The organism is Streptomyces sp. NPDC030143, from assembly GCF_055573695.1.
In genome coordinates, this window is record NZ_JBVIAY010000001.1 from 341,774 (window position 1) to 455,132 (window position 113,359).

The window sequence follows — 113,359 nt, forward strand, 5'->3', positions numbered from 1 at the left end:
ATCCTGACGGTCCTCGGCCCGCAGCCCCTCTGGTACGACCAGCTCGGCCACGTCCAGCCCCGCACCGGCAACCGCTCCCAGAACAACGCGCCGCGCAACACCTACCGCACGGCCGACGGCGACTGGGTCGCCGTGTCGACCTCTGCCCAGTCGGTGGCGGAACGCCTGATGGACCTGGTGGGCCGGCCCGACCTGATCGACGAGCCGTGGTTCGCGACCGGCGCCGGCCGGGCCGCCCACGCCGACGTCCTCGACGAGGCGGTCGGCCGCTGGATCGCCGCCCGCACCCGCACCGACGTCCTCGCGGCGTTCGAGAAGGCGGAGGCGGCCGTCGCCCCCGTCCAGGACGTCCGGGACGTCATGGCGGACCCCCAGTACCAGGCCCTCGACACGGTCACCACCGTCGACGACCCGGAACTCGGCCCGATCCGCATGCAGAACGTCCTCTTCCGCCTCTCCTCCACCCCCGGCGCGATCCGCTGGGCCGGCCGCCCGCACGGCGCCGACACCGAGGCGGTCCTCACCGAACTGGGCCTGACCGCCGCCGACCTGGCCGCCCTGCGCACGGAGGGCGCCCTGTGACCTTCCCGCTCACCTGGCTGTACGCCCCCGGGGACCGCCCGCACGTCGTCACCAAGGCGCTCGCCTGCGGAGCCGACGTCGTCGTGATCGACCTGGAGGACGCGGTCGCCCCCGAGCGCAAGGAGTACGCCCGCGCCGCGACCGCGGAACGCCTCACCGAGATCCAGCCGGTCCCCGTCCACGTGCGGATCAACGCCCTGGACGGCCCGCTCGCCGCCGCGGACCTGGCCGCGCTGGCGTCCCTGCCCGGACTCGCCGGGCTGCGCCTGCCGAAGGTGACGTCGCCCGCCCAGATCACCCGGATCGCGGAGCACATCGGGGTCCCGCTGCACGCCCTGCTGGAAACGGCCCTGGGCATCGAGCACGCGCACGCCGTCGCCGCCGCCCACCCGGCCCTGCGCGGTATCGCCCTCGGCGAGGCGGACCTCCGGGCCGACCTGGGCATCCGTGAGGACGCGGGCCTCGACTGGTGCCGTTCCCGGGTGGTCGTCGCCGCCCGGGCGGCCGGTCTTGCCCCACCGCCCCAGTCGGTCCACCCCGACACCCGGGACCTCCAGGGGCTGGCCTCGTCCTGCGCCCACGGCCGCGGCCTCGGCTTCCTGGGCCGCTCCGCGATCCACCCCCGTCAGCTGCCGATCATCGAACGCGCCTACCTACCCACGGAACAGGAGCTGGAGGAGGCCGAGACCGTCGTCAAGGCGGCCGCCACGGACCGGGGCGCCCAAGCCCTGCCGGACGGCCGTTTCGTCGACGCGGCCGTGGTGGCGGCGGCCCACCGCACGCTCTCCCTGGCCCGTCGGGACTGAGGTGTCCTTGCACTGCGCCCGCCCGGGCCGCGCGGCCTGATCAGGCGCTCATAGTGCAAGGCCCCCTGACAGACGGCGAGGGCGCCCGAGTCGGACCCGGGCGCCCTCGCCGTCGTGGAACCAGCGGTCGTCAGCTCTTCTGGCCCGCCGACCCGGCCGCGTCCGTGGTCTCCTTCGCCGCGTCGCCCGACGGCCCGTCGGTCTTCGCGTCCGAAACCTCGTCCTTCGCCCCGGGCTTCCCGTCGGTCTCGGCCCCGGACTTCACCTCGGGCTTCCCGTCGGCCTTCGCCTCGGACTTCTCCCCGGCGGCGCCTTCGCCCTTCGGCGCGTCCTCGGACCCGCCCTCGCCGTCGGCCTCCGTGTCCACGGCACCGTCACCGTCGGACGCGCCCGGCTCGACGACGCTCTCCCGACCCGGCCGCTTCTTCGCCGACACCACGAGGTAGACCACCGCGAGCAGGAAGACGACCAGCGCGGTCCAGTTGTTCAACCGCAGGCCCAGGATGTGGTGGGCGTCGTCCACCCGCATGTACTCGATCCAGAAGCGCCCGGCGCAGTACGCGGCGACGTACAGCGCGAACGCCCGGCCGTGTCCCAGCTTGAAGCGGCGGTCGGCCCAGATGACGAGCAGCGCCACGCCGAGGCACCACAGCGACTCGTACAGGAACGTCGGGTGGTAGTAGCCCGGCACCCGGCCGTCCGCGGAGGACGTGATGTGCAGGGCCCAGGGAAGGTCGGTCTCGCGCCCGTACAGCTCCTGGTTGAACCAGTTGCCCCAGCGGCCGATCGCCTGCGCGAGGGCGATGCCGGGCGCGACGGCGTCGGCGTAGGCGGGCATCGGGATACCGCGACGGCGACAGCCGATCCAGGCGCCCAGCGCGCCCAGGGCGATCGCGCCCCAGATCCCGAGGCCGCCCTCCCAGATCTTGAAGGCGTCCACCCAGTCGCGGCCCTCGCTGAAGTACAGCTCGTAGTCCGTGATCACGTGGTAGAGACGGCCGCCGACCAGACCGAAGGGGACGGCCCAGACGGCGATGTCGGCCACCGTGCCGGCCCGCCCGCCCCGGGCGACCCAGCGCCTGTTGCCGAGCCAGACCGCGACGAAGACGCCGATGATGATGCAGAACGCGTAGCCGCGCAGCGGAATGGGGCCGAGGTACAGCACCCCGCGTGACGGGCTCGGAATGTAGGCAAGTTCCATGGCAAGGTCGACGCTACCCTGCCGCACCGGGCCCACGGCAGGCAGCCCGGCTACGGCTCCATAACGGGCCGGTGAGACACGCTCACCCCCGGTCGGCCTCCTCCACCGTCTCCTTGAGCTTCGCCGGCGTCATGGTCTGGTCCTGGTAGATGTTCTTGCCGTTGAGCAGGACGGTCGGGGTGCCGGTGAAGCCGCCCTTCTGGAAGGCCTCGTTGGACTTCACGACCCAGCTGTTGTGCGTGCCCTCCTCGACACAGGCGCGGAAGGCGGGCGTGTCGAGACCGTCGACCTTGGCGGCCAGCTCCAGGAGCCTGCCGTTCTCCGCGTAGGCGTCGTCGGTCTCGGCGGGCTGGTTCTGGAACAGCACGTCGTGGTAAGCGGGGAACTTGCCGACGTCCTGGGCGCAGGCCGCGGCGTTCGCCGCGTTGCGGGAGCCGGTGCCGCCCATGTTGCCGTCGATGAGGGTGGCCAGGTGGTACTCCACCTTCAGCTTCCCGGCGGCGGTCAGCTCGTGGACCGTCGAGCGGTAGGCGTCCTCGAAGCCCTTGCAGGCCGGGCAGCGGAAGTCCTCCCACACGGTGAGCGTCGACTTGGCGCCGTCCTCGCCGACCGGGATGGCCAGGGCGTCCTTGCCCTGCGCGCCGGAGGGGGCCACGACCGGGCCGGCGCTGTCGTCGCCGTCGTCCTTGCCGGCGTTCGCCGCGACGACGCCGATGACCGCCGCCAAACCCAGCACGCACACGACGCTCGCGGCGACGATCAGCGTCCGGCGGCGGCGCTCCGTGGCCCTCTGCTTCTCGCGCTCGACCGCCAGCCGCTCCCGGGCGGTGCGCTTCCCTTCACGATTCTTCTCGCTCACACCCCGGAAACGAACCGGGGAGGCGCCCAGCGCCTCCCCGGTCCCAGGATCACCCGTTCGAGTGAGTCATACGACTCGCACGGATATGTCCGTCATGCCTGTCCGCGGACGCCCTTCGCCAGCTCGCCCGCGAGCGCGCGGACGGCCTCGACGCCGGCCGCGTGGTCCGGGGCGTCCAGCATCCGCTTGACGAAGGCCGAGCCGACGATCACACCGTCGGCGAAGCCGGCCACCTCGGCGGCCTGCCGGGCGTCGGAGACGCCGAGGCCGACGCAGACGGGCAGGCCGGTGCCGGTGGCGCGGGTGCGCCGGACCAGGTCCTGGGCCTGCGCGCCCACCGACTCACGGGTGCCGGTGACGCCCATGAGGGAGGCGGCGTAGACGAAACCGCTGCCCGCGCCGGTGATGGTGGCGAGCCGCTCGTCCTTGCTGCTGGGCGCCACGACGAAGACCGTCGCGAGGCCGTGCTTCTCGGCGTGCTCCCTCCACAGCGCCGACTCCTGCACGGGCAGGTCGGGCAGGATCGCCCCGGCGCCGCCCGCCTCGGCGAGCTCGGCGGCGAACCGCTCGACGCCGTAGCGGTCGATGGGGTTCCAGTACGTCATGACGAGCACCGGCTTCCCGGTGGCCTCGTGGGCCTGTCGGACCGTGCGCATCACGTCGGCGATCCTGACGCCGCCGCGCAGGGCGATGTCGTCGGCGGTCTGGATGACCGGGCCGTCCAGGACGGGGTCGCTGTGCGGCAGACCCACCTCGACGACGTCGGCGCCGCCGTCGAACACCGCCTTGATCGCGTCGATGCCGCCGTCCACGGTCGGGAAGCCGGCCGGGAGGTAGGCGATGAGGGCGGAGCGGCCCTCCGCCCGGGCGGCGGCGAGGGTGTCCGACAGCAGCTGAATGTTCCCGCTCACTTGGCGTCCCCCTCGATCTCGGCGGTGCCGGAGGCGTCCTCGGCGACCTCGGCGTCGGTGTCGTACAGGCCGAAGTAGCGGGCGGCCGTGTCCATGTCCTTGTCGCCGCGGCCGGACAGGTTGACCACGATCAGCCCGTCGTCGCCCAGCTCCCTGCCGACCTCCAGGGCGCCGGCCAGCGCGTGGGCGGACTCGATGGCCGGGATGATGCCCTCGGTGCGCGACAGCAGGCGCAGCGCCTGCATGGCCGCGTCGTCGGTGACCGCGCGGTACTCGCCGCGTCCGGAGTCCTTGAGGTAGGAGTGCTCCGGGCCGATGCCGGGGTAGTCCAGACCGGCGGAGATGGAGTACGGCTCGGTGATCTGCCCCTCGTCGTCCTGGAGGACGTAGGAGCGGGAGCCGTGGAGGATGCCGGGTTCGCCGGCGGTGAGGGTCGCGGCGTGCTCGCCGGTCTCCACTCCGTGCCCCGCGGGCTCGCAGCCGATGAGGCGCACGCCCTCGTCCGGGATGAAGGCGTGGAAGAGGCCGATGGCGTTGGATCCGCCGCCGACGCAGGCGATCGCCGCGTCGGGCAGGCGTCCGGCGCGCTCCAGGAGCTGACGGCGGGCCTCGACGCCGATCACCCGGTGGAAGTCGCGGACCATCGCCGGGAAGGGGTGCGGTCCGGCGACCGTGCCGAACAGGTAGTGGGTGCGGTCGACGTTGGCGACCCAGTCGCGGAAGGCCTCGTTGATGGCGTCCTTCAGCGTGCGGCTTCCGGACTTCACCGCGACGACCTCGGCGCCGAGCATGCGCATGCGGGCGACGTTGAGCGCCTGGCGGTGGGTGTCGATCTCCCCCATGTAGATGGTGCACTCGAGCCCGAAGAGCGCGCAGGCGGTGGCGGTGGCGACGCCGTGCTGGCCGGCGCCGGTCTCCGCGATCACGCGCGTCTTGCCCATGCGCTTGGTGAGCAGGGCCTGGCCGAGCACGTTGTTGATCTTGTGGGAGCCGGTGTGGTTGAGGTCCTCGCGCTTGAGGAACACGCGGGCGCCGCCTGCGTGTTCGGCGAAGCGGGGGACCTCCGTCAGGGAACTGGGGCGGCCCGTGTAGTGAACGAGCAGGTCGTCGAGCTCGCGGGCGAACTCGGGGTCGTGCTTGGCCTTGTCGTACTCGACGGCGACCTCGTCCACGGCGGCGACGAGGGCCTCCGGGATGAACTTGCCGCCGAAAGCGCCGAAGTAGCCCTCGGCGGTGGGAACGTGACCCCCCGGGTCGGGGATGAAGAACTCGCTGGACATGCGGATACCTCACGGTGAGTGTGGAAAGAAACACGAATCGCCGTGGGGCGGGGGCGGCCGGACGGCCTCAGGCCGTCAGCGGCCGGTCGCGCTCGCGCGGCGGCAGCCGCACATCGCGCAGATCCCCGCGCCCCGTGAGGTACGTCGCCATCGGCGTCCGTTCACCTGTCCGGGCTCGTCACCGATGACGTACCGGACCCTGCGGCCGTGCACCCGGCGGGCGGGCGCGCGGCAGCCGCGGGGCCGGCAGCCGCGCGCGAGGCGGGCGTACCGGTCCGTGGCGGTCGCGGGGGTCGTCGGAGTCATCGGGCCCAGCCTAGCGGGAGATCAGCCCCGCCCGTGCCGCAGCGCGGGGTGCTCGCCCGCCGCCACCAGGTCGGCGACGGCGCTCTTCGGGTCGCGGCCGGTGACGAGGGACTCGCCGACCAGCACCGCGTCGGCGCCGGCGTTGGCGTACGCGATGAGGTCGTGGGGGCCGCGGACGCCGGACTCGGCGACCTTGACGACGTGGTCGGGGATCTCGGGGGCGACCCGTTCGAAGGTGCCCCGGTCGACCTCCAGCGTCTTGAGGTTGCGGGCGTTGACGCCGATCACCTTGGCGCCCGCGTCGACCGCGCGCTCGACCTCCTCCTCGTCGTGGACCTCGACGAGCGGGGTCAGGCCGATGGAGACGGCGCGCTCGATCAGCGACTCCAGAGCCGGCTGGTCGAGGGCGGCGACGATCAGCAGTGCGAGGTCGGCACCGTAGGCGCGGGCCTCCCACAGCTGGTACGACGTGACGATGAAGTCCTTGCGCAGCACCGGGATGTCGACGCGCGCGCGGACCGCCTCGAGGTCGGCGAGCGAGCCGCCGAAACGGCGCTGTTCGGTGAGGACGGAGATGACGGCGGCGCCGCCCGCCTCGTAGTCCGCGGCCAGGCCGGCCGGGTCTGCGATCGCGGCGAGCGCGCCCTTGGACGGGCTGGAGCGCTTGACCTCGCAGATGACCTTGACACCGTCACCGCGCAGGGCGGCCACGCCGTCCTTGGCGGCCGGAGCCTTCGCCGCGCGCTCCTTGAGCTCGTCGAGGCTGACGCGCGCCTGCCGCTCCGCGAGGTCGGCACGGACTCCGTCGATGATCTCGTCGAGCACACTCACGCGAGCGGCCCCCTTCCAGACGGTTGACAGTTCCAGCGACCAGTGGAAACAGATGGTCACTGTGATGGTATCCGCAGCGGGGCGATGGCCTCGCATCCGGTGGACGCCGGTCCCACCGACTGGACGTCCGCGCGCCGCTCACGGATGCAGCCAGCCGCCGGCCGGCAGGTTCCGGACCACGGTGAAGACCAGCAGCAACGCGCCCGTCGTCCACAGGTGGACGGGTCCGAGGTCGAGCCGCAGCGGCCGTCCGCGCACCGCCCGCACCACCCAGACGGTCCACAGCACGGCGAACCCCGCGACGGCGGCGACGGCGAACGCGTTGTCCTGGAGGGCGCTCGGGACGTCACCGTGGACGAGGGCGTGCGCGCTGCGCAGTCCGCCGCACCCGGGGCAGTACAGGCCGGTGAGGCTCAGCAGGGGGCAGACCGGGTAGTGGCCGGGCTCGTTGGGGTCGACGGCCCCGACGTAGGCGAAGGCGCCCGCGACGGCCGCGAGGATCCCGGCCGGCACCGCGAGGCGGGCGGCCGGGTTGGACGTCACCCTCCGGCTGTCGGTGTTCACGCCTCGCATTGTGCCCCGTGCCGCGGCGACGCGCGCGTGAGGGGCGACCGGTTCGCCACCGGCCGCCCCTCACGAAGTCGTACGGGCGCTCAGCCCTCGACGCTCGCCGGCTCAGGCGTGGCCGTCACCCGGTGCACCGGCTTGACCTCCCTCGGCTGGCCCAGGCCCATCGCCCGCATGATCATGCCGACGACGCCGCCCAGCAGCACGATCACCATGCCGGCCCAGAAGCCCAGCGGCTCGGCCATCACCATGAACGCGCCCGCGACGCAGAAACCGATGAAGGCGATGGTGACACCGGTCCACGCGGCCGGGGTGTGTCCGTGGCTGCTGCCCGCCATGACTTGCTCCTCGTTGCTGTCTTGGTTTCGTACGACCTGTACGTGATCCGAGCCGTCGGGCTCGGCGTCCATTGTCCCGTACGCGCGCGTGTACGGGACGCGGGGGTCGGTTCCCGGGACGTCTGATGCGCCACATCCGGTGCCCGGCCGCGCGCCGGGCGGGGCGTCGCCGTCAGGCCGGGTCGGCGCCCGTGGGATCCTCGCCCCGGTCCAGGGCCTTCCAGATGTCCTCGGGCCGGTCGGGGTCGACGGTCTGCGCCGTGCGCCGGGGCCGGGGGGTGCCGCCGCGTTCGTAGCGGCCGGACATACCGGGCCACAGGCGGCCGTAGCGCAGGGCGAGCAGGCCGGCCAGGAGGATCAGCGCGCCGCCGACGGCGGCGGCGTAGGGCCAGGCGGTGTGGGTGAGCGAGGCCACGGTCGCCGAGGTGTCGCCGGCGGCGCGGGCGGCCTGCTCGTCGAGCGCGGCGCTGTCGGAGGCGCCGAACAGGGCGGCGGCGGCGATGCCGGCACCGGAGAGCGCGAGGACGGCGGAGACGGCGAGGCGGCCGGCCCGGCGCACGGCGAAGACGGCGACGAGCGCGGCGAGGCCCACGACGGCGAGCGCCGCGGGGACGCCGGTGACGTCGCTGCCCTTGGCGGTCAGGGGGAAGGCGCCGCCGGCCACCTTCGCCGTGCCCTCCGCCCAGTTCTGCCGGGTCGAGAGCAGGGCCAGGGCCGCGCCCAGCGCACCGCACAGCAGGGCGAGGGCGAGGCTCCGGCGGCCGGACCGGGCGGGGGCGGCGGCTCGGGAACGGGAGTGGGGAACAGCAGTCACGTAGTCCACTATCGCCTGAACCCCGGGCGAAGCGGCACCCGGGGCCACGTGAGAAGCCCCCCACTCGTCGGGGGAAAGCGCCTACTGTCCCAGCCGGTTGGCCGTGTGCACCGCGCGCAGGACGGCGGCGGCCTTGTTGCGGCACTCCTGGTCCTCGGCGGCCGGGTCGGAGTCGGCGACGATGCCGGCGCCGGCCTGGACGTAGGCGGTGCCGTCGCGCAGCAGGGCGGTGCGGATGGCGATGGCGGTGTCGGAGTCGCCGGCGAAGTCGAGGTAGCCGACGCAGCCGCCGTACAGACCGCGGCGGGACGGTTCGAGTTCGTCGATGATCTGCAGAGCACGGGGCTTGGGCGCGCCGGAGAGGGTGCCCGCGGGGAAGCAGGCGGTGAGGACGTCGAAGGCGGTGCGGCCCCGCGCGACGCGGCCCGTGACCGTCGAGACGATGTGCATGACGTGCGAGTAGCGCTCGACGGACATGAAGTCGACGACCTCGACCGAGCCGGGTTCGCACACCCGCCCGAGGTCGTTGCGGCCGAGGTCGACGAGCATGAGGTGCTCGGCACGCTCCTTGGGGTCGGCGAGGAGTTCGTCGGCGAGCGCCTGGTCCTCCTGCGGGGTGGCCCCGCGGTGCCGGGTGCCGGCGATGGGGTGGACCATGGCCCGCCCTTCCTCGACCTTGACCAGGGCCTCCGGGGAGGAGCCCACGACGTCGAAGCCGTCGAAGCGGAAGAGGTACATGTACGGCGAGGGGTTGGTGGCCCGCAGGACGCGGTAGACGTCCAGCGCGCTCGCCGTGCACGGCGTCTCGAAGCGCTGGGAGGGGACCACCTGGAAGGCCTCCCCGGCCCGGATGCGCTCCTTGATGTCCTCGACGGCCTCCTGGAAGTCCGGGCCGCCCCACAGCGCGGTGTACTCGGGCAGCTCGGACGGCGGCAGGGCGGCGGGCGGCTGGGCGATCGCGCGGGACAGGTCCGCCTCCATCGCGTCCAGGCGGGCCACGGCGTCCGCGTGGGCCTCGTCGACGCCCGTGTCGAGGTCGTTGTGGTTGATCGCGTTGGCGATCAGCAGGACCGAGCCCTCCCAGTGGTCCATGACGGCGAGGTCACTGGTGAGGAGCATGGTCAGCTCGGGCAGCTTCAGGTCGTCCCGCTCGCCGGGGCCGACCTTCTCCAGGCGGCGCACGATGTCGTAGCCGAGGTAGCCGACCATGCCGCCGGTGAAGGGCGGCATCCCCTCCTGGCGGGGGGTGTGCAGGGCCTCGATGGTGGCGCGCAGGGCGGCGAGCGGGTCGCCGTCGACGGGGACGCCGACGGGCGGGGCGCCGTCCCAGTGGGCCTGTCCGTCGCGCTCGGTCAGCGTCGCGGCCGAGCGCACGCCCACGAAGGAGTACCGGGACCACGAGCGGCCGTTCTCCGCGGATTCCAGCAGGAAGGTGCCGGGGCGCTCGGCGGCGAGCTTGCGGTAGAGCGCGACCGGGGTGTCGCCGTCGGCGAGGAGCTTGCGGGTGACCGGGATGACACGGCGGTCGGTGGCCAGCTTGCGGAACGTCTCGAGGTCCATGGCGGCTGACCTTACTGATTGGCGGCGGTGACGACGGAGCCGGTGCCGCCGTCGCCCTCCCGCAGGAGCACGTCGGCGTCGAAACAGGTGCGTGCGCCGGTGTGGCAGGCGGCGCCGACCTGGTCGACCCTGACCAGCACGGTGTCGGCGTCGCAGTCGAGGGCGACGGACTTGACCCACTGGTAGTGGCCGGAGGTGTCGCCCTTGACCCAGTACTCGCGGCGGCTGCGCGACCAGTAGGTGCAGCGGCCGGTCGTCAGGGTGCGGTGCAGCGCCTCGTCGTCCATCCAGCCCAGCATGAGCACCTCACCGGTGTCGTACTGCTGGGCGATGGCCGGGACGAGCCCGTCGGCGCTGCGCCTGAGGCGCTCGGCGATCTCCGGGGCGAGGCCACCGGAGGGAGCGCTGTGGCGCGAAACGTCTCGCTGCGGGGCGGTGGCCGGGTGACGGGCGGGCGGGGGCGTGCTGGTCATGGGTGCCATTGTGCCGCGCGTGACCGACAGCACCCGGCCGTCGTCCACTGTCCGGACCCCCATCGCGGTCGTAGGCTGGCCGCATGTCGACTTTCGCGCAGCGTGAACGGCTCCTGCTCGCCGACCTCTTGGAGACCTCGGGTCCCGACGCACCGACCTTGTGCGAGGGCTGGCTGACCCGCGACCTGGCCGCGCACGTGGTGGTGCGCGAGCGCCGGCCCGACGCGGCCGGAGGGCTGCTGATCAAGCAGCTCGCGTCCCGGCTGGACCGGGCGATGGAGGAGTTCGCCGCCAAGCCGTACGAGGAGCTGGTCCAGCTGATCCGTACCGGCCCGCCGCGTTTCTCGCCGTTCCAGCTGAAGCAGATCGACGAGGTGTCGAACACGGTCGAGTTCTACGTCCACACCGAGGACGTCCGCCGCGCCCGGCCCGAGTGGACGCCCCGCGAGCTGGACCCGGTCTTCCAGGACGCCCTGTGGTCGCGGCTGGAGCGCACCGCCCGGCTGATGGGCCGCGGCACCCCGACGGGACTGGTCCTGCGCCGCCCGGACGGCCGTACGGTGGTCGCCAACCGGGGCACCCCGGTCGTGACGGCCACGGGTGAGCCGTCGGAGCTGCTGCTGTTCCTGTACGGCCGGCAGAGCGCCGCCGAGGTGGAGCTGGCGGGGGACGAGGACGCCATCGAGAAGCTGCACTCCGGCAAGCAGCTCGGATTCTGAGCGGACGCCCCGGTCGTGATCAAGGTCGCCGTGACGAGCGTGTACGTCGACGACGTCGCCAGGGCCCACGCCTTCTACACCGACGTCCTGGGCTTCGAGACGCGGATCCGCCGGGAGCTGGGCGGTGGCGGGCTGTTCGTCACCGTGGGCGCGCCCGAGGGGGCGCAGGCGGACCTGCAGTTGCTGCTGGAGTCGGGGCACGGCCCGATCGCGGAGCCGTACCGCAGGGCTCTGCGGGAGGCGGGACTGCCCTGCATCGTCTTCTCCGTGGACGACGTGCGGGCCGAGTACGAGCGGCTGACCGGGCTGGGCGTCCGCTTCGCCCAGGGTCCGCGGGAGCAGGGGCCGTACGTCATGGCCGTGCTGGACGACACGGTCGGCAACTTCGTGCAGCTGGCGCAGCCCAAGGAGTGACTCACCGCCCGGGAGGGGCGTACGGCCGGCCGGCCGGGGCCCCTCCCGGGACGTACGGCGTCAGCGCACCGGGTGGCCCGCGTCCCGCAGCGTCTGCTTCACCTCGCCGATGCGCAGGTCCCCGAAGTGGAACACCGAGGCCGCGAGCACGGCGTCCGCGCCCGCCTCGACGGCCGGCGGGAAGTCGCCGAGCCGGCCGGCGCCGCCGGAGGCGATCACCGGGACCGTCACGTGCTTGCGCACGGCCGTGATCATCTCGAGGTCGTAGCCGTCCTTCGTGCCGTCCGCGTCCATCGAGTTGAGCAGGATCTCGCCCGCACCCAGCTCGGCGGCCCGGTGCGCCCACTCCACGGCGTCGATGCCGGTGCCGCGCCGGCCGCCGTGGGTGGTCACCTCGAACGAGCCCGACGCGGTGCGACGGGCGTCGACCGACAGCACCAGCACCTGGCGGCCGAAGCGCTCGGCGATCTCCTGGATCAGCTCCGGGCGGGCGATCGCGGCGGTGTTGACGCCGACCTTGTCGGCGCCGGCCCGCAGCAGCTTGTCGACGTCCTCCGGGGTGCGCACCCCGCCGCCCACGGTGAGCGGGATGAACACCTGCTCGGCCGTGCGGCGCACCACGTCGTAGGTGGTCTCGCGGTTGCCGGACGAGGCGGTGATGTCGAGGAACGTCAGCTCGTCGGCGCCCTCGGCGTCGTACACCTTGGCCATCTCGACGGGGTCGCCCGCGTCGCGCAGGTTCTGGAAGTTGACGCCCTTGACGACCCGGCCGTTGTCCACGTCCAGGCAGGGGATGACTCGGACCGCCAGGGTCATGAGTTCACGGCTCCTCTGAATGCTTCGACTTCCACTGAGACCAGGACGCGCGGGTCGATGAAACCCTCCACGACCAGCAGGGTCGCGGCCGGGCGCACGGTGTCGAAGAACTCCTTGTGGGCCCGGCCCACCTCGTCGACGTCCCGCGGGTGCGCCAGGTGCATCCGGGTCCTGATCACCGACTCGGGCCCGAGCCCGAACTCGGCGATCGCCTCCAGGGCACTGGTGAAGGCCACCTTGGCCTGTTCGTACGGGTCGCCCTCCCCGTACAGCACGTCGCCCTTGAAGGCCGTCGTGCCCGCCACCAGCACCCGGTCGCCCGCCGCGACGGCGCGTGCGAAACCGAAAGTCTCTTCCCAGGGATTTCCGCTCTGCACACGCCGCACGGCTTCGGACGTCATGACGACACAGCCTCCAGTGCCTCTTCCAGGGTGAACGCCTTCGCGTACAGCGCCTTCCCGACGATGGCGCCCTCGACACCGAGGGGCACCAGCTCGGCGATGGCCCGCAGGTCGTCCAGCGACGAGACGCCGCCGGAGGCCACGACCGGGCGGTCGGTGGCGGCGCACACGTTCCGCAGCAGCTCCAGGTTGGGGCCCTGGAGCGTGCCGTCCTTGGCGATGTCGGTCACGACGTAGCGGGCGCAGCCTTCCTTGTCGAGGCGCTCGAGCGTCTCGTAGAGGTCGCCGCCGTCGCGGGTCCAGCCGCGGCCGCGCAGGGTCGTGCCGCGCACGTCGAGGCCGACGGCGATCCTGTCGCCGTGCTCGGCGATGACCTCGGCGACCCACTCGGGGGTCTCCAGGGCGGCCGTGCCCAGGTTGACGCGGGTGCAGCCGGTGGCGAGGGCGGCGGCCAGGGTGTCGTTGTCGCGGATGCCGCCGGAGAGCTCCACCTTGATGTCCATCGCCCCGGTGACCTCGGCGATCAGGTCCCGGTTGTTCCCGGTGCCGAAGGCGGCGTCCAGGTCGACCAGGTGCAGCCACTCGGCGCCGGCCCGCTGCCAGGCGAGGGCGGCCTCCAGGGGGGAGCCGTAGGAGGTCTCGGTGCCGGACTCGCCGTGCACGAGGCGGACGGCCTGGCCGTCGCGGACGTCGACGGCGGGGAGGAGTTCGAGCTTGCTCACAGGGTTCCGATCCAGTTGGTGAGGAGCTGGGCTCCGGCGTCGCCGGACTTCTCGGGGTGGAACTGCGTGGCCCACAGGGCGCCGTTCTCCACGGCCGCGACGAACGGCTTGCCGTGCGTCGACCAGGTCACCCTCGGGGCGAGCAGGGTCGGGTTGTGCGTCTCCAGCGACCAGTCGTGGACGGCGTAGGAGTGCACGAAGTAGAACCGTGCGTCCGCGTCGAGGCCGGCGAACAGCTGGGAGCCGGCCGGTGCGTCGACGGTGTTCCAGCCCATGTGGGGGACGATGTCGGCCTGGAGCGGCTCGACCGCGCCGGGCCACTCGTCGAGACCCTCGGTCTCCACTCCGTGCTCGATGCCGCGCGCGAACAGGATCTGCATGCCGACGCAGATGCCCATCACCGGGCGGCCGCCGGACAGCCGGCGGTCGATGATCCAGTCGCCGCGGGCCTGGCGCAGACCCCGCATGCAGGCGGCGAAGGCGCCGACGCCGGGCACCAGCAGGCCGTCGGCGTTCATCGCCTTGTCGAAGTCACGGGTGATCTCGACGTCTGCGCCGGTGCGGGCGAGGGCACGCTCGGCGGAGCGGACGTTGCCGAAGCCGTAGTCGAAGACCACGACCTTCTTGGTTGCGGTGCTCAATTCCACACCTCCAGCCGCAGGACGCCGGCGACGAGGCACATCGCGGCGCCGACGGAGAGCAGCACGATCAGGTTCTTCGGCATCTTCTGCTTGACGAAGGAGATGATGCCGCCGACCAGGAACAGCCCGACGACGATCAGGACGGTCGAGGTGCCGTTCACAGCGCGCCCTTCGTGGAGGGGAGGATGCCGGCCGCGCGCGGGTCGCGCTCGGAGGCGTACCGCAGGGCCCGGGCCAGGGCCTTGAACTGGCACTCCACGATGTGGTGCGCGTTGCGCCCGTAGGGCACGTGCACGTGCAGCGCGATCTGCGCCTGGGCGACGAAGGACTCCAGGATGTGCCGGGTCATCGTGGTGTCGTACTCGCCGATCATCGGCGCCATCTTCTCGGGCTCGGTGTGCACGAGGTACGGGCGTCCGGAGAGGTCGACGGTGACCTGGGCGAGTGACTCGTCCAGCGGGACCGTGCAGTTGCCGAAGCGGTAGATGCCCACCTTGTCGCCGAGGGCCTGCTTGAAGGCGGTGCCGAGCGCGAGGGCGGTGTCCTCGATGGTGTGGTGGGAGTCGATGTGCAGGTCGCCGTCGGTCTTCACGGTCAGGTCGAACAGACCGTGCCGGCCGAGCTGGTCGAGCATGTGGTCGTAGAAGCCGACGCCGGTGGCGATGTCGGTGCGGCCGGTGCCGTCGAGGTCGATCTCGACCAGGACGGAGGTCTCCTTGGTGGTGCGCTCGACGCGTCCAACGCGAGTCATGAACCCTGCTCCTTCTTGATGTCCCGTACCGCGTCGAGGAACGCGTCGTTCTCGTCGGGCGTGCCGGCGGTGACCCGCAGCCACCCCGGGACGCCGTTGTCCCGGACCAGGACGCCCCGGTCGAGGATCTGCCGCCAGACGGCGTGGGCGTCGGCGAACCGGCCGAACTGCACGAAGTTGGCGTCCGACGCCGTGACCTCGTAGCCGATCGCGAGCAGTTCGCTCACCAGCCGGTCGCGCTCCGTCTTCAGCTGCTCGACGTACTTCAGCAGCGTGTCGGTGTGCTCCAGCGCGGCCAGGGCGGTGGCCTGCGTGACCGCCGAGAGGTGGTACGGAAGCCGGACGAGCTGCACGGCGTCGACGACGGCCGGGTGGGCGGCGAGGTAGCCGAGGCGCAGGCCGGCCGCGCCGAAGGCCTTCGACATCGTCCGGGAGACGACGAGATTCGGCCGACCTTCGAGCAGCGGCAGCAGCGAGTCACCGTGACTGAACTCGACGTACGCCTCGTCCACGACCACCATCGACGGCTTGGCCGCCTGCGCCGCCTCGTACAGCGCCAGGACCGTCTCGCGCGGGACGGCGGTGCCGGTGGGGTTGTTGGGGGTGGTGATGAAGACGACGTCCGGCCGGTTCTCGGCGATCGCCTTCTCGGCGGCCGCGACGTCGATCGTGAAGTCCTCGCCCCGCGGCCCGGAGATCCAGGCCGTGCCGGTGCCGCGGGCGATGAGTGCGTGCATGGAGTACGACGGCTCGAAGCCGATCGCGCTGCGGCCGGGCCCGCCGAAGGTCTGGAGCAGCTGCTGGATGACCTCGTTGGAGCCGTTGGCCGCCCACACGCCGGCCGGGCCGATCCGGTGACCGGAGGTGTCCGTCAGGTACGCGGCGAGCCGGGTGCGCAGCTCGACGGCGTCCCGGTCGGGGTAGCGGTTGAGGTCGCGGGCCGCCTCGCGCACCCGCTCCGCGATCCGCTCGACCAGCGGTTCGGGCAGCGGGTAGGGGTTCTCGTTGGTGTTCAGCCGGACGGGGACGTCCAACTGGGGCGCTCCGTAGGGGGACTTGCCGCGCAGCTCGTCCCGTACGGGGAGATCGTCGATTCCGAAGCTCACTTGCTCGTCGGTACCTTCCACCCGAACCGTGCCTTGATCGCCGCGCCGTGCGCGGGCAGGTCCTCCGCCTCCGCCAGCGTCACCACGTGGTGCGCGACCTCGGCCAGCGCTTCCTCGGTGTAGTCGACGATGTGGATGCCGCGCAGGAACGACTGGACGGACAGGCCCGAGGAGTGGCAGGCGCAGCCGCCCGTGGGCAGGACGTGGTTGGAGCCCGCCGCGTAGTCGCCGAGCGAGACCGGCGCCCAGGGCCCGATGAAGATCGCGCCGGCGTTCTTCACGCGGTCGGCGACCGCGGCGGCGTCGGCGGTCTGGATCTCCAGGTGTTCGGCACCGTACGCGTCGACGACCCGCAGGCCCTCCTCGACGCCGTCGACGAGGACGATCGCGGACTGCCGGCCCGCGAGGGCGGGGACGATCCGGTCGTCGATGTGCTTGGTGGCCGCGACCTGCGGTTCCAGTTCCTTCTCCACCGCGTCCGCGAGCTCCACGGAGTCGGTGACCAGGACGGCGGCGGCCAGCGGGTCGTGCTCGGCCTGGCTGATCAGGTCCGACGCCACGTGGACCGGGTCGGCCGTGGCGTCGGCCAGGACCGCGATCTCGGTGGGGCCGGCCTCGGTGTCGATGCCGATCCTGCCGGTGAAGTAGCGCTTGGCGGCGGCGACCCAGATGTTGCCGGGGCCGGTGACCATGTTGGCGGGCGCGCAGGACTCGGTGCCGTAGGCGAACATCGCGACGGCGGTGGCGCCGCCGACCGCGTAGACCTCGTCGACCCCGAGCAGGGCGCAGGCGGCGAGGATCGTGGGGTGGGGCAGCCCGCCGAACGCGGCCTGGGCCGGCGAGGCGAGCGCGACGGAGCCGACGCCGGCCTCCTGCGCGGGCACGGCGTTCATGATCACGGAGGACGGGTAGACGGACCGCCCGCCGGGCGCGTACAGCCCGACGCGCTCGACCGGAACCCACTTCTCGGTCACGGTGCCGCCGGGTACGACCTGCGTCGTGTGGCTCGTACGGCGCTGGGCGCGGTGCACGAGACGGGCGCGGCGGATGGACTCCTCCAGGGCCGCGCGCACGGCCGGGTCGAGTTCCTCCAGGGCGCGGGCGAGGGCCTCGGCGGGCACCCGGACCCGGTCGAGCCGGACCCCGTCGAACTTCTCGGCGAAGTCGATCAGCGCCGCGTCGCCCCGATGGTGCACGGCTTCGCAGATCGGACGCACCTTCTCCAGGGCGGCCTGAACGTCGAAGTCGGCTCGGGGCAGCAGGTCGCGCAGGGCGGGGCCCTCGGGAAGGGCGTCGCCGCGCAGATCGATTCGGGAGATCACGCCGTCAATTCTCTCAGACCGGGATCGGACGTCGTCGGCGCGTATCAATGGCTGATACAGAACGTGGCCGGATCCGGAAGATCTCCTTCACCGTTAGCGTTCGGGGCGTCACACAGCGGGCATGAACGGTTGTGCGAACCAGGGCTTCTTCCTGGGCTTTCCTGGTCATGAGGAGGAACGAGCGGCGTGACCGAGGGGGCCGGTATCAACGGCGGGGACCTGCCGGACGACCTGACCGCGGCCGAGGCCGGCATGTGGCAGGCCTTCCGCAACGGCACCGTGTACGACCTGAGCGACGGCGACACGGTCGTCGACGATCCGCACGGCGGGCATCCCTGGGGAGAGGCGCGGACCGTGCGGGCGCGGATCGTGGCCTGGCTGCTGCTGGACGGGCCGCCGCCGCTCGCGGGCCGGGTGTCCTCGCTCAAGCTGGTCGGCGTGCAGGTCGACGGCACGCTCGACCTGGCGGGCGGCACGGTCGAGCCGTACGTGGAGCTGAAGCGGTGCCGGTTCGAGCGGGACGTCCTGCTGCCGGAGGCGCGGGTGACGACCCTGCGCATGGTGGACTGCTCGGTGCCCCGGCTGGAGGCGGCCCGGCTCCAGACGGAGGGCGACCTGCACCTGCCGCGCTGCCGCTTCCACAACGGCGTCCGGCTCACCGACGCGCACATCGGCACCGATCTGATGCTCAACCAGGCGATCGTCTACCGCGACCGCACCGGCCGCTCGGTCTCCGCCGACGGGCTGACCGTCGGCCAGGACCTCCAGGCGGAGATGCTGGAGTCGCACGGCGAGCTGCGGCTGCGCAGCGCGCAGATCGGCGTGTCGCTGAGCCTGCGCGGGGCGCGGCTGACCAACCCGTACACGCGGTTCGCACTGAACGCGCCCCAGCTGACCGTCGAGCGCTCCCTGTACCTGACGCCGGCCGGTCTGGGCGTGCAGGCGCTGAGCGGCACGACACCCGCGCGCGGGACGCGCGTCCAGCGGTTCGAGTGCCGCGGCGGCGTGCGGCTGGACGACGGGCGGTTCGGCGACGCCGTCGACCTGGAGCGGGCCCGGTTCACCCTCACGGAGGACCAGGAGCTGTCGCTGCGCCGGGTGCAGACGAACGAGCTGCGCTTCCTCGGGGAGCAGCCGCAGCGCGGCAAGGTGGTGCTGTCAGGGGCGCGCGTGGTCAGCCTCGTGGACCGCGCGGCGGCCTGGCCGGGCCCCGGCCGACTGCACATGGGGGGCTTCGCGTACGAGAACCTGGTGCCGCAGGGGCCGTTCCCGCTGGCCGAGCGGCTGGAGTGGGTGGCCGCCGCTACCGCCGAGTACAACCCGGAGCCGTACGAGCGGCTGGCGACCGTGCTGCGCGCGGGCGGGGAGGACGAGGACGCCCGCGAGGTGCTGCTCGCCAAGCAGCGCCGCCGCCGCGAGACGCTGCCGCCGGCCGCGAAACTGTGGGGGTACGCGCAGGATTGGACGGTCGCCTACGGGTACCGGCCCGGGCGTGCCGCCGTGTGGATGGCGGTGCTGTGGGCGGCGAGCTCGGTGGCCTTCGCGCGCGCCGCTCCCCCGCCGGTCAACCGGGACGGGCATCCGCCGTGGAACCCGGCGCTGTTCGCCCTCGACCTGCTGTTGCCCGTGATCGACCTGGGGCAGGTCGGCCAGTGGCGGATGCAGGGCGGCTGGCAGTGGGTGCAGGCGGCGATGATCCTGCTGGGCTGGATACTGGCGACGACGGTGGCGGCGGGGACGACGCGGATGCTGCGGCGCGGCTGACGAGGGTGAAACTGAGGGACGACAGCCGAACAGGCACCTTTTACCTTTCCTTGACTTGGCGGCGTACAACTTTCCACAGGTTCGCCCTACCCCCTGGCGCATCCGCGACCAGCGGCTTTTCAATGGCAAAACCATGGCTCTGCTGCCCCCGTTCATCCGTGGCCCCCGGACGGCGACGTCCCGGCCGCCCCGGACCGCCGCCCCCCACCCCGCCGGCGGGCTTCCGGCCGACGACGAGGTGCTCCTCGACGTGCCCGACGACCGCCTCGGCCCCGCACTGGTCGCGGCCGGCCAGGGCGCCTACGAGCCCGCCGCCGCGCTCCTGGCCGGTACCCGCCGACGGGCCGAGTGGGAGTACCACGACCGGTACACCACGCGCCTGGCGTCCTTCGCGGACGCCCGCCCCGAGTGGTTCCGGGAGTGGCGCGCCGCCGCCCCGCGCGACCCGGACGTCCTGCTCGTCTCCGCCCAGCTCGCGGTGGACCGCGCCTGGCGCTCGCCGGCCCGGGCCGAACTGCTGCGCGAGGTGAGCCCGCTGATCACGGCGGCCGCGCAGAGCGACGTCCGCGACCCCGTGCCCTGGCGCATCGCGCTCGACCACGCGCGCGGGACCCGCGCCGGGCACAAGTACTTCGGCGAGCTGTGGGAGGCGGCCGTGCGGCGCGCCCCGCACCACTACGGCTGCCATGTGGCCGCCAAGCGCTACCTGGCCGAGTCGTGGCACGGCTCCCACCGGGAGTGCTTCGACTTCGCCGACCGGGCCGCGCAGGACGGCCCGGCGGGCTCGCTGGTGCAGGCGCTGCCGGTGCGGGCGGCGTTCGCCTACCTCACCGACGGCTGCGGGCCCGAGGTGCCGCGCGAGCGCCTGGAGGTGGCCGCCGACCGGGCGGTCGACCTGTCCGCGCGCTTCCCGGCCGCCGACCCCTGGCCGGCCGAGATCCGCAACCTCCTGACGTACGTCCTGGTCCGCCTCGGCCGCCGCGAGGACGCCCTCGTCCAACTGCGGCTGATCGGCCCGTACGCCACGTCCTTCCCCTGGGGCAGGCTCTCGGACGACCCGCTCGGGCACTTCCTCGCGGTGCGCGAGAGCGTGTGCTCGGAGCCCGCCGGACAGTCTCCCTGGCCCGCGCGGGGCGGGCACGGGGAACGCGTGTACCCCGCGGACCACTAGGCTTCTGCGGCGTGACCACCGTCCGGCTTCCGCTCTTCCCCCTGAACTCGGTGCTGTTCCCCGGGCTCGTCCTCCCGCTGAACGTCTTCGAGGAGCGCTATCGCGCCCTGATGCGGGAGCTGCTCAAGACTCCCGAGGACGAACCGCGCCGGTTCGCCGTCGTCGCCATCCGCGACGGCCACGAGGTGGCTCCGGCCGCACCGGGCATGCCGGACCAGACGGCGCTGCCCGAGCGCGGCCCGGCCGCGGGCTTCGGCGACGACCCCGCGCAGGCCTTCCACAAGATCGGCTGTGTCGCCGACGCGGCCACGATCCGGGAGCGGGCCGACGGCACCTTCGAGGTGCTGGCGACCGGCACGACCCGGGTGCGGCTGCTGTCGGTCGACGCCTCCGGACCGTTCCTGACGGCGGAACTGCAGGAGCTGCCGGAGGAGCCGGGCGACGAGGCGGGAGCCCTCGCGGAGGGCGTGCTGCGGGCCTTCCGGCAGTACCAGAAGCGGCTAGCCGGGGCGCGTGAGCGCTCGCTGGCCACCGGGGCGGACCTGCCTGACGAACCGCCCGTGGTGTCGTACCTGGTGGCGGCCGCGATGATGCTGGACACGCCGACCAAGCAGCGGCTGCTCCAGGCGCCGGACACCGCCTCCCGGCTGCGCGACGAGCTGAAACTCCTGCGCACGGAGACGGCGATCCTCCGTAGCCTTCCCTCGCTGCCCGCGGCGGAGCTCACCCGCGGGCCGACGAGTCTCAACTGACGTCACTCCGGAAGGCGCGCATGGCGAAGAAGTCGAAGAAGCAGCAGCAGTCCGGCGGCACGCCCGCCACGGTGGCCCTGACGGCCGCGGGCGTGGACCACACCGTCCACGCCTACGACCACGACCCGAGCCACCCGTCCTACGGCGAGGAGGCGGCCGAGGCGATGGGCGTCTCCCCCGACCGGGTGTTCAAGACCCTCGTCGCGGACGTCGACGGCACCCTGACCGTGGCCGTGGTCCCGGTCGCGGGCTCGCTCGACCTGAAGGCGCTCGCGTCGGCGGTCGGCGGCAAGCGGGCGGCCATGGCCGACCCGACGCTGGCCGAGCGCACCACGGGCTACGTGCGCGGCGGCATCTCCCCGCTCGGCCAGCGCAAGCGGCTGCGCACCGTCCTCGACGACTCCGCGACCGCCCACGCCACCATCTGCGTGTCGGCGGGCCGACGCGGCCTGGAGGTCGAACTGGCCCCCACCGACCTGGCGCATCTCACGCGGGCGGTACTGGCCCCCATCGGCCGGACATGAGCCCCCCGCCGCCGCGCGGCGAGGCTGTCGGCGGGACCACCGAGGACGGCGCTCGGAGACGACGGGCGGGTGAGGGCAGCGGCCCGGCGGCAGGCCGGGGGACGACGGCACTCCGGTGAGACCACACGGCTCGGAGACGACGAGGGCCTTGCCGGCGACGGGTACGCGAATCGGAGGCCTGCCGACGACGGGCGGGGCCGACAGCGGCCCGGCAGCAGGCCGGGGGACGACGGCACTCCGGTGAGACCACACGGCTCGGAGACGACGAGGGCCTTGCCCGGGACGGGTACGCGAATCGGGGGCCTGGCGACGACGGGCGGGGCCGACAGCGGCCCGGCGGCAGGCCGGGGGACGACGGCACTCCGGTGAAGCCACGGGGCTCGGAGACGACGGGGGGCCTTGCCGGCCACGGGTACGGGAATCGGAGGCCTGGCGACGACGGGCGCAGGAAGCCAGGCGGCTCGGAGGCCACTGGTCGGCGAGACATGGGGCCACTGCCGCGCCGGTTCGTGAGATCCAGCCCGTCCGGCGTTCGAGGACGAGGTTCGTCCAGGGGGCGAAGCGGGGTGCTGGGGCGCAGCCCCGCCGGAGAGCCGAGGGACAGAGCCCTTGGAACCCGGAGCGACCCCGCGCCCGGCCGGGGTCGAGGGACAGAGCCGTGGCGCCCCGGACAACTCCCGCCCGAGCCGAGGGGCGGGCCCATGGAACCCGGAGCGACCCCGCGCCCGGCCGGGGCGAGAGACAGAGCCGGCACCGGAGTCGGAGGCGGTCGTCGGCCGACCCGACGCGCGGCCGGCCGAGCCGGCCCCGGTCTACCCCGTCGGGCCCTGCGGCCCCTGAGGTACGTACGGGTCGGGGTGGGCGTACGGGTCCGGGTCCCGGGGGCCGAAGAGAGCCGTGAGGCCCAGGTGGACCAGGAGCGCGGCCAGGGGCCAGGCGAGCAGCGCGCCCTTGGCGCCCAGCTTCAGCGGGGCCGAGAAGGTCACGCCCCTGCCCGCCGCCTTCGCCTGCGCCAGGACGTCCGAGGAGGGGCCGAGCCACACCCCGAGGCGCCAGGCGAGGACCGAGCCGAGCAGCCCGCCCACGGTCAGCGCCACCACCAGCGGTACGCCCCCGCGCCGCCGCCAGGCGAACACCGCCACCGCGCTCACCAGACCGCAGGCGACGGCGAGCAGCGTGAACGTTCCGTCGACGCCGACCGCCTGCTCGCCCTCGGTGTCCTTGAAGTACACGACCCAGTTACCGTCGACGACGTCCCCGACCAGCGGCACGCGCGGCGCGAGCCACACCCACAGCAGCCCCAGCACCACTCCGACGACCGCGGCCGCCACCGTGATCACGGCGGCTTCCCGCAGTTCGGTCCTCATCCCGGGACCGTCCGATCCGTGTCCGGCGTCGTGGGGCGCGCCACCCGCTCCCGGGTGCCCGGCGGGCGAAGGCGGCCAGGCCTTGTGCGCGGACGGTTCGTGCGGGGGCGGAGGGGGAGTCAGCGGTGCGGTCACCCTGACATCGTGCCAGGCGCGCCCGACCGTCGCGTCATCGGACGGCGGCCCGACGGTACGCCCAGGTCGCTACGGCCAGCGAGACGACACCGACCCCGGCGCACACCGCGAGGTCACCGAGGACGAACGCCCAGTCGGGGCTCGCCCGGAAGGTCCGCGCGAAGGCCTCGACGCCGTAGGTGGACGGCAGCAGGTCGCGCGCGAAGCGCACCGGCTCGGGCATCCGGTCCGGCGGCAGCACGCCCAGCAGCAGCGCCGCGGACATGCCCAGCTGCCCCAGCACGGTGGCCAGCTCCGGCCGCGGCGCGAGCAGCCCGAAGGCCGCTCCGAGCCCGGACAGCGCGGCCCCCGCCAGCGGGATCACCAGCGCCAGCACCCACAGGTGGGTCAACGGCAGCCCGAACAGCACACACCCGAAGACGGCCGTCACCAGCGTCCCCGGCACCGTGAACGACGCGTACGCGCCCGCAGCGCCCAGCACCACCGCGGCCGGCGGCACCGGAAGCGTCGCGTAGTGGTCCAGCCCGCCGCTCGCCCGCAGCTGTCCGAAGTACTGCGCGAGCAGGTTCAGCGCGACGAAGGCGACGACGAGCACCGCCGAGCCGGCCACCACGGCCTCCGCCTCGCGACCGCCGTCCACGACGCCGCGCATCATGACCAGGATGCCGACCGACTGGAAGGTCGCGACGAACAGCAGCGGGATGCGAGCCACCCGCGCGCGGGACAGCTGCGCCCGGTACACGGCCACGAGCGACGGCCACATCCGCGCCCGCGGCCCCAGCTCGGCCGCTTCCCGGGCCGGCTCGTCCACGGCCAGGGCGCTGCCCGGCAGAACCTCGGCGGGTACGACACTCACGTGGCGCTGCTCCCCTTCTCGGACTTCTCGGGCTTCTCGGGCTTCCCGGCGTGAACTCGGTCAGTCGCCCTGTTCAGTACGGCTGTGGTGGCTGTCCTGCTCACACCTTCACCAGCCCCTGCCGCGCGGCGCCGCCCAGTGCCAGGTAGACGTCCTCCAGGCTGGGCGTGGCCAGGGTGAAGTCGTCCAGGGCGGCGAAGGCGGCCCCGCCGGTGACGGTGGCGACGACCGCGCGGGCCTCGTCGGGCGCCAGCCGCAGCGTCCAGCGGCGTCCGGACTCCACGGCCCGTTCGCGCAGCACGGCGACCTCGGGCACCTCGAGCGGTGCCCGCTCGCGCCACACCAGCTCCACCCGCACCTCGCCGGCGACCTGTTCCTTGAGTCCGGCGGGTGTGTCGCAGGCGATGACCCGGCCCCGGTCGAGGACGGCGACCCGGTCGAGCACGGTCTCGGCCTCGATGACGTTGTGGGTGACGAGCAGCACGGTCGTCCCGCGCTCCGCCCGCCGCCGGTCCACGGCGGACCACACGGCCCGCCGGGCCACGGGGTCCATCCCGGTGGTCGGCTCGTCCAGCACCAGCAGGGGCCGTTCCCCCACCAGCGCGGTCGCGAAGCAGGCCAGCCGTCGCTGTCCGCCGGAGAGCTTCCTGAGCGGCCGCCCGGCGATCGGGGTGAGTCCCAGCTCGTCGAGGACCGCGTCGCGCTCCCCGCGCGCCTGCCGTACGTCGAGCCCGCGCAGGCGCCCGGTGGTCTCGGCGGCGAGGGAGACGGTGAGGTCGTCGAGGGCGGTGGACTCCTGGCCGAGGTAGGCGAGGAGGCGCGCGGCCCGCTCCGGGTGGCGCACGATGTCGTGCCCGAGGATCTCCACACTGCCCGCGTCGGGCCGCATCAGCCCGGTGAGCTGGCGGACGAGGGTGGACTTGCCGGCGCCGTTCGGACCGAGCAGCCCGAAGATCTCCCCGCGCCGGACGTCCAGCCGCACGTCGTCGGTGGCCCGTACCTCGGGGGTGGCGGGGGTGCCGCGCCGGCCTCTCACCGAGGGATAGGTCTTGGACAGCCCGCGCACGGCACACACGACCTCGCCCCTGTGTCGGATGGCCGGTGCCGCACGCGTACTCACAAGGGACGAGCCTACGGGGTCCGGGAGCTCTGCTCGCCGTTGGGTCGTCCTACGCCGGAGCCTCCGCCGGCCGGCGTGCGCCCGCGCGGATCCGCGCCGCCCGGCGTGCGTCAGTCGCCGGCCGGGGCGTGCTCGGCGCCGGTGCGGGCGTCGACCTCCCGCCAGAACCCAGCCCGGATGGCGTAACGGTCGTGCTCGTCGATCTGGTCGTCCTTGTGCGCGAGCAGCCCGAAGCGGGCCGCGTAGCGCAGCAGCTCGCCGTCGATGCGGTGCGGGATGCGCGGGTACATCCCGGACAGCTTCTGCAGGTGGTTCTGGTCCCCCAGGCGTGCCATCCAGCGCCGGGCGAAGACCTGGCCCACCTCGAAGGGGTCGCCGCCGACGGTGGTGATGTCCTCCTCGCGGTCGGCCCACCGCTGCTCGGCCGTGGTGAGCTGGGCGAGGGTCGGCATCGAGACGGCCTCGGAGGGCTCGGCGGGGACGCCGGGCCGGTCCACCCAGCCCTTGTCGGAGGACCAGCGCAGGGTGGCGGTGGCGGGGTGCTGGACGGCCTGGGCGCCGGGTGCGCGCAGGGCCGCCAGGTCCTTCGGGGTGGGCACGCCCTTGGGGGCGGGGACCCGTTCCTGCCCGCCGTTGTCCGCGGCGGTGGCCGCGCCCGCGTGCTCGCTCTCCTCGGCGGTCCGCTCGCCGGCCCGGCCGAGCGCGCCGTCGGGCAGGGGCGCGGAGAGGATCGCGGCGATCTCGGGCCGGGGCGCGGGCGACGGCGCGCAGATCCCGCCGAACTCCTTGGCGCGTACGGCCTTGGTGATCCACGTACGGTCCAGGACGCGCCGTTCGTCGGCCTCGGCGACGAGGTCCTCGGACTGGTTGTAGTCGCCGTCGGCGGCCTGGACGGCCCACAGGTGGACCGCGACGCCGTGTTCCTTGGCGGCCATCATGCCGGGCAGCAGGTCGCCGTCGCCCGTGACGAGGACGACGTCGGAGCAGGCGCGGTTGCGGGCCAGCTCGGTCAGTTCGGCGTGCATCGCGGCGTCGACGCCCTTCTGCGCCCAGCGGCCGTCGCTGCGGGTGAGGGCGCCGAGGCGCACCGTCACCCGGGGCATCACGCGCAGCCTGCGGTGCTCGGGCTGGGGGACGCGGTCGGGGGCGCCGTCGAACCAGTAGATGCGCAGCAGGGGCCGTTCCGTCTCGGACTCGGCCTGTTCGCGCAGGCCCTGGACGAGGGCGGCGTGGTCGACGGTGATGCGGGAGCGCGACGGCTCTCCGGCGAGGAGGCTGGCGGCGGCCCCCAGCAGATACCCGGCGTCCACCAGGACGATGCAGCGGTCCACACGACTCACCCTCTTTCCCGGAGGTTTGCTCGGGCCTGCTTCGAGTCTGCCCGACGGCGCGGGGGTTAACGGTCCGAACTCGATCTTCGGCGTGGCGTTTCGGAGCGGCGCACCCCGACCTTCCCTGTCACAGACGGTAATTATCCGAAATGCGTCGTAAGTCAGCCTATGTGAATCTGATCCCGGCCCTGGCCCCTAGATCCCCTTCAGGAGGCAGATCACCATGGCCAAGAACAAGAAGCAGGACCGCAAGCAGCCGCAGTCCGATCGCGCCCAGCAGCCGGCGCGGCAGTCGTCGCTGGAGTCCCAGGGCGAGCAGCAGATGGCCCCCGTGACACCCGCCGACGTGGCGCGCAAGGGCCGGCAGAAGCGGTTCGGCCACAACTGACACCCGTGGGACGGGCTGTTGAGGCCCCGGCACACCGAGGGGCGCATCCGCTGCCGGATGCGCCCCTCGCGCGTCGTCCCGCCGTGGCCCGCCGGGTGGCTCAGCCCGCCAGGCAGGACGGGCCGAGCAGCACCTTCAGGTCGCCGAACAGCGCCGGGTCGGGCTTGACCCGGTGCCGGTCCAGGCGCAGCACGGTGGTCTTGGTCGGTCCCTGGAGCCTGATGCGGACCTCGCTGTCGCCCTTGTGGTGGGTGAGGATCTCGCCGAGGCGGCTGACCATCGGCGGGGTGACCTTGACGGCGGGGATGGTGAGGATCACCGGCGCGTTGGTGCCCGCGGTGGACAGGTCGGGGACCATCAGCTCCATCGCCACGAGCCGCGGCACGTCCTCGCGCTTGTCAAGGCGGCCCTTGACGAACACCACGGCGTCCTCGACGAGTTGGGTCGAGATGAGCTGGTAGGTCGCCGGGAAGAACATGCACTCGATGGAACCGGCGAGGTCCTCGACGGTGGCGATGGCCCAGGCGTTGCCCTGCTTGGTCATCTTGCGCTGGAGGCCGGAGATGATGCCGCCGATGGTGACGACCGCGCCGTCCGCGTGCTCACCGCCGGTGAGCTGGGAGATGCCCGCGTCGGCCTTGTCCGACAGCACGTGCTCCAGGCCGAACAGCGGGTGGTCGGAGACGTACAGGCCGAGCATCTCGCGCTCCTGCGCGAGCAGGTAGGTCTTCTCCCACTCGTCGGTGCCGAACTCGACGTCCAGGCCGAAGCCGGGTTCGTCGCCGGTGTCCTCGCCCATGCCCCCGAAGAGGTCGAACTGACCCTCGGCCTCCTTACGCTTGACCGCGACCACGTTGTCGATCATCGGTTCGTACTGCGCGGTCAGGCCCTTGCGGGTGTGACCCATCGAGTCGAAGGCGCCCGCCTTGATCAGCGATTCCGTGGTCCGCTTGTTGCAGACGACCGCGTCGACCTTGTCGAGGTAGTCGGGGAAGGAGGAGTACTTCCCCTTCGCCTTGCGGCACTTGATGATCGACTCGACGACGTTGGTGCCGACGTTGCGCACGGCGGAGAGGCCGAAGAGGATCACGTCGTCGCCCTGGGCGGCGAAGTTCGACTCCGACTCGTTGACGTTCGGCGGGAGCACCTTGATGCCCATGCGCCGGCACTCGTTGAGGTAGACGGCCGACTTGTCCTTGTCGTCCTTGACGGACGTCAGCAGCGCGGCCATGTACTCGGCGGGGTGGTTCGCCTTCAGGTAGGCGGTCCAGTACGACACCAGTCCGTACGCGGCCGAGTGGGCCTTGTTGAAGGCGTAGCCGGCGAAGGGGACCAGCACGTCCCACAGGGCCTGGATGGCCTCGTCGCTGTAGCCGTTCTTCTGGGCGCCGGCCTGGAAGATGGTGAAGTTCTTCGCCAGTTCGTCGGGCTTCTTCTTGCCCATCACGCGGCGGAGGATGTCGGCCTCGCCGAGCGAGTAGCCGGCGATGATCTGGGCGGCCTTCTGCACCTGCTCCTGGTAGACGATCAGGCCGTAGGTGACGTCCAGGACCTCCTTGAGCGGCGCCTCCAGCTCCGGGTGGATCGGTGTGATCTCCTGCTGGCCGTTCTTGCGGAGGGCGTAGTTCGTGTGGGAGTTCATGCCCATGGGGCCCGGGCGGTACAGGGCCGACACGGCGGAGATGTCTTCGAAGTTGTCCGGCTTCATCAGGCGCAGCAGGGAGCGCATGGGGCCGCCGTCGAACTGGAAGACGCCCAGGGTGTCGCCGCGCTGGAGCAGCTCGAAGGTCGTGGGGTCGTCGAGCGGAAGGCTCAGGAGATCGATGTCGATCCCCTTGTTGGCCTTCACCATTTTGACGGCGTCGTCCATGATCGTGAGGTTGCGCAGGCCCAGGAAGTCCATCTTCAGCAGGCCGAGCGACTCACAGCTCGGGTAGTCCCACTGCGTGATGGTCACGCCGTCGGTGTGCCTCACCCAGACCGGGACGTGGTCGGTGATGGTCTCGCTGGACATGATCACGCCGGCCGCGTGCACGCCCATCTGCCGGACCAGGCCCTCGACGCCCTTGGCGGTGTCGATGACCTTCTTCACGTCCGGCTCGTTCTCGTACATCGCCCGGACCTCGCCCGCCTCCGAGTAGCGGGGGTGCTGCGGGTCGGTGATGCCGGACAACGGGATGCCCTTGCCGAGGACGTCGGCGGGCATCGCCTTGGTGATGCGGTCGCCCATCGCGTACGGGTAGCCCAGCACGCGCGCGGAGTCCTTGATCGCGTTCTTGGCCTTGATGGTGCCGTAGGTGCCGATCATGGCGACCTTGTCGGCGCCGTACTTCTCCGTGACGTACCGGATCACCTCGACGCGCCGGCGCTCGTCGAAGTCGATGTCGACATCGGGCATGGAGACGCGCTCGGGGTTGAGGAACCGCTCGAAGATCAGGCCGTGCGGGATCGGGTCGAGGTCGGTGATGCCGAGGGCGTAGGCGACGATCGAACCGGCCGCGGAGCCTCGGCCGGGGCCGACGGCGATGCCGTTGTTCTTGGCCCACATGATGAAGTCGGCGACGACGAGGAAGTAGCCCGGGAACCCCATCTGGATGATGACGTCCATCTCGTACTCGACCTGTCGCTGACGGTCCTCCGGCACGTTGCCGGAGAAGCGCCGCTCCATGCCGCGCCGGACCTCCTCCTTGAACCAGGTGACCTCGGTGTAGCCCTCCGGGATGTCGAACTTCGGCATGAGGTCGCGCTTCTCGAACATGCCCGTGGTGTCGATCTGCTCGGCCACCAGCAGCGTGTTGGCGCAGCCCTCCTGCCAGGCGTCCGAGGAGTCGATGGCGTACATCTCCTCCGTGGACTTCAGGTAGTAGCCGGTGCCGTCGAACTTGAAGCGGTCGGGGTCGGAGAGGTTCTTGCCGGTCTGGATGCACAGCAGCGCGTCGTGCGCCCCCGCCTCGTGCGCGTAGGTGTAGTGCGAGTCGTTCGTCACCAGGGGCGGGATGCCGAGCTTCCTGCCGATGTCGAGGAGTCCGTCGCGGACCCGGCGCTCGATCTCGATGCCGTGGTCCATCAGCTCCAGGAAGTAGCGGTCCTTGCCGAAGATGTCCTGGTAGTCGGCGGCGGCCTTCAGCGCATCGTCGTACTGGCCGAGGCGCAGCCGGGTCTGGAGCTCGCCCGAGGGGCAGCCGGTGGAGGCGATGAGCCCCTGCGACCACCGGGAGATGGTCTCCTTGTCCATCCGGGGCCACTTCTGCAGCCAGCCCTCGGCGTAGGCGTCGGAGGAGAGCCGGAAGAGGTTGTGCAGACCGGTGGCGTCGGCCGCCCAGATCGTCTTGTGGGTGTAACCGCCGGAACCGGAGACGTCGTCGCGCTTCTGGTGCGGCTGGCCCCACTGGATCTTGCGCTTGTTGCGCCGTGACTCCGGGGCGACATACGCCTCGATCCCGATGATCGGGGTGATTCCGGCCCTCTGCGCGGAGTGGAAGAAGTCGTACGCCCCGTGGAGGTTGCCGTGGTCGGACATCGCGATGTGCGTCATGCCCATCTCGTTGCACGCGTCGAACATGTCCTTCAGCCGCGCGGCACCGTCCAGCAGCGAGTACTGGGTGTGGACGTGCAGGTGCGTGAACGGCGGCTTTGACACGGCTCGGCCTCCAAGGGAAACACTCGACGACAGGCTGCGGACAGTCTGGGGGGACAGCGTCGAAGTCTATGCCTCGGCACTGACACCGCGCGGGCACTCCCACGTACCTTCGGGCGTTGGACACGACAGAAACGCTGTCGTTCATGCACTGCACCAGGAGGCACCCCGCGATGTCGGCACCGCAGCTCAATGACGAGCCTCGCGGCGAGGAGATCCTCGCCGTCTTCGACACCGCCTTCGGCGAGCTCCTGGCCGCCGACCCGGCCGCGTTCCGTGTGAAGTTCCGGAAGATGGCGGCCTCGGCGTTCGCGTTCTACCGGGGCACGGCGGCGCTCTTCTACCACGACCTGGACGAGGAGAGCGCCGGGCGGGGCGGTGGGAGCGCACCCGGCGGTCCCTTCCTGGACGAGCGCACCTCGCGCGTGTGGATCCACGGCGACCTGCACGCGGAGAACTTCGGCACCTACATGGACTCCCAGGGCCGCCTGATCTTCAACGTCAACGACTTCGACGAGGCGTACGTCGGCCCCTTCACCTGGGACCTCAAGCGCCTGTCCGCCTCCCTCGCCCTCATCGGCTACGCGAAGGCGCTGAGCGACGAGCAGATCACCGAGTTGGTGGAGGTGTACGCGGGCGCGTACCGCGAGCGCATCCACGCGCTGGCCACCGGCGCCAAGCGCGACGAGGTGCCGCCCTTCACCCTGGACACCGCCCAGGGCCCGCTGCTGGACGCGCTGCGGGACGCCCGCTCCCTCACCCGCTTCGGGCTGCTGGACTCCATGACCGAGATCCGCGACTTCGAGCGCCGCTTCGCGTCGGGCGGCGGTTCCATCGAGCTGGACGCGGCCACCCGCTACAAGGTGCTGGCCGCCTTCGACGGCTATCTGGAGACGCTGCCGGAGACCTCCCTGGCGCACCCCGACTCCTACCGGGTGAAGGACGTCGTGGGCCGGCGCGGGATCGGCATCGGCTCGGCCGGGCTGCCCTCGTACAACATCCTGCTGGAGGGCCACAGCGACGCCCTGGAGAACGACGTCGTGATCTACATCAAGCAGGCCCAGACCCCGGCCGTCTCCCGGCACGTCACCGACCCGGCGATCCGCGAGTACTTCCGGCACGAGGGCCACCGCACGGTCATCTCGCAGCGGGCCCTGCAGGCGCACGCCGACCCGTGGCTGGGCTGGACCGAGCTGGACGGCGCGGGCCAGTTGGTCGCCGAGGTCTCGCCCTACGCCGTCGACCTCGACTGGGGCGACATCGACGACCCGGAGGAGATCGCGGGCGTCGTCGCCGACCTCGGCCGGGCCACCGCCACCATGCACGCGGCGGCCGACGACCAGTCCGGCGAGTCCCTGGTGCCGTTCTCCACCGAGCGGGCCATCGACGCGGCGATCGCCGCCGACGAGGACGGCTTCGCCCCCCTGCTGGTGGACTTCGCGCACACCTACGGCGCCCGCGCGCGGGCGGACCACCAGATCTTCGTCGACCTGTTCCGCAACGGCCGGATCCCCGGTCTGTGACGGGATCCGCAGCGACCGGGGCCGGTCGCGGCGGGGATCGATAACGATAGGGACGCTCACAGGGACCCTTTAGGGGTCCCTTACCCCGGCGCGTGGCACACTTCCAGCGCTATGGACATATCCGGGACCCGCCTCAGAGCCGTACGCGCGGCGCTGTTCACGGCCTTCGTCGTGACGCTCAGCACCGCGTCGCACGTGCTGCTGTCCCGGGCCCCGCTGCCGCTGAACACGGTGGCCGTCGTCTCGGCCGCCGTGTTCGTCCTCGCCTACGCCCTCGCGGGCCGCGAGCGCGGCTTCGGGCGGATCGCCGCGCTGCTGATCCCGCTGGAGCTGGCGGCCGACACGGTCTTCACCACCGGCCAGCACGTCTGCTACGGCCGCGCGGGCGGTCCGGTCGCCGGACCGCTCGCCTCGGTCGGCTGGGACGTCCTGTGCGGTGACGGCACCCCCGTGGGCACGCCGCTGGCCCAGGTCACCGGCGCCGACGCCGACAAGCTCGGCGGTCTGCTGGCCCATGCCGACCCGGCGACCGCCTGGCTGCTGCTCGGCGCCCACGTCTGCGTCGGGCTGGTCGCCGCCGCCTGGCTGCGCCGGGGCGAGCGGGCGCTGGCCCAGCTGCTGCGGGCGGCCGCCGCGACCACGTTCCGGCCGCTGCTGCTGGCCGTCGCCGCCGTGACCGTCCGGCGCGCCCCGGCGCCCCGGCGCCTGCCGCGGCCCGTGCGCCGTACGCCTGCCGCGCGTGACCGGATCCTCGTGCACTCCCTGGGACGGCGTGGACCGCCGTACTCGGTCGCCTTCGCCTGAGCACCGCCCGTCCCGGCGAACGGCACACGAGCACGACCGTCCCGACCCCCACGTATCCCGCGCACGCCCGTGCGCGTCCCACAGGAGAACACCCACATGAGCAAGCGGAACAGCCAGGCGGCGAAGACGGCGGCCCGGGAGCGGCTGCGCGTCGAACGCGAGCGTGAGGCCAAGCGGGCCAAGATCCGGCGGCAGGTCGTCGTCGCCTGCTCGGTCGTCGGTGTGCTGGCGGTGGCCGGCGGCATAGGTTACGCCGTCGTCCAGGCCAACAAGCCCGGCTACTGGGAAGAGGCCGCGAAGGCCACGCTGGTCAAGCCGGCCAACACCACCGGCGAGAACGGCACGACCGTCGTCATGGGCAAGAGCACCGCGAAGAAGACCCTCGTGATGTACGAGGACCCGCGCTGCCCCGTCTGCGCCCAGTTCGAGCAGACCGTCGGCGAGACGGTGCAGAAGAACTACGACGAGGGCAAGTACAAGCTCCAGTTCGTCGGCGCCACCTTCCTCGACCGCGGCCTGAATGGCGAGGGCTCGAAGAACGCGCTCAGCGCGCTCGGCGCCGCGCTCAACGTGAGCCCGGAGGCGTTCCTCGAGTACAAGACGGCGCTGTACTCGGCGAAGTGGCACCCCGAGGAGTCCGACGACAAGTTCAAGGACGACTCCTACCTGATCAAGGTGGCGGACACCGTCCCCGCGCTCAAGGGCAACGCCAAGTTCCAGACGGCCGTCAAGGACGGCACGTACGACAGGTGGGCGCTGGAGATGTCGAAGACGTTCGACAAGAGCGGGGTGTCGGGCACGCCGACGCTGAAGATGGACGGCAAGACGCTGACCGCCCCCGGCAGCAAGAACGCGCCCATGACGGTCGCCGACTTCACGACCGCGATCGACGCGGCGCTCAAGGGCTGATCCTGCCGCGGTGAAGAGCGGGCGAACTTTTCCGGTTCGCCCGCTCTTTTGTCCTACTGATCAGTAATCTGATCGTCCGTGACCAGTCGACACAGATCAACAGAGAGCTCCGGCGCGGCTTCCTCCCGCGTCAACCCCCTTGCCCCGCGCCGCCGTACGGTGGTCAAGGCCGCGGCCGCCGGCGCCGTCCTGGCCGGGCCGCTCGCCGCCGCGCTGCCCGCCCGGGCCGCCGAGGAGGCCCCGGCCTTCCTGCACGGCGTCGCCTCCGGCGACCCGCTGCCCGACGGCGTCCTGCTGTGGACCCGGGTGACGCCCACCGCCGAGGCGATACCCGGCTCCGGGCTCGGTCCGGACACCGAGGTCGAGTGGACCGTCGCCCGGGACAAGGCGATGACCGCCATCGTGGCCAAGGGTTCCGTCACCGCCACCGCCGCCTCCGACCACACCGTCAAGGCGGACGTGCGCGGTCTGGCGCCGGCCACCGACTACTGGTTCCGTTTCTCGGCCGGCGCCACCGACTCCCCGGTGGGGCGCACCCGCACCGCCCCGGCGGCGGACACGTCGGTGGCGGGCCTGCGCTTCGGTGTGGTCTCCTGCTCCAACTGGGAGGCCGGCCACTTCTCGCCCTACCGTCATCTCGCCGCCCGCGGCGACCTCGACGCCTGGCTGCACCTCGGCGACTACATCTACGAGTACGGCACCGGCGAGTACAGCGCACGCGGGACCGTGGTCCGGCCGCACGCGCCGACGCACGAGATCGTCACGCTCGCCGACTACCGCATCCGGCACGGCAGGTACAAGACCGACCCCGACCTGCAGGCCCTGCACGCCACGGCACCCGTCATCGCGATCTGGGACGACCACGAGATCGCCAACGACACCTGGTCGGGCGGCGCCGGGAACCACACCGAGGGAGCCGAGGGCTCCTGGTCGGCCCGTCAGGCGGCCGGAAAGCAGGCCTACTTCGAGTGGATGCCGGTGCGCCCGGCCATCGAGGGCACGACCTACCGCCGTCTGCGCTTCGGCAAGCTCGCCGACCTCTCCCTGCTGGACCTGCGCTCCTTCCGCTCCCAGCAGGTCTCGTTCGGTGACGGCGAGGTGGACGACCCGGACCGCACACTGACCGGCCGCGCCCAACTCGACTGGCTGAAGGCGGGCCTGAAGGCGTCCGACACGACCTGGCGGCTCATCGGCAACTCCGTGATGATCTCGCCGTTGGCCCTCGGTTCGCTCCCCGCGGAGCTGTTCAAGCCGCTCGCCAAGCTGCTCGGCCTGCCGCAGGAGGGCCTCGCCCTCAACACCGACCAGTGGGACGGCTACACCGACGACCGCCGCGAACTCCTCGCCCACCTGCGGTCGAACGCCATCCGCAACACCGTCTTCCTCACCGGTGACATCCACATGGCGTGGGCCAACGACATGCCGGTGAACGCCGGGACCTACCCGCTGTCCGCCTCGGCAGCCACCGAGTTCGTGGTCACCTCGGTGACCTCCGACAACCTCGACGACATCGCGAAGGTCCCCGAGGGCACGGTCTCCGCGGTCGCCGCGCCGCTCGTCCGGGCCACCAACCGCCACGTCCACTGGGTCGACACCGACCGGCACGGCTACGGCGTCCTGGACGTCACCGCCGAGCGCGCGCAGATGGACTACTACGTGATCTCCGACCGGACTAAGGCCGACGCGACCTCCGCCTGGCTGCGGTCGTACCGCACGCTCAGCGGCACGCAGAAGGTGGAGCGGACCTACGACCCCGTCTGACGGTCACCCGAGGGTCTCGAGGAAGCCGAGCGCCACCCGCCAGGTGGCCTCGGCGGCCTCCTCGTCGTAGTCGGGCAGGTCGGGGTCGGTGAAGAGGTGACCGGCCCCCGCATAGCGGTGGATCTCCACGTCGGCGCCGGCTCTGCCCATCTGCAGGTACCAGGCGTTCAGCCAGTCGTCGGTCTCGAACGGGTCCGGTTCCGCCACGTGCAGCTGGACCGGCAGTTCGTCCACCGAGGCGTTCGGCGCGAGGTCCGAGGTGCCGTGCAGGAGCAGCAGGCCGCGCGCCTTGTCGTCACCGAGGGCGAGGGTCTGCGCGACGGACGCGCCCAGCGAGAACCCGGCGTAGACCAGGCCCCTCTCCGAGTAGGGCGCGGCGGCCAGGACGGCTCTGCGCAGCAGCTCGTCCTTGCCGATCGCCTCGTGGTGCGCCATGCCCTCCTCGACCGAGTCGAACGTACGCCCCTCGAAGAGGTCCGGCGTCCACACCTCGTGCCCGGCCGCCCGCAGCCGGTCCGCCGCCGCGCGCACCGCGGGACGCAGTCCATGGGTCGAATGGAAGAGCATGATGTTCATGAGGCCATGGTGCCAGCCGGCACCGACAGCGTCCCCGGGCCGGCCCCCGCACCACAGGACGTGTGCCTCTTCACAGAAGCCACATGTTCATGACCCCGCAAGGCCGGTTACGTTCGAAGGCATGGAGAACCTGCTCCGCCCACTGATCGTGGTCGGCGGTTCGGTCGTGGTGACGTTGTTCATCGGCTGGGCCACCGACCGACTGCTGTGCAAGGCCGACCGAAGTCACCCCGAGACCCCGTTGTGGGGCCTGCTGCGCCGTGGCCGCATCCCCTACCAGCTGGTGCTGTGCGCGGCGCTGCTGAGAGGCTCCTACGACCAGGCAGAGCTGCTGCAGGTGCACAAGGTCGGCATCGGCCGGACCCTCACGCTCGTGCTGATCGGGGCCGCCGCCTGGCTGGCCATCCGGATCGCCGCCGCGGTGGTGGAGACCTCCTACAGCCGCTACGCGCGCGTGCACCGCGACGCGGCCCGGGTGCGGCGGGTGCGCACCCAGGTGTCGCTGATCATGCGGGTGGTCTCGGCGGTCGTCGGTGTCGTGGCGGCGGCGGCGATGCTGTTGACGTTCCCGGCGTTCCGCGCGGCCGGCGCCTCCCTGCTGGCCTCCGCCGGCATCCTGGGCATCGTCGCCGGTGTCGCCGCCCAGTCCACGCTGAGCAACATGTTCGCCGGGTTCCAGATCGCCTTCGGCGACATGGTGCGCATCGGCGACACGGTCGTCGTGGACGGCGAGTGGGGCACGGTCGAGGAGATCACGCTGACCTTCCTGACCGTGCGGACCTGGGACGAGCGCCGGATCACCATGCCCGTGTCGTACTTCACGTCCAAGCCGTTCGAGAACTGGTCGCGGGGGACCCCGCAGATGACCGGCATCGTGTACTGGCACGTCGACCATTCCGCGCCGCTGGACGCGATGCGCGAGAAGCTGCGCGACATCCTGCGCGAGTGCCCGTCCTGGGACGGCCGCGCCTACGGCCTCGACGTGACCGACACCACGCCGAACACCCTTCAGGTACGGGCCCTGGTGACCGCCAAGGACGCCGACGACATCTGGACGACGCGGGTGACGGTCCGCGAGCGGATGATCCGCTGGCTGGCCGAGGAGCACCCCTACGCGCTGCCGCGCGTCAACACGGCGGACGCGCTGCCGCCGCCCGGCCGTGCGAACGGCGCCCGGTCCGCCGACGGGGTGCCCCCGCGCCAGCGCCGCGCGTACGAGACGCCCCGCGTGGACCGCTGACCGTCAGCGCCCGCGCTCGGCGCCGCCGTTGACCTGCACCACCTGCGAGGTGACGTGCCCGGCGCCCGGGGAGGCCAGCCAGTGCAGGGTGGCCGCGACATCCCCGGGCGTCCCGGCACGCCCGTTCGCCGTCTCCCCCACGAGCCGCTCACGCCGCTCCCTCGCCATCGCCCCGCCGAAGAACTCGGTGTCCTCGACGTAGCCGGGCGCGACGACGTTCACGGTGATCCCCTGCGGTCCCAGCTCCCGCGCAAGGTCGTGCGCGTAGGGGTGCAGGGCGGCCTTGGCGGCGCCGTACGCCCCGCTGCCGGATCCGCGGTAGGCGGCGATCGAGCTGACGAACAGCACCCGTCCGCCCGGCCGGGCGAGCCGCTCCTTCAGCGCCTCGGTGAGCAGGGCGGCGGTGAGGGTGTTGATCCGGAAGTTCACGGTCCAGGTGTGGGCGACGCGGTCGAGGGGGTCGTCGCTGTCGGGTTGCGGCTCCAGTTGCCCGGTGCCGCCGGCGCCGTGGACGAGCACGTCCACCGTCCCGAGCGTCTCCTCGACGAACAGCGCGAGCTGCCGCACCTCGTCCGGCTCGGCGAGGTCCGCGGCATAGGTGAGCGCCCCCTCCACCCCGGCCTTCTCCAGCACCTCCCGGCGCCGCCCGAGCAGCAGCACCCGGTCGCCCTCGGCGGCGAAGGCCTGTGCCGCGGCCCGTCCGATCCCCGTACCGCCACCGCTGATCACTACGTTGCGTGCCATGGGGTCGACCGTACGAGGGGAGGGAGCGCCGGGCACCCCGGTTCACCCACCCGTCACCCATGGTTCACAGACCATGGGACACCGTGAGTCATCACCGCAGACTGCGCACATCCAGGTGGCGCAGCACCCGGTCCACGATCTCCGGATCGGCCCCCGGCTCGCTGCGCGCCGCCACCACCTCGTGCCGCGCCGCGCTCAGCATCTCGCCCTGGATCCGGCGCACCCGCTTCAGCCGCCGCGCCCGCTGCTCGTGCGCCTCGCGCCGCTCGTCCTCCCCGATGTCCGGGCTGATCCGCAGACCGATGTCGAAGGCCCGCCGCACCATCTGCTCGGACAGTTCCTCCGACAGCTCCTCCTCCGCCTCGATCTCCCGGAGCCTGCGCTTGGCGGCCCTGGCCGCCCGCACGGCCAGTTCCTTCTCGAAGGCCTTCTCCCGGCCGGTGTCCGACTGCACCCCCAGCCGCTTCACCAGCCACGGCAGGGTCAGCCCCTGCATCACCAGCGTCGCCATGATCACTCCGAAGGCGATGAACACGATCTCGTCCCGGTTCGGGAAGGCCGCCCCCTTCTCGGTCTCCAGCGGGATGGCCAGCGCCAGCGCCACCGAGGCCACCCCGCGCATCCCCGACCACCACATGACGACGGTCTCCCGCCAGCTCATCGGGATGTCCTCGTCGTGGTCCCGCCGGGCGTGCAGCCGTTGGGCGAGCCAGGTGGCCGGCAGCAGCCACAGCAGCCGCACCAACACCACCACACCGGCGACGGCCGCCGCCCAGCCGAGCATCTCCCCCCACCGCCCGGACGCGGTCCGGATGGCGTTGTGCAGCTCCAGCCCGATCAGCCCGAACGCCACGCCGGTGACCAGCGTGTCGACGATGTCCCAGAAGGTGTGCCCGGCCAGCCGGGTCATCACGTCGTCGGGGTCCGTGGCGAACTCGGCGAGGAACAGCGCGGTGGTGAGGACGGCGAGCACCCCGGACCCGTGCAGTTCCTCCGCCAGCACATAGGAGGCGTACGGCACCAGCAGGGTCAGCCCGATCTGCAGGGTCGCGTCGCCGAGCAGGTCCATCAGCTTGTTGGCGCCCCACCCCAGCGCGAGCCCCACCGCCACCCCCACCACGGCGGACAGCACCAGGTCCAGCCCCGCCTGCCACGGCGAGAAGGTGCCGGTCACGACCGCGGTGATGGCCACGTGGTACAGCACGATGGCGGTGACGTCGTTGAACAGGCCCTCGCCCTCCAGGATGGACACCAGCCGGCGCGGCAGTCCGAGCTGTCCCGCCACGGCGGTGGCGGCCACCGGGTCGGGCGGCGCGACGAGCGCCCCGAGCGCGAAGGCCGCCGCGATCGGCAGTCCGGGCACGATGGCGTGGGCGACGGTGGCCACGCACGCCATCGTGACGAAGACCAGCGCCACGGCGAGCAGGAAGATGGGCCGCTTGTTCGCCGTGAACTGCCGCCAGGACGTCCTCCGGACCGCCGCGTACAGCAGGGGCGGAAGCAGCAGGGGCAGGATGAGGCCGGGCGGGATGTTCACGTTGGGCACGAAGTCGAGGACCGCGAGCACGATCCCGAGCAACGTCATCAGGACCGGCGCGGGCAGCCCCCACCGGTCTCCCAGCGGGACGCTCACCACGGCCCCGAGCAGCAGCACGAACAGCAGGGCCAACTGATCCACGGTCGGTGCTCCGGCGGTCTAGAGGATCAAGGACAACCAGGGCTCCAGCCTGCCACGCTCGCCCCTCTTGTCACCGCCTTGCCCGTTCCGGCGCTACAACACCCGCCGCATCGCCCGGTGCGGGATCCCCGCGTCGGGGAACTCCGGCCCGTAGGCCTCGTACCCCAGCCGCTCGTAGAACCCCAGCGCGTGGGTCTGGGCGTGCAGGTCGACGGCCGTGAGCCCCCGCGCGCGTGCCGCCTCCTCGACGGCCCGCACCAGCGCGGCCCCGACGCCGAACCCGCGCGCATCCCGGACGACGGCGAGCCGCCCCAGCGATCCGACGGCCGGATCCCCGTCGGTCTTCGCCGCGGCGGCCTCGCCGTGCAGCAGCCGCCCGGTGCCGAGCGGGACGCCGTCCTCGCCGACCGCCAGCACGTGTACGGCACCGGCGTCGTGGGCGTCGTACTCGATGTTTTCGGGGACGCCCTGCTCGCCGACGAAGACCTCCTTGCGCACCGCGAAGCAGGCCTCGCGGTCGGCGGGGTCCTCGGCGACACGCACCGCGTACGCGCGCGTGCTCACCCGTAGGTCTCCTCGCGGACCTGGTCCAGGGCCTGCTGCAGGTCGTCCGGGTAGTCGCAGGAGAACTCCACCCACCGGCCGTCGCCGGGGTGCTCGAAGCCGAGGCGCACCGCATGCAGCCACTGGCGGGTCAGGCGCAGCCGCTTGGCGAGCGTCGGGTCGGCGCCGTAGGTCAGGTCGCCCACGCACGGGTGACGGTGGGCGGACATGTGCACGCGGATCTGGTGGGTGCGGCCGGTCTCCAGCTTCACGTCCAGCAGGGAGGCCGCGCGGAAGGCCTCGATCAGGTCGTAGTGCGTGACGGACGGCTTGCCCTCCGCCGTCACGGCCCACTTGTAGTCGTGGTGGGGGTGGCGGCCGATGGGCGCGTCGATGGTGCCGCTGGTCGGGTCCGGGTGGCCCTGCACGAGCGTGTGGTAGCGCTTGTCGACCGTGCGCTCCTTGAACTGGCGCTTGAGCGAGGTGTACGCGTACTCGGACTTGGCGACCGCCATCAGCCCCGACGTGCCCACGTCGAGGCGGTGCACGATGCCCTGGCGCTCGGCCGCGCCCGACGTCGAGATGCGGTACCCGGCGGCGGCGAGCCCGCCGATGACGGTGGGCCCGCTCCAGCCGGGCGACGGGTGGGCGGCCACCCCGACCGGCTTGACGATGACGACCACGTCGTCGTCGTCGTGCACGATCTCCATGCCCTCGACCGGCTCGGCGACGACCTGCACCGGCGCGGGCGCCTGCGGCATCTCCACCTCGAGCCAGGCCCCGCCGTGCACCCGCTCGGACTTCCCGACCACCGACCCGTCGACGGTGACCTTCCCCGCCGCGGCGAGCTCGGCCGCCTTGGTCCGGGAGAAGCCGAACATCCGGGAGATGGCGGCGTCGACACGCTCGCCCTCCAGGCCGTCGGGCACGGGCAGGTTACGGATCTCGGGAATCGTGCTCACCCGTCGAGTATGCCGGACGGGTCCGACAGCCCCGTACGGAGCCTGTGGACGACCCCGCCCGGGCTCAGGGTTCCGAACAAGAGGGGAGCCCGGATCGCGCCGCCCGGCACGCACGCTCGCCGCAATGCCGAAATCTTTCAACAGCTCCGCTGCGAGGGAGCTTCCGGCGCCCTGCGATCGCACGCATCGGACGCCTCGACCTGATCGGCCTCTCCTTTTGTGGCGGAGCTCTCAGTCCTTGTGGACGGTGCCGTCCGGGTCGAGGCCCCTGAACGACAGCAGCACGATGAGGATGCCGCCGCACACGATCGCCGAGTCGGCCAGGTTGAACACCGCGAAGTGCTTCGGCGCGATGAAGTCCACCACCGCGCCCTCGAAGACGCCCGGGGAGCGGAAGATCCGGTCGGTGAGGTTGCCGAGCGCACCGCCCAGCAGCAGACCCAGCGCGATCGCCCAGGGCAGGCTGTAGAGCTTGCGGGCCAGCCGGGCGATCACCACGATCACGGCGGCGGCGATCACCGTGAAGATCACGGTGAAGGCCTCGCCGAAGCCGAAGGCCGCGCCCGCGTTGCGGATCGCCTCGAAGCGCAGCCAGTCACCGATGATCTCGATCGGCTCGTGGTGCTCCAGCTTCGCGACCACGATCATCTTGCTGACCAGGTCGAGGAGGTACGCGACCGCGGCGACCGAGAAGAGCACGGCGATCCGGCGCCTGCCGCGCGGCCGTCCCGCCCCGTCCTCCGCCGGCGCCCCCGCACCGGACGGCCCGTCCGACACCGGCCGCCCGGCATGCCCGTCGGACGGCTCCGGCTCGGATCCCGCCGCCTCCGGGGTGTCCGGCGTACCGATGATGCGCTCCGCCTCTGCCACGTGAGTCCCTCAACCTAGGTACCTGACTGAGCACGAGGGTACGGCACACCTCCCGGCCCCGGCGTGATCAGTACCGCCGCTCCTGCTTCTGCTTGCACTCGACGCACAGAGTGGCCCGTGGGAAGGCCTGCATACGCGCCTTGCCGATGGGGTCGCCGCAGTTCTCGCACAGGCCGTAGGTACCGGCGTCGAGCCGCTCGAGGGCGTGCTCGGTCTGGATCAGCATCTCGCGCGCGTTGGCCGCCAGCGCCAGTTCGTGCTCGCGCGTGATGTTCTTGGTGCCGGTGTCGGCCTGGTCGTCGCCGGCGCCGTCGCCCGAGTCCCGCATCAGGCCCACCAGGGCGGCCTCGGAAGAGGCCAGCTCCGCGCGCAGCCGGTCCATCTCGGACTGCAGCTCCGCGCGGGCCTCGGCGACCTCTGCCGGGGTCCAGGGCTCCTCACCGGGGCGCACCGCCAGGTCGCCCGCCTCCGCCGCGGCGAGCCGTGCCTGGGGAACGGCGGTCTTCGCCGCCGTGGCCGTGCCAGGAGTCTTCTTCGCAACCACCGTCGTGGCTCCCGTCTGCTCCGCGGCCGAGGCCGCGCCCACCTTCTTGGCCGAGTTCTTCTTCGTCGAACTGGTCTTCGTACTGCTCGTCTTCGTACCGCTGGTCTTGGTACCGCTGGTCTTGGTCCTGCTGGTCTTGGTCCTGCTGGTCTTGGTCCCGCTGGTCTTCGTGGTGCTGGTCGTGGCGGTGCTCTTCTCGGCCGTGGCCCTGTCGACCTCGGCCCCGTCGGCCGCCGCCCCGCCGCCGACGGTCTCCTCGGCCACCGGGTCCTCGGGCGCGGCGGCCCGCGCGGGGACCGCGGCCCGCTTCGCCGGCGTCTTCCTCCCCGTGGCCGCCTTCTTCCCCCCGGACGCGGCCCTGCTCGTCGTCCGGGGCGCGGCCTTCCCGGCCGACACCGCTGCCGCCTTCCTCTCCACCGAGTCCGTCGCGGCCGAGTCCGCCGCGGCCGCGTTCTTGGCGACCGGTTCCTTCGCGGCCGTCTTCCTCGAGGACGCCGCCTTCCCGGCGACCGTCTCGCTCTTCCCGCCTCCGGCGTCCTTGGCCGCACCGCCGACGGCCCGTGCGGACCTGCCGGACGCCGACTGCTGTACGGCGGTCTTCTTCGCCACCATGGCCGCGGCCCCTTCACATATTGTGATCTTGCTCGCGAATCGTGCTGGGACGATAAATCGACTCGAGTCCCGCGGCAACGGGGCACACCGCCCGATTCGCCCGCCTCGCGCACGACGCTCGGCAAGCCTGCATGCGTTGTGCCCAGCTCCCCGCCGGGTAATCCGCCGAGCTCGGCGTCCCCGAACCCGGACCCGGGCACCTCACCGTTCGGGTCACCCCGGGCCGGTCCGCCCCGCCCGCGGCGCGGGCCCGAAAACCGGTCGGCCGCGGTCCGCGCGGCGCCGTACACTGGGCGGAGCGAAAAGCGTGGATGGGGACGAGTAGCGGCGTACGCAGCCCAGAGCGACCCGGGGACGGTGGAAGCCCGGGGGTGAGCACGACGTGAAGATCACCCCGGAGCCGCCGGAAGAAAGCCACAGCCGACAGGCTCGGTGAGTAGAACCGGCATCGCGACCCCAATGAGGGGGCTCGCCGGAGCAGACGACGCACCGGAGGGCCAAGGAGGGTGGTACCGCGGGAGCGCGCCGCACACGGCGTCCGGACAACACGGCTCTCGTCCCTCCGACGGAAGGCAGCACGTCCGCCGGAGGAAGATCGATGACGCAGTACCGTCAGGTGCCCGCCCAGGTCGACCTGCCCGCCCTCGAGCACGCGGTGCTCGACTTCTGGCGCGAGCAGAAGATCTTTGCCAAGAGCCTGGAGCAGTCCGAGGGCCGCCCCGAATGGGTGTTCTACGAAGGCCCGCCCACCGCCAACGGCATGCCGGGCGCCCACCACATCGAGGCGCGCGTCTTCAAGGACGTCTTCCCCCGCTTCCGCACCATGCGCGGCTACCACGTGGCCCGCAAGGCCGGCTGGGACTGCCACGGCCTGCCCGTGGAGCTGGCGGTGGAGAAGGAGCTGGGCTTCTCCGGCAAGCAGGACATCGAGGCGTACGGCATCGCCGAGTTCAACGCCCGGTGCCGTGCGTCGGTGACCCGCCACACCGACGCCTTCGCCGAACTGACGACCCGCATGGGCTACTGGGTCGACCTCGACGACGCCTACCGGACCATGGACCCCGAGTACGTCGAGTCCGTCTGGTGGTCGCTCAAGGAGATCTTCGGCAAGGGCCTGCTGGTCCAGGACCACCGCGTCGCCCCCTGGTGCCCCCGCTGCGGCACGGGTCTGTCCGACCACGAGCTGGCGCAGGGCTACGAGACGGTCGTCGACCCGTCCGTGTACGTCCGTTTCCCGCTCACCTCCGGTCCGCTCGCCGGCCGGGCCGCGCTCCTCGTCTGGACGACGACCCCGTGGACACTGGTGTCCAACACGGCCGTCGCCGCCCACCCCGAGGTCACCTACGTCGTCGCCACGAACGGGGAGGAGAGGCTCGTCGTCGCCGAGCCGCTGCTCGCCAAGGCGCTCGGCGAGGGCTGGGAGGCCACCGGCGAGACCTTCACCGGCGCCGAGATGGAGCGCTGGTCCTACCAGCGCCCGTTCGAGCTGGTGGAGTTCCCGGCCCCGGCTCACTTCGTCGTCAACGCCGAGTACGTCACCACGGAGGACGGTACGGGTCTGGTCCACCAGTCCCCCGCCTTCGGTGAGGACGACCTCAAGGTCTGCCGCTCCTACGGCCTGCCGCTGGTCAACCCGGTCCGCCAGGACGGCACCTTCGCCGAGGACGTCCCGCTGGTCGGCGGCGTCTTCTTCAAGAAGGCCGACGAGAAGCTCACCGAGGATCTCCAGCAGCGCGGCCTCCTCTTCCGGCACATCCCGTACGAGCACAGCTACCCGCACTGCTGGCGCTGCCACACCGCGCTCCTCTACTACGCACAGCCCTCCTGGTACATCCGCACCACCGCGATCAAGGACCGGCTCCTCCAGGAGAACGAGAAGACGAACTGGTACCCGGACACGGTCAAGCACGGCCGCTTCGGCGACTGGCTGAACAACAACATCGACTGGGCGCTGTCCCGCAGCCGCTACTGGGGCACCCCGCTGCCGATCTGGCGCTGCGAGGACGAGCACCTCACCGTCGTCGGCTCCCGCGCCGAGCTCACCGAGCTGAGCGGCACCGACCAGTCGGAGCTGGACCCGCACCGCCCGTACATCGACGCCGTCACCTTCGCCTGCCCGCAGGACGGCTGCGGCAGGACGGCCACCCGCGTGCCGGAGGTCATCGACGCCTGGTACGACTCGGGTTCCATGCCGTTCGCGCAGTGGGGCTACCCGTACAAGAACAAGGAACTGTTCGAGTCCCGCTACCCGGCGCAGTTCATCTCCGAGGCCATCGACCAGACCCGCGGGTGGTTCTACACGCTGATGGCGGTCGGCACCCTGGTCTTCGACAGGTCCTCGTACGAGAACGTCGTCTGCCTCGGCCACATCCTCGCCGAGGACGGCCGCAAGATGTCCAAGCACCTCGGCAACACCCTCCAGCCGATCCCGCTCATGGACCAGCACGGCGCCGACGCGGTCCGCTGGTTCATGGCGGCCGGCGGCTCCCCGTGGGCGGCCCGCCGCGTCGGCCACGGCACCATCCAGGAGGTCGTCCGCAAGACGCTCCTCACGTACTGGAACACGGTCGCCTTCCAGGCCCTGTACGCCCGCACGGCCGGCTGGGCGCCGTCCGGGGCCGACCCGGCCCCGGCCGACCGCCCGGTCCTGGACCGCTGGCTGCTGAGCGAGCTGCACGCCCTGGTCGACCAGGTGACCCAGTCGCTGGAGGCGTACGACACCCAGCGCGCCGGCAAGCTGCTCTCGGCGTTCGTCGACGACCTGTCCAACTGGTACGTCCGCCGCTCGCGCCGCCGCTTCTGGCAGGGCGACAAGGCCGCGCTGCGCACGCTCCACGAGGTCGTCGAGACGGTCACCGCGCTGATGGCCCCGCTGACCCCGTTCATCACCGAGCGGGTCTGGCAGGACCTGATCGTCCCCGTCACCCCCGGCGCCCCGGAGTCCGTGCACCTCGCGTCCTGGCCGCAGGCCGACCTCTCGGTGATCGACCCTGAGCTTTCGAAGCAGATGGTCCTGGTCCGCCGGCTCGTCGAGCTGGGCCGCGCCACGCGCGCGGAGTCGGGCGTGAAGACCCGGCAGCCGCTGCGGCGTGCGCTCATCGCGGCCACCGGCTTCGACGCGCTCTCTTCCGAGCTGCACTCGCAGATCACGGAGGAGCTGAACGTCGAGTCGCTCGCGTCCCTGTCCGAGGTGGGCGGCAGCCTGGTCGACACGACCGCCAAGGCCAACTTCCGTGCCCTGGGCAAGCGGTTCGGCAAGCGCGTCCAGGATGTGGCGAAGGCCGTCGCGAACGCCGACGCGGCCGCGCTGTCCCTCGCGCTGCGTGAGGGCACGGCGTCCGTGGAGGTCGACGGCGAGACGGTCTCCCTCGCCCCCGACGAGGTGATCATCACGGAGACCCCGCGCGAGGGCTGGTCGGTGGCGTCCGACTCCGGCGCCACGGTCGCCCTCGACCTGGAGATCACCGAGGAGCTGCGCCGCGCGGGCCTCGCCCGTGACGCGATCCGCCTGATCCAGGAGGCCCGCAAGAACAGCGGCCTCGACGTCGCCGACCGCATCGCGCTCCGCTGGAGCGCGACCGACCCGGCGACCGTCGCCGCCCTGACCGCGCACTCCGCCCTGATCGCCGACGAGGTCCTCGCCACGGACTTCGCCCAGGGCGAGGCGGACGACACCTACGGTGCCCCGTTCACCGACGAGCCCCTCACGCTGACGTTCCGCCTCCGCAAGGCCTGACCCGCCCATCCCCGCCGACGGCTGCCCCCGGACCACCCTCCGGCGGGCAGCCGCCGCCTTACCGCGTCAGCGGCCTCCCCCGTGATCCGCTTGCCCGCGGGCACACTCCCCCACCTCCACGCGCACCGCCCCTGGTGCACGCCATCCCGCAACACCCCCCACTCAACACGCGCAAAAAGGGCGGGACCCCGGATCGGAAATCCGGGGTCCCGCCCTTTTGAACGCTGCCGACGCCTAAGGCGTACTACTGGCCGTCAGTTGTCATCCTCGTCGATGAGGAAGCCACGCATCGGCGAGGGAGCCTGGCCCATCGGCGACGGACCCTGCGGCCGCACCGGCGCCATCGGCTGGGTCATCGCCGGCGACATCTGCTGCTGACCGCCGTAGGACGGAGCCGCGGGGCTCGGGGCGCCGCCCATGCCCTGGTTGCCGCCGTAGGACGGGGCGCTCGCGCCGGCCGGAGCCATGGAGGGCGCCGGGGACGGCGGAAGGGAGGCGGTGGCCGGGGTGCGCGGCGGGGCCAGGGAGTCGTCGGCCTGGGTCTCCAGCTGACGCAGCTGCGACTCCAGGTACGACTTCAGGCGGGTGCGGTACTCGCGCTCGAAGCCGCGCAGGTCCTCGACCTTGCGCTCCAGCGTGGCGCGGGCGGACTCCAGGGAGCCCATCGCGACGCGGTGCTTCTCCTGCGCGTCCCGCTCCAGCGCGTCGGCCTTGGCACGGGCGTCACGCTCAAGACCCTCGGCACGCGAACGCGCCTCGCCGACGATCTTGTTGGCCTCGGAACGGGCCTCGGCGATCGCCTGGTCGGCGGTCTGCTGGGCCAGCGAGAGGACACGGGCGGCGCTGTCGCCACCGGGGCCCTGACCGGGGCCGCCCATCGGACCGCCCATGGGGCCGCCCATCGGGCCACCCATCTGCTGCTGCATCGGCGGCTGACCGCCCATCGGACCCTGACCCATGGGGCCCTGGCCCATCGGACCCTGACCCATCGGGCCGGGACCCTGGGGACCACCCTGACCACCGCCGGGACCGGCGGGCAGCTGCGGGGCACCGCTCGGCAGCTGGGGCGGGCCACCCATGGGGCCACCCATCTGCTGCTGCGGCGGGCCCGATATGCCGGCGGGCACCGGAGCGCCCGGGCCTCGCATGCCCTGCTGAGGCATGCCCTGCTGGGGCATCCCCTGCTGCTGGGGCATGCCCTGCTGCTGCATGCCGCCCTGCTGCTGCATGCCGCCCTGCTGCTGGTCCTGCTGCTCCGGAGGCTTGCGCATGTTCTGCTGGTTCTGGGCAGCAGCGCGCGTGGCCGCGGCCAGTTTGGCGCGCAGGTCCTCGTTCTCGCGGAGCAGTCGGGTCAGTTCGGCTTCGACCTCGTCGAGGAAGGCATCGACCTCGTCCTCGTCATAGCCTTCTCGGAGGCGGACGGTCGTGAACTGCTTGTTCCGCACGTCCTCGGGGGTCAACGGCATCTCTTCACCTCAACGTAGTCGTCGGCATTCGGCAAGACGGTAGTTCACATCGCTCACAGCCGGCTCACGATCGAGATCAGGATGTAGACGATGATCATCAGTACGAAGAAGGACAGGTCGAGCGCCACGCCCCCGAGACGCAGCGGCGGGATGACCCGCCGCAGAAGCTTGAGCGGTGGATCGGTGACAGTGTAGGTGGCCTCCAGAACGACCACCATCGCCTTGCCGGGCTGCCATGAGCGGGCGAACTGGAAGACGTAGTCCATGACCAACCGGAAGATGAGCACGATGAGGAACACCATCAGCGCGATGTAGACGACCTGCTGGACCACGCCCATGTTCGGTGCTTCCCTCTCCCCTGTTTCGTGCTGCTCGGTACTGCTTGTACTTCTTTGTACTGCCGATTCCGGTCTTGCGTCTCAGCTCTGGTTGAAGAACCCGCCCTCTGCGATGCGGGCCTTGTCCTCCGCCGTGACATCGACGTTAGCAGGAGACAACAGGAACACCTTCTGCGTCACCCGCTCGATGCTGCCGTGAAGACCAAACACCAAACCGGCCGCAAAGTCGACAAGTCGCTTCGCGTCTGTGTCATCCATCTCAGTCAGATTCATGATCACCGGCGTGCCCTCACGGAAGTGTTCCCCGATGGTACGGGCCTCGTTGTACGTCCGGGGGTGGAGCGTGGTGATCCGGTACGGCTCTCGTTCCGACACGACCTTGGGCATGATCACCGGTGCGTTCTTCTCCAGGGACTGGCGTTCTTGTGTGATGGATGCCACGGGCGCGATGCGCGCGGGACGCCCGGATTCCGCGGCGAGCGAAGTGGCCCGGGCCACAGGCTCGCGAGGAGCGGGCGGTTGTGTGATACGCACCTCTTCGTCCCTGTGGGACTGATGTGCGCCGTGTGACTGGTGCGACGGCTCGTGCCGTCGGTGGTCGCGCTCGGGCTCAGGGTCGAGCTCGGGTTCGAAGTCGTCATCGGGGTCGAAACCCCGGCCGTCGTACCCATCGTCCTCCACGAGGCCGAGGTAGACCGCCATCTTGCGCATCGCGCCGGCCATGCTCTGAGTCCTCCGCTCTGTGGTGGATCGGCTGACGACTGCCAAGTCCCGCGATCCACGTGGTCCTTATGCCCGCCTTCCGACGGTAATGACCATATTTTCTGCTGTGGTCCGACTTCTTGGCGACGTTACCCGAGCCCGGGGCGGACTCCGAGTACCGCAGTGCCGACGCGTACATGTGTCGCCCCAGCAGCCACGGCCTCCTCGAGGTCCGCACTCATCCCTGCCGAGACCATGTTCGCAGTCGGATGGGCTCGGCGCAGGTCAGTCGACAAATCCATCAACCGCCCGAACGCCGCCCGTTGGCGCCCCGCGAACTCGCCGGTCAGAGGTGCGACGGTCATCAGTCCGTCAAGCCTCAGCCCCGGGGACTCCGCGACGAGGGCCGCCAACTCCTCGATGCCGCCGGGCGCCACGCCACCGCGCTCACCCCGACCGCTCTCCCCCGCGTCGAGCGCGACCTGGAGAAGGCATCCGACCTCGCGGCCCGCGCGGACGGCCTCCTTCGACAGGGCCGTCACCAGCCGGGAACGGTCGACGGACTGCACGACATCCGCGTAACCGACCACCGAGCGCACCTTGTTGGTCTGCAACTGACCGACGAAATGCCAGGAAAGGGGCAGATCCGAGCACGCCGCGGCCTTGGGCGCCGCGTCCTGGTCGCGGTTCTCGGCGACGTGGCGCACGCCGAGTTCCGACAGGATCCGCACGTCACTCGCCGGGTAGGTCTTGGTGACCACGATGAGGGTCACTTCCTCCCGCTTGCGCCCGGCGGCCGAGCACGCGGCGGTGATGCGCTCCTCCACCGTCGTCAGGTTCGCGGCGAGTTCGTTCTTACGGTCCGTCATGCCCCATCAGTCCAACCAGACATATCCCGCGAGTCGCCCCGTGGTGCGGTCGCGGCGGTACGAGAAGTGGTCCTGCGACTCGCGCGTGCACACCGGCGACTGCTCCCGGTCGAGCACCCCGAGCCGGTCGAGCTGCGCGTGCACCCCGGCGGTCACGTCGACCGCCGGCGTACCCCAGCTCGTCTCGGCGTACGCCGCCGGCTCGACGGCGGCCACCTCGGCGCGCATCTGCTCCGGCACCTCGTAACACCGGCCGCACACGGCGGGCCCGGTGCGGGCGACCGTCCGGGACGGGTCGGCGCCGAGCCCCACCATCGCCTCGACCACGGCGGGGACGACCCCGGCGACCATGCCGGGCCGGCCGGCGTGGGCCGCGGCGACGACCCCGGCGACCGGGTCGGCGAGCAGTACGGGTGTGCAGTCGGCGGTCAGGACCGCGAGGGCCAGTCCGCGCCGGGTGGTGACGACCGCGTCGGCCCGGGGCACGGGGCGCTCGCCCCACGGCCCGTCGACCTCGACCACGGTGTCGCCGTGGACCTGGTTCATCCACACGACGAGGCCGGCGTCCAGTCCCAACGCCCCCGCCGCCAGCTTCCGGTTGTCGCGTACGGCCTCGGGGTCGTCGCCGACCGCGCCGCCCAGGTTGAGCTCCTCATACGGAGCGGCGCTCACCCCGCCCCACCGGTCGGTGAAGGCGAAGTGCGCGCCGCTCGCGTGTCCGCGCTGTCCTATCACTTCAGGAAGTCCGGCACGTCCAGTTCCTCGGCCGCGCTGTCCGTGTAGGCCCGCGACGGGGGCACCGGCGGGGAGACCGGGATCTCGGCGACCGGTTCGGGCGCCGGCTCCGGCTCCTCCTTCGGCGTGACGCTGCCGAGCGTGCCGAAGTTCGGACGGCTCTCGGGCTGCCGTACCGGAGTCGGCTCCTCGCGGCGGGCGGAGGACGCGGACGACGAGGCCGAGCCGAGGACGTTGTCCCGGCGGGCCGGCGGCTGACCGCCGTCGAAGCCGGCCGCGATCACGGTGACGCGGACCTCGTCTCCGAGGGCGTCGTCGATCACCGCGCCGAAGATGATGTTGGCCTCGGGGTGGGCGGCCTCACTGACCAGCTGGGCGGCCTCGTTGATCTCGAACAGGCCGAGGTCGGAGCCACCGGAGATGGAGAGCAGCACACCGCGGGCGCCGTCGATGGAGGCTTCCAGCAGCGGCGAGGAGATCGCCATCTCGGCGGCGGCCACCGCGCGGTCGTCGCCGCGGGCCGAGCCGATGCCCATCAGGGCAGAACCGGCCTCGGACATGACCGACTTGACGTCGGCGAAGTCGAGGTTGATGAGGCCGGGGGTGGTGATCAGGTCGGTGATGCCCTGGACACCGGAGAGCAGGACCTGGTCGGCGGACTTGAAGGCGTCGAGCACCGAGACCTGGCGGTCCGAGATGGACAGCAGCCGGTCGTTCGGGATGACGATGAGGGTGTCGACCTCTTCGCGGAGCTCGGCGATCCCGTCCTCGGCCTGGTTGGCGCGGCGCCGTCCCTCGAAGGTGAACGGGCGCGTGACCACGCCGATGGTGAGGGCGCCCAGGGAGCGTGCGATGTTGGCCACGACGGGCGCGCCGCCGGTGCCGGTGCCGCCGCCTTCACCGGCCGTCACGAAGACCATGTCGGCCCCCTTGAGGACCTCCTCGATCTCCTCGCGGTGGTCCTCGGCGGCCTTGCGGCCGACGGCCGGGTTGGCTCCGGCGCCGAGTCCGCGGGTGAGTTCGCGGCCGACGTCGAGCTTGACGTCGGCGTCGCTCATCAACAGCGCCTGCGCGTCGGTGTTGATGGCGATGAACTCGACGCCCTTGAGACCGACCTCGATCATCCGGTTGATGGCATTGACACCACCGCCGCCGACACCGATGACTTTGATGACTGCGAGGTAGTTCTGCGGTGCTGCCACGTCGAAGGCCTCTCGCCTCGAGTTACGTGTCGTCGGTCCACGGGGCGCTGCGCGCTCCGTGTGCCGGCGACTGATGCCGAATGGGACGGTCCGTTTCGCCGACCCGAACCCTAACGCTGAAGTTTAGGGTTACCAGTGTGTCCGTTCCTTGGAGTCTTCTGAACAGGACACTAAGTCGACAAGTGGCGCCCGTTCAACGAACACGCCGAACCTCCCGTTTTTCTTTTCACCCTATGTGATCAGCCGTGTCGCTGCCCAACCAGGGTGCTGGCCTGCGCGGATGTGCGTCAACTCCCCGCTGACGCGGGGGCCGTGGGAACGCTGACGTCGAAGTGCCGCGCGTCGGGGGCGGCTTTCATCAGAGCGGTGAGCGCACGGGCCTTCGTGGCGCCCTTCTCGGCACTCCCCCACGCGACCACGCGCCCGTCGCCCAGCTCCAGCGAGATGTCGTCGTAGGAACGGACTTTGACGCTCCGGGCGGCCCGGGCGACGGCGGCCGGAAGGTCTCCGACGGCCGTCACCGCCTCGCGCACCAGCCGGCCCTCCCCGAAGCGCCGCAGGCTCGCGGAGGCCGAACTCGACGGGGAAAGTGCCAATTCCAGCACCGGCACACCCTTGAGAGGCGCGGAAAGCGTGGCGTAACGGACGCCTTCGTGGTCCACCTCCACGAAGTCACGCCCCTTGTGAACCAGGAGAACCGGTCTGCGTTCGGTCACTTTCAGGCCGATTCCATCGGGCCAGGAACGGACCACGTCGACGGAGTCGACGCGGGGCAGTGCGGCGCGCAGCCGGTCCGCGATCGCGTCGGTGTCGACGGACACCAACGGCGCTCCGACGGGGACCTCCGCGGCGTCGCGCACCTGCTGCGGGCTCAGTACGTCCGTCCCGGAGACGGAGACCCGCTCCACGCGCAGCCACTGCGAGCCGTACAACACCCACAGGACGCCCCCGCCGAGGAGCACGACGGCGAGCGCGAGACTGATGATCACACGAAGTCGGCGCGGGCCCCACCGCCGGACGAGGGGCGGGCCGGACGACTCCTCCTGGCGTGCACCGCGCTCGGCGGTGACGGATCCGGCCACGCTCCCTGCCCTTCGCTCCCAGAGCCCTACGTACCGTGCCTAGCGGTGTGCACGATGGGCGGCGATCGCCTCGTACACCATGCGGACGAGCAGGTCGTCCGCGTCCCGGCGGCCGAACTCGCCGGCGGCGCGGGACATCTCGTACAGCCGGTGCGGGTCGGCGAGGACGGGCAGGACGTTCTCCCGGACCCACTCGGGGGTCAGTTCCGCGTCGTCGACCAGCAGCCCGCCGCCGGCCTTGACCACCGGCTGGGCGTTCAGCCGCTGTTCGCCGTTGCCGATGGGCAGCGGGACGTAGGCGGCCGGGAGCCCGACGGCGGAGAGTTCGGCGACGGTCATCGCGCCCGCGCGGCAGAGCATCATGTCGGCGGCGGCGTACGCGAGGTCCATCCGGTCCAGGTAACTTACCGGGATGTACGGGGGCATTCCCGGCATCTGCTGGACGTGCGGCAGTTCGTTCTTCGGGCCGACCGCGTGCAGGATCTGGATGCCGGCCTGCTGGAGCCAGGGGGCGACCTGCTGGACGACCTCGTTCAGGCGGCGGGCGCCCTGCGAGCCGCCGGAGACGAGCAGCGTCGGCAGGTTCGGATCGAGGCCGAACATCGCGCGGGCCTCGGGGCGCGCGGCGGCACGGTCCAGTGTGGCGATGGAGCGGCGCAGCGGGATGCCGATGTAGCGCGCGTTGCGCAGCTTGCTGTCGGGCGTGGAGACGGCGACCTGGGCGGCGTACCGGGAGCCGATCTTGTTGGCCAGGCCGGGGCGGGCGTTGGCCTCGTGGATGACGATCGGCACGCCCAGGCGCTTGGCGGCGAGATAGCCGGGCAGCGCCACGTACCCGCCGAACCCGACGACGGCGTCGGCCTTGGTGCGCTCCAGGATCTGCTCGGTCGCCTTGATCGTGCCGCGCAGCCGGCCCGGGACGGTGATCAGCTCCGGGGTGGGCTTGCGCGGCAGCGGCACCGCCGGGATCAGCGCCAGCTCGTAGCCCCGCTGGGGCACGAGCGTGGTCTCCAGGCCGCGCTCCGTGCCCAGGGCCGTGATGCCCACGGTCGGGTCCTGCCTGCGCAGGGCGTCCGCGAGGGCGAGCGCGGGCTCGATGTGGCCGGCGGTCCCCCCACCAGCGAGTACGACATGCACCGAAATTCACCGCTCTCCGGACGAGCGCGCCGCCGAGGCGCGCCGTCGCATCGTGTTCCATCTCCGGGGACTCCGATCAGGCACGGAGCCCCCAGCCCCTCGCTTTCTACCAAAGCGGGGGTGCCGCATCGCAAGCGCCGCCCGCGCAGCGGGCTCGTCGCGCGCGAAGGCGATCAGCAACCCGATGGCGAACATGGTCGGCAGCAGGGCGGAACCTCCGTAGGAGAACAGCGGGAGGGGGACGCCGGCGATCGGCAGCAGGCCGAGCACCGCACCGATGTTGATCACGGCCTGGGCCGTGATCCAGGTGGTCACGCCTCCCGCGGCATACCTCACGAAGGGGTCCTCCGTGCGTCCGGCCACGCGGATACCCGCATAGCCTAGAGCCGCGAACAGGGCGAGCACCGACAGCGTCCCCGCCAGGCCCAGTTCCTCACCGGTGACGGCGAAGATGAAGTCGGTGTGCGCCTCGGGAAGTTGACCCCATTTCTCCACACTCGCCCCCAGTCCGGACCCGAAGATGCCGCCGGAGGCGAGGGCGTAGATGCCGTGCACGGCCTGCCAGCAGGCGTCACCCGGACCGGGGTCGGTGGCGCCGATGCACCGCAGCCGGGCCATGCGGTTGTCGCTTGTCTTGATCAGGAGCACGCCGATCGCGGCCGCGACCGAGAGGACGCCGACGAAGAGGCGGGTGGGGGCCCCGGCCAGCCACAGCAGGCCGAACAGGATCGCCGTCAGGATGATCGCGGTGCCCATGTCGCCGCCGAGCATGATCAGCCCGAGCAGCAGGAAGGCGGCGGGCACCAGCGGCACCAGCATGTGCTTCCACTGCGCCAGCAGCTTCTTGTCCTGCTTGCGGGCCAGCAGGTCGGCGCCCCACAGCACCAGGGCGAGCTTGCCGAATTCGCTGGGCTGGATCTGGAAGGAGCCGCCGAGCGAGATCCAGTTCTGGTTGCCGTTGACCGCCATCCCTATCCCCGGCACCTGCACCAGGACCATCAGGAAGACGGCGCCGGCGAGGATCGGGTAGGCCAGCGCCCGGTGCAGCTTCACCGGCATCCGGGAGGCGACCAGCAGCAGGACCCCGCCGATGGAGGCCGCGAGGAACTGCTTGCGGAAGAAGAACGACCCGGGCAGCGACATCTGCAACGCCTTGATCTGCGAGGCGGAGTAGACCATCACCAGGCCCAGGACGGTGATCAGCAGACTGCCGCCGAGGATCAGGTAGTAGGCGGTCAGCGGCCGGTCCCAGGCCTTGCGCCCGCGGTCGTAGAGCCGCAGCAGCGGGTTGTCGCGCACGGGCCGGGCGGTGGCGGGCCGCCGGACGGTGCGCTGCACGGGCGGCCGGCCCGTACGGCTACCGGGCACCGCGGCCTCCGCTGAGCGTCGAAGGTCCCACGCGTCCCTCCCAAGGTCCGCCCGGCAGGCGGCCGGGTCAGGCGCGGAGTTCGCGAACGGCCTCCGCGAACGCGTCACCGCGCTGGTTGTAGTTGGCGAACATGTCCATGGAGGCGCAGGCCGGGGCGAGCAGCACGGTGTCGCCGGGCTGTGCGAGCCGCCGGGCCTCCTGGACGGCCTGGAGCATCGCCCCAGTGTCGGTCCGGTCGAGGTCGACGACGGGTACCTCCGGGGCGTGTCGCGCGAGGGCGTCCCGGATCAGTGCCCGATCGGCGCCGAGGAGGACGACCCCGCGCAGCCGCCGCGCCGAGCCGGCGACCAGTTCGTCGAAGGTCGCGCCCTTGGCGAGCCCGCCCGCGATCCACACGATCGACTCGTAGGCCGCCAACGAGGCCTGCGCCGCGTGGGTGTTGGTGGCCTTGGAGTCGTCGACGTAGGCGACGCCGTCGACGTCCGCCACGTGGGCGATGCGGTGGGCGTCCGGGGTGAAGGCCCGCAGACCGTCCCGTACGGCCTTGGCGGGCACGCCGAAGGCGCGCGCGAGAGCCGCCGCGGCCAGGGCGTTGGCGATGTTGTGCGGGACCGGCGGGTTGACGTCGGAGACCTCGGCGAGCTCCTGGGCGTTCTTGTGCCGGTTCTCGACGAAGGCGCGGTCGACCAGGAGGCCCTCCACGACGCCGAGTTGGGACGGTCCGGGCGTGCCGAGCGTGAAGCCGACGGCCCGGCAGCCCTCCTCGACGTCCGCCTCGCGCACCAGGTCCTCGGTGGCCTTGTCGGCGACGTTGTAGACGCAGGCGACCCGATTGCCCTCGTAGACGCGCCCCTTGTCCTTGGCGTACGCCTCCATGGAGCCGTGCCAGTCGAGGTGGTCGGGGGCGAGGTTGAGCACCGTGGCGGAGTGGGCGCGCAGGGAGGGCGCCCAGTGCAGCTGGTAGCTGGAGAGTTCCACGGCGAGGACGTCGTACCGCTCCTCGCCGACGACGGCGTCCAGGAGCGAGACGCCGATGTTGCCGACGGCGGCCGTGCGCAGCCCTGCCGCCGTCAGGATCGAGGCGAGCATCTGCGTGGTCGTCGTCTTGCCGTTGGTGCCGGTGACGCACAGCCAGGGCGCGGCGTCGGGGCCGCGCAGCCTCCAGGCGAGTTCGACGTCGCCCCAGACGGGCACGCCGGCCGCGTCGGCCGCCGCGAACAGCGGCTTGTCCGGCTTCCAGCCGGGAGCGGTGACGACGAGTTCGGTGTTCTCGGGCAGGGTCGCACCGTCACCGAGGCGCACGGTGATGCCGAGCGCCTCCAACTCGGCGGCCTGCTCCCGCGCGCGCGGGTCGTCGCCGTCGTTGACGACGGTCACCTTCGCGCCGAGTCCGTGCAGCACCTTGGCCGCCGGGACACCGGAGACGCCGAGCCCGGCGACGGTGACGTTCTTCCCCTGCCAGTCGGTCACTTCTCTGCTGCCCATCCCGCGTAGAAGAGGCCCAGTCCGACGATGACGCAGATGCCCTGGATGATCCAGAAGCGGACCACGACAAGGACTTCGGACCAGCCCTTGAGTTCGAAGTGGTGCTGGAGCGGCGCCATACGGAAGACGCGCTTGCCGGTCAGGCGGAACGAACCGACCTGGATGACCACCGACATGGTGATGAGGACGAACAGGCCGCCCAGGATGGCCAGCAGCAGTTCGGTGCGCGAGCAGATCGCGAGACCCGCGAGCACACCGCCGAGCGCCAGCGAACCGGTGTCGCCCATGAAGATCTTGGCCGGCGAGGTGTTCCACCACAGGAAGCCGAGGCAGGCGCCCATCAGCGCCGCGGAGACGACCGCGAGGTCCAGCGGGTCGCGCACCTCGTAGCAGGCGTTGGGGTTGGTGAGCGTCTCGCCGTTGGCGCAGGACTCCTGGTACTGCCAGACACCGATGAAGGTGTAGGCGCCGAAGACGAGCACGGAGGCGCCGGTGGCCAGACCGTCCAGACCGTCGGTCAGGTTCACGCCGTTGGACATCGCGAGGATCATGAACAGCGCCCAGACGACGAACAGCACGGGGCCGATCGTCCAGCCGAAGTCCGTGATGAACGACAGCTTCGTGGAGGCCGGGGTGTTGCCGCGGGCGTCGGCGAACTGGAGCGAGAGCACGGCGAAGGCGATGCCGCCGAGCAGCTGGCCGGCCATCTTCGCCTTGGCCCGCAGACCCAGCGACCGCCGCTTGACGATCTTGATGTAGTCGTCCAGGAAGCCGACCAGGCCCATGCCGAACATCAGGCCGAGCACCAGCAGACCGGAGTAGGTCGGCGGCTTGCCCGTGATGAGCTTGGAGAGGAAGTACGCGGCGATGGTCGCCAGGATGAAGGCGATACCGCCCATCGTCGGCGTACCGCGCTTGCTGGCGTGCTCGCGCGGGCCGTCGTCGCGGATGTACTGGCCGTAGCCCTTGCGGGCGAGCAGCTTGATCAGCAGCGGGGTGCCGATCAGCGTCAGGAAGAGGCCAATGACTCCCGCGAACAGGATCTGCTTCATCATCGGGCGGCGACCTCACCCTCGGCACCGGTCGCGAGCAGCGCCTGCGCGACGCTCTCGAGGCCGACCGAACGGGACGCCTTCACGAGTACGACGTCTCCCGGGCGCAACTCGCTGCGCAACAGGTCGACCGCCGCCTGTGCGTCGGACACGTGCACCGACTCCTCACCCCACGAACCCTCGTTATATGCGCCCAGTTGCAGCCAGGCGGCTTCCCTGCCCCCGACCGCGACGAGCTTGCTGACGTTGAGCCGGACGGCGAGCCGTCCGACCGCGTCGTGCTCGGCGAGCGCCTCGTCCCCGAGCTCGGCCATCTTGCCGAGCACCGCCCACGTACGACGCCCCGTGCCCATCGCCGCGAGCGCGCGCAGGGCCGCTCGCATGGACTCGGGGTTCGCGTTGTAGGCGTCGTTGACGATCGTCACGCCGTCCGGGCGCTCGGTGACCTCCATCCGCCAGCGGGAGAGGGAGCCCGCCTCGGAGAGCGCGGTGGCGATCTCAGTTACGGACATGCCCAGCTCATGGGCGACGGCTGCCGCGGCGAGCGCGTTCGACACGTGGTGCTCACCGTACAGGCGCATGGTCACATCACTTGCACCGGAGGGTGTGTGAAGCCTGAAGGCGGGCTGTCCGCTGTCCGTGAGTCTCACGTTCTCGGCGCGTACGTCCGCTTCGTCGGACTCTCCGAAAAGGATCACCTTCGCCTTCGTACGGGAGGCCATGGCCCGTACCAACGGGTCGTCGGCGTTGAGGACGGCGACCCCGTCCTGCGGAAGGGACTCCACGAGCTCGCCCTTGGCCTGGGCGATCTGCTCACGGCCGCCGAACTCGCCGATGTGGGCGCTCCCGACGTTGAGGACGAGGCCGATCCGCGGGGGCGTCAGCTCGGTGAGGTAGCGGATGTGGCCGATGCCGCGGGCGCCCATCTCCAGCACCAGGAAACGGGTCTCCTCGGTGGCGGTGAGCGCGGTGAGCGGCAGGCCGATCTCGTTGTTGAGCGAACCGGGCGTCCACACGGTCGGCGCCTTGCGGCGCAGCACCTGGGCGATGAGGTCCTTGGTGCTGGTCTTGCCGGCCGAGCCGGTGAGCGCGACGAGGGTCGTGCCGAGCTTGTGCACGACGTGCCGCGCGAGGGCGCCGAGCGCCGCCTGGACGTCGTCCACGACGATCGCGGGCACGCCGACGGGGCGTGAGGCCAGCACGGCCGCCGCGCCCGCCTCCACGACCGCCTGGGCGAAGTCGTGGCCGTCCACGCGCTCGCCGGCGAAGGCGACGAAGAGGCTGCCGGGCTCCACCTCGCGGGAGTCCCGGACGACCGGCCCGGTGACCAGCGCGGACGGATCCGGTATGTCGTGCGTCTGCCCGCCGACGACTGCTGCGATCTCGGCGAGGGAGAGGGCGATCACAAGTTCATCCCTGGGTCTTCTGGATAGCTTCGCGAAGCACCTGGCGGTCGTCGAAGGGACGGACGACCCCGGCGATGTCCTGGCCCTGCTCGTGGCCCTTGCCCGCGACCAGCACGGTGTCCCCGGCGTGCGCGCGGGCGACGGCGGCGGCGATCGCGGCGGCCCGGTCCTCGAAGAGCTGGACCTCGCCGCGCTCGTGGGCCGGCACCGACGCCGCGCCCTGGAGCATCGTCGCGAGGATCGCGAGGGGGTCCTCGGAGCGGGGGTTGTCGGAGGTCAGTACGGCGGTGTCGGCGAGCCGGGCCACGGCGGCGCCCATCGGGGCGCGCTTGGTGACGTCGCGGTCGCCGCCGCAGCCGAGGACGACGTGCAGCCGGCCCTTGGTGACCTTGCGCAGCGCCTTGAGGACCGATTCGACGGCGTCCGTCTTGTGGGCGTAGTCGACGACCGCGAGGTAGGGCTGACCGGCGTCCACGCGCTCCAGCCGGCCCGGCACACCCGGTACCGCGGCGACGCCGTCGGCGGCGGTCTGCGCGTCGAGGCCGGCGGCGGCGAGGGCGACGATGGCGGCGAGGGTGTTGGCCACGTTGAACGGGCCGGGCAGCGGCGCCCTGGCGGCGATCCGCCCACCCTGCGGGCCGACGACGGTGAACGTCGAGTCCAACGGGCCGAGCTGGACGTCCACGGCCCGCCAGTCGGCGTCGGGGTGGCCCTCGGCGGAGTAGGTGACGACCGGGACCCCGGCCTCCCGGACCAGCCGGCGGCCGTACTCGTCGTCGAGGTTGACCACGCCGAGTCGGCTGCGCTCGGGCGTGAACAGCTGCGCCTTGGCCCGGAAGTAGTCCTCCATGTCGGAGTGGAACTCCATGTGTTCCGGGCTGAGGTTGCTGAAGACGGCGATGTCGAACACGCAGCCGTCGACCCGGCCGAGGACCAGGGCGTGGCTGGAGACCTCCATCGCGACGGCCTCGACGCCGCGTTCGCGCATGACGGCGAACAGGGCCTGGAGGTCGGTGGCCTCGGGCGTGGTGCGCTCGGACTTGATGCGCTCGTCGCCGATGCGCATCTCGACGGTGCCGATGAGTCCCGTGGCGCGGACCGCCTTCAGACCGCCCTCGACCAGGTACGCGGTGGTGGTCTTGCCGGAGGTGCCGGTGATGCCGATCCGGAGCAGGTCGCGGCCGGGGTGGCCGTAGATCGTGGCCGCCAGTTCGCCCATCCGGCGGCGCGGTTCGTCGACGACCAGGACCGGCAGGCCGGCCACAGCGGCGCGGTCGGCGCCGGCCGGGTCGGTCAGGACGGCGGCCGCACCGAGGCCGGCGGCCTGGGTGACGAAGTCGGCTCCGTGCAGACGGGCGCCCGGGAGGGCGGCGTACAGGTCTCCGGGGCGGACGGCGCGCGAGTCGTGGGTGATGCCCGTGACCTCGACGGCCTCCGCGGCTTCCGGCGTGGTGGCACCCAGCTGATCGGCGAGCTCCGCAAGGGGTGTGGCGGAGATCCGAACCGGTCGCGGCGGCCCCGGGTAGGTCACGGAAGCGCCCTTCTGGGTGGTTTGGGACTGATCGGCGTGTGGCACGGCGGTGAGCGTACCGGGCGTACCCGCCCGGGGGCGAAGCGAGGGCGGGGCCGGCGGCCCGGTGGGGTCGTGGTTCCCGGGTTCGGGGCTGGTCATGGTCACGGGCTGGTTCCTGGCTGGTTCGACGCTGAACACGGGCGGGGCGGGGCGGTGGCGGGCGGGGGGCTCAGGGGCTGAACGAGACCGGGAGGTTCGCTGCGGGCGCCCCGGTGGGCGGGACCTGAAGGCTTTTCAGGGCGAACTCCATGACCTGCTTGAAGACCGGGCCGCAGATCTGGCCGCCGAAGTAGCTGCCCTCGGTGGCGTTCTGGATGGCGCAGTAGACGGTCACGCGGGGACTGTCGGCGGGCGCGAACCCGGCGAAGGACGACGTGTAGCCGTTGTACTTGCCGGTGGCCGGATCCACACGGTTGGCGGTGCCGGTCTTGCCGGCCACGCGGTAGCCGGGGATGCGTGCCTTGGTGCCCGTGCCCTCCTCGTCGTCGACGACCGACTCCAGCATGTGGGCGAGGGTCCTGGCGGTTTTCTGGCTGACCACGCGGGTCTTGGGGGGTGCCTCGGCCGGGGTGAAGCGTCCGTCGGGTCCCTTGGTGCCGCGCACCAGGGTCGGTTCGACGCGGACGCCGCCGTTGGCGATGGTCGAGTAGACGGAGGCGGCCTGGACCGCGTTGACGGACACGCCCTGGCCGAAAGGAATCGTGTACTGCTGCGAGGTCGACCATTTGTCGGGCGGGGCGAGGATGCCCTTCGTCTCGCCGGGGAAGCCGAGCCCGGTGAAGCTGCCGATGCCGAACTTGCGCAGGTAGGAATAGAGGACCTGGTTCGCCTCGGGCTGGGTCCTGCCGAGCTGGCCGGTGGCCAGGATCGTGCCGATGTTGCTGGACTTGGCGAGCACGCCGTTGAGCGTGAGGTACCAGGTGGGGTGGTCGATGTCGTCCTGGAAGAGCCGGTCGCCGCGGTGCAGCCGGTTGGGCACGGTGACGTGCGTCAGGGGCGTGGCGGCGTTCTCCTCCAGGACGGCGGCCATGGACATGACCTTGGCGGTGGAGCCGGGCTCGTAGGCGTCCTGGAGGGCCGCGTTGCCCATGGCCGCGCCGTCGGCCTTCGACAGGTCGTTGGGGTCGAAGCCGGGTGAGTTGGCCATGGCGAGGATCTCGCCGGTGCGGGTGTCCTGGACGACGACGTACCCGCGGTCGGCCCGGGACTTCTCCACCTGCTCGGTGATGGCGTTCTGCGCGGCCCACTGGATGTCGCGGTCGATCGTCAGCTCGACGTCGGAGCCGGGCATGGCCGGGGTCTCGTTGCTGCCCGCGGTGGGCACCTGACGGCCGCCGGACTGGGCGTAGCGGATCTTGCCGTCCTTGCCGGCCAGGAGGGCGTTCAGCTGCTGTTCCACACCGCCGCCGCCCTTGCCGTCGGCGTTCACCCAGCCCAGTATCCCGGCGGCGAGGTCGCCGTTGGGGTAGACGCGCTTGCTGCTGGGGACGGAGAAGACGCCCGCGAGGACGTTGACCGTCGAGGGGTCGGACCCGGCCTTGGTGGTGAGCGCGGTCTTCAGGTCCTTGATCTGCTTCCAGACCTGCGGGGTCTGGCGGCTGGCCAGTTTGGCGTAGCGCGCGTTCCTGTCCTTCGGCCGCAACTTGCCGACCAGCACGGACTGCTCCTGGCCGAGGATCGGCGCGAGGAGGGCGGCCGCCTGTTCCGGACCGTCGTCGATCTTCAGCTGCCCGCGGGCGAACATCGTCGGGTCGGCCGTGATGTCGTAGGCGTCCTCGCTGGTCGCGAGGGCGATGCCGGCCCGGTCGGTGATCTCCCCGCGTTCGGCCGCCAGCACCTGTCCGACGTACCGGTTCTGCTCCGCCTTGGCGGCGTACGTGCTCGCGTCGACCGCCTGCACCTGGAGCAGGCGGACGACGAAGGCGCTCAGCACGAGGGCGAGCGCGAGCCCGACCATGCGCAGCCGGGGCCGGGGACTGCCGAGCCGGATGACCCGCGGCGCCGCGGCCCGCGCCACCGGACGCCGCGCCGGCCGCGCGCCGGGCCCCGGCCGCCGCTGCGCCCCGGGCCGCGCGGGCCGGGCGGGACCGGGCACACGTCGGCGGGGCGGTTGCCTGTCGGACATTCCGTCACCTGCCGGGGGTCGTGGGGGTGGCTGTGGGCGGGGTGGTGGCGATGGCCTCGGGGGGTACGTCGGCGGCGGGGACGTCGGCCGGGGAGGGCTGGGGGGCGGCCGACGGAACGCCCTTGACGGTGCCGTCGGGGCCGAGGAAGGCCGGGTCGCCGCCGGGGACCATGCCGAGCTCGCGGGCCCGGCGCTGGAGGGCGTCCGGGGCAGAGTAGGAGTCGATGTCCCGTTGGAGCGCCTGCTCCTCGTCGGTGAGGTTCTTGGTGTCGCGCTGGAGGTCGTCCATCTTGAACGAGCCTTCGCTGAGCGCGGAGTTCAGCACGAGCAGCCCGATCAGGCCGCCGCCGAGGAGGAGGACGACGAGGAGGACGAAGGGTGTGCGGGCCGCCTGGCGCGGGCCCGCCGGGAAGAGACGCGCGAGCCGGGCGGCCCTTCCCCGCAGTTGGGGTTTCCTACTCACTGGCCCTCCCCCGGCTCGCCGGTGTGGACCCGCCCCGCCGGGGTGTTCCCCGGCTCTCAGGTGTGGACCCACCTCGCCGGGGTGTTCCCCGGCTCGCCCGCCGCACGCCCGTCACTCGACGTCCTCCCTGATGCGCTCGGCCCCGCGCAACCGTGCCGGGGCGGCCCGCCGGTTCTCGGCGACCTCTTCCTCGGTGGGAAGTTCGGCACCACGCGTGAGCAGCTTGAGCCGGGGCTGGTAACGCTCGGGGACGACCGGAAGCCCGGCGGGCGCGGTGGTGGCGGCGCCGGCCGCGAACACCTGCTTGACCAGCCGGTCCTCCAGGGAGTGGTACGACAGCACGGCGATCCGCCCGCCGACCTCGAGGGACTTCACCGCGGCCGGGATCGCCCGTTCCAGGACGGCGAGCTCACCGTTGACCTCGATGCGCAGGGCCTGGAAGGTCCGCTTGGACGGGTTGCCGCCGGTGCGCTTGGCGGCCTGCGGAAGGGCGTCCCGGATCAGCTCGACGAGTCGCGCGCTGTTGGTGAACGGCTCCTTGTCGCGTTCCCGCACGATCGCCGAGACGATCCGCTTGGCCTGCTTCTCCTCGCCGTAGGCACGCAGGATGCGCACCAGTTCGCCCGCCGGGTAGGTGTTGAGGACCTCGGCGGCGCTGATGCCGGTCGTCTGGTCCATGCGCATGTCGAGCGGGGCGTCCTGGGCGTAGGCGAAGCCACGGTCGGCCTCGTCGAGCTGCATGGAGGAGACACCGAGGTCGAACAGGACGCCCTGCACGCGCGCGATGCCGAGCCGTTCGAGGACGGCGGGCAGCTCGTCGTAGACGGCGTGCACGAGGGTGGCGCGCCCGCCGAAGGGGGCCAGGCGCTCCCCGGACAGGCGCAGCGCCTCCTTGTCGCGGTCCAGGGCGACGAGCCGGGCCTCGGGGAACCGCGTCAGCAGGGCCTCGCTGTGCCCGCCGAGCCCGAGCGTGCAGTCGACGACGACCGCCCCGGGGGCCCGCAGGGCGGGGGCCAACAGGTCCAGGCACCGCTGGAGCATCACCGGGACGTGTCGACTCTGGCTCAAGGGGCCCTCTCAGATCCGGCGGGGCCCGTACGCACCGCCGGGTCCCCGCCCGCTCGTGAAGGGGAGGCCCGCCGGCGCCGGAAGCGTCGGCCGGCCGGGAGCGGGAGGAGGCCGAGCCGTGCGTACGCGCCGCGCACGCGGGGGAGATCTCCGGCAGCCGTGCCGGGATCTCACGGGAATTCAGTCCAGCAGGGAGAGCCTCGCCTCCCGCTTCGCGTCACTTTAGTCCACCCTGTCTCGCGGTCAATCAACCGGCCTGCGCGTCGCGGCCGGGCCCCCGCGCGAAGCGGTCCGCCGGCGCAAACCACCCGTCCGGTCGACCCCTCCTCACCCCTGTGGCTTAGCTCACAAAGTCAGCGTGATGGCTCTCTTTTTCCCTTCTCACAACGAGACCGGAACGCCGGTGACCAGTAACGTCATGGTTATGACGACTTCCGCATCCCTACCCACCGAGTCCGCGGGCGCCATACACGGCGGCACCGTGACCGACCGCCTGGTCGACGCGAACGAGCGGTACGCCGCCGCGTTCACCGACCCTGGCATGGACGCCCGCCCGGTCCTGCACGTCGCGGTCGTGGCCTGCATGGACGCCCGCCTCGACCTGCACGCCGCGCTCGGCCTCGAGCTCGGCGACTGCCACACGATCCGCAACGCGGGCGGTGTGGTGACCGACGACGTCATCCGCTCCCTCACCATCAGCCAGCGCAAGCTGGGCACGCGCAGCGTCGTCCTGATCCACCACACCGGCTGCGGCCTGGAGTCGCTCACCGAGGACTTCCGCAACGAGCTCGAGATGGAGGTCGGCCAGCGTCCCGCGTGGGCGGTCGAGGCCTTCCGGGACGTCGACCAGGACGTGCGCCAGTCGATGCAGCGGGTGCGCACCTCGCCGTTCCTGCTGCACACCGACGACGTGCGCGGCTTCGTCTTCGACGTCAGGACGGGCCTGCTGCGCGAGATCGACGCGGCGTGACCTCTCGCCTTCCCTGTCGTTTCGCTGTTGATTTCCGGCCCTCCGACGCCCAAAAGGCCATAACACCGACATATCGCGGACAGTTGTCCACAGGCGAGTGACACGAATCGGTAACGGCAGCAACAATGCGGGGGTGACGCCGCTGAGTTTTTCGCGGGTGGTGTCCGTGATTCGGGGTGGGCCGGTCCGCAGCGCAGGAAGCGTCGGCCCGGAGAAAGAACGGGCCGAGGAGGGCCGGGTGACGACCTATGACGAGCGAGCGAGCCTTACAGATCTGACCGCCACCGTGGAGCGTGTCCGCAGTTCGGTGGAAGGAGTGATCGAAGGCAAGCCCGAGGTCGTACGGCTTTCGCTGACCGTACTGCTCGCCGAGGGACATCTTCTGATCGAGGACGTCCCCGGCGTCGGCAAGACGATGCTGGCGAAGGCGCTGGCGCGGTCCATCGACTGCTCGGTGCGCCGGATCCAGTTCACGCCGGACCTGTTGCCCTCGGACATCACGGGCGTGTCCATCTGGGACCAGCAGCGCCGCGACTTCGAATTCAAGCCGGGTGCGATCTTCGCGCAGATCGTGATCGGCGACGAGATCAACCGCGCCTCGCCCAAGACCCAGTCCGCGCTGCTGGAGTCGATGGAGGAGCGCCAGGTCACCATCGACGGGCAGTCCTACGAGCTGCCCAGCCCCTTCATGGTGGTGGCCACGCAGAACCCGGTCGAGATGGAGGGCACCTACCCGCTGCCCGAGGCGCAGCGCGACCGCTTCATGGCCCGCGTCTCCATCGGCTACCCGAGCCCGGAGGCCGAGCTGCAGATGCTCGACGTCCACGGCGGGGTCAACCCGCTGGACGACCTCCAGCCGGTGGCGCACGCGCACGAGATCGTGAAGCTGATCGACGCCGTCCGCGGCGTCCACGTCGCCGAGGCGGTTCGCCGGTACGCGGTCGACCTGGTGACCGCCACACGCACCCACCCGGACCTCAGACTCGGCGCCTCCCCGCGCGCGACGCTGCACCTGCTGCGCGCGGCGAAGGCGTCCGCCGCCCTCGGCGGCCGGGACTACGCGCTGCCGGACGACGTGCAGAACCTCGCCGTGGCCGTCCTGGCCCACCGTCTGCTGCCCACCGCGCAGGCCCAGCTCAACCGCCGTACGTCGGAGCAGGTCGTCGAGGAGATCCTCCAGCGCACCCCGGTCCCGTCGGCGCCCCAGCAGCGCGGCTACGGCCTGGGCGGCGACACGCGGTCCTACGGTCAGCAGCCGCCGCGGAGGCTGTGATGGCCGTCGGTGGGACCGGGCAGACCGGGACCGGCGGTGGCGACACCGGCCGCGGCCGGCAGACCGGGCAGGCCGGCGGCGTCCAGCAGGCCGGCGGCGACCGGGCGCGCGGCGAGAAGGGTGCCGCCCGTACCGCCCTGGCCGGTCTGACCACCCGCGGCCGCTCGTTCCTGGCCGCCGGCGTCGCGGCCGCCGTCTGCGCGTACGTCCTCGGACAGCCCGACCTGCTGCGGGTCGGACTGCTGCTGGCCGCGCTGCCGCTGGTCTGCGCGGCCGTCGTCTACCGCACCCGCTACCGGGTCGCCGGCAGCCGCCGGCTCTCCCCCGCGCGTGTGCCGGCCGCCGGCGAGGCCCGTGTCCACCTGCGGATGGACAACGTCTCCCGGCTGCCCACGGGCCTGCTGATGCTCCAGGACCGGGTGCCCTACGTGCTCGGCCCGCGCCCCCGCTTCGTCCTGGACCGGGTGGAGGCGGGCGGGCGCCGCGAGGTCTCCTACCGGGTCCGCTCGGACCTGCGCGGCCGCTACCCGCTGGGCCCGCTCCAGCTGCGGCTGAACGACCCGTTCGGCATGTGCGAGCTGACCCGCTCCTTCTCCACCTACGACACGCTCACGGTCATCCCGCGGGTGGAGGCGCTGCCGCCGGTCCGGCTGACCGGCGAGGCCAAGGGGTACGGCGAGGGACGGCAGCGCTCGCTGGCGCTGGCCGGCGAGGACGACGTGATCCCCCGCGGGTACCGCTACGGCGACGACCTGCGCCGGGTGCACTGGCGGTCCACGGCCCGCCACGGCGAGCTGATGGTGCGCCGTGAGGAACAGCCCCAGCGCTCCCGCTGCACGGTGCTGCTGGACACGCGCGGCCCGGCCTACCGCGGCTCGGGCCCCGACTCGGCCTTCGAGTGGGCGGTCTCGGCGACCGCCTCGGCACTGGTGCACATGCTGGAGCGCGGCTTCTCCGTGCGCCTGCTGACCGACACGGGCACCTCCGTGCCCGGGGAGGGCGCCGACGGGTTCGCCGGGGCCAGCCAGGAGTCGGCGGACGCGGCCGGGCTGATGATGGACACCCTCGCGGTGATCGACCACTCCGACGGCACCGGCCTGTCCCGCGCCTACGACGTGCTGCGCGGGGGCAACGAGGGACTGCTGGTGGCCTTCCTCGGCGACCTCGACGAGGAGCAGGCCACCGTGGCCGCGAAGATGCGCCAGCGCAGCGGGGGCGCGGTCGCCTTCCTGCTGGACGCCGACAGCTGGGGCCGTGAACCGAACGAGGTGCCCGGACCGATGAACAGGCAGGAGGAGCGGCTGCGGATGCTGCGCGAGGCGGGCTGGACGGCCCTGAGCGTGCCGCGGGGCGCTTCGCTGAACGAGCTGTGGCGTCAGGCCGACCGCAATCGCGGCGGCGTCGTGACGGCGGGCGGGGCGAGCGGCGGGGAGGTGGGGGCGTGAGCGGGCGGGCCAGACTGACGCTGTGCTCGGCGGTGGCCACGCTGCTGGCGTCCTGCGCCCTGCTGCCGCTGGTCGACCCGGCCACCTGGATCCTGCAGGCGGCGTTCCTGCTGGCGATCCAGTCGGGGGCGGGCGCGGCGGCCCGGCGGGTGCCGCTGGCCCGGCCGCTGACCGTGCTGGCCCAGGCGCTGGTCACGCTGATGCTGCTGACCCTGGTCTTCGCCCGTGAGCAGTCCCTCGTGGGGCTGATACCGGGCCCGCAGGCCTTCCAGCACTTCGCCGACCTGCTCCAGTCGGGCGTGAACGACGTGGAGCGGTACGCGATACCGGCGCCGCTGTCCGACGGCATCCGGCTGATGGTGATCGGCGGCGTGCTGCTGATCGGCCTGGCGGTGGACACGCTCGCGGTGACCTTCCGCAACGCGGCCCCGGCCGGGCTGCCGCTGCTCGCCCTGTACTCGGTCGCCGCGGGGCTCTCCGACGGGGCCGCCGACTGGCTGTGGTTCCTGGCCGCCGCCGCCGGATACCTGATGCTGCTGCTCGCCGAGGGCCGCGAGCGGCTCTCGCAGTGGGGCCGTGTCTTCGGCGGCGCCCCGCGCGAGGCGGGCGCGCCGGCCGGCCCGATCGCCCCGGTGCGCACCGGACGGCGCATAGGCGCGGTCGCCCTCGGCGTGGCCCTGGTGGTGCCGCTGCTGCCGCTGCCCGCAATCGACGGCGGCCTGCTGGACGGCGCCGGCACCGGAGTGGGCGCAGGCAACGGCCGCGGGGGCACGATCTCCGCGGTCAACCCGCTGGTGTCGCTGCGCGACAGTCTGAACGTGGACGAGGACCGCACGGTCCTGACCCTGCGCACCAGCACCACCGACATCTCGGACCTGTACCTGCGGATCGTCTCCCTGGACGACTTCGACGGCACGACGTGGAAGCCGTCCAAGCGCCAGATCGTCGCCGTGCCGGACGAGTTCCCCACGCCCGTCGGCCTGGGCGCGGACGTCCGGCGCTCGCCGGTCAGGACCCGCGTCCAGGCCGCCGACTGGTACGCCCAGGACTGGCTGCCGATGCCGTACCCGCCGAGCGGCGTGAAGATCAGCGGGAAGTGGCGGTACGAGCCGGTCGGGATGACCCTCGTCGGCGACCGCGGCCAGGACACGCGCGGCAAGACGTACGAGGTCACCAGTCTCGCGGTGCAGCCGACGGCCCGGCAGCTGGCCTCGGCCGCCAAGGCGCCGGAGTCGCTGCGCGAGGAATACACCGAGGTGCCGGACTCGCTGCCGGCGGTGGTGTCGCGGACGGCCCGCGAGCTCACCGCGGAGGCGACGAACGACTACGAGAGGGCGGTCGCGCTCCAGGACTACTTCGCGGTGACGGGCGGCTTCGAGTACGACACCCAGGTGGAGGTCGGCACCGGCCCGGACGCGATCGCCCGTTTCCTGCGGGACAAGCAGGGCTTCTGCGTCCACTTCTCGTTCGCGATGGCGGCGATGGCCCGCACGCTGGGCATACCGGCGCGGGTCGCGGTCGGTTTCGCGCCCGGCTCCCCGCAGGCGGACGGTTCGGTCGCGGTGAGCCTGAAGGACGCGCACGCCTGGCCTGAGCTGTACTTCCAGGGCGTCGGCTGGACCCGCTTCGAGCCGACCCCCACCCGGGGGACGACGCCCACCTACACGCTGCCGGACACGTCGGGCAGCACGGTCCCGGAGCTGCCGCAGAGCTCGCGGTCGGCGGACGCGGCGCCGTCGGCGGAGCCCTCGACGAGCACGAGCTGCTCTGCGGACGACAAGAAGGTCGAGGGCTGCGTCAGCGCGCTGCCACTGACCCCCACGGAGCAGGGCGGCGGGGGCGCCCCCTGGTACCAGCTCGCCGGGTGGACGCTGCTGGGGGCGGCGGCGCTGGTGCTGCCGCTGCTGCCGATGCTGTGGCGGATGAGACGCCGCTCGGTGCGGCTGGCGTCGGCCCAGCACGCCGGGGCGGCGGCGAACGGAGCGGAGCGCGGCCGGCTCGGCGATTCCGACGGCCCGCGGACCTCCGGCCCGACGTCGGCGGTGCTCTTGGACGTGCCGCCGCAGGAGATCACCGAGGCCGCCGTCTCCCACGTCCTGGCGGTGTGGCGCGAGCTCACCGACACGGCCTGGGACTACGGCATCGCCCCGGACGAGGCGCTCACGCCCCGACGGGCTGCCGAGCGCATCGTCCGGCTCGGTGAGCTGGACGCGTCGGTGGCCTCGTCGGTGCACCGGGTGGCGGGTGCCGTGGAGCAGGTGCTGTACGCGCCGCAGCCGCGGGCACGGGCCGGGCTGGCCGAGGAGGTGCGCACGGTGCGCGCGGCTCTGCGGGGCCGGGTCAGCCGGGGCACTCGGCTGCGTGCGGTCGTCGCGCCGCGTTCGGCCGTTCGGGCCGTCTGGGACCTCGCCGACCGCTGGGCGACCCTCCGGGCGGCCGCAGCGGCCCGTCTGGCGTCCTGGGTGGCCCTGGTGCGCCGTCCTTCCGGACAGACGGGCGGGTGACGGGCGGGCGGCTGAGGCGGGCGACGGAACGCGGCGGCTGCATGCGGTCGGATGACGCCACAGGGGTGGGGGGGGGGGGGGGGGGGGGGGGGGGGGGGGGGGGGGGGAGGGGGGGGGGGGGGGGGGGGTGGGGGGGAGGCAGTGCTAGCCCACCGACCCTGTATCCCGAGACACCACACCCCCCCCCCCCCCCCCCCCCCCCCCCCCCCCCCCCCCCCCCCCCCACCCCTGTGCACGGGGCCTGCCGGGGCACCGCCACCACCCGCAGGGGGCCGTGGCTGCGAGACGGCCGTGCCGCGGGCGGGGAAGGGGGCGGGGACCCGTGCGGCGCCGGGGGCCCCGGGCATGCGTGAGGGGGTGACCACCCGGGCGGGTGGTCACCCCCTCACCGATGTCATCGGTGGCGCGGCGCTGCGGGGAGCCTCAGCGGTCGTGGCCGCCCTGCTCGTCACGGCGGCGCTGCCAGCGCTGCTCGATACGGTCCATCACGGAGCGCTTCGGCCGTCCCTGACCGCGCGCGTGCGGGGCGCCCGCCGGCTGTTCACCGGGCTTGGGGGCCTTTCGCCAGCCGGTCACCGCGAGCACCGCACACCCCAGCATGACGAGGAAACCCACCACACTGAGCCAGACCTGCTTGGCGACCATACCGGCCATGAGGAGCGCGATACCCGCGAGGAAGCCCGCGACTGCCTGGTAGACCCGCCGCCGGGTGTACGTACGCAGCCCGCTTCCCTCAAGCGCCGACGCGAACTTGGGATCTTCGGCGTACAGCGCTCGCTCCATCTGCTCGAGCATGCGCTGCTCGTGCTCCGAGAGCGGCACGGAGTCCTCCTCATCGTGCAGTCGCCGGGGCGACCCGGGGGGTCCCTTCAGGATAGGCAGGGAATCGCCCCCGTGAAACCCGCCCCTCTACGCCAATTGGCCAACCGGAGCCCGTCATGGACATCCCGGCCCGCTGAAACTTCCATTCCCCAGCGGCCGACCCGTCATGCCGGGCGGTCTCCCTCGATCATACGGCGCACAGCGCCCGAACGGGGGGCCTGTGGCGTACTCCATCCGCAGCCAAGTCCCTGATCAGCGGCGCACCCCGGGAGCGGACTCAGGCCCCCTCGGTCCCCCCGGTCTCACCGAGCACGTGGAGCTGGGTGGCCACGGAGTGGAAGGCGGGGAGTTCGGCCGCGGCCTCCTCCAGCTTGAGCAGGGCCTCCAGGGCGCCCGGCTCGGTGTCCACGAGGACGCCGGGGACGAGGTCGGCGAAGACCCGCACCCCGTGCACGGCACCGACGCGCAGCCCCGCGCCCTCGACGAGCCCGGTCAGCTGCTCGGCGGTGAAGCGGCGCGGTACGGGGTCGCCGGTGCCCCAGCGGCCGTCCGGGTCGGAGAGGGCCTGGCGGGCCTCCTTGAAGTGCCCGGCGAGGGCGCGGGCGACGACGGCTCCGCCGAGCCCGGCGGCGAGCAGGCTGAGGACGCCCTCGAAGCGCAGGGCCGCCACCGCGTTGCGGACGCCTTCGGCGGGGTCGTCGACGTACTCCAGCACGCCGTGGCACAGGACGGCGTCGTAGCCGCCGCGCTCGACGACGTCGAAGAGGCCGTGGGCGTCGCCCTGGACGCCCCGGACCCGGTCGGCGACGTCGGCCTCGGCGGCGCGGCGCTCCAGGGCGAACAGCGCGTTGGGGCTGGGGTCGACGACGGTGACCCGGTGCCCGAGGCGGGCGACGGGCACCGCGAAGTTGCCGCTGCCGCCCCCGGTGTCGAGGACGTCCAGCGACTCACGCCCCGTGGCCTTGACCCGCCGGTCGAGGGCGTCCTGGAGGACCTCCCAGACCACGGCGGTACGGAGAGCGGCGCGGGGGCGCATCGGGTCCGACACGGCAGTTGACTCCTCGGGAGGGCACGGGAGGGAACGCTTCAGGCGCTCTCCACCCTATTGCCTCCGGCCCGACGGCAGGTCACCGCAGGGGGACGGGTCGCGCGACGGTCGGGCGGCCGCCGCGCGAGCCTCACCCCGCGTCCGGCATGTCCCGTCCGGGTTCCGAGCCGTCCGGTCCGTCGCCGTCCCGACGGGGTTGCGGCAGGACCGGCTGGAGGACCAGCATGCGCTCCACGAGGCGCAGGAACATCGCCACGTCGCGGATCAGGTCGTCCGCGTCCCGGCGGCTGGCCGCGCCCTGGATGCCGGCCTCGGCCCGGGCCCGGCGCCGGGCGCCGGAGGCGAAGAGCGCGCTCCACTCGGTGAGCTCGGGGGCGATCTCGGGGAGCACTTCCCAGGCGCTCCGGATGCGCGCCCGGCGTCGGGGACGGGTCTCGGGGCGGCCGCGTGCGGCGAGCACGGCGGCGGCGGTGCGCAGCGCGGCGAGGTGGGCGGTGGCGTAGCGCTCGTTGGGGGTTTCGAGGACGGTCGCCTCGTCCAGTCCGGCGCGGGCCTGGGCGAGCAGGTCGAGGGCGGCGGGCGGGGCGGTGGTGTGGCGCAGCACGGGGTGCACGTCGCTCGCCGGGCCGGTCAGTGAGGGGGCAGGGCCGGTGGCGCGGCGCCGGCGGGCGGCTGCTGCGTGGTAGCTGGCCATGACGAACCTCCTGTCGTCTGGGTGACGGCACACCCTCATCGGGGTGCCGTATGTGCCCATCGTGAGGTATGGCACTGACAATCCGTTCTGACCAGGGGTTTCGCTTCGATCGAAGGTTCGGTCAGGTGGACGCCCGCCGGCATCCGTGCGCGGGCCGGGAGGGGAGGGAGTGGGCCTTGCCCGGCCCGGTCCCTGTGACAATCGGGGGCATGGACAGCACCACCACGCCGGGCGCCGGCACTCGCCGCGAGGCCACCCGGCAGAAGCTCTACGAGGCGGCCGTCACGCTCATCGCCGAACAGGGCTTCTCCGCCACCACGGTGGACGAGATCGCCGAGCGGGCCGGCGTCGCGAAGGGCACGGTCTACTACAACTTCGCCAGCAAGTCGGTCCTCTTCGAGGAGCTGCTGCGGCACGGCGTGGGTCTGCTCACCGCCTCCTTGCGGGAGGCGGCCGAGCGCACGGAGCGGAAGGGCGGCGGCAAGGTCGACGCCCTGGACGCGATGATCCGCGCGGGCCTCGTCTTCATCGACCGCTACCCGGCCTTCACCCAGCTCTACGTGGCCGAGCTGTGGCGTACCAACCGGGCGTGGCAGTCCACGCTCACGGTGGTGCGGCGCGAGGCGGTGGCGGTCGTCGAGGGCGTGCTGCGGGAGGGCATCGAGGCGGGCGAGTTCAGCGACGAGATCGACGTGCCGCTGACCGCCGCCGCGCTGGTCGGCATGGTGCTGGTGGCCGCCCTGGACTGGCAGGCCTTCCAGCCGGAACGGTCCCTGGACGACGTCCACGCGGCGCTGTCGCGGCTGCTGCAGGGGCGGGTGAGCGGGCGCCGCTGACTTTCGGCGCGTCCCCGAAGGGCCGTGGCGGCGCCGAGGATGCCCGCGAAAGCGCCGGCCCGGTGGGGCCGCGTCCCCCGCGGGCCACGCCGGACCGGCGCCTCCTCGTGCTCCCCCGTTCCCCCGTTCCCCCGTCGGTCGCCCGACCGGTCGTTCCCCGGGTCCCCCCGTGCCTCGCTTCCGCCGACCGGGCCGGCGGAAGGAGCGGTCGAGGGCCGGCGCCGTTCCGCCGCCCCGTGTCGGCGGTGCCGGTGCCGCGCCCCGTCCCGTGCCTCCACTCTTCCGTCCCGGCGGGTGTCTCCCCATCCGCGCGGCTACTCATCCTGCCGCCTAGGTACCCGTACTCAGACGTCCGGGCTGGACCCCGGGGACCGTCCGGTCGGGCCGCCGTCGGGCTGGCGGCGTCACTGTCGGTGGCGGCCGATAAAGTCGCGGGCATGGCACGGATTGCGGTGATCGGCGCCGGGGCGGGCGCGCTGGCGGCCGCCGCCCGGCTGGCCGTCGCGGGCCACCGGGTGGTGGTGTACGAGCGGACGGAGACGTACGGCGGTGCGGTGCGCCGCTTCGAGCGGGACGGGTTCTCCTTCGACACGGGTCCCGGTCTGCTGCCGCTGCCCGCCGTCTGGCGCGACCTGTTCGTCAAGACGGGCAGGGAGCCGCTGGAGGAGTGCGTCGAGCTGCTCCAGGTCGACCCGTCGTCACGGCACGTGTTCGCGGACGGCAGCGAGGTCTGCCTGCCGAACGCCTCGCGCGCGGGGGTCGTCGCGGCCCTGGACGAAGCGCTCGGGGCGGGCGCCGGAGGGCGCTGGGGCGACTTCCTGGTCCGCGCCCGGGAGGCCTGGGACCGCACGCGCCGGCCGCTGCTCGAGGAACCCCTGTGGCCGAACTGGCCGGTGCTGGCCGAGCGCGAGCCGTACCCGTCGGTGCCGCACAAGCGCCTGCTGCGCACCCGCCGGGCCGGCACGCTCGCCGAGGTCGGTGCCTGGGAGCTGCGTGACCCCCGGCTGGCCGCGCTGCTGGAGAGCCACGCGCTCGCGTACGGCCTGGATCCCCGGGCCGTTCCGGCGAGCGCGGCCGTGTTGCCGTACATGGAGCACGCCTTCGGCGTGTGGTCGGTGCGCGGGGGGATGCGGGAGCTGGCCCGGGCGGTGTACGAGCGGTGTGTGGCGCGCCGGGTGGAGTTCGTCTTCGGTGCCGAGGCGGTGCGGGTCCTGGAGAAGGACGGCCGGGCGGCGGGCGTGGAGTTCGCCGACGGCACCGTGGCCGAGGCGGACGTCGTGGTCGCGCCCGGCACGCTGAGCGGCGCGGGCACGGGCGTTCCGGCGCGCGGCGCGGGCGAGGTGCCGCCGCAGAAGGGCCTGACGAGCCGGCTGACGGTGCTGCTCGCGCTGCGCGGCGGCCGGCCGGAGGGGACCGCGCACCGCACGGTCGTGCACGCCGAGGACCGCGAGGCCGAGCTGGAGGGCGTGTTCGGCGCGCCGCCCGGCCGGGCGGCGCGGCCGACGGTCACCGTGCTGCGGCCCGACGACCCCCTGCTGGTCCCGGACGGCGGCCATGAGGCGGTCACCCTCTCGGCGGTGGTCCCGGCCGGGGTCCAGCCGTCGGCCGAGCAGGTGGAGGCGGTGGTGTCCGTCGCCGAGCGTGCCCTGCCCGGTCTGCGGGACCGTCTGTTGTGGCGCGAGGTGCGCACTCCCGCCGACATCGCGCGGGAGACCGGCGCGCGGGGTGGTGCGGTGCCGCCGCCGGCGCTGGCCGCGGCCGGGGGGCGGTGGCTGCATCCGGCGAACTCCGCTGCTCTGCCCAGCCTGTTCACCGTGGGCGGCTGGGCGCACCCGGGAGGCGGTCTGCCGCACGCGGGCATGTCGGGCGCGCTGGTGTCCGGACTGATCGTGGAGGGACCGGAGTTCCGCGGCTCCCGGTGATCCGGGACGGCGCACCGGCTCCAGATGGGTTCGGCCGGCGCTCCGGCTCCGAATGAGTCGAGTGCTCTCGGACGCCCGGCGCGCCGCGCCGGTGCTCCGGCCGGCGAGTTCAGGCAGCTCTGCGACGCCCGGCGCGTCGCGCCGGTGCTCCGAATCCCGGTGAGTTCAGGCCCCTCGGCTTCAGGTGAGCCCGGACGGCGGCCCGGCCCCGGTGCGCCCGGCGGTGGCCACGGGCCTCACGAAGCCCGGAGGGCCACCAGGCCTCGGTGAGGCACCGCACCTCAGTGAGCCCGGCGAGACACGAGGCCGCGGTGAGCTCCGGCGAGGCCCCGGTCCGCGCGGCCCCGGGCTCTCACGGTCCGTCAGAAGCGGTAGTGCTCGTCGACGCCCTGCCCCTGCTGCCCGTCCTGGTAGGGGTACGACTGCTCGGGCGGGAGTTCGCCGCCCGAGGGGTCGTCGGTGGTGCGCTGCTGCGGGACCCAGACGCCGCCGGCCGGGGTCTCGCCGTAACCGCCGGTGCCGTACTGGTCCTGCGCGTAGCCCTGCTGGCCGTACTGCTCCCCGTAGCCGGAGGCGTCGTAGGAGCCGCCGCCGTAGGTCTGGGTGCCGATGTACGGGTCGGAGTAGGCGGCGTACTGCTGCTCGCCGGAGGCGTCGTAGCCGTACTGCTGCTGGTTGTAGGCGGAGTAGCCGTCGTACCCGTAGCCCTGGTCCGCGCCCTGGGCGGCGGTGGCGTACTGGTCCTGGGGCTGGCCGGCGGAGGCGTACGCGGAGTCGCCGTATATGCCGTAGGAGCCGGTGTCGTCGGGCAGGGGCTGCGGCTCGTAGACGGCCGTGGTCCCGGCCGCGGCGGGGGTGCCGGTGCGCGGTGCGGGTGTGAAGACGTCGTCGCGGTCGTAGTCGTCGTCGTAGCCGGCGGTCTGCTTGTCGCGGTCGTACGCGAGGCCGTCGTCGGCGAAGGGCGTGTCGGTGTCGTCTCCGTACGCGTCGGCGCGGTCGCCGTAGCCGGTGTCGGACGCCTCCAGGCCGGAGACCTCGAGGGTGGGGTCCTGGCGCTCGGCCTTGCCGCGGCGGCGCCCCAGGCCGTCGGCGCCGGGGCGGCTGACGGCCCAGCCCGCCGCGAAGCCGCGGCGGAAGGACAGCGTGACGTAGGTCTGGCCGACCGCGAAGGCGGCCGCACCCAGCGCGATGACGATGACCGACGGGATCAGGACACCGAGGACGACGCCGAGGAAACCGCCGAAGGCCAGCAGCCGCCAGCGCAGGCGTGCCTTGTACTGAAGCAGCACCTCACCGAGCAGCCACAGCGCGACGATGCCGAACGCGATGTAGAGGACCGTCCAGCCCATGTACGCCCCTCTCCCAGTGGCCGCACCGCAGTGTGTCGTATGCCCGTGCGACCGGTCTAGGCCTGCGGCGGGTGGTGCAGGCCCAGGTTCTCGTAGATTTCCAGCGTCGCCGTGGAGCTGTTGAGCGTGATGAAGTGCAGTCCGGGCACTCCCTCGGCGAGAAGCCGAGCGCAGAACTCCGTGGCGAAGTCGATGCCAATGGAGCGTACAGCGGCCGGATCGTCTTTGGCTGTGAGGATCCGCTCTTTCAGCTCGGGCGGGAAGTGGGCGTTGCTGAGCTTGGGCAACCGCTCCAGCATCTTCACACTCGTCACCGGCAGGACCTCGGGAATGACCGGGGTCGCGCAGCCCGCGGCGACCACGCGGTCACGCAGCCGCAGGTAGGACTCGGGCTGGAAGAACATCTGTGTGATGGCGTAGTCGGCGCCGGCCCGGCACTTGTCGACGAAGTGCGTGACGTCCGTGTCCCAGTCGCCGGAGCGCGGGTGCATCTCGGGGAAGGCGGCGACACCGACACAGAAGTCGCCCGACTCCTTGATGAGCCGGACGAGCTCGGCGGCGTAGGTCAGGCCCTGCGGATGCGCCACCCACTCACCCATGGGGTCGCCGGGCGGGTCGCCGCGCACGGCGAGCATGTTGCGGATCCCGGCGTCGGCGTACTGGCCGATGATGTTGCGCAGCTCGGCGATCGAGTGGTCGACGGCCGTGAGGTGCGCGACCGGGGTGAGGGTGGTGTCGACGACGATCTGCTGCGTCTCCTTGACCGTGGTCGCCCGGGTGGAGCCGCCGGCACCGTAGGTCACCGAGACGAAGTCGGGGGCCACGGCCTCGACCCTGCGCAGGGCGTTCCACAGACTCCGCTCGCCCTGGGGCGTCTTCGGCGCGTAGAACTCGAACGAGCAGGTCGTCTTGCCGGTGGCCAGGATGTCACGCACCGTGCGGGCGCGGTCGGTCCTGGTGGATGCGGTTCCGAGGGCCATACCCGCAGGTTAGCCAGGGGGCGGCGGCCACCCAACCGGATCTCGGATATTTGCCCGATTTGCCGGTTTACTGTCCACCCCTTGGACAAACCTCTAGGAGAAGTCCGCGTCGGCCCGGCCCAGCCGCGCGGCGAGCTCCGCCGCCGCGGCCCCGGGGTCGTCGGCCTCGGTGATCGCACGGACGACCACGGCCCGGCGGGCGCCCGCCTCCAGCACCTCGTCGAGGGTGGACAGGTCGATGCCGCCGATGGCGAACCAGGGGCGGTCGGTGCCCAGGGACGCCGCGAAGCGGACCAGGCCGAGACCGGGCGCGGTCCGGCCGGGCTTGGTGGGGGTGGGCCAGCACGGGCCGGTGCAGAAGTAGTCCACGCCCTCCTGGACGGCCGCGGCCGCCGCCTCCGCCTCGGAGTGCGTGGAACGGCCGATCAGGACGTCGTCGCCGAGCAGGGCGCGCGCCGCGGGCACCGGCAGGTCGCCCTGGCCGAGGTGCAGGATGGCGGAGCTCGCGGCATGGGCGACGTCGGCCCGGTCGTTGACCGCGAGCAGTGCGCCGTGGCGGGCGCAGGCGTCGGCGAACACCTCCAGGTGCTCCAGCTCCTCGGCGGCCTCCATGCCCTTGTCGCGCAGCTGGACGATGTCGACGCCGCCCGCGAGGACCGCGTCCAGGAACTCCGGCAGATCGCCCTGCCGCTTGCGGGCGTCCGTGCACAGGTAGAGACGCGCGTCGGCGAGGCGGGCGCGAACGGTGTCGGACATGCGTGGGTCCCCCCGGGAGCGGCGGTGTGCGGCCGTGGGCTGCCACGGCCGCACACCTGGCGGTGTGTCGGTGGTGCGGGTCAGACGGCGAGCGCCTGGGCGCGGCGCTTCACCTCCGTGCCGCGATTCTCGCTCAGGGCCTGGGCCGGCGTACCGGGCAGGGAGGGGTCGGGCGTGAAGAGCCACTCGAGCATCTCTTCGTCGGAGAAGCCGTCGTCCCGCAGGAGCGTCAGGGTCCCGGACAGGCCCTTGACGACCTTGTCCCCGTCGATGAAGGCGGCGGGGACGTGCAGCGCCCGGTTCTCGCCACGGCGTACGGCGATGAGCTGGCCCTCCTTGACCAGCTGCCGGACGCGCGTCACTTCGACATCGAGCTGTTCGGCGATGTCGGGCAGGGTGAGCCAGGCGGGGACGAGAGCATCGATCTTTGCGTCAATCTCGGTCACGGGAACAAGCCTGCCATCTGCCACCGACAGTCGGAAGTCGGGCCGGCCCGGGACGGCACCCCTGCGCGCCCCCGCGGGCCGTCACGCGGTCGCCGCCTTCAGCGGCCGGGCCGGGTCGGCGAGCAGGCGCGGGTTCATCGGCGTGCCCGCCTCGATCAGCCGACGGCCCTGCGCGAGGTCGCGGGGGCGACCCACGGCCAGCAGGGCCACCAGGCGGTCCTCCCACAGCCAGCAGACCGTCCAGGCCGGTCCCGAGGGGTCGCCCCGCCACAGTGTCGTGTCGGCGCCGGCGTGGTGGCCGGCGTACTGCACGAAGCGGCCGAACTGCTCGGACCAGAAGTAGGGCACCGGGTCGTAGACCGCGGGGGGCTCCCCGGTGGCCGCGGCGAGGATGTTCGCGGCGACCGTGCGCGGGCCCTGGAGGGCGTTGTCCCAGTGGTGGACGAGGAGCCGCTCGCCGTACCGCGCCGACGGGAAGGAGGCGCAGTCGCCGACCGCGTACACGTCCGGCACGGAGGTGCGCAGATGGGCGTCGGCGACGACCTCGCCGTGCGCTCCCCGCTCGACGGCGGAACCGGCCAACCAGGCCGTGGCGGGGCGGGCGCCGATGCCGACGACGACGGCGCCCGCGGGCAGCAGCGTGCCGTCGTCGAGGACGACCGCGCCGGGCTCGACCCGGGCCACGCGCGCGCCCGTGCGCAGCACTGCGCCGCTGTCGGCGTACCAGGCGGCCATGGGCGCGGCGACCTCGGCGGGCAGGGCGCCGGCCAGCGGCCGGTCAGCGGCCTCGACGACGGTGACCGCGCAGCCGGCGTCGCGCGCAGCGGTGGCGAACTCGGCGCCGATCCAGCCGGCGCCGACGACCACGATGTCGTGCTGGCGGACGAGCACGGGCCGCAGCCGTTCGGCGTCGTCCAGGGTGCGCAGCAGGTGGACGCCGGGCACCCCCTCGGAGCCGGGCAGCCGGATCGGTTCGGCGCCGGTGGCGACGACCAGGACGTCGTAGGGGACGGGCCCGGACTCGGTGTCCAGTTCGTGGTCGGCGGAGCGCAGGCCGAGCACCTCGCGGCCCAGGTGGAGTTCGATGCCGAGGGCCTCGAAGTCGACGTCGAAGGCGGAGCCCTCGGCGTTGCCGAGGAGGACGGCCTTGGACAGCGGGGGCCGGTCGTAGGGCTGGTGGGGTTCGGCGCCGATCAGGATCACCGTCCCGTCGAAGCCCTGCTCGCGCAGGGCGACCGCGGTCTGCACCCCGGCCATGCCCGCACCGGCGACGACCACGCGCCGCGCCGGCGCCCCACCTGCTTCCCGCGTCTGCTCACTCACCTGATCACCATAGACACCTGACGGATTGTCAGTCAGCCGTCGTGCTCCGTGACCTGCTCCACAACGCTGGTCCCGCTGCCGGAGTGCGACTCCCACTCCCACGTCTCGTGCAGGCGGACCCGGCCGTCGGGCAGCTCCGCGACCGTCGAGACGCAGTGCCCGGACGACGTCGTGCCGTCGCGCCCGAGCTGGACGTACCGGAAGTCGAGCCGGTCGCCCTCCCGGGTACCCACCAGATGCCCGCGTACGACGTCGCCGCCCGCGTAGTCGGCCCAGACCACGCCGTCCAGCTCGTGGTACGCGAAGCGGGTGCGGGTGCCGACCTGACCGGGGGCCTGGTCGGCGACGGGGGCGAGGACGAGACCGTCCAGCGATCGGGGCACGGGTGGCTCCCTTACAGAGGCGCGGAACCAAGGGCTAGGGTGGCCAACGTAGAGCACTCGCGGGAGCCCGGACGCACCGGGCTGAGAGGGAGGCTGGGGCGGCCTCCGACCGTACGAACCTGATCCGGGTCATGCCGGCGAAGGGAGGGGCTGGACGCCCATGTCCTCACGTACGTCAGACGTCCTCGTCATCGGGGGCGGCATCATCGGCCTGGTCACGGCGTGGCGGGCCGCGCAGCGCGGGTTCGCCACGGCCGTGGTGGACCCCGAACCGGGCGGCGGGGCCGCGCAGGTGGCGGCGGGGATGCTGGCCGCCGTCACGGAACTCCACCACGGCGAGCAGACCCTGCTCGGTCTGAACCTCGCCTCGGCCCGCCGCTATCCGGACTTCGCGGCCGAACTGACCGACGTCTGCGGCCACGACCTCGGCTACCGCCGCTGCGGCACGCTCGCCGTCGCGCTGGACTCCGACGACCGCGCCCACCTGCGCGAACTGCACGCCCTGCAACGGCAGTCGGGACTGGAGTCGGAGTGGCTGTCCGGGCGGGAGTGCCGGCGCCTGGAGCCGATGCTCGCGCCCGGGGTGCGCGGCGGACTGCGGGTGGACGGTGACCACCAGATCGACCCGCGGCGGCTGGCGGCGGCGCTGGTGACCGCGTGCGAACGGGCGGGCGTGGTCTTCCACCGCACGTGGGCGGAGCGGCTGTCGGTGGTGGCCGACCGGGCCACGGGAGTCCTCACGCGCGCGGGGACGGCGCTTGCGGCCGGGCAGGTGGTGCTCGCGGGCGGCAGCCTCAGCGGGCGGCTCGCGGGCGTGCCGGACGAGGTGCTGCCCCCGGTGCGGCCGGTCAAGGGCCAGGTGCTGCGGCTGACCGTACCGAAGCGGTACGCGCCGTTCCTGAGCCGGACGGTGCGGGCCGTGGTGCGCGGCGGCTCGGTCTACCTGGTGCCGCGGGAGAACGGCGAACTGGTCGTCGGCGCGACGAGCGAGGAGCTGGGCTGGGACACGACGGTGACGGCGGGAGGCGTCTACGAGCTGCTGCGCGACGCGCACGAGCTGGTCCCCGGCATCACCGAGCTGCCGCTGACCGAGACCCGCGCGGGACTGCGCCCGGCGTCCCCGGACAACGCGCCGCTGCTCGGGCCGACCGGACTGGCCGGGCTGCTGCTGGCGACCGGGCACTACCGCAACGGTGTGCTGCTGACCCCGGTGACCGGCGACGCGCTGGCGCACGTCCTGACCACCGGTGAACTCCCCGACGAGGCCCGACCCTTCACGCCCCGGCGCTTCGCCGCCGCCGCACTCTCGGAGCAGCCCGCATGAACATCTCCGTCAACGGTGAGCGACGGGAGGTCGCGGCCGGTACGCCGCTCGACACCGTCGTACGGTCCCTGACCGCGGCGCCCTCCGGGGTGGCCGCCGCGCTCAACGAAACCGTCGTCCCGCGCGCGCAGTGGTCCGCCACGGCCCTCTCCGAGGGTGACCGCGTGGAAGTCCTCACGGCCGTCCAGGGAGGCTGAGCCATGGCCGACGACCCGTTCGTCCTCGGCGGTACGACGTACTCGTCCCGCCTGATCATGGGTACGGGCGGTGCGCCCAGCCTGGAGACGCTGGAGCGGGCGCTGCTCGCCTCCGGGACCGAGCTGACGACCGTCGCGATGCGGCGGGTGGACCCCTCGGTGCGGGGGTCGGTGCTGTCGGTGCTGGACCGGCTGGGCATCCGCGTGCTGCCGAACACGGCGGGCTGCTTCACGGCCGGGGAGGCGGTGCTGACGGCGCGGCTCGCGCGCGAGGCGCTGGGGACCGACCTGGTCAAGCTGGAGGTCATCGCCGACGAACGGACGCTGCTGCCGGACCCGGTCGAGCTGCTCGACGCCGCCGAGACGCTGGTCGACGACGGGTTCACGGTGCTGCCGTACACCAACGACGACCCGGTGCTGGCGCGCAGGCTGGAGGACGTGGGCTGTGCGGCGATCATGCCGTTGGGGTCGCCGATCGGGTCGGGACTCGGGATCCGCAACCCGCACAACTTCCAGCTGATCGTCGAGCACGCGCGCGTGCCGGTGATCCTCGACGCGGGGGCCGGTACGGCGTCGGACGTGGCGCTGGCGATGGAGCTGGGGTGCGCGGGGGTGATGCTGGCGTCGGCGGTGACGCGGGCGCAGGATCCCGAGCGGATGGCGCTGGCCATGCGGGCCGGGGTCGAGGCGGGGCGGTGGGCGCGGCTGGCGGGCCGGATCCCGCGCAGGTACTTCGCCGAGGCGTCGTCTCCTGCGGAGGGCCGCGCGGTGCTGGATCCGGAGCGCCCCGCGTTCTGACCGCCGCTCCACCCCGGCCGGCCCTCCCACCCCCGCACCACCCCGTCGTGGGCGTGCTTCGCGTCACAGGTCCGCTGCAGTCGCGCTGCGATACCGGTGTGCGCGGTGGGGGTGTCGGTGGCGGCTCGTAGACTCGCCGCGTGGACACGACCCTTCAGGACCCTCTGGTCGGGCAGGTGCTCGACGGGCGTTATCGCGTGGAGGCACGGATCGCGGTCGGCGGGATGGCCACGGTCTACCGGGCCGTGGACACCCGCCTGGACCGCGTCCTCGCGCTCAAGGTGATGCACCCGACGCTCGCCGCCGACGCCTCGTTCGTCGAGCGCTTCATCCGGGAGGCGAAGTCCGTCGCCCGCCTCGCCCATCCCAACGTGGTGCAGGTCTTCGACCAGGGGACCGACGGGTCCTACGTGTACCTCGCCATGGAGTACGTGGCCGGCTGCACCCTGCGGGACGTGCTGCGCGAGCGCGGGGCGCTGCAGCCGCGGGCCGCGCTGGACATCCTGGAGCCGGTGCTCGCCGCGCTCGGCGCCGCGCACCGTGCCGGTTTCGTGCACCGGGACATGAAGCCCGAGAACGTGCTGATAGGGGACGACGGACGGGTCAAGGTCGCCGACTTCGGGCTGGTGCGCTCGGTGGACACCGTCACCAACACCACCGGGGCGGTGCTGGGCACCGTCTCGTACCTGGCCCCGGAGCAGATCGACCAGCAGGGCGCCGCCGACGCGCGCGTGGACGTGTACGCCTGCGGGGTGATGCTCTACGAGATGCTCACCGGCGACAAGCCGCACGAGGGCGGCTCCCCCGCGGTGGTGCTCTACAAGCACCTCCACGAGGACGTGCCGCCGCCCTCCGCGGTCGTGCCCGGGCTGCCGTACGAGCTGGACGAGCTGGTCGCGTCGGCGACCGCCCGCACCCCGGCGTTGCGTCCGCACGACGCCGTGGCGCTGCTCGCGGAGCTGCGCCGGGCGCGGGCCGGGCTCGACGAGGAGGAGTTGGACGCGCTGCCGCCGCAGGCGACCTCCGCGGCGCACGACAACGCCGATGACCGCACGAGCGTGATCCCGCGCTCGCTCACCGTGCCCCGGCCGCTGCCCGTGAACGAGGACGAGGCGGCGGACGGCCAGGTCCCGCTGAACCGGACCTCCCGGTTCGCGGCGGAGCCACCGCCACCGTCCGGGAGCCGCTCCGCGGCGCGGCGGCCCCGCGGCGGGCTGCTCGCGATCGTCGCCGTCGTCCTGCTGGTGCTCGGCGTCGGCGCCGGCTTCTGGTACATCAACTCCGGCCAGTTCACCAAGGTCCCGGCGGTGCTCACGCAGACCCAGGCGCGGGCCGAGCAGCGTCTGGAGGCGGCCGGGCTCGAGGTGGGTGCGATCAAGCACGAGTACAGCGACACCGTGCAGCGCGGCACGGTCGTCTCCACGGACCCGGAGCCCGGCTCGCGCATCCGCAAGAACGACCCCGTGACCCTCGTCGTCTCCGACGGCCCCGAGACGGTGAAGGTGCCGTACCTGAAGGGCACCAAGCTGGCCGAGGCCAAGGCGCAGCTGAAGGAGGACGGGCTGGAGCCGGGCCTGGTCACGCAGGCGTTCAGCGACGACGTGGCGAAGGGCGCCGTGATCCGCAGCAGCCCCGAGGCGGGCACCGAGCGGCGGGCGGGCTCGGCGGTCGCGCTGGTCGTCAGCCGGGGCAGGCCGGTCGAGGTGCCGGACGTCACCGGCTCGGACCTGGCCGACGCCCGGTCCGAGCTCCAGGAGGCCGGCCTGAAGGTGAAGGTCGCCGCCCGGCAGGTCACCTCCGAGTTCGACAAGGGGCAGGTCGCCGCCCAGTCGCCCGGCCCCGACAAGCAGGCCGCCGAGGGCGACACGGTGACGCTGACCCTGTCCAAGGGCCCGGAGATGGTCGAGGTCCCGGGCGTGGTGGACGCGAGCGTCGACGACGCGAAGAAGCTGCTGGAGGAGGCCGGCTTCAAGGTCGAGGAGGACCGCGGACTGCTCGGGCTGTTCGGCGACACCGTCGAGAGCCAGTCCGTGGAGGGCGGCGAGCAGGCGCCCAAGGGGTCGACGATCACGATCACCATCCGGTGACCGGGCGGTCCGGGCGGCATGGCACCCTGAACGGGTGAGTCACCGGTACCCCTTCCCCTCCCGCAACCCCGTCGGCGGTCACGTCCCCGTGGCCGGCGGCCTGCACTCGGTGGGCCTGTCCTACGCGCGCGACCTCGGGGCGGAGACGGTCCAGGTCTTCGTCGCCAACCCGCGCGGCTGGGCCACCCCCGCCGGGAACCCGCGGCAGGACGAGGCCTTCCGGGAGGAGTGCGCGGCGCGGTCGCTGCCGGCGTACGTGCACGCGCCGTACCTGATCAACTTCGGCTCGCACACCGAGGCGACGGTGGAGCGGTCGGTGGAGTCGCTGCGGCACTCGCTGCGGCGCGGGCGGGAGATCGGCGCGCTGGGCGTCGTCGTGCACACCGGCAGCGCGACGGGCGGCCGGGAGCGGTCGGTGGCCCTGAAGCAGGTCCGGGAGCATCTGCTGCCGCTGCTGGACGAGCTGACCCACGACGACGACCCGTATCTGCTGCTGGAGTCGACCGCCGGGCAGGGATCGTCGCTGTGCTCGCGGACCTGGGACTTCGGGCCGTACTTCGAGGCGCTGGACGCCCATCCGAGGCTCGGCGTCTGCCTCGACACCTGCCACGTCTTCGCCGCCGGCCACGACCTGACGGGCCCGTCCGGCATGCACCGGACCCTGGACCTGCTGGTGGACACGGTCGGCGAGGGCCGGCTGAAGCTGATCCACGCCAACGACTCCAAGGACGTGGCCGGCGCCCACAAGGACCGGCACGCGAACATCGGCGCCGGCCACATCGGCGAGGACCCGTTCCGCGCGCTGATGACCCACCCGGCGACCGCGGGTGTGCCGCTGGTCATCGAGACGCCCGGCGGCCGGGAGGGGCACGCGGCGGACGTGGAGCGGCTGAAGAAGCTCCGCGACGGCTGACGCCCCGGGCGCTCACCCGGCGGAGCCCCGGACCAGAGACGCCCCGGGCGCTGCTTCCGCCGAGATCCCGCAGGTCGGAGACCCGCCTCGAGCCGTTCCTCAGCAGGGTTCCCGCGGGCCGAAGGTGCCCCGAGCGCTGCTTCCGCGCAAAGGTCCGAGCAGGTCAGAGCTCCGGGCCGTCTCCCGGCTCCTCCTGGTAGGAGTACCGCTGCTCCCGCCACGGGTCGCCGATGTTGTGGTAGCCCCGCTCCTCCCAGAAGCCGCGGCGGTCGGCGGTCATGTACTCCACGCCGCGAACCCACTTCGGGCCCTTCCAGGCGTACAGGTGGGGGACGACCAGGCGGAGCGGGAACCCGTGCTCGGCCGTGAGCAGTTCGCCGTCCTTGTGGGTGGCGAAGATCGTGCGCTCGGAGGCGAAGTCGGACAGCCGGAGATTCGAGCTGAAGCCGTACTCCGCCCATACCATCACATGGGTGACATCATCCGCGGGCGGGGCGATCTCCAGGATCGTGCGGGCCGGGATTCCGCCCCACTCGGCTCCGAGCATGCTGAACTTCGTCACGCAGTGCAGATCGGCCACGACGCTGGTGTGGGGAAGAGTGGTGAATTCCTCGTGGGTCCAGCAATGTTTGTCGCCGTCGGCGGTGGCGCCGAATACCCTGAAGTCCCAGCGTTCGGGCCGGAATCTGGGGACCGGGCCGTAGTGCGTGACGGGCCAGCCCCGCTGCAGTCGCTGCCCCGGCGGAAGCTCGGACGCTGCTGGTTCTCCTGTTTCTCGCTCCACCGGCTGACCCATGACTCCATCCTGACAGACCCGGGGCGGTGCACATGACCAGGCATGTCCTGAAACGGGCAACTCCCACTAAGCATGGACTAACTTACTAAGTACGCACTTACTGGACGATCTTCGACGCCTGGTGAAATCATGCGGCGGCAACCTCCCGATTCCCCACGTGGAAGGAGCCTCTGCGATGCAGGGCGACCCCGAGGTCATCGAATTCCTCAACGAGCAGCTCACCGGCGAGCTCACCGCGATCAACCAGTACTTCCTCCACGCCAAGATGCAGGAGAACTTCGGCTGGACGAAGCTCGCGAAGTACACGCGGCACGAGTCGTTCGACGAGATGAAGCACGCGGAGGTGCTCACCGACCGGATCCTGTTCCTGGACGGCCTGCCGAACTACCAGCGGCTGTTCCACGTGCGCGTGGGCCAGACCGTCAAGGAGATGTTCGAGGCCGACCGGCAGATCGAGGTGGAGGCGATCGACCGCCTCAAGCGCGGGATCAAGGTGATGCGGGAGAAGGGCGACATCACGTCCGCGAACATCTTCGAGTCGATCCTCGAGGACGAGGAGCACCACATCGACTACCTCGACACCCAGCTGGACCTGCTGGAGAAGCTCGGCGAGGCGCTCTACATCGCCCAGCTGATCGAGCAGCCCGAGGGCTGAGCGACGCGGCGTCGCGTCAGGCCGCTTCCCCGAGCTTTTCGAACCGCTCGGACTCGTCCGGTCCGGTGAGGGCCGGCTTGCCCTGGTCGGCGAGCTCGCGGCGCGGGCACGCGCCCCGGCCCAGGATCGCCTGGATACGGCGGACGCAGGAACCGCAGTCCGTGCCGGCCTTGCAGGCGGAGGCTATCTGGCGAGGCGTACAGGCGCCGTCGTCCACGTGCCGCTTGACCTGCGCTTCGGTCACTCCGAAGCAGCTGCAGACGTACACGCGGTCCACCTCCCGCCGGGATTGATAACTGTCGCCGTCCCGCTTGATCGGTGAGGCTAACCTAACCTTACCCGGGTCACGGGAGCCGCAAAAGTGGAGTGGGGCGCGGATCGTATGTGATCCGCGCCCCACTTCATGCGCCGGTGACAGACGCGACCGTCACTGGTCCCGGTACATCTCCGCGACGAGGAACGCCAGGTCGAGGGACTGGCTGCGGTTCAGCCGCGGGTCGCAGGCCGTCTCGTAGCGCTGGTGCAGATCGTCGACGAAGATCTCGTCGCCGCCGCCCACGCACTCGGTGACGTCGTCACCGGTGAGCTCGACGTGGATGCCGCCCGGGTGGGTGCCGAGGGCCTTGTGGACCTCGAAGAAGCCCTTGACCTCGTCCAGCACGTCGTCGAACCGGCGGGTCTTGTGACCCGAGGCCGCCTCGAAGGTGTTGCCGTGCATCGGGTCGGTCACCCAGGCCACGGTCGCACCCGACGCGGTGACCTTCTCGACCAGCTCGGGCAGCTTGTCGCGGACCTTGTCGGCGCCCATGCGGACGATGAAGGTCAGCCGGCCCGGCTCGCGGTCGGGGTCGAGGCGCTCGATGTACTGCAGCGCCTCCTCGGCCGTCGTCGTCGGACCGAGCTTGATGCCGATCGGGTTGCGGATCTTCGAGGCGAACTCGATGTGCGCGTGGTCCAGCTGCCGGGTGCGCTCGCCGACCCACACCATGTGCGCGGACACGTCGTACAGCTGGCCGGTGCGCGAGTCGACGCGGGTGAGCGCCGACTCGTAGTCGAGCAGCAGCGCCTCGTGCGAGGAGTAGAACTCGACGGTCTTGAACTCCTCCGGGTCGGTCCCGCAGGCGTGCATGAAGTTCAGCGCGTTGTCGATCTCCCGGGCGAGCTGCTCGTAGCGCTGGCCGGACGGGGACGACTTCACGAAGTCCTGGTTCCAGGCGTGCACCTGGCGCAGGTCGGCGTAGCCGCCGGTGGTGAAGGCGCGCACCAGGTTCAACGTCGAGGCGGACGCGTGGTACATCCGCTTCAGCCGGTCGGGGTCCGGGACGCGGGCCTCTTCGGTGAAGTCGAAGCCGTTGACGGAGTCGCCCCGGTAGGTCGGGAGCGTCAGGCCGTCGCGGGTCTCGGTCGGCTTGGAGCGCGGCTTGGAGTACTGGCCGGCGATCCGGCCGACCTTCACCACGGGCACGGAGGCGGCGTACGTCAGCACGGCGCCCATCTGGAGCAGGGTCTTGAGCTTGTTGCGGATGTGGTCCGCGGACACCGCGTCGAAGGCCTCGGCGCAGTCGCCGCCCTGGAGGAGGAACGCCTCTCCCTTGGCGACGGCCGCCATCCGGGCGCGCAGCTGGTCGCACTCGCCCGCGAAGACGAGCGGCGGATACGACTCGAGGTCCGCGATCACTGCGCGCAGAGCCTCGGCGTCGGGGTACTCGGGCTGCTGCGCCGCGGGCAGGCTTCGCCAGGTGTTGCCAGCGCTCGCGCTGGTCTTAGCGTTCACGGTCACGCACACCACATTACGGGGTCGTGTCGGGCGTCCACCCCCATGCCCATCAAGTGAGACGAGACGCGCTCGATCGACCGGGAGCCTGACGGGACCCGTCGACTCCGGTCGGACGGACCGGGGCCCGGGTCCCGTCGGCCGGGTCAGTGCAGGTTCTGCACCGAGGGGTCGTCGAACCCGACGGCGAAGACCGTGCGCAGCGACAGGGAGGTGTCGCCGGCGTAGTTCAGGCAGGCGTCGCCGTTGCCCGTCGCCGGGTCGATGGACGTGAAGTCCTCCGGGTAGTCCCTCTTCAGCGCGTTGCTCGGGCAGATGTGCTCCGTCAGCCCCCACAGCTCCTCGACCGGCTCCGTGCCGAGCCTCGGCCAGTAACTCAGGGCCTGGGGAGTGCCCACCGCCCAGTTCCCGGTGGCCGTGTTGTTGCCGGTGCACGCCGTCGGGGTCCTGGTGTCCCCGACCCAGGTGTGGGAGAAGACGGCGGGCTTGGTGCCGCAGCCCTTGTGGAAGTCGAAGTGCAGCAGGCCCTGGGCGTCCGTCCAGGTCATGCCGCCCTGGAGGCCGCGGTACCGGGACGCGGCGTAGGCGTCCTCGATGACGGTCTTGCCGCCGGACAGGTTCAGCAGGCCCGGATAGGTCGCGGCGCCGGCCGGGTTCAGCTGGTAGCGCACCACCCGTCCGCCGTTGACGCCGCCGAACCACTCACCCGTGACCAGCTTGTACGGCGAGCCGCCGGTCTTGTCGAGCGACAGCCACGAGTAGCACAGGGAGTCCGGGGCGGGGGCGCCGTCGAGGGCGTCGTCGCTGCACGCGCCGGAGGGCGGCGGGGTGGCCTGCTTGTAGTAGTGGACCTGCGGCAGCACATAGGGGTAGCCGCAGGCGCTCGACCTGCCGCCGCTGATGCCGTACGTGCCGACACCGGAGCCGTAGGTGTCGACCTTGGCCAGCTTGTGGAGGTCGAAGACGCGGATGCCGCCGGCCGTGTCGGTGACGTACAGGTAGTTGGAGTACCAGACGATTCCGCCGGCGTGGCCGGTGACGAACTTGAAGTTGGCGGCGGTGGAGGAGGTGCTGGTGGGCTCCGCGAGCATCACGTGGCGGTACTTGGCGGTGTCCCGGTCGACGAACGACACCCTGAGCAGGTTGTTCGTGCGGCAGCCGGTCTTGTCCGCGGCGGCGTCACGCGCGTACGTCTTGTAGTGCCAGGCGACCGCCAGGGCACGCTTGCCGTCGATGGCGCCGTCTCCCCCGTCGGCGGTGCCGGTGCTGCTCATGCCCTGCGGCCACCAGCGCCCCGTGTCGTCGTCGCCGTGGGCCGCCGACCAGCACCAGGCGATCTTGCGGTTCACCGGGGGCAGGGCCTTGGTCTCGTCGCCCGCACAGGCCCGCATGGACCGCAGGTTCATCCAGGGGTCGGTCGCCCCGGCCGAGTTCGTCGTGTGGTCGGCGGTGAGCACCTCGGCCAGGTCGGCGTGGCGGGTGAGGTGGTTGTTGTAGAGGTTGTTCGTGGCGGCCACATAGCTGGTGTCGGTCATCTTGAACCGGTCGCCGCTGAGCGCCAGCTTCGTCATGGTCGGCTCGTCGACGGCCGTCGCAGACGGTGCCGTGAGGCCGGAGAACAGAGCGGCCGCGGCCGCCACGAAGGCCAACGGCCTCAGTCTGCGTGTGAGTGACACACCCACCCCTTCGCGTGTGGTCTGGAACATGCAACGCAGAGTGATCCTAGGGCGAAGATCGAGCATATTCACCGAACATCAGAGCGAGCACTCATCGGACGGCGCGAGCGTCCACCGGATGCGGCACGGCGGATGGGGTAGGGTTCGGCGCATGTTCGCGCTTTCGACCCAGATCCAGAACTGGTGGTGGACCGCTCATCCGGCGGCCCACTGACTGCGCGTACGCAAGACTTCGCGAAGGCCGCCCGAGGGGCGGCCTTCGGTGTTCGTGAGCCCGGGTCGTTCCTCCTCATCGCAACTCGTCGAGAAGGACACGGACCCATGCATCTGCGCGATCTGCTGCACGACACCCGCCCCTTCGCCCTGCTCCGCCGTCGCACGCCCGGCCGCGACGAGCGGACCGTGGAAGTGCTCCTGGGGCCGGTCGCGACCTGCGACCGCCTCGCCGACCTCCCCGGCGAGGGCCTCGCGCTCGTCCCGTTCCGCCAGATCCGCGAGCGCGGCTTCGACGTCCGCGACGACGGCACACCGCTGACCGTCCTCACCCCCGAGGAGACCCACGAGATCGACCTCGCCCGGGCCCTCGCCGAGCTCCCCGACCACGACGTGCGGGTCGACGGCGGCGGGTTCGACGTCGGTGACGAGGAGTACGCCGAGATCGTCGGACGGGTGCTGCGGGAGGAGATCGGGCGGGGCGAGGGCGCGAACTTCGTCATCCGGCGGACGTACCGGGGGGAGATCGCCGGCTTCTCCCGGGCGGACGCGCTCGCCCTGTTCCGGCGGCTGCTGGAGGGCGAGCGCGGCGCGTACTGGACGTTCGTCGTCCACACCGGGGAGCGGACCCTCGTGGGCGCGAGCCCGGAGGTGCACGTGCGGATGTCCGGCGGGACGGTCGTGATGAACCCGATCAGCGGGACCTACCGCTATCCGGTCGGGGGGCCGACGCCGGAGCACCTGCTGGACTTCCTCGCCGACACCAAGGAGACCGAGGAACTGTCGATGGTCGTCGACGAGGAGCTCAAGATGATGTGCACGGTCGGCGACATGGGCGGGGTGGTGGTCGGGCCCCGGCTGAAGGAGATGGCGCACCTCGCGCACACCGAGTACGAGCTGCGCGGCCGGTCCTCGCTGGACGTGCGGGAGGTGTTGAGGGAGACCCTTTTCGCGGCGACCGTCACCGGCTCCCCCGTGCAGAACGCGTGCCGGGTCATCGAGCGGCACGAGGTCGGCGGGCGCGGCTACTACGCCGGGGCGCTGGCACTCCTCGGCAGGGACTCGGGCGGCGCCCAGACCCTCGACTCCCCCATCCTCATCCGCACCGCCGACATCGACGCGGACGGGCGGCTGCGGGTGCCGGTCGGGGCGACGCTGGTGCGCGGCTCCGATCCGGCGGGCGAGGTCGCGGAGACCCACGCGAAGGCGGCGGGCGTGCTGGCCGCGCTGGGGGTGCGCCCGGGTCGGCCGCGGCACGAGTCCGTACGGCCGAGGCTCGCCGACGATCCGCGGGTGCGGGCGGCGCTGGACGGGCGGCGGGCCTCACTGGCGCCGTTCTGGCTGCGGTTGCAGGAGCGGTCGCGGGAGCTGAGCGGCCACGCCCTGGTGGTCGACGGCGAGGACACGTTCACGGCGATGCTCGCGCACATGCTGCGCTCGTCGGGACTGACGGTCACCGTGCGGCGGTTCGACGAGCCGGGGCTGCGGGAGACCGTGGCGGCGCACGCGGGACCGGTGGTACTGGGACCGGGCCCGGGTGACCCCTCGGACACGGCCGACCCGAAGATGCGCTTCCTGCGGTCCCTGACCGCCGAGGTGATCCGGGGACACCGGCACGGCGTGCTCGGCGTCTGCCTCGGGCACGAGCTGATCGCGGCCGAGCTGGGGCTGGAGATCGTACGCAAGGAGATCCCGTACCAGGGGGCGCAGACGGAGATCGACCTGTTCGGGCGGAGGGAGACCGTCGGCTTCTACAACAGCTTCGTGGCGCGCTGCGACGACGCGACGGCCGCCGAACTGGCCGCGCGCGCCGTGGAGGTGAGCCGCAGCGGGAGCGGCGAGGTGCACGCGCTGCGCGGACGGGGGTTCGCCGGGGTGCAGTTCCACCCGGAGTCGGTACTGACGCTGAACGGGACCGCCGTCGTCCGTGAGCTGGTCGCCGCGGTGCGCGACACCGGCACGTTCGCCGAACGGCGGCCCGCTCCGTAGTCGGCTCGGCGGTCGCCGCAACCTGTCGTCCGGGTCGTGCCGCGGACGCGGGGTCCCTGCGACCAGATCCGGACGACAGGCCCAGGGGGTGTTTCGAAAGTCCTGTGCGGTCCCGGCGAGAGGGCGTGCCCGGGCGCCGTGGGTGCTGTGCGGGACTTTCGAAACACCCCCTAGCCGAAGAAGACGCCGGCCTCCTCGTACAGCTTCGGGTCGACCGTCTTCAGGCGGGCCGTGGCGTCCGCGATCGGTACGCGGACGATGTCCGTTCCGCGCAGTGCGACCATCGTGCCGAAGTCGTTCTCGTGGACGGCGTCGATGGCGTGCAGGCCGAAGCGGGTGGCGAGCCAGCGGTCGAAGGCGCTCGGGGTGCCGCCGCGCTGGATGTGTCCGAGGACCGTCGTGCGGGCCTCCTTCCCCGTGCGCTTCTCGATCTGCTTGGCCAGCCATTCGCCCACACCGGACAGCCGGACGTGCCCGAAGGAGTCCAGCGACTCGTCCTTGAGCACCATTTGGCCGTCCTTGGGCATGGCCCCTTCGGCGATGACCACGATCGGGGCGTACGACGCCTTGAAGCGGGAGGTGATCCAGGCGCACACCTGCTCCACGTCGAAGCGCTGCTCGGGGACGAGGATGACGTTGGCGCCGCCCGCGAGGCCGGAGTGCAGCGCGATCCAGCCGGCGTGGCGGCCCATCACCTCGCAGACCAGGACCCGCATGTGGGACTCGGCCGTGGTGTGCAGGCGGTCGATCGCCTCCGTGGCGATGCCGACCGCGGTGTCGAAGCCGAAAGTGTAGTCGGTGGCGGACAGGTCGTTGTCGATGGTCTTCGGCACGCCCACGCACGGGACGCCGTGCTCGTCGAAGAGGCGGGCGGCGACGCCGAGGGTGTCCTCGCCACCGATGGTGATGAGGGCGTCGATCCGCCGCTTCGCCAGGGTCTGCCTGATCCGGCGGATGCCGTCCCGCTCCTTGAGGGGGTTGGTCCGCGACGAGCCGAGGATGGTGCCGCCGCGGGGCAGGATGCCGCGCACCGCGGGGATGTCGAGCCGCACCGCGTCCCCCGCGAGCGGCCCCCGCCAGCCGTCCCGGAAGCCGACGAAGTCGTGGCCGTACTCCTGCACGCCCTTGCGGACGATGGCCCGGATGACGGCGTTGAGCCCGGGGCAGTCGCCGCCTCCGGTCAGTACTCCGACGCGCATGGACGTGTCCCTTCGCCGCAGTTGCCTGACGAAGGGTCAGTGTCGCGCGCCCCTCACGCGTCGTCGAGGCCGCGTTCTATCGCGTACCGCACCAGTTCCACCCGGTTGTGCAGCTGGAGCTTGCCGAGGGTGTTCTGGACGTGGTTCTGGACCGTGCGGTGGGAGATGACGAGACGTTCGGCGATCTGCTTGTAGCTCAGCCCCTTGGCGACCAGACGCAGCACCTCGGTCTCGCGGTCGGTCAGCCGCGGTGCGCCCGGCTCGTCGGCGTCGGCGGCGGGCGCGGGCTCGGAGGCGAGCCGGCGGTACTCGCCGAGGACCAGCCCGGCCAGACCCGGGGTGAACACGGGGTCGCCGACGGCCGTGCGGCGCACCGCGTCGAGCAGTTCCTCCGTCGACGCCGACTTCAGCAGGTAGCCGGTGGCCCCCGACTTCACGGCCTCGAGCACGTCGGCGTGTTCGCCGCTCGCCGACAGGACGAGGACGCGCAACGCCGGGTTGTGGCCGACGAGTTCCTTGCAGACCTGGACGCCGGGCTTGGCGGGCAGGTTCAGGTCGAGCACCAGCACGTCGGGCGAGGCGGCCCGGGCGCGGCGCACGGCCTGTTCGCCGTCCCCCGCGGTGGCGACCACCTCGAAGCCGGACTCGGCCAGGTCCCGGGCGACCGCGTCACGCCACATGGGGTGGTCGTCGACCACCATGACCTTGATCGGGACCTCGTCGCTCATCGCTTTCCTGCCTTCCCCCGGGAGACCTTCGGTACCTTCAGCTCGACCTCCGTGCCCTGCCCGGGAGTCGAGATCAGCTCGGCGCCGCCGCCGATGTCGCGCAGCCGGCCCCGGATCGACAGGGCCACCCCGAGCCGTCCCTCCCCCTCGGCCTGGGCGAGCCGCCCCTCGGGGATACCGGGTCCGTCGTCCCGTACGGTCACGATCACCTCGTCGGGCTCGTCCTCGACGAGGATCCACGCGCGCGCCTGTTCCCCGGCGTGCCGGTGCACGTTGTCCAAGGCGGCCCCGACGGCGGCGGCCAGCTCGCGGGCGGCGGCCGGGGGCAGGGGAACCGGGGCGCCCGGCTCGGCGAGGGAGATCTTCGCGGAGGCGTAGGGGGCGAGCAGCGTGCGCAGGTCGAGCGGGCCGTCGTCGTCGGGATCCGCCTCGACGGCCCGGACGACGGCCCCCTCGGCCGCGTCCTCCGAGACCCGGGAGACCGGCAGCAGCCCCCCTGAGACCAGGGTGCGCAGGGCGACCTCCTGCTCGCCGGCCATACGGCCCAGCTCGGCCGCCTCGCCGCCGATGACCGCGCCGCGCCGCTGCACCATGGCCAGCACCTGGAGCACGCTGTCGTGGATGTCCCGGGCGAGCCGCTCCCGCTCGCGGGTCGCGGCCTCGATCTCCAGGGCGCGGGCGAGGGTGCGCTCGGAGGCGCGGGCCACCTCGACGACGTAGCCGATGGCGATGGAGGCGACCCAGACGAGGATCACGTTGTGGACGGTGTCGCGGGCCGGGTGGCCGCGCTCGATCAGGTTGGCGACGGCGACCGTCGTGGAGGCGAACGCGGCCCAGCGCCAGCCGCCCTTCACGGCGAACGCCAGGACCGAGCCGGCCGTCCATATCGACGGCAGGGTGGGGCCGCCGTCCAGGATGTGCTGGTCGTCGACGACCAGCGGGGTGAGGACGATGCCGATGAGCGCGACGGCGAGGTCGGCGGCGAGGAAGCGCCTGGTGCAGGCGGTCGCGTTCTGCACGCGGGGCAGGGTGGCGAGCGTCCAGACGCACAGCACGGCGAAGTAGGCGAGCGCGATGCCGGGCCGGTCGTAGGCGTCGTAGGCGGAGACGAACAGTCCGACCGCGTACAGCATGGTCAGCACCCGGTAGGCGGTGAGCGCACGCCACAGCGGCAGCTCGACCGACATCCGCATGACTCTTTCGCGCCTGGCCATGTCCCCCGCCCCCTCGTCCCCGTCCCCGCCCGTCTAGGACTCGGACTTCTCCTTCTTCGCCTGGTCCTTCTCCGCCTGCGCGAGTGCCGCCTGCGCGGCCCTCTCCGCTTCCCGGGCGGCCTTGCCCGCCTCCTTCTCGGCCTTCGCCGCCTCCGCGAGCTGCCGCTTGGCGGCGGTCGCGTACATGTCGACGTACTCCTGGCCGGAGAGCTTCATGATCTCGTACATGACCTCGTCGGTCACCGCGCGGAGCACGAACCGGTCGTGGTCCATGCCGTGGTACCGGCTGAAGTCCAGCGGCCGGCCGATGCGGATGCCGGGCCGCATCACCTTCGGCATCACCTTGCCGGGCGGCTGGATCTTCTCGGTGTCGATCATGGCCACGGGGATCACGGGCGCGCCGGTGGCGAGCGCCACGCGCGCGAGGCCGCCGGGCTTGCCCCGGTAGAGCCGGCCGTCCGGAGAGCGGGTGCCCTCGGGGTAGATCCCGAACAGCTCACCGCGCTCCAGCACCTCTATACCGCTCCTGATGGCGGCCTCGCCCGCGCCGCGCGCGCCGGAGCGGTCCACCGGCAGCTGGCCCACACCCTTGAAGAAGGCCGCCGTCAGCCGGCCCTTCACCCCGGGCGTGGTGAAGTACTCGGCCTTCGCGATGAAGGTGACCTTGCGGTCCAGGACCGCGGGCAGGAAGAACGAGTCGGAGAAGGAGAGGTGGTTGCTCGCCAGGATCGCGGGGCCCTCGGCGGGAACGTTCTCCAGGCCTTCCACCCAGGGCCTGAAGATCATCTTCAGCGGCCCCCCGACGGAAACCTTCATCGCGCCGTACAACAAACCGAGTGCCTCCTGTTATGTGTCGATCAGACCTTAACCCGCAGCGGTGTCAAAGGCTCCGACGGCCCTGGTCGGTGTCAGTGCGGTCGCGTACGGTGAACCACACGTCCCTCCCATCGAGACATGACGAAGACAGGAGACCGAAGGTGCCGGTCCTTCCTGGAGCCGAGCCGTACCGCCATGAGGGCGGGGAGGTGGGGGTCCTCCTCTGCCACGGCTTCACCGGTTCCCCGCAGTCGCTGCGCCCCTGGGCGCGGTACCTGGCCTCGCACGGCCTGACGGTGTCCCTGCCCCTGCTGCCGGGGCACGGCACACGGTGGGAGGACCTGGCGGTCACCGGCTGGCCCGACTGGTACGCGGAGGTGGACCGCGAGCTGCGGTCCCTGCGCGACCGCTGCGCGCGCGTCTTCGTGGCCGGGCTCTCCATGGGCGGCTCCCTGGCGCTGCGGCTCGCCGCGAAGCACGGAGCGGCCGTCGAGGGCGTCGTGGTGGTCAATCCGGCGAACAAGGTGCACGGCCTGTCCGCATACGCCCTGCCGCTGGTCCGTCATCTCGTGCGGACCACCAAGGGCATCGTGAGCGACATCGCGCTGGAGGGAGCCCTGGAGACGGGGTACGAGCGGGTGCCGCTGCACGCCGCGCACTCGCTGCGGACCTTCCTGCGGCTGGTCGACGGCGACCTGCCGCAGGTGACCCAGCCGCTGCTGCTGCTGCGCAGCCAGCGGGACCACGTGGTGCCGGCGGTCGACTCGGCGCGGGTCCTCGGCCGGGTGTCGTCGACGGACGTGACCGAGGTCCTGCTGGAACAGAGCTACCACGTGGCGACGTTGGACCACGACGCGGACCGGATCTTCGCGGAGAGTCTCGCGTTCATCGGCCGGCTCGCACCCGGTGTCGGCAAGGAAGGGACGACGGCAGGTGGCTGAGCACGACTCCGACCGCGAGGACCGCGAGGACCGCGAGAACCGCGGGAGCGGCCCGGACCGCGGGGACGGCCCGAACCGCGACGAGCCGGAGGAGCAGAGCGTGCCCTTCGACGAGGAGGCCGCGTGGGCGGCGATCGTCGCGGGGTACGGCGAGGAGCCCGCGGACCCTCCGGGCGCCAAGCCGTTCAAGTCGGTCGAGGACCTGGCGCTGCTGGAGGTCGACACCAACGACGAGGGGGCGGCCGGGGCGGGTTCGGGTGAGGGGCCCGAGAAGCCGGAGGAGCCCGCGGGCAAGAAGCCGGCCGGGCCGCTGGGCAGTTCCGTCTCGTTCGCGCCCGGGGTCGGCGTGGGCCCGCGCGACTACTCGCCGCCCGAGCCTGCCGAGGCGGACTTCGAAGACGGCGACGAGGGCCACTTCGTGCCGCCGGAGCCGCCGCCGCTGCCCCCGGCCGACACCACGGCCCGGTTCGCCTGGCTCGGGGTGCTCGGCGGGCCCGTCCTGCTCCTGCTGGCCGTGGTGCTCGGCTGGGAGATGACGTGGTGGCTGACGACGGTCGGCATCGGCGGGTTCCTCGGCGGCTTCGCCACGCTGGTGATCCGCATGCGCCCGGACGACGAGGACGACGGCGACCCGGGGCGCGGGGCGGTCGTCTAGGGGGTGTGTCGGAAGTCCCGCACAGGACTGAGACACACCCCTGAGGGGTCCTTGCACCATGAGCTCCCGATCAGGCCGCGCGGCCCGGGCGGGCATGGTGCAAGGACCCCTAGACCCTCGCGCTCGGATCCGGCCACGGACGCGGGGGGTCGAACTGCCCCGTCACCGTCCTGCGCCCCGACCCGGGCGGCGGGTTTCGGGCCCGGACTCTGAGGGCGGCCAGGACCGGGAGGTGGTCGGTGGCCGCCGTCAGGTCCGCCCCGGTGACGCCGGGGAGCCCCAGCGGCACCCCGCAGCCGAGCACCTCGACGCCCTCGGTCGCGAAGATCGCGTCGATCCGGCGGTCGGGGGCGGTGGCCGGGAAGGTGTGCGCGGCTCCCCAGGGCGCGACGGCACGGCAGTCCTGGAGGCGGTCGGCGAGCCGGGTGAAGGTCGGACCGGCCGGTCCCTCGTTGAGGTCGCCGCCCGCGACGGCGTCCTCCACGCCCATGCCGGCCAGCCGGTCCAGGAGCATGCCGCCCTGCTCGTACCGCTCGTCCCGGGCCAGGCCGAGGTGGCAGCCGAGGACGCCGAGGCGGGTTCCGGCGAAGCGGACGACCGCGGTCGAGAAGCCGCGGCGGTGCCGGCCCGGCGTGAGGGGCAGCAGCACGTCCTCGGTGCGTTCGACGGTGGCCCTGAGGGAGCAGAGCAGCGCCGGGCCCGCCGCGCTGCCGCCGCCGGAGAGGACGACGAGGTCGGCGGAGCGGGCGAGGCGGGCGAGCTTCTTGCGCCAGCGGAAGAAACGGGGCGCTTCCTGGAGGAGGACCAGGTCGGGGGCGCAGGCCCGCATGACGCGGACGAGAGCCGAGGTGTCGTCGCGCAGTGAGCGGATGTTGTAGCTCAGGACCCTGATGACCGCGGAACCGTCCGGTTCGGTGCGGGAAGGGGGGAGCGGCGTCATGGGCGTCAATCTACGCCGACGACCCGGGCGCACTTGTCCCTTGAGGCCTGCGGGCGTGTGGCGGCGCGCACGGTTCTCCGCGCCCCTTCCCGGGGCGCGGAGAACTCGAACAGGTGCTCCTACATGATCGGGTCGGGCTCGCGGGCCAGGTCCGCCGCGCCGACCAGGCCCGCCTTGTTGCCGAGCTGGGCGGCGATCACGTCGGCGACCGGGCGCCAGTTGCCGCCGACGAGCCAGCGCTTGTACGACTTGCGGATCGGGTCGAGCACCAGGTCGCCCTCGTCGGAGAGCCCGCCGCCGACGATGAAGGCGGAGGGGTCGAAGAGGGAGGCGAGGTCGGCGAGACCGGCACCCGCCCAGCGGGCGAGCTCGCGGTAGGAGTCGACGGCGACCGGGTCGCCCTGGCGGGCTGCCATGGAGATGTGCTTGCCCTCGATGCCGTCGGGGGTGCCGTCGCCGAGCCCCAGCAGGACCTCGGCCCGCTCCGGGGTGGCGTTGGCGCGCTGCTTGGCGTACCGCACCAGGGCACGGCCGGAGGCGTACTGCTCCCAGCATCCCTGGCTGCCGCAGCCGCACAGCAGGCCGTCCGGCACCATGCGGATGTGACCGAACTCGGCGGCCACGCCGAAGTGACCGCGGCGCAGCTTGTTGCCGATGATGATGCCGCCGCCGAGGCCGGTGCCGAGCGTGATGCAGATGACGTTGCGGTGGCCCTTGCCCGCGCCGAACTTGTACTCGCCCCACGCGGCCGCGTTGGCGTCGTTCTCCACGACGACGGGGAGGTGGACGCGTGCCTCGACCTTCTCCTTGAGCGGCTCGTTGCGCCAGTCGATGTTGGGTGCGAAGTAGACGGTGGAGCGCTGCCGGTTGACGTAACCGGCCGCTCCGATGCCCACGCCGACGATCTCGTGGCCGGCGCGCGCGCCCTCCACCGCCGAGGCGATGGCGTCCACGATGGCCTCGGGCGTGGTGGGGGTCGGCACCTTGAAGGTCGAGAGGATGTTGCCTTCCTCGTCGACCACGCCGGCCGCGATCTTCGTGCCGCCGATGTCGACGCCGATGGTGAGTCCCATGAATCCCTCAGTTTCGGTCGAGCCCCGCTACGGCCAACCGTACCCGAGCCCCTGTCGTCGGGGGCCCGTCGTCCGCCCGGTGGGCGGGGGGAGAACGGCGCCGGGGCGTGAGGGACCCGGGCCCTCAGTCCAGGTCGATGCGCTGACCGGGGCCGGTGCCCTCGTCGCCGTCCCGGCGGTCGTCGAGGTCCTCGGCGAGGTCGTCGCCGGCCCGGGCCGTCCAGCGCCGCTCCTGCTGCTGGACGGCGGAGCGGTAGGCGGCGAGCAGTTCGTTGCCCGCGGCGGCCAGGTGGTCGAAGACGTCCGGATTGCGCTCGATGACGGGTTCGACGGCGGCCTTGGCCTGCTCGACGACCTGGCGCACCACCTGCTGGGCGGCGGGCCCGGCGACCGCGCCGAGGAGCGGCGACTGCAGGCCGGAGAGCTTGTCGGCGACCGTGTCGACGAGCCTGCGCAGTTCCTCGGCGGCCGAGCCGGGCGGCGGGCCGTGCCGGTCGCGGCGGCGGGCCTTCTCGGCCTCCAGGTCCTCGGCGCAGGCGGTGGCCCAGGCGTCGGCGTCGGCGGCGCGCGGTCCCTCGGCGAAGGCATCCTCGCCGGCGGCGTCGGGTGCGGGGGGCTCTTCGCTCATGACGGACTCCTGACTACGGCTCGTCCCTACGACGTTACCCGAACAGCGGTACGCGGTTCACCGTGTCCGCGGCCACAGCGCGGGATCCGGCGCGAACCGCACTCGCAGCTCCCCGTCGCGCAGGGCGGCGCCGTCGACGGTGCAGCGGCGCAGGGCGGAGGGCAGCGGGACGATCCGGCGGAAGGGCCCGGCGGTGACGACGAGCTCGTCACCGCGCCGGACGAGGTCGAGGCCGTCGCGTATCGCGCCGGGCAGGGGGAGGTGCCACACCAGCACGCCGTCGTCCGCCAGCCGGTCGGCGACGCGCCACTCGACGGGGGAGGCGGCCGGGTCGACGCCGGGGACGGCCAGCGCGGTGAGGTCGTCGGCGCCGCGGGGGTCGCGGCCGAGATGGGCGAGGGGGTGCGCCCCGGTCCACTCCCCCAGGTACTTCCGCTGCTGGGCGACGAGCGAGGAGAGGAGGCCGCCGTCGAAGGCCTCCTGCGGCAGGACGCGGTTGGCGACGAGCGCCTCCACGGGCAGGCCGCGCAGGGCGAGGCCGAGCCGGGCGTCGCGGACGGCGTCGTCCCCGGCCGGCCCGGGTTCGGCGACGAGGCGGACGGCGGTCTGGCGGTCGGCGAGGACGGACTCCACCGCGGCCAGCTCCACGTCCCAGCGGGCGGTCGTCTCGTACAGCCACTCGGCGGGCATGGGGACGCCGGCCAGACGGCCGAGGACCGGGCGCAGGGCGCGGGCGGCCTGCCGTTCCGGGGGGAGCAGCCGGCGCAGGTAGCGGCGCAGTTCCTCGGGCAGGGAGAGGAGGGCGAGGGCCTGTGCGGTGGGCGGCAGGTCGACGACGAGGAGGTCGTGGGCGCCGCCGAGGGCGGCGTCGCGCAGGGCGCGCAACAGGGTGAGCTCCTCGGCGCCGGGCAGGGGAGTGACCTCCTCGGGGTCGAGCCGGGAGGCGCCGAGCAGGTCGAGGACGGTCGAGGCGCGGTCCTGGAAGCCGCCGAGGTCCTCCCGGAAGCCGGCGCCTGCGTCGGGGCGCCAGGCGGTGAGGGCCGGAGCGACCCGCACGGGCCGCGTCCCCGTCGGCACGCCGAGTGCCGCCCCCAGGGTGTCGGTGCGGTCGGCACTGAGCACGAGCGTGCGGGTGCCACCGGCGGCCTCGCGCAGGGCGGTGGCCGCGGCGACGGTCGTACGGCCGCCGCCGCCCGGGCCGGTGATCAGGAGGGTGCGCATGAGGGTGAACGGTAACGGAGTTTCGGCTACGGGCCCGTTCGCGGACGCCCGGACGGCTCCCGGCCGGTCCGGCGCTCGCGGACGAGGCCGTTCAGGCCTCGGGGAAGGCCTGGATGCGACGCCTTCGGTGCGACGGTCGCACCGGCTCCGGGTACCCCGTCACCTGCCCGACTCCACCCGCTTCTTCAGGCCCGCCAGCGCCCGGTCGATGATGACCTTCTCGGCCTTGCGCTTGATCATGCCGAGCATCGGGATCTTGACGTCGACGGTCAGCTGGTAGGTGACCTCCGTGCCGCCCCCGGCCGCCGGCTTGAGGAGGTAGGAGCCGTCCAGGGACCGCAGCATCTGGGACTTGACGAGCGTCCAGGAGACCTCGTGCTCGCCGGTCCAGGTGTAGGCCAGCGTCTGGTCGTCCTTGATCGCGCCCGCGTCCATGACCAGCCGGACCTGCTCGGCGCGGCCCGCGGCGTCGGTCGCGAGGACCTCGGCCTCCTTCACCTCGCCGGTCCAGTCCGGGTAACGGGCGAAGTCGGCGATGACCGCCATGACGTCGGCCGGTGCCGCCTCGATCGTGATGCTCGAGCTGGTGTATTCCGCCATCGCCGTGGCTCCTCAGGATGCGGGCCGGTCAGGGAGAGGTCGCCGTGCGCCTGCGTGCGCACGCGTGTGCAGCGTGAAGGCTACCGCGCGCCCGACCTGCCGCCTTCACCCGCGTCGGGCGCGCCTCACCACTGGAGTGCCCACGGCTTGCCGCTGCCCGCGAAGTGCCCCACGTTCACGCACTCGGTCGCCCCGATCCGCATGCGCCGCGCCAGCGGCTGATGGACGTGCCCGAACAGGGAGTAGCGGGGCCGGGTGCGGCGGATGGCGTCCAGCAGGGCCCGGCTGCCGCGTTCGAAGCGGCGCGCGACGGTGTCGTAGACCAGTTCCGGTACCTCCGGCGGGATGTGCGTGCACAGCACGTCCACCTCGCCGACGGCCTCGATCTTCGCCGCGTACTCCTCGTCGCTGATCTCGTACGGCGTCCGCATCGGGGTGCGCAGCCCGCCGCCGACGAAGCCGAAGACCCAGCCGCCGATCTCGACCCGTTCGCCGTCGAGAACGGTCGTGCCGGGCCCGGCGTACTCCCGCCACAGGGGCGGCATGTCGACGTTGCCGTAGGTGGCGTACGTCGGGGTGGGGAAGGCCGCGAACAGCTCGGCGTACTGCTTGCGCACCGCCTGTTCGATCACCGTCGCCCGGTCCTCGCCGACGCCCGCCCACAGCTGCCTGCCGAACGCGCTCGCCTCGGCGAAGCGGCGGGCGGTGCGCAGTTCGACGATCCGGTGGGCGTTCTCCACGCCGAACAGGTCGGGGAAGATGCCGCGGGAGTGGTCGGCGTAGTCCAGGAACAGGACGAGGTCGCCGAGGCAGATCAGGGCGTCGGCGCCGTCACCGGCCCGGGCGAGGTCGCGTGCGTTGCCGTGTACGTCGCTGACCACGTGAACGCGTGTCCTGCGGGTCCCGGACGGTGTGGATGCCATGACGATCAAGGGTAGGGCTGTGCGGCATACGTGAACAGTGGCGGTGGGACCTGCGGTTACTGGCCAGTCAGTAACCGCGTGGACTACTCTGCGCGAGGAAACACCCATCTGTGTGACGCAGCGAACATCTCGTCGGGCCCCCTGTCGAAGAAGCCATACCGGCGGGTAACGTCCGGTCGGTCCAGTCGTGCTCAGGATTTCAACCACCGACGTCCTGAGTTCCCGCCCGAGCCTTGGACCGCACCGTCGCATCACACAACGTCGTGGCGCCGGCGCCCTATGAGGAGCAGCAGTCTTGCGCGAGTTCAGCCTTCCGGCTTTGTACGAGGTCCCTGCGGACGGCAATCTGACCGACATCGTCCGCAGAAACGCCGCGCAGCATCCCGACGTCGCCGTCATCGCCCGCAAGGCGGGCGGCGCCTGGCAGGACGTGTCGGCCGCCGCCTTCCTCGCCGAGGTGCACGCCGCCGCCAAGGGCCTCATCGCCTCCGGGGTCCAGCCCGGCGACCGGGTCGGTCTGATGTCGCGCACCCGCTACGAGTGGACGCTGCTCGACTTCGCGATCTGGTGCGCGGGCGCGGTCACCGTGCCGGTCTACGAGACGAGTTCGCCGGAGCAGGTGCAGTGGATCCTCTCCGACTCGGGCGCCACCGCCGTCGTCGTCGAGCTGGACAACCACGCCGCCGCCGTGGAGTCGGTGCGCGAGACCCTGCCCGCCCTCAAGCACGTGTGGCAGATCGAGGCGGGGGGTCTCGAGGAGCTCGGGCGGCTCGGCAAGGACGTCTCGGACCAGACGGTCGAGGAGCGCAGCTCGCTCGCCAAGGCCGACGACCCGGCCACCATCGTCTACACCTCCGGCACGACCGGCCGGCCCAAGGGCTGCGTCCTGACCCACCGCAGCTTCTTCGCGGAGTGCGGGAACGTGGTGGAGCGGCTGCGGCCGCTGTTCCGCACCGGCGAGTGCAGCGTGCTGCTCTTCCTTCCGCTCGCGCACGTCTTCGGGCGTCTGGTGCAGATCGCCCCGATGATGGCGCCGATCAAGCTGGGCACCGTCCCGGACATCAAGAACCTCACGGACGAGCTGGCGTCCTTCCGGCCGACGCTGATCCTGGGCGTGCCGCGCGTCTTCGAGAAGGTGTACAACTCCGCGCGGGCCAAGGCGCAGGCCGACGGCAAGGGCGCGATCTTCGACAAGGCGGCGGACACCGCGATCGCGTACAGCAAGGCGCTGGACCTGCCGTCCGGACCGTCGCTCGGGCTGAAGATCAAGCACCGGGTGTTCGACAGGCTGGTCTACAGCAAGCTGCGCGCGGTGCTCGGCGGGCGCGGCGAGTACGCGATCTCCGGTGGCGCCCCGCTGGGCGAGCGGCTGGGCCACTTCTTCCGCGGCATCGGCTTCACCGTCCTGGAGGGCTACGGCCTGACGGAGTCCTGTGCCGCGACCGCGTTCAACCCCTGGGACCGGCAGAAGATCGGCACGGTCGGTCAGCCGCTGCCGGGCTCGGTGGTGCGCATCGCGGACGACGGGGAGGTGCTGCTGCACGGCGAGCACCTGTTCAAGGAGTACTGGAACAACCCCGGCGCGACCGCGGAGGCGCTGGCCGACGGCTGGTTCCACACCGGCGACATCGGCACCCTCGACGAGGACGGCTACCTCAGGATCACCGGACGCAAGAAGGAGATCATCGTCACCGCGGGCGGCAAGAACGTGGCCCCGGCCGTGATCGAGGACCGCATCCGCGCGCACGCCCTGGTCGCGGAGTGCATGGTGGTGGGCGACGGGCGGCCGTTCGTGGGCGCGCTGGTCACCATCGACGAGGAGTTCCTGGGCCGTTGGTGTGCCGACCACGGCAAGCCGGCGGGCTCCACCGCGGCGTCGCTGCGCGAGGACGCCGACCTGCTGGCCGCCGTCCAGTCGGCGATCGACGACGGCAACGCCGCGGTGTCGAAGGCGGAATCGGTGCGGAAGTTCCGCATTCTCTCCTCCCAGTTCACGGAGGACTCCGGTCACCTCACCCCGTCGTTGAAGCTCAAGCGCAACGTCGTGGCGAAGGACTACGCGACGGAGATCGAGGCGATCTACGCGAAGTAGGACCGGAGTCGGCTCATGGCGCGGTGTCCTCGGCGAGGACCCGCGCCATCGTGCGTTCGGCGAGCGCGGTGATGGTGACGAACGGGTTCACCCCGATCGACCCCGGCACGAGCGAGCCGTCGGTGACGTACAGGCGCGGGTAACCCTTCACCCGGCCGTAGTCGTCGGTCGCCCTCCCCAGCACGCAGCCGCCGAGCGGGTGGTAGGTGAAGTCGTCGGCGAACACCTTGCTGGGGGAGCCGAACAGGTCGTAGCGGTAGACGGTCGCGTTGGCGGAGTTGATCCGGTCGAACAGCTTCTTGGCCATGGCGACGGAGACGGCGCTCTGCGCGGCCGTCCAGCCGAGCCGGACGCCGTCCGTGGCGTTGTCGTAGGTGAAGGAGGCGCGCTGCGGGTTCTTGGTGATCGCCAGGTAGAGGCTGACCCAGTGCTCCAGTCCCGTCGGCAGCGGGGCGATCTCCGCGAAGACGGGGTTGGCGGTGTTGGCCCAGTCGTCGATGCCCATGACCGGCATGGTGGACTGGTGGGCGCCGACGGTGTCCCACAGGTGGTTGGCCCGCCCCAGCATCACGTTGCCGTTGGTCCCCCAGCCGGCCCCGACGCTCGGGTCCAGCGCGGGCAGGGTGCCGGTCTCCCGGGCCCGGACGAGGAGTTCGCTGGTGCCGAGGCTGCCGCCGCCGAGGAACAGGTAGGTGCAGCCGTACTGCTTGGTCTCGACGACCTTGCCGGTGGCGTCGACGCGGTCGGCGGTCAGCACGTAGGTGCCGTCGGCGGCGCGGCTGACGGCGCGGACCTTCTCCAGGGTGTGGACGGTGACGTTGCCGGTGCCGAGCGCGGCGGCGAGGTAGGTCTTGTCGAGGCTGCGCTTGCCGTGGTTGTTGCCGTAGATGACCTCGCCGGCGAGCGCCGACTTCGTCGCCGTGCCGGCCGCCTCGCGCCGCATGTACCCGAAGTCGTAGACGTTGGGCACGAAGGTGGTCCTCAGTCCCGCGTTCTGTGCGTGCTTGCGGGAGACCCGCGAGAACCGGTACCACTCCGTCGCCTCGAACCAGGCGGGGTCGACGGTGTTGACGCCGAGCATCGCACGGGCGCGCGGGAAGTACGTGGAGTACATCTCGTTGACGTCGACGGTCGGGAACTGCTCGGCGAAGTAGGACGGGAGCGGGGTGACCGCCATCCCGCCGTTGACGAGGGAGCCGCCGCCCACACCGCGGCCGACGTAGACGGACATGTTCGCGAAGTGCACGCGGTCCAGGACACCGGGGAACAGGCCGATGTCCCGGTTGACGACGTCCAGCCACAGGAAGGTGGACAGGGGCGCCTCGGTCCGGGTGCGGAACCACATGGAGCGCTGGTCGGGCGCGCTCGTGGAACAGAAGACCGTGCCGTCGGGGCCGGGTGTGTTCCACATCCGGCCCATTTCGAGGACGAGGGTGCGGATGCCGGCCTGGCCGAGGCGGAGGGCGGCGACGGCACCGCCGTAGCCCGAGCCGACGACGACCGCGGGGGCGGAGTCGACCGCGTCGGGTTCGGCGGCACGGGCGGACGTGAGGCTCACGCGGGTGAAGCCGAGGGCGGCCGCCGTCTGGAGGGCGGCCATACCAAGTATGTGACGTCTCGTCAGCTGACGCTGTATCAGTTCTGCTGCCATGAGCGCAGCATGGGCGGATTTTCCCGTACCCACCAGGGCGTACGACGGGAAATGTCCACCGGTTTCCCTTGTTCCCGTACGAGAGGTGCAAGGACCCCTTACAGGAGGGACGTGAGCTTCTCCGCCAGCAGGTCCCAGCGCCACTTCTCCTCCACCCACCGCCGCCCCCGCTCCCCCATCCGGCGGCGCAGCTCGGCGTCCCCGAGGAGGGCGACGATGCGTTCGGCGGCCTCGGCGGGCGAGCCCCCGGGTACGACCCAGCCGGTCTCGCCGTCGAGCACGGCGTCGGGGGCGCCGCCGGAGTCGCCCGCGACCACGGGCAGGCCGGTGGCGGAGGCCTCCAGGTAGACGATCCCGAGCCCCTCGACGTCCAGTCCGCCCCGCCGGGTGCGGCACGGCATGGCGAAGACGTCCCCGGCGCCGTAGTGCGCGGGCAGCTCGGACCAGGGCACGGACCCGGTGAAGCGCACGGAGGCCGCGACCCCCCTGTCGTGGGCCAGCCGGCGCAGGTCCCGCTCGTACGGTCCGCCGCCGACGATCAGCAGCACGGCGTCCGGCTCGGCGGCGAGGATCCGGGGCAGGGCCCTGATCAGGGTGTCCTGGCCCTTGCGCGGCACGAGCCGCGAGACGCAGACCACCACCGGCCGGTCGGTCAGCCCGAGCCGCTCCCGCACCTGGTCACCCCCCGAACCCGGGTGGAAGGTCTTCTCGTCGACGCCCGGCGGCAGCTGCACCATCCGCCCGGCCGCCCCGGGGCTCAGCGCGGTCGCGATCCGCGAGCGGGTGTACTCGCCGAGGTAGGTCATCGTGTCGGTGCTCTCGCCGATCCGCCCCAGCAGCTGCCGGGCGGCGGGGAGCTGGGCCCAGCCCGCCTCGTGACCGTGGGTGGTGGCCACCAGCCGCTCGGCGCCGGCCCTGCGCAGTGCGGGCGCCATCAGCCCGAGCGGCGCGGCCGCCCCGAACCACACGGACGTGCAGCCGTGCTCGCGCAGCAGACCGACGGCCCGCCGGGTCGCGCCCGGCGTGGGCAGCAGCATCGTCGTGCGGTCGCGTACGACGGTGAAGGGCTGCTCGGCGTCGAAGGCGGCCGTCGCCTCGACACCCTCCCGGCTCCGCTTCCAGGTGGACGCGTAGACGACGACCCGCTCGGGGTCGAGCCGGAGCGCCATGTTGTGCAGGAACGCCTGGATGCCCCCCGGACGGGGCGGGAAGTCGTTGGTCACGATCAGGGTCTTGTGCATCGCGGCCGACCCTATCCAAACCGCTTCCCCGGCTTCGCCCGGCCGTGCCTCACGGCTCGCGCACGGCCCTGCGGGCCATCATGGGGCCGTGCGGACGACGGACACCGGCACCCCCCTCACCGGCCTGCTGGGCACCTGGGGCGCGACCCGGCTGCTGCTCCTGCTGTGCGTGTTCGGGGTGGTCCACCTCCCGGGCCCGGACGTCACGAGCGACGTGTCGGTGATCTACCGGGGCTGGTACGACGTGCTGCGCTCCGGGGACTTCCCGCAGGACGACGTGACCTGGCAGTACCCGCCGGCCGCCGCCCTCGCGGTGCTCTCCCCCGCGCTGCTGCCGTTCCTCGACTACGCCCGCGCCTTCTTCGTCCTGGCCTTCCTCGCCGACTTCGCCGTCCTCGCCCTGCTGCTGGCCACGGGCCTGCGCCCCGGCCGGTCGCGGCGCGGGACCTGGGTGTGGGCGGCCGGCGTGCCGCTGCTCGGCCCGACGGTGTACGCCCGCTACGACGTGATGGTGACCGCGGTCGCGGTGGGTGCGCTGCTCGCTGGCGCCCGGCGGCCGCGGGTGATGGGGGCGCTGACCGGCTTCGGGGCGCTGCTGAAGGTGTGGCCGGCGCTGCTGCTGGTCGGCGCCGTACGACGCCGGGCGTGGGCGGCGGCGGCCGTGACGGTCGTCGGGCTCTCGGCACTGTGCGCGGGGGCGATGCCCGGCGCGTTCGCCTTCGTCGCCTCCCAGCGCGGGCGCGGCACCGAGGTGGAGTCGCTGGGCGCCCTGGTCCTGCACGTGGCCCGGCACTTCGGCTGGCGGGGCGAGGTGCAGCTGCGCTACGGCTCGGTGGAGTTCCTCGGCCCGGGGGTGGACGTGGTGAGCGCCGCGGCCCTGGGGCTGAGCGCGCTCGCCCTCGGCTGGCTGGTGCTGTGGCGGCTGCGGGCGGGGCGGCTCGCCGCGCACACCCTGACCGAGGCCGCGTTCACGGCGGTACTGCTCTTCACCGCCACCAGCCGGGTGATCAGCCCGCAGTACCTGGTGTGGCTGGTCGGCCTGGCGGCGGTCTGCCTGTGCCGTCGCACCACCCGGATGGGCCCGCCCGCCGCGCTGGTCCTGGCCGCGTGCGGGCTGACGGTCCTGGAGTTCCCGATCTGGTTCGACCGGGTCGTCGCGAGCGACCCCGTGGGCGTCACCCTGCTGTTCCTGCGCAACGGCCTGCTGGTGGCCGCGGCGCTGACGGCGGCCGTACGCCTGTGGCGTGGGACGGTCCGGGAGGCCGGCCCCGGCCCGTGCGCGCGAGGTCAGGCCGCCCGCGCCAGGCGGACCCGGGTGTCCTCCTGAGGGGTCCTTGCACTGTGCGCGCCTGATCAGGCCGCGCGGCCCAGGCGGGCACAGTGCAGGGACCCCCGAGCCCACGTCCGCCGCAGCGACAACGCCAATAGCGCGCACTGCACCCCCATCGTCAGCGCCAGCGCCAGGGCCACCCCCGGCAGGCCCAGCCCCGACAGCCCGTGGGCGAGGGGCAGTTGGACGGCCGTGCCGAGCAGGGTCACCCTCAGCAGCACCGGCGCTCCCCCGCTGCCCTCGAAGACCCCGCCGAGGGCGATGAACCCCGCCGTCAGCAGCAGGTACGGCCCGACGCAGCGCAGGAACAGCGCGCCCTCCCGGGCCACGGCGGGCCCCGCCCCGAAGGCGGCCATGATCCAGGGGGCGAGGACGGCCGCGAGCACGGCCGCGACCAGCCCGACCGTCCCCGACACCAGCAGCGCCTGCCGGCCGATGGCGCGCCGCTCGTCCCGTCCGGCGCCGCGGGTGTGCGCGGTGTGGATGGAGGCGGCCTGGCGCACCGCGTAGAAGGCCATCGTCGCCACGTACAGGACCTTGTAGGCGATCGCGTACGCGGCGACGGCCGTCACCCCGAGCCGTGCCACCACCGCGACCAGCGCGAGCGCCCCGGTCTGCCGCACGGTGAAGTCCAGGGACATCGGCAGCCCGGTCCTCAGGGTCCGCCGCAGCGCGGCTCCGCCGTGCGGGACGCGGGCGGCCGACCGCAGCAGGGTGTTGCGGCGCAGCGCGAGCAGCCCGGCCCCGAGGGCGGCGCCCCGGCACAGCACCGTGGTGGCGGCGGCCCCCCGGACGCCGTACCGGTGGATGAGGAAGGGGTCGAGGACGAGGATCAGGGCGTTGGTGAGGAGCGCCAGCCGCAGGGGGGTGCGGGTGTCGCCGGTGCCCTTGAGGAGGCCGTCGACGAGGTTCTGCGCGAAGAAGACGGCCATGCCCGGCAGGGAGATCGCGAAGTAGGCGACGGCGAGGGGCAGGGCGGGGCCGTCGCCGCCGAGGACCAGCCGGGCCAGTGGCTCGCGCAGCAGGAACCCGCCCACCGCGACCACCGGGGTGACCAGCGCGCACAGCGCCCAGCCACCCCGGACGGCCGCCCGCACCGCCGCCGGATCACGGGCGCCGCGGGCGTGCGCCACCAGGACGGTCGTACCGGAGGAGAAGACCAGCGCCACGCCGAGCAGCACGTTCTCGGTGTTGGTGGCGACCGCGACGGCGGCGACCGCCGGGCCGCCGAGCCGGGAGACCCAGAGGGTGGTGATGAGCCCGGAGGCGACGGAGGCCAGGAGCGAGAGGTAGACGGGGCCGGCGAGGGCTGTCAGCCGGCTGCGGTGAGCGTTCACGGATCAGTCCCCCTCTAAAAGAGCTACCTCGGATCGAGATAGCTCGACAAGAGGTAGCATGGCAGCCCCGGCCCCTGCAAGGAGGAGCCCGCCGATGCTGGAACTGTCGATCCTCGGCTTCCTCGCCGAGCAACCGCTGCACGGCTACGAGCTCAAGGAGCGCATCAAGGCGCTGAGCGGCCACGTCCGCCCGGTCAGCGACGGTGCCCTCTACCCGGCGATCACCCGCCTGGTCACGGCCGGGAAGCTCGACCAGCACACCGAGCCCGGCACCGGCGCGGCACCCCGCCGCGTCCTGTCCCTGACCGACGCGGGCCGCGAGGACCTGCTGGAGCGGCTGCGCCGGCCCAAACAGGCCGAGATCACGGACCAGGTCCGCTTCAACACCGTCCTCGCCTTCCTGCGCCACCTGCCCGACCGGCACGAGCAGGCGGCCGTGCTCCGCCGCCGCCTGGACTTCCTGCGGACCCCGTCGAGCTTCTTCTACGACGGCGCGAAGCCCGTCCGCGCGGAAGAGGCCGGGGACCTCTTCCGCCAGGGCATGCTCCGCGTGGCCCG

At 72.4% G+C, this 113,359-nt stretch carries 107 protein-coding genes and 1 riboswitch (2 of these 108 cut by a window edge); of the genes, 34 read left to right on the forward strand and 73 right to left on the reverse strand.

The features are described 5' to 3' along the window. Both ACZ4YY_RS01480 and ACZ4YY_RS01485 read left to right on the forward strand, forming a co-directional pair. Positions 1-582, forward strand: partial view of a CaiB/BaiF CoA transferase family protein gene (locus ACZ4YY_RS01480; protein ID WP_468282246.1) — the 3' end only. It extends 618 nt beyond the left edge of the window; only the last 582 of its 1,200 coding nucleotides appear in the window; the start codon falls outside the window, past its left edge; the stop codon is at positions 580-582. Continuing rightward, the gene (locus tag ACZ4YY_RS01485; protein ID WP_468282249.1) at positions 579-1,388 is read left to right on the forward strand and encodes an HpcH/HpaI aldolase/citrate lyase family protein; all 810 of its coding nucleotides are present in this window, start codon (positions 579-581) and stop codon (positions 1,386-1,388) included. The genes ACZ4YY_RS01480 and ACZ4YY_RS01485 overlap by 4 nt, the downstream gene beginning before the upstream one ends. Positions 1,389-1,518: 130 nt before the next feature. Here ACZ4YY_RS01485 and lgt read toward each other — a convergent pair whose 3' ends face one another. From lgt to hisI, 11 genes are all read right to left on the reverse strand, one after another. After that, complete coding sequence (lgt, locus tag ACZ4YY_RS01490; protein ID WP_468282252.1) at positions 1,519-2,589, reverse strand: prolipoprotein diacylglyceryl transferase; 1,071 nt, start codon at positions 2,587-2,589, stop codon at positions 1,519-1,521. Positions 2,590-2,671: 82 nt separating this feature from the next. Next, positions 2,672-3,448 carry a DsbA family protein gene (locus ACZ4YY_RS01495; RefSeq protein ID WP_468282255.1) on the reverse strand — a complete coding sequence of 259 codons (777 nt, stop codon included), beginning with the start codon at positions 3,446-3,448 and terminating at the stop codon, positions 2,672-2,674. A 92-nt stretch (positions 3,449-3,540) separates the two neighbouring features. Next, a complete protein-coding gene (trpA, locus tag ACZ4YY_RS01500) occupies positions 3,541-4,359 on the reverse strand; it encodes a tryptophan synthase subunit alpha (protein WP_468282259.1) in 819 nt (272 codons plus the stop codon). Continuing rightward, entirely contained in the window at positions 4,356-5,639 is a 1,284-nt protein-coding gene (gene trpB / locus ACZ4YY_RS01505) for a tryptophan synthase subunit beta (protein ID WP_468282262.1), read from the reverse strand. Before trpB ends, trpA begins: the two co-directional genes overlap by 4 nt. A 75-nt stretch (positions 5,640-5,714) precedes the next feature. After that, positions 5,715-5,945, reverse strand: a complete 231-nt coding sequence (trpM, locus tag ACZ4YY_RS01510; RefSeq protein WP_468282265.1) for a tryptophan biosynthesis modulator TrpM — start codon at positions 5,943-5,945, stop codon at positions 5,715-5,717. Positions 5,946-5,966: 21 nt separating this feature from the next. Next, positions 5,967-6,776, reverse strand: coding sequence for an indole-3-glycerol phosphate synthase TrpC (trpC, locus tag ACZ4YY_RS01515; protein WP_468282268.1), 810 nt, complete (start codon positions 6,774-6,776; stop codon positions 5,967-5,969). Between the two features lie 138 nt (positions 6,777-6,914). Then, on the reverse strand, positions 6,915-7,349 hold the full coding sequence (locus ACZ4YY_RS01520; protein WP_468282271.1) for a DUF2752 domain-containing protein: 435 nt from the start codon (positions 7,347-7,349) through the stop codon (positions 6,915-6,917). An 80-nt stretch (positions 7,350-7,429) separates the two neighbouring features. Further along, positions 7,430-7,681, reverse strand: a complete 252-nt coding sequence (locus tag ACZ4YY_RS01525) for an HGxxPAAW family protein (protein ID WP_468282274.1) — start codon at positions 7,679-7,681, stop codon at positions 7,430-7,432. 172 nt (positions 7,682-7,853) lie between these two features. After that, a complete protein-coding gene (locus tag ACZ4YY_RS01530) occupies positions 7,854-8,504 on the reverse strand; it encodes a TIGR02234 family membrane protein (RefSeq protein WP_468282277.1) in 651 nt (216 codons plus the stop codon). 72 nt (positions 8,505-8,576) lie between these two features. Further along, positions 8,577-10,055, reverse strand: coding sequence for an anthranilate synthase component I (locus tag ACZ4YY_RS01535; protein WP_468282280.1), 1,479 nt, complete (start codon positions 10,053-10,055; stop codon positions 8,577-8,579). Between the two features lie 11 nt (positions 10,056-10,066). Then, entirely contained in the window at positions 10,067-10,528 is a 462-nt protein-coding gene (gene hisI, locus ACZ4YY_RS01540; protein WP_468282283.1) for a phosphoribosyl-AMP cyclohydrolase, read from the reverse strand. 83 nt (positions 10,529-10,611) lie between these two features. On the opposite strand from hisI, the gene ACZ4YY_RS01545 reads away from it, so the two are divergent. Both ACZ4YY_RS01545 and ACZ4YY_RS01550 read left to right on the forward strand, forming a co-directional pair. Continuing rightward, positions 10,612-11,247 carry a TIGR03085 family metal-binding protein gene (locus tag ACZ4YY_RS01545; protein WP_468282286.1) on the forward strand — a complete coding sequence of 212 codons (636 nt, stop codon included), beginning with the start codon at positions 10,612-10,614 and terminating at the stop codon, positions 11,245-11,247. Positions 11,248-11,262: 15 nt separating this feature from the next. Further along, positions 11,263-11,661, forward strand: a complete 399-nt coding sequence (locus tag ACZ4YY_RS01550) for a VOC family protein (RefSeq protein WP_468282288.1) — start codon at positions 11,263-11,265, stop codon at positions 11,659-11,661. Positions 11,662-11,721: 60 nt separating this feature from the next. On the opposite strand, the gene hisF is transcribed toward ACZ4YY_RS01550, so the two are convergent. From hisF to hisD, 8 genes are read right to left on the reverse strand one after another with little or no spacing between them, the layout of a single operon-like run. Further along, positions 11,722-12,477 carry an imidazole glycerol phosphate synthase subunit HisF gene (gene hisF, locus ACZ4YY_RS01555; protein ID WP_468282291.1) on the reverse strand — a complete coding sequence of 252 codons (756 nt, stop codon included), beginning with the start codon at positions 12,475-12,477 and terminating at the stop codon, positions 11,722-11,724. After that, a complete protein-coding gene (locus ACZ4YY_RS01560) occupies positions 12,474-12,878 on the reverse strand; it encodes a RidA family protein (protein ID WP_468282294.1) in 405 nt (134 codons plus the stop codon). The genes hisF and ACZ4YY_RS01560 overlap by 4 nt, the downstream gene beginning before the upstream one ends. Then, entirely contained in the window at positions 12,875-13,600 is a 726-nt protein-coding gene (gene priA / locus ACZ4YY_RS01565) for a bifunctional 1-(5-phosphoribosyl)-5-((5-phosphoribosylamino)methylideneamino)imidazole-4-carboxamide isomerase/phosphoribosylanthranilate isomerase PriA (protein ID WP_468282297.1), read from the reverse strand. Before priA ends, ACZ4YY_RS01560 begins: the two co-directional genes overlap by 4 nt. Then, entirely contained in the window at positions 13,597-14,241 is a 645-nt protein-coding gene (hisH, locus tag ACZ4YY_RS01570) for an imidazole glycerol phosphate synthase subunit HisH (RefSeq protein ID WP_468282300.1), read from the reverse strand. The genes priA and hisH overlap by 4 nt, the downstream gene beginning before the upstream one ends. Beyond that, the gene (locus tag ACZ4YY_RS01575) at positions 14,238-14,402 is read right to left on the reverse strand and encodes a hypothetical protein (protein WP_468282303.1); all 165 of its coding nucleotides are present in this window, start codon (positions 14,400-14,402) and stop codon (positions 14,238-14,240) included. The genes hisH and ACZ4YY_RS01575 overlap by 4 nt, the downstream gene beginning before the upstream one ends. Then, positions 14,399-14,992: an imidazoleglycerol-phosphate dehydratase HisB gene (hisB, locus tag ACZ4YY_RS01580; RefSeq protein WP_468282305.1), complete on the reverse strand. Its 594-nt coding sequence runs from the start codon at positions 14,990-14,992 to the stop codon at positions 14,399-14,401. The genes ACZ4YY_RS01575 and hisB overlap by 4 nt, the downstream gene beginning before the upstream one ends. Next, complete coding sequence (locus ACZ4YY_RS01585) at positions 14,989-16,098, reverse strand: histidinol-phosphate transaminase (protein ID WP_468282308.1); 1,110 nt, start codon at positions 16,096-16,098, stop codon at positions 14,989-14,991. Before ACZ4YY_RS01585 ends, hisB begins: the two co-directional genes overlap by 4 nt. Then, positions 16,095-17,420 carry a histidinol dehydrogenase gene (hisD, locus tag ACZ4YY_RS01590; protein WP_468282311.1) on the reverse strand — a complete coding sequence of 442 codons (1,326 nt, stop codon included), beginning with the start codon at positions 17,418-17,420 and terminating at the stop codon, positions 16,095-16,097. The genes ACZ4YY_RS01585 and hisD overlap by 4 nt, the downstream gene beginning before the upstream one ends. A 186-nt stretch (positions 17,421-17,606) precedes the next feature. Between hisD and ACZ4YY_RS01595 the strand changes: the two genes are divergently transcribed. The 4 genes from ACZ4YY_RS01595 to ybaK all read left to right on the forward strand — a co-directional run bounded on the left by ACZ4YY_RS01595 (position 17,607) and on the right by ybaK (position 21,631). Next, positions 17,607-19,184: an oxidoreductase gene (locus tag ACZ4YY_RS01595; RefSeq protein ID WP_468282314.1), complete on the forward strand. Its 1,578-nt coding sequence runs from the start codon at positions 17,607-17,609 to the stop codon at positions 19,182-19,184. Positions 19,185-19,317: 133 nt separating this feature from the next. Further along, positions 19,318-20,355, forward strand: a complete 1,038-nt coding sequence (locus ACZ4YY_RS01600) for a hypothetical protein (RefSeq protein WP_468282317.1) — start codon at positions 19,318-19,320, stop codon at positions 20,353-20,355. 11 nt (positions 20,356-20,366) lie between these two features. Then, positions 20,367-21,107: an LON peptidase substrate-binding domain-containing protein gene (locus tag ACZ4YY_RS01605; RefSeq protein WP_468282320.1), complete on the forward strand. Its 741-nt coding sequence runs from the start codon at positions 20,367-20,369 to the stop codon at positions 21,105-21,107. Between the two features lie 20 nt (positions 21,108-21,127). Then, positions 21,128-21,631, forward strand: a complete 504-nt coding sequence (ybaK, locus tag ACZ4YY_RS01610; protein ID WP_468282323.1) for a Cys-tRNA(Pro) deacylase — start codon at positions 21,128-21,130, stop codon at positions 21,629-21,631. Between the two features lie 812 nt (positions 21,632-22,443). Here the strand turns inward: ybaK and ACZ4YY_RS01615 are convergent. The 4 genes from ACZ4YY_RS01615 to ACZ4YY_RS01630 all read right to left on the reverse strand — a co-directional run bounded on the left by ACZ4YY_RS01615 (position 22,444) and on the right by ACZ4YY_RS01630 (position 26,440). Next, the gene (locus ACZ4YY_RS01615) at positions 22,444-23,133 is read right to left on the reverse strand and encodes an AAA family ATPase (protein ID WP_468282326.1); all 690 of its coding nucleotides are present in this window, start codon (positions 23,131-23,133) and stop codon (positions 22,444-22,446) included. Positions 23,134-23,167: 34 nt separating this feature from the next. After that, positions 23,168-23,989, reverse strand: a complete 822-nt coding sequence (locus tag ACZ4YY_RS01620; RefSeq protein ID WP_468282329.1) for an ABC transporter permease — start codon at positions 23,987-23,989, stop codon at positions 23,168-23,170. 100 nt (positions 23,990-24,089) lie between these two features. Beyond that, on the reverse strand, positions 24,090-25,064 hold the full coding sequence (locus tag ACZ4YY_RS01625; RefSeq protein ID WP_468282332.1) for an ABC transporter ATP-binding protein: 975 nt from the start codon (positions 25,062-25,064) through the stop codon (positions 24,090-24,092). 155 nt (positions 25,065-25,219) lie between these two features. Then, complete coding sequence (locus ACZ4YY_RS01630) at positions 25,220-26,440, reverse strand: NYN domain-containing protein (protein WP_468282335.1); 1,221 nt, start codon at positions 26,438-26,440, stop codon at positions 25,220-25,222. A 223-nt stretch (positions 26,441-26,663) separates the two neighbouring features. On the opposite strand from ACZ4YY_RS01630, the gene ACZ4YY_RS01635 reads away from it, so the two are divergent. After that, complete coding sequence (locus tag ACZ4YY_RS01635; protein WP_468282338.1) at positions 26,664-26,828, forward strand: hypothetical protein; 165 nt, start codon at positions 26,664-26,666, stop codon at positions 26,826-26,828. Between the two features lie 100 nt (positions 26,829-26,928). Here ACZ4YY_RS01635 and dnaE read toward each other — a convergent pair whose 3' ends face one another. Further along, positions 26,929-30,468 (reverse strand): DNA polymerase III subunit alpha, encoded by a 3,540-nt coding sequence (gene dnaE / locus ACZ4YY_RS01640; protein ID WP_468282342.1) that lies wholly within the window; start codon positions 30,466-30,468, stop codon positions 26,929-26,931. A 170-nt stretch (positions 30,469-30,638) separates the two neighbouring features. On the opposite strand from dnaE, the gene ACZ4YY_RS01645 reads away from it, so the two are divergent. From ACZ4YY_RS01645 to ACZ4YY_RS01660, 4 genes are all read left to right on the forward strand, one after another. After that, the gene (locus ACZ4YY_RS01645; protein WP_468283206.1) at positions 30,639-31,988 is read left to right on the forward strand and encodes a DUF2252 domain-containing protein; all 1,350 of its coding nucleotides are present in this window, start codon (positions 30,639-30,641) and stop codon (positions 31,986-31,988) included. A 111-nt stretch (positions 31,989-32,099) separates the two neighbouring features. After that, positions 32,100-32,792: a hypothetical protein gene (locus tag ACZ4YY_RS01650; protein ID WP_468282345.1), complete on the forward strand. Its 693-nt coding sequence runs from the start codon at positions 32,100-32,102 to the stop codon at positions 32,790-32,792. 96 nt (positions 32,793-32,888) lie between these two features. Continuing rightward, on the forward strand, positions 32,889-33,701 hold the full coding sequence (locus ACZ4YY_RS01655) for a DsbA family protein (RefSeq protein ID WP_468282347.1): 813 nt from the start codon (positions 32,889-32,891) through the stop codon (positions 33,699-33,701). Between the two features lie 78 nt (positions 33,702-33,779). Beyond that, on the forward strand, positions 33,780-35,462 hold the full coding sequence (locus tag ACZ4YY_RS01660) for an alkaline phosphatase D family protein (RefSeq protein WP_468282350.1): 1,683 nt from the start codon (positions 33,780-33,782) through the stop codon (positions 35,460-35,462). Between the two features lie 3 nt (positions 35,463-35,465). Here ACZ4YY_RS01660 and ACZ4YY_RS01665 read toward each other — a convergent pair whose 3' ends face one another. Continuing rightward, positions 35,466-36,038, reverse strand: a complete 573-nt coding sequence (locus ACZ4YY_RS01665; RefSeq protein ID WP_468282353.1) for a dienelactone hydrolase family protein — start codon at positions 36,036-36,038, stop codon at positions 35,466-35,468. 121 nt (positions 36,039-36,159) lie between these two features. Here ACZ4YY_RS01665 and ACZ4YY_RS01670 point away from each other — a divergent pair, with 121 nt between their 5' ends. Then, complete coding sequence (locus ACZ4YY_RS01670; RefSeq protein WP_468282356.1) at positions 36,160-37,278, forward strand: mechanosensitive ion channel family protein; 1,119 nt, start codon at positions 36,160-36,162, stop codon at positions 37,276-37,278. Positions 37,279-37,281: 3 nt separating this feature from the next. Here the strand turns inward: ACZ4YY_RS01670 and ACZ4YY_RS01675 are convergent, their stop codons facing one another. The 6 genes from ACZ4YY_RS01675 to ACZ4YY_RS01700 form a co-directional block, all read right to left on the reverse strand. Next, positions 37,282-38,022, reverse strand: coding sequence for an SDR family NAD(P)-dependent oxidoreductase (locus tag ACZ4YY_RS01675; protein WP_468282359.1), 741 nt, complete (start codon positions 38,020-38,022; stop codon positions 37,282-37,284). 91 nt (positions 38,023-38,113) lie between these two features. Next, positions 38,114-39,700: a Na+/H+ antiporter gene (locus ACZ4YY_RS01680; RefSeq protein WP_468282362.1), complete on the reverse strand. Its 1,587-nt coding sequence runs from the start codon at positions 39,698-39,700 to the stop codon at positions 38,114-38,116. Between the two features lie 93 nt (positions 39,701-39,793). Then, positions 39,794-40,264, reverse strand: coding sequence for a GNAT family N-acetyltransferase (locus ACZ4YY_RS01685; RefSeq protein WP_468282365.1), 471 nt, complete (start codon positions 40,262-40,264; stop codon positions 39,794-39,796). Continuing rightward, complete coding sequence (locus ACZ4YY_RS01690; RefSeq protein ID WP_468282368.1) at positions 40,261-41,205, reverse strand: RluA family pseudouridine synthase; 945 nt, start codon at positions 41,203-41,205, stop codon at positions 40,261-40,263. The genes ACZ4YY_RS01685 and ACZ4YY_RS01690 overlap by 4 nt, the downstream gene beginning before the upstream one ends. 231 nt (positions 41,206-41,436) lie before the next feature. Next, positions 41,437-42,075 (reverse strand): signal peptidase II, encoded by a 639-nt coding sequence (lspA, locus tag ACZ4YY_RS01695; protein WP_468282371.1) that lies wholly within the window; start codon positions 42,073-42,075, stop codon positions 41,437-41,439. 67 nt (positions 42,076-42,142) lie between these two features. Beyond that, positions 42,143-43,231 (reverse strand): TraR/DksA family transcriptional regulator, encoded by a 1,089-nt coding sequence (locus tag ACZ4YY_RS01700; protein WP_468282374.1) that lies wholly within the window; start codon positions 43,229-43,231, stop codon positions 42,143-42,145. Positions 43,232-43,829: 598 nt separating this feature from the next. Between ACZ4YY_RS01700 and ileS the strand changes: the two genes are divergently transcribed. Continuing rightward, entirely contained in the window at positions 43,830-46,967 is a 3,138-nt protein-coding gene (gene ileS / locus ACZ4YY_RS01705) for an isoleucine--tRNA ligase (RefSeq protein ID WP_468282377.1), read from the forward strand. A gap of 254 nt (positions 46,968-47,221) precedes the next feature. Here ileS and ACZ4YY_RS01710 read toward each other — a convergent pair whose 3' ends face one another. From ACZ4YY_RS01710 to rsmH, 16 genes are all read right to left on the reverse strand, one after another. Further along, entirely contained in the window at positions 47,222-48,433 is a 1,212-nt protein-coding gene (locus ACZ4YY_RS01710; protein WP_468282379.1) for a DivIVA domain-containing protein, read from the reverse strand. Positions 48,434-48,486: 53 nt separating this feature from the next. Next, the gene (locus ACZ4YY_RS01715; protein WP_468282382.1) at positions 48,487-48,771 is read right to left on the reverse strand and encodes a YggT family protein; all 285 of its coding nucleotides are present in this window, start codon (positions 48,769-48,771) and stop codon (positions 48,487-48,489) included. A gap of 81 nt (positions 48,772-48,852) precedes the next feature. Next, entirely contained in the window at positions 48,853-49,494 is a 642-nt protein-coding gene (locus tag ACZ4YY_RS01720) for a cell division protein SepF (RefSeq protein WP_468282385.1), read from the reverse strand. A 128-nt stretch (positions 49,495-49,622) separates the two neighbouring features. Next, a complete protein-coding gene (locus ACZ4YY_RS01725; protein WP_468282388.1) occupies positions 49,623-50,342 on the reverse strand; it encodes a YggS family pyridoxal phosphate-dependent enzyme in 720 nt (239 codons plus the stop codon). 6 nt (positions 50,343-50,348) lie between these two features. Beyond that, positions 50,349-51,077 carry a peptidoglycan editing factor PgeF gene (pgeF, locus tag ACZ4YY_RS01730; protein WP_468282391.1) on the reverse strand — a complete coding sequence of 243 codons (729 nt, stop codon included), beginning with the start codon at positions 51,075-51,077 and terminating at the stop codon, positions 50,349-50,351. Further along, a complete protein-coding gene (gene ftsZ / locus ACZ4YY_RS01735; protein WP_468282394.1) occupies positions 51,074-52,279 on the reverse strand; it encodes a cell division protein FtsZ in 1,206 nt (401 codons plus the stop codon). Before ftsZ ends, pgeF begins: the two co-directional genes overlap by 4 nt. A 287-nt stretch (positions 52,280-52,566) precedes the next feature. Then, positions 52,567-53,361 carry a cell division protein FtsQ/DivIB gene (locus ACZ4YY_RS01740; RefSeq protein WP_468282397.1) on the reverse strand — a complete coding sequence of 265 codons (795 nt, stop codon included), beginning with the start codon at positions 53,359-53,361 and terminating at the stop codon, positions 52,567-52,569. 39 nt (positions 53,362-53,400) lie between these two features. Next, positions 53,401-54,498, reverse strand: coding sequence for an undecaprenyldiphospho-muramoylpentapeptide beta-N-acetylglucosaminyltransferase (gene murG / locus ACZ4YY_RS01745; RefSeq protein WP_468282400.1), 1,098 nt, complete (start codon positions 54,496-54,498; stop codon positions 53,401-53,403). Between the two features lie 6 nt (positions 54,499-54,504). Further along, a complete protein-coding gene (ftsW, locus tag ACZ4YY_RS01750; RefSeq protein WP_468282403.1) occupies positions 54,505-55,866 on the reverse strand; it encodes a putative lipid II flippase FtsW in 1,362 nt (453 codons plus the stop codon). A gap of 67 nt (positions 55,867-55,933) precedes the next feature. Further along, a complete protein-coding gene (gene murD, locus ACZ4YY_RS01755; RefSeq protein WP_468282406.1) occupies positions 55,934-57,352 on the reverse strand; it encodes a UDP-N-acetylmuramoyl-L-alanine--D-glutamate ligase in 1,419 nt (472 codons plus the stop codon). Beyond that, positions 57,334-58,407, reverse strand: coding sequence for a phospho-N-acetylmuramoyl-pentapeptide-transferase (gene mraY / locus ACZ4YY_RS01760; RefSeq protein ID WP_264931384.1), 1,074 nt, complete (start codon positions 58,405-58,407; stop codon positions 57,334-57,336). Before mraY ends, murD begins: the two co-directional genes overlap by 19 nt. Beyond that, a complete protein-coding gene (locus ACZ4YY_RS01765) occupies positions 58,404-59,810 on the reverse strand; it encodes a UDP-N-acetylmuramoyl-tripeptide--D-alanyl-D-alanine ligase (RefSeq protein ID WP_468282409.1) in 1,407 nt (468 codons plus the stop codon). Before ACZ4YY_RS01765 ends, mraY begins: the two co-directional genes overlap by 4 nt. A 4-nt stretch (positions 59,811-59,814) precedes the next feature. Next, entirely contained in the window at positions 59,815-61,341 is a 1,527-nt protein-coding gene (locus ACZ4YY_RS01770; RefSeq protein ID WP_468283209.1) for a UDP-N-acetylmuramoyl-L-alanyl-D-glutamate--2,6-diaminopimelate ligase, read from the reverse strand. Positions 61,342-61,552: 211 nt separating this feature from the next. Continuing rightward, positions 61,553-63,508 (reverse strand): peptidoglycan D,D-transpeptidase FtsI family protein, encoded by a 1,956-nt coding sequence (locus ACZ4YY_RS01775; RefSeq protein ID WP_468282412.1) that lies wholly within the window; start codon positions 63,506-63,508, stop codon positions 61,553-61,555. Positions 63,509-63,512: 4 nt separating this feature from the next. Further along, positions 63,513-63,971, reverse strand: a complete 459-nt coding sequence (gene ftsL / locus ACZ4YY_RS01780) for a cell division protein FtsL (RefSeq protein ID WP_468282415.1) — start codon at positions 63,969-63,971, stop codon at positions 63,513-63,515. A 111-nt stretch (positions 63,972-64,082) separates the two neighbouring features. Next, on the reverse strand, positions 64,083-65,039 hold the full coding sequence (gene rsmH, locus ACZ4YY_RS01785) for a 16S rRNA (cytosine(1402)-N(4))-methyltransferase RsmH (protein WP_468282418.1): 957 nt from the start codon (positions 65,037-65,039) through the stop codon (positions 64,083-64,085). Between the two features lie 361 nt (positions 65,040-65,400). On the opposite strand from rsmH, the gene ACZ4YY_RS01790 reads away from it, so the two are divergent. From ACZ4YY_RS01790 to ACZ4YY_RS01805, 4 genes are all read left to right on the forward strand, one after another. Further along, a complete protein-coding gene (locus ACZ4YY_RS01790; RefSeq protein ID WP_468282421.1) occupies positions 65,401-66,009 on the forward strand; it encodes a beta-class carbonic anhydrase in 609 nt (202 codons plus the stop codon). A gap of 238 nt (positions 66,010-66,247) precedes the next feature. After that, entirely contained in the window at positions 66,248-67,282 is a 1,035-nt protein-coding gene (locus ACZ4YY_RS01795; protein ID WP_468282424.1) for an AAA family ATPase, read from the forward strand. Continuing rightward, the gene (locus tag ACZ4YY_RS01800) at positions 67,282-68,727 is read left to right on the forward strand and encodes a DUF58 domain-containing protein (protein ID WP_468282427.1); all 1,446 of its coding nucleotides are present in this window, start codon (positions 67,282-67,284) and stop codon (positions 68,725-68,727) included. Before ACZ4YY_RS01795 ends, ACZ4YY_RS01800 begins: the two co-directional genes overlap by 1 nt. Further along, the gene (locus ACZ4YY_RS01805; protein WP_468282430.1) at positions 68,724-71,231 is read left to right on the forward strand and encodes a transglutaminase TgpA family protein; all 2,508 of its coding nucleotides are present in this window, start codon (positions 68,724-68,726) and stop codon (positions 71,229-71,231) included. Before ACZ4YY_RS01800 ends, ACZ4YY_RS01805 begins: the two co-directional genes overlap by 4 nt. Before the next feature lie 423 nt (positions 71,232-71,654). Here the strand turns inward: ACZ4YY_RS01805 and ACZ4YY_RS01810 are convergent, their stop codons facing one another. From ACZ4YY_RS01810 to ACZ4YY_RS01820, 3 genes are all read right to left on the reverse strand, one after another. Continuing rightward, the gene (locus ACZ4YY_RS01810) at positions 71,655-72,053 is read right to left on the reverse strand and encodes a DUF3040 domain-containing protein (protein WP_468282433.1); all 399 of its coding nucleotides are present in this window, start codon (positions 72,051-72,053) and stop codon (positions 71,655-71,657) included. Between the two features lie 277 nt (positions 72,054-72,330). Continuing rightward, positions 72,331-73,101, reverse strand: coding sequence for a methyltransferase (locus ACZ4YY_RS01815; RefSeq protein WP_468282436.1), 771 nt, complete (start codon positions 73,099-73,101; stop codon positions 72,331-72,333). A 130-nt stretch (positions 73,102-73,231) separates the two neighbouring features. After that, the gene (locus tag ACZ4YY_RS01820) at positions 73,232-73,795 is read right to left on the reverse strand and encodes an SAV_6107 family HEPN domain-containing protein (RefSeq protein WP_468282439.1); all 564 of its coding nucleotides are present in this window, start codon (positions 73,793-73,795) and stop codon (positions 73,232-73,234) included. Positions 73,796-74,004: 209 nt separating this feature from the next. On the opposite strand from ACZ4YY_RS01820, the gene ACZ4YY_RS01825 reads away from it, so the two are divergent. Both ACZ4YY_RS01825 and ACZ4YY_RS01830 read left to right on the forward strand, forming a co-directional pair. Further along, positions 74,005-74,631, forward strand: a complete 627-nt coding sequence (locus ACZ4YY_RS01825) for a TetR/AcrR family transcriptional regulator (RefSeq protein WP_468282442.1) — start codon at positions 74,005-74,007, stop codon at positions 74,629-74,631. A gap of 437 nt (positions 74,632-75,068) precedes the next feature. Then, positions 75,069-76,553, forward strand: a complete 1,485-nt coding sequence (locus tag ACZ4YY_RS01830) for a phytoene desaturase family protein (RefSeq protein WP_468282445.1) — start codon at positions 75,069-75,071, stop codon at positions 76,551-76,553. A 362-nt stretch (positions 76,554-76,915) separates the two neighbouring features. On the opposite strand, the gene ACZ4YY_RS01835 is transcribed toward ACZ4YY_RS01830, so the two are convergent. The 6 genes from ACZ4YY_RS01835 to ACZ4YY_RS01860 all read right to left on the reverse strand — a co-directional run bounded on the left by ACZ4YY_RS01835 (position 76,916) and on the right by ACZ4YY_RS01860 (position 81,790). After that, positions 76,916-77,902 (reverse strand): SCO2102 family sporulation regulator, encoded by a 987-nt coding sequence (locus ACZ4YY_RS01835; RefSeq protein ID WP_468282449.1) that lies wholly within the window; start codon positions 77,900-77,902, stop codon positions 76,916-76,918. 56 nt (positions 77,903-77,958) lie between these two features. Continuing rightward, positions 77,959-78,882, reverse strand: a complete 924-nt coding sequence (metF, locus tag ACZ4YY_RS01840) for a methylenetetrahydrofolate reductase [NAD(P)H] (RefSeq protein ID WP_468282452.1) — start codon at positions 78,880-78,882, stop codon at positions 77,959-77,961. Positions 78,883-78,975: 93 nt separating this feature from the next. Further along, positions 78,976-79,638: a thiamine phosphate synthase gene (thiE, locus tag ACZ4YY_RS01845; protein ID WP_468282455.1), complete on the reverse strand. Its 663-nt coding sequence runs from the start codon at positions 79,636-79,638 to the stop codon at positions 78,976-78,978. An 80-nt stretch (positions 79,639-79,718) separates the two neighbouring features. Further along, positions 79,719-80,084 carry an Rv2175c family DNA-binding protein gene (locus ACZ4YY_RS01850; protein WP_468282458.1) on the reverse strand — a complete coding sequence of 122 codons (366 nt, stop codon included), beginning with the start codon at positions 80,082-80,084 and terminating at the stop codon, positions 79,719-79,721. Between the two features lie 81 nt (positions 80,085-80,165). Continuing rightward, a complete protein-coding gene (locus ACZ4YY_RS01855) occupies positions 80,166-81,407 on the reverse strand; it encodes an NAD(P)/FAD-dependent oxidoreductase (RefSeq protein ID WP_468282461.1) in 1,242 nt (413 codons plus the stop codon). Between the two features lie 32 nt (positions 81,408-81,439). Continuing rightward, positions 81,440-81,790: an avidin-fold protein gene (locus ACZ4YY_RS01860; protein ID WP_468282464.1), complete on the reverse strand. Its 351-nt coding sequence runs from the start codon at positions 81,788-81,790 to the stop codon at positions 81,440-81,442. A 49-nt stretch (positions 81,791-81,839) separates the two neighbouring features. Next, a riboswitch (TPP riboswitch) is annotated at positions 81,840-81,953 on the forward strand. Between ACZ4YY_RS01860 and thiO the strand changes: the two genes are divergently transcribed. From thiO to ACZ4YY_RS01885, 5 genes are all read left to right on the forward strand, one after another. Then, complete coding sequence (gene thiO / locus ACZ4YY_RS01865) at positions 81,951-83,114, forward strand: glycine oxidase ThiO (protein WP_468282467.1); 1,164 nt, start codon at positions 81,951-81,953, stop codon at positions 83,112-83,114. Its footprint overlaps the riboswitch before it by 3 nt. Beyond that, the gene (gene thiS / locus ACZ4YY_RS01870; protein WP_468282470.1) at positions 83,111-83,311 is read left to right on the forward strand and encodes a sulfur carrier protein ThiS; all 201 of its coding nucleotides are present in this window, start codon (positions 83,111-83,113) and stop codon (positions 83,309-83,311) included. Before thiO ends, thiS begins: the two co-directional genes overlap by 4 nt. A gap of 3 nt (positions 83,312-83,314) precedes the next feature. After that, the gene (locus ACZ4YY_RS01875; protein ID WP_468282473.1) at positions 83,315-84,109 is read left to right on the forward strand and encodes a thiazole synthase; all 795 of its coding nucleotides are present in this window, start codon (positions 83,315-83,317) and stop codon (positions 84,107-84,109) included. 140 nt (positions 84,110-84,249) lie between these two features. Then, complete coding sequence (pknB, locus tag ACZ4YY_RS01880; RefSeq protein WP_468282476.1) at positions 84,250-86,196, forward strand: Stk1 family PASTA domain-containing Ser/Thr kinase; 1,947 nt, start codon at positions 84,250-84,252, stop codon at positions 86,194-86,196. A 34-nt stretch (positions 86,197-86,230) separates the two neighbouring features. Further along, positions 86,231-87,109: a deoxyribonuclease IV gene (locus tag ACZ4YY_RS01885; protein WP_468282479.1), complete on the forward strand. Its 879-nt coding sequence runs from the start codon at positions 86,231-86,233 to the stop codon at positions 87,107-87,109. A gap of 163 nt (positions 87,110-87,272) precedes the next feature. Here ACZ4YY_RS01885 and ACZ4YY_RS01890 read toward each other — a convergent pair whose 3' ends face one another. Beyond that, positions 87,273-87,905 carry a sulfite oxidase-like oxidoreductase gene (locus ACZ4YY_RS01890; protein WP_468282482.1) on the reverse strand — a complete coding sequence of 211 codons (633 nt, stop codon included), beginning with the start codon at positions 87,903-87,905 and terminating at the stop codon, positions 87,273-87,275. Positions 87,906-88,080: 175 nt separating this feature from the next. On the opposite strand from ACZ4YY_RS01890, the gene bfr reads away from it, so the two are divergent. Continuing rightward, positions 88,081-88,560 (forward strand): bacterioferritin, encoded by a 480-nt coding sequence (gene bfr / locus ACZ4YY_RS01895; RefSeq protein WP_468282485.1) that lies wholly within the window; start codon positions 88,081-88,083, stop codon positions 88,558-88,560. Between the two features lie 16 nt (positions 88,561-88,576). Here bfr and ACZ4YY_RS01900 read toward each other — a convergent pair whose 3' ends face one another. The 3 genes from ACZ4YY_RS01900 to ACZ4YY_RS01910 all read right to left on the reverse strand — a co-directional run bounded on the left by ACZ4YY_RS01900 (position 88,577) and on the right by ACZ4YY_RS01910 (position 91,974). Further along, positions 88,577-88,837, reverse strand: coding sequence for a (2Fe-2S)-binding protein (locus tag ACZ4YY_RS01900; RefSeq protein WP_468282488.1), 261 nt, complete (start codon positions 88,835-88,837; stop codon positions 88,577-88,579). A 150-nt stretch (positions 88,838-88,987) separates the two neighbouring features. Next, positions 88,988-90,340: a class II 3-deoxy-7-phosphoheptulonate synthase gene (locus ACZ4YY_RS01905; RefSeq protein WP_468282491.1), complete on the reverse strand. Its 1,353-nt coding sequence runs from the start codon at positions 90,338-90,340 to the stop codon at positions 88,988-88,990. A gap of 140 nt (positions 90,341-90,480) precedes the next feature. Continuing rightward, positions 90,481-91,974, reverse strand: coding sequence for a hypothetical protein (locus ACZ4YY_RS01910; protein ID WP_468283212.1), 1,494 nt, complete (start codon positions 91,972-91,974; stop codon positions 90,481-90,483). A 187-nt stretch (positions 91,975-92,161) separates the two neighbouring features. Between ACZ4YY_RS01910 and ACZ4YY_RS01915 the strand changes: the two genes are divergently transcribed. Next, the gene (locus ACZ4YY_RS01915; RefSeq protein ID WP_468283215.1) at positions 92,162-92,224 is read left to right on the forward strand and encodes a trp operon leader peptide; all 63 of its coding nucleotides are present in this window, start codon (positions 92,162-92,164) and stop codon (positions 92,222-92,224) included. A 107-nt stretch (positions 92,225-92,331) separates the two neighbouring features. Beyond that, positions 92,332-94,212, forward strand: a complete 1,881-nt coding sequence (locus ACZ4YY_RS01920; protein ID WP_468282494.1) for an anthranilate synthase family protein — start codon at positions 92,332-92,334, stop codon at positions 94,210-94,212. A 170-nt stretch (positions 94,213-94,382) separates the two neighbouring features. Here ACZ4YY_RS01920 and ACZ4YY_RS01925 read toward each other — a convergent pair whose 3' ends face one another. Genes ACZ4YY_RS01925 through ACZ4YY_RS01940 form a run of 4 tightly spaced genes read right to left on the reverse strand, consistent with a single transcriptional unit; the run spans position 94,383 to position 98,169 of the window. Beyond that, positions 94,383-95,411, reverse strand: coding sequence for a 6-phosphofructokinase (locus tag ACZ4YY_RS01925; protein ID WP_468282497.1), 1,029 nt, complete (start codon positions 95,409-95,411; stop codon positions 94,383-94,385). 53 nt (positions 95,412-95,464) lie between these two features. After that, positions 95,465-96,139: a response regulator gene (locus ACZ4YY_RS01930; RefSeq protein WP_468282500.1), complete on the reverse strand. Its 675-nt coding sequence runs from the start codon at positions 96,137-96,139 to the stop codon at positions 95,465-95,467. Beyond that, complete coding sequence (macS, locus tag ACZ4YY_RS01935) at positions 96,136-97,353, reverse strand: MacS family sensor histidine kinase (RefSeq protein ID WP_468282503.1); 1,218 nt, start codon at positions 97,351-97,353, stop codon at positions 96,136-96,138. Before macS ends, ACZ4YY_RS01930 begins: the two co-directional genes overlap by 4 nt. 33 nt (positions 97,354-97,386) lie before the next feature. Then, positions 97,387-98,169 carry a lysophospholipid acyltransferase family protein gene (locus tag ACZ4YY_RS01940; RefSeq protein ID WP_468282506.1) on the reverse strand — a complete coding sequence of 261 codons (783 nt, stop codon included), beginning with the start codon at positions 98,167-98,169 and terminating at the stop codon, positions 97,387-97,389. 161 nt (positions 98,170-98,330) lie between these two features. Between ACZ4YY_RS01940 and ACZ4YY_RS01945 the strand changes: the two genes are divergently transcribed. Then, complete coding sequence (locus ACZ4YY_RS01945) at positions 98,331-99,110, forward strand: alpha/beta hydrolase (RefSeq protein WP_468282509.1); 780 nt, start codon at positions 98,331-98,333, stop codon at positions 99,108-99,110. Then, the gene (locus ACZ4YY_RS01950; RefSeq protein ID WP_468282512.1) at positions 99,103-99,765 is read left to right on the forward strand and encodes a hypothetical protein; all 663 of its coding nucleotides are present in this window, start codon (positions 99,103-99,105) and stop codon (positions 99,763-99,765) included. The genes ACZ4YY_RS01945 and ACZ4YY_RS01950 overlap by 8 nt, the downstream gene beginning before the upstream one ends. Before the next feature lie 109 nt (positions 99,766-99,874). On the opposite strand, the gene ACZ4YY_RS01955 is transcribed toward ACZ4YY_RS01950, so the two are convergent. The 6 genes from ACZ4YY_RS01955 to ACZ4YY_RS01980 all read right to left on the reverse strand — a co-directional run bounded on the left by ACZ4YY_RS01955 (position 99,875) and on the right by ACZ4YY_RS01980 (position 105,150). After that, positions 99,875-100,705, reverse strand: a complete 831-nt coding sequence (locus ACZ4YY_RS01955) for an endonuclease/exonuclease/phosphatase family protein (protein ID WP_468282515.1) — start codon at positions 100,703-100,705, stop codon at positions 99,875-99,877. Positions 100,706-100,824: 119 nt separating this feature from the next. Beyond that, positions 100,825-101,778: an ROK family glucokinase gene (locus tag ACZ4YY_RS01960; RefSeq protein WP_468282518.1), complete on the reverse strand. Its 954-nt coding sequence runs from the start codon at positions 101,776-101,778 to the stop codon at positions 100,825-100,827. Between the two features lie 124 nt (positions 101,779-101,902). After that, a complete protein-coding gene (locus ACZ4YY_RS01965; protein ID WP_468282520.1) occupies positions 101,903-102,406 on the reverse strand; it encodes a DUF5304 domain-containing protein in 504 nt (167 codons plus the stop codon). Positions 102,407-102,463: 57 nt separating this feature from the next. After that, on the reverse strand, positions 102,464-103,627 hold the full coding sequence (locus tag ACZ4YY_RS01970) for an ArsA family ATPase (protein ID WP_468282523.1): 1,164 nt from the start codon (positions 103,625-103,627) through the stop codon (positions 102,464-102,466). A 159-nt stretch (positions 103,628-103,786) separates the two neighbouring features. Continuing rightward, positions 103,787-104,227: an SRPBCC family protein gene (locus tag ACZ4YY_RS01975; RefSeq protein ID WP_468282526.1), complete on the reverse strand. Its 441-nt coding sequence runs from the start codon at positions 104,225-104,227 to the stop codon at positions 103,787-103,789. A 125-nt stretch (positions 104,228-104,352) separates the two neighbouring features. Next, entirely contained in the window at positions 104,353-105,150 is a 798-nt protein-coding gene (locus ACZ4YY_RS01980) for a metallophosphoesterase family protein (protein ID WP_468282529.1), read from the reverse strand. A 295-nt stretch (positions 105,151-105,445) separates the two neighbouring features. Here ACZ4YY_RS01980 and ACZ4YY_RS01985 point away from each other — a divergent pair, with 295 nt between their 5' ends. Beyond that, on the forward strand, positions 105,446-107,242 hold the full coding sequence (locus tag ACZ4YY_RS01985; protein ID WP_468282532.1) for an AMP-dependent synthetase/ligase: 1,797 nt from the start codon (positions 105,446-105,448) through the stop codon (positions 107,240-107,242). A gap of 13 nt (positions 107,243-107,255) precedes the next feature. On the opposite strand, the gene ACZ4YY_RS01990 is transcribed toward ACZ4YY_RS01985, so the two are convergent. Next, complete coding sequence (locus ACZ4YY_RS01990; protein WP_468282535.1) at positions 107,256-108,893, reverse strand: GMC oxidoreductase; 1,638 nt, start codon at positions 108,891-108,893, stop codon at positions 107,256-107,258. A 98-nt stretch (positions 108,894-108,991) separates the two neighbouring features. After that, the gene (locus ACZ4YY_RS01995; RefSeq protein WP_468282537.1) at positions 108,992-110,134 is read right to left on the reverse strand and encodes a glycosyltransferase family 4 protein; all 1,143 of its coding nucleotides are present in this window, start codon (positions 110,132-110,134) and stop codon (positions 108,992-108,994) included. An 88-nt stretch (positions 110,135-110,222) separates the two neighbouring features. On the opposite strand from ACZ4YY_RS01995, the gene ACZ4YY_RS02000 reads away from it, so the two are divergent. Continuing rightward, positions 110,223-111,461 carry a glycosyltransferase 87 family protein gene (locus tag ACZ4YY_RS02000; protein WP_468282540.1) on the forward strand — a complete coding sequence of 413 codons (1,239 nt, stop codon included), beginning with the start codon at positions 110,223-110,225 and terminating at the stop codon, positions 111,459-111,461. Positions 111,462-111,487: 26 nt separating this feature from the next. Here ACZ4YY_RS02000 and ACZ4YY_RS02005 read toward each other — a convergent pair whose 3' ends face one another. Further along, positions 111,488-112,801, reverse strand: a complete 1,314-nt coding sequence (locus ACZ4YY_RS02005) for an MATE family efflux transporter (RefSeq protein ID WP_468282543.1) — start codon at positions 112,799-112,801, stop codon at positions 111,488-111,490. Positions 112,802-112,895: 94 nt separating this feature from the next. On the opposite strand from ACZ4YY_RS02005, the gene ACZ4YY_RS02010 reads away from it, so the two are divergent. After that, a protein-coding gene (locus tag ACZ4YY_RS02010) for a PadR family transcriptional regulator (RefSeq protein ID WP_468282546.1) crosses the window boundary here: on the forward strand, positions 112,896-113,359 show its 5' portion. The gene runs 88 nt beyond the window's last position; only the first 464 of its 552 coding nucleotides appear in the window; the start codon lies at positions 112,896-112,898; its stop codon lies beyond the right edge, outside the window.

Bases quoted from the DNA above. Each gene is read 5' to 3' on its own strand.
- lgt (WP_468282252.1), bottom strand. From the start codon at position 2,589: ATGGAACTTGCCTACATTCCGAGCCCGTCACGCGGGGTGCTGTACCTC.
- trpB (WP_468282262.1), bottom strand. From the start codon at position 5,639: ATGTCCAGCGAGTTCTTCATCCCCGACCCGGGGGGTCACGTTCCCACC.
- trpM (WP_468282265.1), bottom strand. From the start codon at position 5,945: ATGACTCCGACGACCCCCGCGACCGCCACGGACCGGTACGCCCGCCTC.
- ACZ4YY_RS01520 (WP_468282271.1), bottom strand. From the start codon at position 7,349: ATGCGAGGCGTGAACACCGACAGCCGGAGGGTGACGTCCAACCCGGCC.
- ACZ4YY_RS01525 (WP_468282274.1), bottom strand. From the start codon at position 7,681: ATGGCGGGCAGCAGCCACGGACACACCCCGGCCGCGTGGACCGGTGTC.
- ACZ4YY_RS01535 (WP_468282280.1), bottom strand. From the start codon at position 10,055: ATGGACCTCGAGACGTTCCGCAAGCTGGCCACCGACCGCCGTGTCATC.
- hisI (WP_468282283.1), bottom strand. From the start codon at position 10,528: ATGACCAGCACGCCCCCGCCCGCCCGTCACCCGGCCACCGCCCCGCAG.
- ACZ4YY_RS01545 (WP_468282286.1), top strand. From the start codon at position 10,612: ATGTCGACTTTCGCGCAGCGTGAACGGCTCCTGCTCGCCGACCTCTTG.
- hisF (WP_468282291.1), bottom strand. From the start codon at position 12,477: ATGACCCTGGCGGTCCGAGTCATCCCCTGCCTGGACGTGGACAACGGC.
- ACZ4YY_RS01560 (WP_468282294.1), bottom strand. From the start codon at position 12,878: ATGACGTCCGAAGCCGTGCGGCGTGTGCAGAGCGGAAATCCCTGGGAA.
- hisB (WP_468282305.1), bottom strand. From the start codon at position 14,992: ATGACTCGCGTTGGACGCGTCGAGCGCACCACCAAGGAGACCTCCGTC.
- ACZ4YY_RS01600 (WP_468282317.1), top strand. From the start codon at position 19,318: ATGGCTCTGCTGCCCCCGTTCATCCGTGGCCCCCGGACGGCGACGTCC.
- ybaK (WP_468282323.1), top strand. From the start codon at position 21,128: ATGGCGAAGAAGTCGAAGAAGCAGCAGCAGTCCGGCGGCACGCCCGCC.
- ACZ4YY_RS01635 (WP_468282338.1), top strand. From the start codon at position 26,664: ATGGCCAAGAACAAGAAGCAGGACCGCAAGCAGCCGCAGTCCGATCGC.
- ACZ4YY_RS01645 (WP_468283206.1), top strand. From the start codon at position 30,639: ATGTCGGCACCGCAGCTCAATGACGAGCCTCGCGGCGAGGAGATCCTC.
- ACZ4YY_RS01650 (WP_468282345.1), top strand. From the start codon at position 32,100: ATGGACATATCCGGGACCCGCCTCAGAGCCGTACGCGCGGCGCTGTTC.
- ACZ4YY_RS01655 (WP_468282347.1), top strand. From the start codon at position 32,889: ATGAGCAAGCGGAACAGCCAGGCGGCGAAGACGGCGGCCCGGGAGCGG.
- ACZ4YY_RS01665 (WP_468282353.1), bottom strand. From the start codon at position 36,038: ATGAACATCATGCTCTTCCATTCGACCCATGGACTGCGTCCCGCGGTG.
- ACZ4YY_RS01670 (WP_468282356.1), top strand. From the start codon at position 36,160: ATGGAGAACCTGCTCCGCCCACTGATCGTGGTCGGCGGTTCGGTCGTG.
- ACZ4YY_RS01675 (WP_468282359.1), bottom strand. From the start codon at position 38,022: ATGGCACGCAACGTAGTGATCAGCGGTGGCGGTACGGGGATCGGACGG.
- ACZ4YY_RS01700 (WP_468282374.1), bottom strand. From the start codon at position 43,231: ATGGTGGCGAAGAAGACCGCCGTACAGCAGTCGGCGTCCGGCAGGTCC.
- ileS (WP_468282377.1), top strand. From the start codon at position 43,830: ATGACGCAGTACCGTCAGGTGCCCGCCCAGGTCGACCTGCCCGCCCTC.
- ACZ4YY_RS01710 (WP_468282379.1), bottom strand. From the start codon at position 48,433: ATGCCGTTGACCCCCGAGGACGTGCGGAACAAGCAGTTCACGACCGTC.
- ACZ4YY_RS01715 (WP_468282382.1), bottom strand. From the start codon at position 48,771: ATGGGCGTGGTCCAGCAGGTCGTCTACATCGCGCTGATGGTGTTCCTC.
- ACZ4YY_RS01720 (WP_468282385.1), bottom strand. From the start codon at position 49,494: ATGGCCGGCGCGATGCGCAAGATGGCGGTCTACCTCGGCCTCGTGGAG.
- ACZ4YY_RS01725 (WP_468282388.1), bottom strand. From the start codon at position 50,342: ATGACGGACCGTAAGAACGAACTCGCCGCGAACCTGACGACGGTGGAG.
- murD (WP_468282406.1), bottom strand. From the start codon at position 57,352: ATGGGCAGCAGAGAAGTGACCGACTGGCAGGGGAAGAACGTCACCGTC.
- mraY (WP_264931384.1), bottom strand. From the start codon at position 58,407: ATGATGAAGCAGATCCTGTTCGCGGGAGTCATTGGCCTCTTCCTGACG.
- ACZ4YY_RS01775 (WP_468282412.1), bottom strand. From the start codon at position 63,508: ATGTCCGACAGGCAACCGCCCCGCCGACGTGTGCCCGGTCCCGCCCGG.
- ACZ4YY_RS01790 (WP_468282421.1), top strand. From the start codon at position 65,401: ATGGCTCTCTTTTTCCCTTCTCACAACGAGACCGGAACGCCGGTGACC.
- ACZ4YY_RS01800 (WP_468282427.1), top strand. From the start codon at position 67,282: ATGGCCGTCGGTGGGACCGGGCAGACCGGGACCGGCGGTGGCGACACC.
- ACZ4YY_RS01820 (WP_468282439.1), bottom strand. From the start codon at position 73,795: ATGGCCAGCTACCACGCAGCAGCCGCCCGCCGGCGCCGCGCCACCGGC.
- ACZ4YY_RS01825 (WP_468282442.1), top strand. From the start codon at position 74,005: ATGGACAGCACCACCACGCCGGGCGCCGGCACTCGCCGCGAGGCCACC.
- ACZ4YY_RS01830 (WP_468282445.1), top strand. From the start codon at position 75,069: ATGGCACGGATTGCGGTGATCGGCGCCGGGGCGGGCGCGCTGGCGGCC.
- ACZ4YY_RS01835 (WP_468282449.1), bottom strand. From the start codon at position 77,902: ATGGGCTGGACGGTCCTCTACATCGCGTTCGGCATCGTCGCGCTGTGG.
- metF (WP_468282452.1), bottom strand. From the start codon at position 78,882: ATGGCCCTCGGAACCGCATCCACCAGGACCGACCGCGCCCGCACGGTG.
- thiE (WP_468282455.1), bottom strand. From the start codon at position 79,638: ATGTCCGACACCGTTCGCGCCCGCCTCGCCGACGCGCGTCTCTACCTG.
- thiO (WP_468282467.1), top strand. From the start codon at position 81,951: ATGTCCTCACGTACGTCAGACGTCCTCGTCATCGGGGGCGGCATCATC.
- thiS (WP_468282470.1), top strand. From the start codon at position 83,111: ATGAACATCTCCGTCAACGGTGAGCGACGGGAGGTCGCGGCCGGTACG.
- ACZ4YY_RS01875 (WP_468282473.1), top strand. From the start codon at position 83,315: ATGGCCGACGACCCGTTCGTCCTCGGCGGTACGACGTACTCGTCCCGC.
- ACZ4YY_RS01890 (WP_468282482.1), bottom strand. From the start codon at position 87,905: ATGGGTCAGCCGGTGGAGCGAGAAACAGGAGAACCAGCAGCGTCCGAG.
- bfr (WP_468282485.1), top strand. From the start codon at position 88,081: ATGCAGGGCGACCCCGAGGTCATCGAATTCCTCAACGAGCAGCTCACC.
- ACZ4YY_RS01920 (WP_468282494.1), top strand. From the start codon at position 92,332: ATGCATCTGCGCGATCTGCTGCACGACACCCGCCCCTTCGCCCTGCTC.
- ACZ4YY_RS01925 (WP_468282497.1), bottom strand. From the start codon at position 95,411: ATGCGCGTCGGAGTACTGACCGGAGGCGGCGACTGCCCCGGGCTCAAC.
- ACZ4YY_RS01930 (WP_468282500.1), bottom strand. From the start codon at position 96,139: ATGAGCGACGAGGTCCCGATCAAGGTCATGGTGGTCGACGACCACCCC.
- macS (WP_468282503.1), bottom strand. From the start codon at position 97,353: ATGGCCAGGCGCGAAAGAGTCATGCGGATGTCGGTCGAGCTGCCGCTG.
- ACZ4YY_RS01940 (WP_468282506.1), bottom strand. From the start codon at position 98,169: ATGAAGGTTTCCGTCGGGGGGCCGCTGAAGATGATCTTCAGGCCCTGG.
- ACZ4YY_RS01955 (WP_468282515.1), bottom strand. From the start codon at position 100,705: ATGACGCCGCTCCCCCCTTCCCGCACCGAACCGGACGGTTCCGCGGTC.
- ACZ4YY_RS01960 (WP_468282518.1), bottom strand. From the start codon at position 101,778: ATGGGACTCACCATCGGCGTCGACATCGGCGGCACGAAGATCGCGGCC.
- ACZ4YY_RS01965 (WP_468282520.1), bottom strand. From the start codon at position 102,406: ATGAGCGAAGAGCCCCCCGCACCCGACGCCGCCGGCGAGGATGCCTTC.
- ACZ4YY_RS01970 (WP_468282523.1), bottom strand. From the start codon at position 103,627: ATGCGCACCCTCCTGATCACCGGCCCGGGCGGCGGCGGCCGTACGACC.
- ACZ4YY_RS01975 (WP_468282526.1), bottom strand. From the start codon at position 104,227: ATGGCGGAATACACCAGCTCGAGCATCACGATCGAGGCGGCACCGGCC.
- ACZ4YY_RS01980 (WP_468282529.1), bottom strand. From the start codon at position 105,150: ATGGCATCCACACCGTCCGGGACCCGCAGGACACGCGTTCACGTGGTC.
- ACZ4YY_RS01990 (WP_468282535.1), bottom strand. From the start codon at position 108,893: ATGGCAGCAGAACTGATACAGCGTCAGCTGACGAGACGTCACATACTT.
- ACZ4YY_RS01995 (WP_468282537.1), bottom strand. From the start codon at position 110,134: ATGCACAAGACCCTGATCGTGACCAACGACTTCCCGCCCCGTCCGGGG.